This window comes from Herbaspirillum aquaticum, from assembly GCF_002213425.1.
Taxonomy (GTDB): domain Bacteria; phylum Pseudomonadota; class Gammaproteobacteria; order Burkholderiales; family Burkholderiaceae_D; genus Herbaspirillum; species Herbaspirillum aquaticum.
In genome coordinates this window covers 1-114443 of sequence record NZ_NJGV01000010.1, presented here as the reverse complement: position 1 = coordinate 114443, position 114443 = coordinate 1, and the positions used below count along the sequence as shown (strand labels likewise).

The window sequence follows — 114443 nt, the reverse complement described above, 5'->3', positions numbered from 1 at the left end:
TGCCACCGAGGCTTCGGTGGTGGCGGCCGAAAGCGGGCAGCTGGTCAAGGATGTGGTGATGACGATGGCGGCCATCGAGGACTCGTCCAAAAAGATTGTGGACATCATCAGCGTCATCGACGGCATTTCCTTCCAGACCAACATCCTTGCCCTGAATGCGGCAGTGGAGGCGGCGCGCGCGGGCGAGCAGGGTCGCGGCTTCGCGGTAGTGGCGTCGGAAGTGCGCAGCCTCGCGCAACGCAGTTCGTCGGCGGCCAAGGAGATCAAGGCACTCATCGACGACTCGGTGGACAAGGTCGCCAGCGGCAGTGCGCTGGTCAACCGCGCAGGAGAGAGCATGGGCAATGTCGTCTCCAGCGTGGCCCGGGTGGTGTCGGTGATCGGGGTCATCAGCGATTCCAGCGCCGAGCAGAGCAAGGGGATCCACGAGATCAACCATGCGATCTCGCAGATGGATCAGGTCACGCAACAGAATGCGGCGCTGGTGGAACAGGCCGCAGCAGCGTCACAGGCACTGCAGGCGCAGGCGCGACGGCTCAGTGGTGTGGTGGAGGTGTTTGCGATTGCCTGATGGTCGTCACTGCTGACACGGCACACCAAGCGCACGCAATGCAGCCCGTGTACCAGTCACATCCACGTGATGAATGCCTTGCCATCCCAACGCCCGGCACCCATCGATATTCTTTTGCACATCATCGATGAAGACCAGCTCTTCGGGCTTCAAGCCCGGCAGGTGCCGTGCATAGCGCTCCAGTGCGATCTGGTAGATGCGCGGCTCAGGCTTGATGCAGCGTTCCTCACCGGAGACCACGATATCGCGGAACAGCTGCATGAAATCATGGTGGTCGCGCGCATGCGGATAGGTTTCCGAGGACCAGTTGGTGAGGCCGAACACCGGCACCTGCTGCGCATGCAGTTCGCGCAAGAGCGCCACGCCCTCCGGTAACGGACCACGCAGCATCTCGGTCCAGCGATCATAGAAGGCGCGAATCAGCGCATCGTGTTCGGGATGCTGCCCGACCAGATGCGCAGTGGCCTCGGCCAAGGTGCGGCCGCCATCCTGCTGCACGTTCCATTCGGGCGAACAGATATGGGTGAGGAAGTGATTGCGCTCCTGCTCGTCGGCGATCAGTTGTTCGTACAGGTAGTGCGGGCTCCAGTCGAAGAGCACGCCGCCGAAATCGAAGACGACGGCGCGAATGGGGCTTGGTGCAGAAAACGTCATGGTTCAATCCTTGGAATTTTACGAACTGGCGTTGCAATGATGGCAGATTCCAGGATATCGGGCCGACTTCCGTGGTGAGCGTTCAGGGCCTGTTCATCGCAGCTATGCTGATCTCGGGGCGATGTTTCAATCCTGGATCCGTCATCTGTTCTCCGTTCATGCATGCCCATCCGGCCTGCCAACACCGACAAGACTGTGATGCGTTCACCATCAAGATGGTGGTGACTGCAATGCACCTGCCAGATGGTCAATGAGCACCCGCATCTTGGGCGCAATATGGCGCGACGCCGGAAAAAGCAAATAGGCCACGCCCTGATAGTTGCTATCGACAGTCCACTCCGGCAAAAGGCGGACGACACGCCCGGCCGCCAAGGACTCCCTGGCCACGAAATCCGGCACGCACCCCACGCCCAGGCCCGCTTCAATGGCCGCCAGCCGCATTTCGCTGTGATTGACCGCACATCGCCCTGTCACGATGATCTCTGCCACCTGGGATCCGGAAAGGAAACGCCAGCGATCATCGCGTTCCTCCTCGCCTAGCGTGAGGCAACTGTGGCTCATCAGGTCTTCCGGATGATCGATCGCGCCGTGGCTGGCAAGATAATCCGGGCTCGCCAGCAAGCACTGGCGGACCGGCAGCAATGGCCGCGCCACCATGCCTGGCGGCGGCGTATCGGTCAGGCGGATGACCAGGTCGACGCCTTCACGCAGCGGATCGACCAGCCTGTCCACCACCATCAGGTGCACATCCACCTCCGGATAACGAGCGAGGAATTGCAGCAGCACCGGCTGCAGCACATGGCGGGCGAAGGCCTTGGGGGCACTCATCCTGACCAGCCCCCGGGGCGCGCCGGCATGGCCCTCGGCCGCCTGCAAGGTGGCGCGTGCGGCGGCCACCATCTTGCGTCCGTGCTCCAGCACGTCCAGTCCGGCTTCGGTCAGGCGCAACTGGCGGGTGGTGCGCTGGAACAGCGCCACACCCATCATCTTTTCCAGCCGGGCCACCTGGCGGCTCACGGCCGAGGGCGTCATGCCCTGCTGACGGGCCGCTGCCGAAAAACTGCCGGCGTCCACCACTTGCACGAACGTGACCAGCTCATGCAATACCTCGGCCAACTCATTTGTTCTCATGCGGCACAACTCCTGTTCTTCGTTCCTGGCTAGTCAGGTTTCATCGGTCCCAAGACAATACACCAGCTCCGCCCAATGCCACGATGAGACCTCATGAACAAGACCTCCCTGCTGCACGCCCCCGCCCGGCCGGCGACCCTGCTGCGACTCCATCCTGTTGAATGGGCGCTGCTGCTGGTCGCAGTGATCTGGGGCGCAAGCTACAGCGCCGCGAAGATTGCCACGCAGCAGTTGCCGGTGCTGCAGTTCCTGGTGCTGCGGTTTGGCCTGACGTTTCTCCTGCTGGTCCCCGCCTTGCGCAGCATCACTTCCGTCCCCGCGTGGAAAAGATCGCTGGCAGGGGCGCTCGTATTGGGCGTGGTCCTGCTGGCCATCTTCATTTGCGAGACGGTCGGTGTCTCGTTGACGACGGCCTCCAATGCCGCCTTCCTGATCAGCCTGTGCGTGGTCTTCACACCGTGGTGCGAGTGGCTGCTGCTGGGCCAGCGGCCCGAGCGTTCGGCGCTGATTGCGTGCGCATTGTCGTTTGTGGGGGCTGCCTTGCTGGCATTCCAGGACGGCATCACGCTCTCGCACCTGAGCTGGGGCGATGCGCTGATGGTAGTGGCCGCACTCCTGCGCGGTGTGATGGTGTGCCTGACACGCCGCCAGGGCCTGCGGTTCGGCTTGCCCGCACTCACGCTGACGGCGGTGCAGATGGGTGTCATGACGGCGGGATCGCTGGTGCTCATGATGGCGCTGCCGGGTCAGCGCTGGATGCCCCTTCCGGCCACCGCCTCCTTCTGGTGGGCGATGGCGTTCCTGGTCTTGCTGTGTACCATCGTGGCCTTCTTCGTACAGAACCATGCGGCCGCGCGCACCAGTGCGTCACGGGTGGCCTTGCTGATGGGTAGCGAGCCGCTGTGGGGAGCGCTCATTGCGGTGGTGTGGATGCAGGAACACCTGTCCCTGCAGGGCTGGATGGGGGGCTTGATGATCGTGGGGGCGACGGGGTGGGTGCTGCGGCCGCGTAAGCATTCGACCTAGCCCGGCCTACAAGCCCCGCAAAAAATCAAACAACTCCGGCACATCCGCATACCCCACATTGAAGCGGAAGCTGGTCTTGTGCGGCGCCGATAGATGGAAGAAATCCCCAGGCGCCAGCCAGATGCCCTTCTGCCGCGCCCGGTCCGCGATCTCGCGCGCTGACAGTTCGCAGCCCTCGATGGTGGCCCAGCTGAACATGCCGCCGCGCGCCGCCGTGAAGGGCGTCAAGCCGACTTCGGTGAGCTTGGCGTTCAGGGTGGACTGGGCATTGAGCAGCGTTGCATTGAGCGTCTGCACATGGCGCCGGTGATGGCCTTCGGTGAGCACGTTATGCACCAGGCGCTCGTTGATCTCCGAATTGGTCAGCGTCAACACCATCTTGGTATGCACGATCTGCCGCGCCAGTTCGCGCTGGCAGGCGATGTAGCCCACCCGCAGCGAAGGCGCGATGGTCTTGGAATAACTGCCCACGTAGATCACGCGCTGCAGTCCATCAAGGGCAGCGAGCATGGGATCGGTGGCCTGCCCCAGTTCGCGGAAGATGTCGTCCTCCACCACCCAGAAACCATAACGCTCCGCGGCTTGCAGGACGCGCATGGCGCAGGCCGGCGTATAGGAGGTTCCGGTGGGGTTCTGCAGCACGCTGGTGGTGAAGAACATCTTGGGATGATGCAGGCGCGCCAGCGTCTCCAGCATGTCCGTGTCCACCCCGCCGGGCGTACGCGGCACGCCGATCACGTTCAACCCCGCCAGGCGCAGCATGGCGATCAGGTTGCAATAGCCGGGATCGTCGATCATCACCGTATCGCCCGGCTGGGTCATGGTGCGGATGATCAGGTCCAGCGCCTGCGTGGCGCCGTGCGTGGTCAGCACCTGCTCGATGCCCAGCTCCAGCGCCCAGTGGCCCAGGAACTGCGTGATGAGCTGGCGCAGCGGGGCATAGCCATAGGGATGGCCATAGCCGACCTGCTGCGCACCGGGCGAGCGGATGATGCGGCGCTCGGCCTGGTGCAGGCCTTCATCGTTGAGCCACTTGCCGGGCAGCCAGCCGCAGCCGGCCTTGATGGGCACGCGCTCATCGGCAAACATTTCCGAGAGCAGCCAGGCCGAGTCGATCACCGGCTCGGGCGGCACGAAAACGGCACGCGCCCCGGATTGCCCGGCCCGTGCAGCCACGAAGAAACCCGCACCGCGCCGGGCCTGCAGCATGCCGCGCGCCACCAGCTGCTCATAGGCCTCCACCACGGTGGAAGAGCCGATGTCGTGATGCTGCGCAAACTGGCGCACCGAGGGCAGGCGCTCGCCGGAGCGCAATTCACCCGACTCGATCAGGCCGGCCAGGCCATCGGTCACCTGCTCCACCAGGCGGGCGGCTGTCTTGCGTTTCAAATCCAGTTGCAGCGGCGCGCTGGCGGGCTTGGCCATGGGGTTCTTCCTGACAGTGTGTGGGGTTGGCGGGCGACTGCATTGCTCCAGCCAGCCAAAGTGTATGGATAAAAACAGAACTGTATTGGTCACTGTACTGGCGTGCGCAGACGACCCGAATCTGGCTGCATTCCCCATGAACAGGGGCATACCGGAGAGCCCGCCGACGCGACGCAAGCAAACGCTTCCCTTCAGATGGAGCAATACAGTTCACTCCACGGACCAATACAGTTTCCAACGAAAATCAAAAGTGTAGCTAACAATGCGGGCGCTGTCTGGCAATAATCAAGCACTCTCGATTTTTTCCCGAATTCTCCCTTTTTCACGGTGCCTGCCATGTCCAGCCAAGACCAAACGCATCCCTCCAGCCTGTCGGCCTATTGGATGCCCTTCACTGCCAACCGCAACTTCAAGTCCGCGCCACGCATGCTGGTGTCGGCTGAAGGCATGCACTACCGCGACGACGCCGGCAATGCCATCCTGGACGGCACCGCAGGCCTGTGGTGCGTGCCGCTGGGCCACGCCCATCCCAAGATCGTCTCGGCCGTGCAGAAGTCCGTGGCCACGCTGGACTATGCGCCCTCCTTCCAGCTCGGCCACCCGAGCGCTTTCGAACTGGCCGAGCGCCTCAAGGCCTACACCGGCAACCGCTTCGCCAACGTGTTCTACACCGGCTCCGGCTCGGAGGCGGTGGATACGGCGCTGAAGATCGCCCTGGCCTATCACCGCGCCAAGGGCAACGCCACCCGCACCCGCCTGATCGGCCGCGAGCGCGGCTATCACGGCGTGGGCTTCGGCGGCATGTCGGTGGGCGGCATCGGCGGCAACCGCAAGACCTTCAGCACCGCGCTGCTGCCGGGCGTGGACCACCTGCCGCATACCCACAACCTGGAAAAGAACGCCTTCACCAAGGGCGAGCCAGAATACGGCGCGCACCTGGCCGATGAGCTCGAACGCCTGGTCACCCTGCACGACGCCTCCAACATCGCCGCCGTGATCGTGGAACCGGTGGCCGGCTCCACCGGCGTGCTGATCCCGCCCAAGGGCTACCTGAAGCGCCTGCGCGAGATCTGCACCAAGCACGGCATCCTGTTGATCTTCGATGAAGTCATCACCGGCTTCGGCCGCCTGGGGACGCCCTTTGCGTCCGACTACTTCGATGTGGAACCGGATATCTTCACCACCGCCAAGGGCCTCACCAATGGCGTGGTGCCGATGGGTGCGGTGTTCGTGAAGAAGGAGATCCACGACGCCTTCATGAACGGTCCGGACGGCATCGAGCTGTTCCACGGCTACACCTACTCCGGCCACCCGCTGGCCTGCGCCGCCGGCCTGGCTTCGCTGGAGGTGTTCCAGACCGAAGGCGTGCTGGAGAATGCGCAAGCGGTCTCCGACTACTTCCAGGAAGCGGCGCACTCCCTGCGCGGCCTGCCGCACGTGATCGATGTGCGCACCATTGGCCTCATCGCCGGTATCGAGCTGTCCTCCATCCAGGGCCGCGTGGGTGCCCGCGCCTATGACGCCTTCGTGCGTGCCTTCAATGACGGCATCCTGATCCGCGTCACCGGCGACATCATCGCCCTGTCGCCGCCGCTGATCATCAACAAGCAGCAGATCGACGAACTGTTCGGCAAGCTGGCGGCCATTCTCAAGACCCTGGCCTGATCCCCCTTCACCCAAGCAATGACGCAAGAAAGATTCATGGAAAAGATTGCACACTACATCGGCGGCGCACGCGTCGATACCAAGAGCGGGCGCTATGCCGATGTCTTCAACCCGGCCCAGGGCGTGCCGGTGGCGCAGGTGGCACTGGGCACGGCCGATGAGGTCGATGCGGCGGTGCAGGCCGGTGTGGCCGCCTTCCCGGCCTGGTCCAACACCCCGCCGCTGACCCGGGCGCGCGTGCTGTTCCGCTTCCTGCACCTGATCCAGCAGCGCGCCGACGACTTCGCCCGCATCATCGTGCGCGAGCACGGCAAGACCTTCTCGGATGCCCAGGGCGAAGTGGCGCGCGGCATCGAGATCGTCGAGTTCGCCGCCGGCATCCCACAGATGCTCAAGGGCGAATACACCGACCAGATCGCCCGCGGCATCGACGCCTGGTCGATGCGCCAGGCACTGGGCGTGGTGGCCGGCATCACGCCGTTCAACTTCCCGGCCATGGTGCCGATGTGGATGTTCCCCATCGCCATTGCCTGTGGCAACTGCTTCGTGTTGAAGCCCTCCGAGCGCGATCCCTCGGCCGCGCTCCTGATCGCCGACCTGCTGCAGGAAGCCGGCCTGCCCGATGGCGTCTTCAACGTCATCCAGGGCGACAAGGTGACGGTCGATGCCCTGCTGGATCATCCGCAGGTCAAGGCCATCAGCTTCGTCGGTTCGACCCCGATTGCCGAATACATCTATGCCCGTGGCTCGGCCAAGGGCAAGCGCGTGCAGGCCCTGGGCGGCGCCAAGAACCACATGGTGGTCATGCCCGACGCCGACATGCAGCTGGCCGTGGATGCCCTGATGGGCGCGGCTTACGGTTCGGCCGGCGAGCGCTGCATGGCGATCTCGGTGGCAGTGGCCGTGGGCAGTGCCGGTGATGAACTGGTGGCCGCACTGGCCGAGCGCGCCCGCAAGCTGAAGATCAACGAAGGCATGGCGGCCGGTGCCGAGATGGGTCCGGTGGTGACCGCGGCGGCCAAGGAACGCATCGAAAGCCTCATCGGCCGTGGCGTGGAAGAAGGCGCGACCCTGGTGGTGGATGGCCGTGGCTACCAGGTACCGGGTTTCGAGAAAGGCTTCTTCGTCGGTGGCACCCTGCTCGACCATGTGACCCCGGAGATGACGGTGTACAAGGAAGAGATCTTCGGGCCGGTGCTGTGCGTGCTGCGCTGCCCGGATATCGCCAGCGCAGTCGAACTGATCAATGCGCACGAGTACGGCAATGGCGTGGCGGTCTACACCCGTGACGGCGGCGTGGCGCGCGAGTTCGTGCGCCAGATCGAAGTGGGCATGGTGGGGGTCAACGTGCCGCTGCCGGTACCCATGGCCTTCAGCAGCTTCGGCGGCTGGAAGCGCAGTCTCTTCGGCGACCATCACATGTACGGACCGGAAGGCGTGCGCTTCTACACGCGGGCCAAGGCAGTCATGCAGCGCTGGCCCAATACGGCCAGTGCCGGTGCGGAATTCGCGTTCCCGCAGATGAAATAAACAGGATCAACGGCATGAAATTTTCATGCCGTTTTTCTTTGGCGGGTGCGTATGATGAAGCACCTGCCCGAGCGATCGGCATCGGTCTTGTTGGTGCAGAAAACGTCAGGCACGGTGCAGGAAACGTCAGGCTTCCCAGCCAGCAGGAAGTGGATGGAGAGCCTGCACCAAAAGCAATAAAACTTAGAAAACCAGACCGTCGTGGACGACCGGTGGAGACACACCGGCAGCACGGGAGAACGGCAAACCACATTTGGAGACACGCTCGCAAGAGCGGCAGGAGGAGCCCCATGACGGCTCACGCCACGCGGCGCAAAGGCGCGCTGCTGCAGCGTTTTATGGCTTGTCACGTCCTGTCTTGCGGCGGCTGCGCAAGACGGTGCGACCCTGTTGACCCACTCTTTTCCGTCCGTTCGTGGCGGAGGATTCCACACGTCCATGCAAATCATCCTTGCCCGGCTTTCCTAAGTTTTCCAGGAAGCACGGGCATGGAACTTGCGTTGACGGGCAGTACTGCAGCATTGCGCAATTCCATGGATGTCATCTGTCAATCGTTAGCCTCGAGGGAGAAACAAGCATGATCAGCCGTCGCAATTTCCTGAAACTGTCCGCACTGGCCGCACCCGGCGCATTGAGCTACCACGATGTCCTTGCCCAGGCCGAGAGCATTGCCTTCGGCTGTCCGGTGCCGATGTCCGGCCCCTTCGCCGCCAACGGCAAGTTCGCCGACATGGGCATGAAACTGGCCTTGCAGAAATACGGCAAGGTACTGGGCAAGAGCACCAGCTACGTCACCCTCGATACCGAAGGCAAGCCCGCCACGGCGGTGCGCAAGATGCAGGAAACCATCGAGAAGGGCACGCGCTTCTTCGCCGGCGGCATTCTCTCGGGCGAAGCGCTGGCCATGGGCAAGGAAGCCGACAAGGCCGGCGCGGTCTTCATCACCACCGCAGGCGCCGACGAGATCACCGGCAGCGATTGCAACCGCGCCACCTTCCGCTGGTCGGTACCGACCTTCGGGGCCATCGAACAGACCGTGCGTCCGCTGCTGGAAAAGCTGCCCAATGCCAAGCGCTGGTACACCATCACGCCGCAATACGTGTTCGGCGAAGGCCTGCTGTCGGCGGCCAAGAACATCTTCAAGGAAAAGGGCATCGAGCACGTGGGCAACAGCTACCACTCGCTGACCGAGAAGGAGTTCTCCGGCTATCTCACCAATGCCATGGCGGCCAAGCCGGACGTGCTGCTGCTGCTCAACTTCGGTTCGCAATCCTCGGATACGCTGCGCCAGGCGGTCAGCTTCGGCATGAAGAACAACTGCACCATCCTCATGGCCTGGGCCTCGGGACTGGAACAGTTCGAGACCCTGGGCGCCGATATCTGCGACGGCGTCTACTTCGGCGCGCAGTACTGGCACGCCATCGATTCGCCCTTCAACAAGGAATTCGTCAAGCTGGTCAATGACAGCCTCAAGATCGATCCCAACTACAGCCTGGCCGGCTCCTACATCTGTACCAAGATCATCCTGGACGCCATCATCAAGGCCAACAGCACCGATCCCAAGGCGGTGATCGCGGCCATGGAAGGCATGAAATACGAGGGCCTGACCGGCACCGAGGAAATCCGCAAGGGCGACCACCAGGTCATCAAGAACTATTACCTGCTCAAGGGCAAGGCCAAGGCGAAGATGGCCAACAAGAATGACTATGCCGACATCGTCTCCTCCGGCAAGTCCTTCCTGGCGCTGGAGAAGACGCAGTGCAAGCTGTGATGCCCCCGGCTTGAGGTTCAGGGCCTGTCCGCCGGTTGCGGGGACAGGCCGCATTTGCTGCATCATCGTCACGAGGTTCCATGAACATCTATCTGCTGCAGATCGCCAATGGCGTGGGCATCGGCATGCTCTACTTCCTGCTGGCGGTGGGCCTGTCGATCGTCTTCGGCCTGCTGCGCTTCGTCAATTTCTCGCATGGCGCCTTCTTGCTGCTGGGCGCCTATCTCTGTTACGAGGCCACCAGCCGTGGCCTGGATTTCTGGTGGTCCCTGCTCATCGCGCCGCTGGCCGTGGGCTTGTTTGCGTGGGTGGTGGAGCGCTTTGTATTGCGCCACGTGTATGCCCTGCCACATCACTTCCACATCCTCTTCACGGTCGGCATGGCGCTGGTGATCCAGGAAGCCGTGATCTCGGTCTGGGGACCGCTGGGCAACAATGTCTCGCCGCCGGACCTGCTGCAGGGCGTGGTGATGTGGGGCGGCTTCGTCTATCCCAAGTATCGTCTCTTCGTCATCGGCCTGACCGCCGTGATGGCGCTGCTCCTGTGGTGGGTGCTGGAAGGCACGCGCCTGGGTTCGATCGTGCGGGCCGGATCGGAATCGACCGAAATGGTCAGCCTCCTGGGCCTGAACATCCAGCGCATCTTCAGCCTGGTCTTCGCCCTGGGTGCTGCCACCGCCGGGCTGGCCGGGGCACTGGCCGCGCCGATACGCGGGGCCGATCCCTTCATGGGGGTCGAGGCGCTCGGCATCGCCTTCGTGGTGGTGGTGGTCGGCGGGCTGGGCAGCTTCTGGGGCGCGCTCATCGGCGGCATCCTGGTCGGCATCGTGCAAAGCGTGATGAGCACGGTCTGGTCCGAAGGGGCGCACCTGATGATCTACGTGGCCATGGCGGCGGTGATGCTGCTGCGTCCGAATGGCTTGCTGGGCCGGCCCGGCGCGGCCTGAGGCCGCATTACGTCAACCGACGCCACCTGACGTTTTCTGCACAGAGGCTTTCATGAAACAGATTGCGCATTTCCGTTACACCCTGCTGGCCGCCGCCGTGGTGCTGTTGCTGCCGCTGCTGCTGCCCTCGGGCACGCTGGCCACCGAGGTGCTGGTGTTCGCCCTGGCCGCGCTGGGCTGCAACCTGCTGCTGGGCTATACCGGCCTGATGTCCTTCGGCCAGGGCATTTTCTTTGGGGTGGGCAGCTATACCACCGGCGTGGTGCTGCTGCAGTTCAAGCTCGCGCTGCTGCCGGCGCTGGCGCTGGCCGCCATGGGCGGGGCGCTGGTGGCGCTGCTGGTGGGCTGGTTCTCGATCCGCCAGCGCGGCACCTACTTCGTGATGCTCACGCTGGCCTTCGCCCAGATGTTTTATTTCCTGGCCTACACGATGAAGGACGTCACTGGCGGCGACAACGGCCTGCTGGACATCCCGCGTCCGCCGCTGTCGCTGCTGGGCTTGACGTTGTTGCCGACGGCTTCCTCGTGGCAGTACTACACGGTGGTGGCGATCCTGTTCGTGGTGGTGTTCTGGCTGCTGCAGCGGGTGGTCGATTCGGTGCTGGGCAAGACCCTGCTGGCGGTGCGCGAGAATGAAGCGCGCGCCTCAGCGCTGGGCTATGACGTGCGGCTGCTGAAACTGGCCGCCTTCGTGATCTCGGGCGCGGTGACGGGTCTGGCCGGTGGACTGCACGCGATGATGACCGGCGTGGCCCCGCTCTCCAACATCGAATACCACACCAGCGAGGCGATCCTGGTGATGACTGTCATCGGCGGCACCGGCAACCTGTTTGCCTCCGTGCTGGGCGCGAGCTTCTACGTGCTGGTGGGCAACTGGCTCTCCACGCTGTGGCCGCGCTGGCTGATGCTGCTGGGGCTGCTGTTGATTGCAGTGAGCCTCTACATGCAGAAGGGCCTGTTCGGCCTGGCCATGAAGCTCATCGACGCCGTGCGCGGCCGCAAGGATGACGCGGCCCAGGCCACCACCGTGACCAAGGAGAAGCACCCATGAGCCGCCCCATCCTGCAAGCGGTCAATGTCACCAAGCGCTACGGCAAATTCACCGCCGTCAATGGCATCACCCTCGACATCGAGGCCGGCACCGTGCATTCGGTGATCGGCCCCAACGGCGCGGGCAAGACCACGCTGTTCCATACCCTGACCGGTACCACGCCCATCACCGAGGGCAGCATCCTGGTCGAGGGCGAGGAAGTGGCGCACCTGCCGGGCAACCGCCGCGTGCAGAAAGGCTTGGCGCGCTCCTTCCAGGTGACCAGCCTGTTCCCCAACCTGAGCGTGCGCGAGAACCTGCGGCTGGCCGCGCAGGGCCGTTCGCCGCTGGCCGCATTGAATCCCTGGAAACGTGCCGAACAATTCACGGCCACCTGCGCACTGGCCGATGAGCTGGTGGCGCGCCTGTCCCTGCAGGCGGTGGCGGGGCGGGCCTGTGCAGAACTTTCACATGGCCAGCAACGCCGGCTGGAAGTGGGCATGGCCATGGCCGGGCGGCCCAAGGTGATCTTCCTGGACGAGCCGACCTCGGGCATGGGCATCGATGACATCGCCGAGATGAAACAGCTCATCCACGGGCTGCGGCGCGACTACACGGTGGTGCTGATCGAACACAACATGGATATCGTGATGGATATCTCGGACCGCATCACGGTCATGCAGCTGGGCCAGATCCTGGCGCAGGGCAAGCCGGCCGAGATCCGCAGCGATGAACGCGTGCGCCGGGCCTATCTCGGCAGCATGATCACGGGAGGCAAAGCATGATCCTGCAAGTGGAAGACGTTCACGGCTACTATGGCAAGAGCCACATCCTGCAGGGCGTGTCGCTGCAGGTTGATGCCGGGGAAGTGGTGACCCTGCTGGGACGCAATGGCGCCGGCAAGACCACCACCTTGAAGAGCATCGTCGGTGTGGTGCCGCCGGCGCAGGGACGCGTGATTTTCGAGGGCCAGGTAGTCAGCGGCCTGCCCTCCTACAAGATCGCGGCACGCGGCGTGTGCCTGGTGCCGGAACATCGCGGCATCTTCAAGCTGCTGACCGTGGAAGAGAACCTGACCATGGCCGCGCGCAAGGAATCTGCCTGGGGGCTGGACGAGGTCTACACCATCTTCCCGCGCCTGAAGGAACGCCGCAGGAATGGCGGCGGCCAGCTCTCCGGCGGCGAGCAGCAGATGCTGGCCATTGCGCGCGCGCTGATGACGCATCCGCGCGTGCTGATGCTGGATGAACCGGTCGAAGGCCTGGCTCCGGTGATCGTGGACGAGATCGTGGCACAGATCCGGCAGATCAAGGCCACCGGGATGTCCATCATCCTGGTGGAACAGAATCTGGAAGTGTGTACGCAACTGGCGGACCGGCACTACATCGTCGAACAGGGACGCATCGTCTACAGCGGCAGCAATGCCGCCTTCCTGGCCGATGAAGGCGTGAAGGACCGTTATCTTGGCGTGAACCTGGCAGCCTGATGGCTACCGCCCGCCAACCCGAACAAGGACTCGATATGGACATGAAAACACAAACCTCCACCCTGCGCATCGACGGCACGCGCCTGTGGAATTCTCTGATGGAACTGGCCCGCATCGGCGGCACCGCCAAGGGTGGCGTCTGCCGCCTGGCCCTGACCGACCTCGACAAGCGGGGCCGCGACCTGGTCACGTCCTGGGCGCGCGCTGAAGGCATGAGCGTGGTAGTGGACCAGATCGGCAACATCTTCATGCGCCGTCCCGGCCGCAACAATGCGCTGCCGCCGGTGATGACGGGCTCGCACATCGATACCCAGCCCACCGGCGGCAAGTTCGACGGCAACTACGGCGTGCTCTCCGGCATCGAGGTGATCCGTACGCTGAACCAGCACAACATCCAGACCGAGGCGCCCATCGAAGTGGCGGTATGGACCAATGAAGAAGGCTCGCGCTTCGTGCCGGTGATGATGGGTTCCGGCGTCTTCTGCGGAGCCTTTACGCTGGAGCATGCCTACAACGCCACCGATATCGACGGCAAGAAGGTGCGCGACGAACTGGAACGCATCGGCTACATCGGTGACCAGGTCTGCGGCGACCATCCCATCGGTGCGTATTACGAGGCGCACATCGAACAGGGACCGGTACTGGAAAATGCCGATACCGTCATCGGCGTGGTGCCGGCAGTGCTGGGCCTGTCGTGGTACGACTGCACGGTGACCGGTTTCGAATCGCACGCCGGGCCAACCCCGATGGAGATCCGCAAGGATGCGCTGCAGGTGTCGACGTTCATCATGCAGGAGGTGGTGGCCATCGCCAACCGCTACCCGCCCTATGGACGCGGCACGGTGGGCCAGGTGCAGGTGATGCCCAACAGCCGCAACGTGATTCCGGGCCAGGTGAAGTTCTCCATCGACCTGCGCAATGTCAGCGAGGATTCGCTCACGCGCATGCATGAAGACCTGCTGGCCTACCTGGAAGCGATGCGCAAGAAGACCGGGCTGTCCATCGAACTGGAGCGGGTATCGTACTTCCCGCCCTGCCCCTTCCATCCGGATTGCGTGGACAACGTGCGCGCCGCTTCGGCTGCATTGGGCTACAAGACCATGGACGTGGTCTCCGGCGCGGGGCACGACGCCATCTATGCCGCACGCCTGGCACCGGCAGGCATGATCTTCGTGCCCTGCAAGGACGGGGTCTCCCACAACGAGATCGAAGACGCCCGCCCCGAGCACCTGGAAGCCGGCTGCAACGTGCTGCTGCAGGCCATGCTGGCCAGCGCGGGTGTGGTCACCGACTGATCATTGCATGCATTTGGATTGATGCAAAAAACTGAACATGAAGCCAAAAATCGTCATTGCACGCATGAATCACGAGACCAATACCTTCTCGCCGATTCCCACTCCCCTTGAAGCCTTCGCCCCGCAATGGGACGCCGATGCCTATCGCGACCAGAAGGGTGCGCGTACCGCCATGGGGGCCTTCCTCGAACTGGCCGAACGGATTGGCGCTGACATCGTCACGCCCCTGGCCGCCTGGGCCAATCCCAGCGCGGCGGTGGCGGCCGATGCTTATACGGTAATGTGCGACGCCATCGTGCGCGCCATCGAAGGTGGCTGCGATGCCATCCTGCTGGACCTGCACGGTGCCATGGTGGCCGAGAACGCCGAGGACGGCGAAGGCACGCTGCTCGAACGCATCCGCCGCATCGCGCCCGATACGCCCATGGCGGTGGCGCTGGACCTGCATGGCAACGTCACGCAGAAGATGGTCACGCATGCCGATGTGATCGTCAGCTTCAAGACCTATCCGCACATCGACATGTTCGAGACCGGCGAGCATGCCGGCCGCCTGCTGCTGGCGCGGCTGCAGGGCAAGTCGCAGCCACGGATGGCCTGGCGCCAGGTGCCGGTGCTGTCGGCCACGCTGACCAGCAATACTTCGGCCTCGGCCATGCAGCGCGCCGTGGAGGCAGCCAAAGCCGCAGAGCAGGAGGCGGGCGTGCTGGCGGTGTCGGTGCTGGCGGGCTTTCCCCTGTCGGATTTCCGCGATGCGGGGATGTCGGTGGTGGTAGTCACCGAGAACGACGCCGCACTGGCGGATGCCGTGGCCGGGCGCATCGCACGCCAGATCTGGAGCGAGCGCGACGACTTCGTCTATGACAGCCTGCCGCTGGCCGAATCGCTGGCGCAGGCACGCGCATTGAGCGAAGCGCCGGGACAGGGTCCGGTGCTGCTGCTGGACCACAGCGACAACGTCATGTCGGGCGGCACCTGCAATACCATGGACGTGCTGGAAGCGGCGCTGCAGGCGGGCCTCACGGGCATTGCCGTGGGCCCGGTGAGCGACCCGGAAGCGGTGGCACAGCTGGTGCAAGCCGGTGTGGGCGCGACCGTCACGCTGGCCGTGGGCAACAAGGTGGATCTGGCGGCGCAGGGCATCACCAAGACGCCGCCGGTTTATACCGGCAAGGTATCGGCCATCAGCGATGGCCGCTTCACGGTGACCGGGCCGATCTACACCGGCTCGACCTTGCAGATGGGGCGCAGCGTGCTACTGGACATCGGTGCTGCCCGCATCGTGGTCACTGAAGAGCGGGTCGAACCGTATGACCTCGGGGTCTTCACCAGCCTGGGTCTCGACCCGGCGCAGCAAGCCTTCCTGATCCTGAAGTCGCGCATGTATTGCCGCCCGCTCTTCGTGCCCATCAGCCGCGCGCTGGTGGAGTGCGATTCCGACAGTGGCGGCCCGACCAGCGCCAATTTCCGGCTGTTCCCGATCAAGAAGGTGCGTCGGCCGATCTATCCGTTGGATCCGGCCATGGACTGGTAACACCCAGCGGGCCTGCCCTGCGGGCCGATGGGCTTTGCCGTAATACAACACCCCGGCATCGGGATATTCCCGAGTTGTGTCGTGCCGGGGAGGGCCTGTGTTAGCCTGCAAAGACAGCAAGGAGGGCTGCCCTTCCTTGCTGTCTGCGCCCGGCTCACGATAACAACCGCAAAACAGCACTCCAGCCGCCGGCCGCCTAACTCAATCAGGGGAGATGGGATGAAAAACCTCAAGATCGGCGTACGCCTGGCCATCGGCTTCATTGCCTTGCTGATGCTGATGGCCGTGATGGTCGGCCTGGGCGTGTGGCGACTGGGCAATATCGGGGACGCCACCGACGAAATGACGCAGATCGCGCTGAAGAAAGAGCGCGATGCCGTGCAGTGGCACGCGGCCATCAAGGAAAACGGGGTGCGCACCTTCGCCGTCATGAAGAGTGATGACGATGCCTTCCAGCAATACTTCCAGAAGCAGATCGATGCGCAATCGGCCAAGATCAGCCAGCTGCAGAAGCAGGTGGAAGCGGCCATCACCGATCCCGAAGAAAAACGCCTGTTCGCGGAAGTGGGCAAGCTGCGTGCCGCCTATCGCGATACGCGGCAAAAGATCTTCGACATCAAGACCGCCGGCGACGATGCCCGCGCCCGCGAGATGACCGATACCACGCTGGTCAAGATGATGGATGAGTACGCCGACAGCGTGCTGCGCTATGCCGATTACCAGAAGAAGGTGATCGACCAGGCCGCCGCTGAAATCAACGGCGACTATCGTTCAGGCCGCAGCATGCTGCTCATGCTCGGTGCGCTGGAAATCGTGCTGGGCGCGGCACTGGCCTGGCTGCTCACGCGCAGCATCACGCGCCCGCTGAACCAGGCGGTGAGCATCGCTGAAACGGTGGCCGCAGGCGACCTCACCTCACGTATCGAGGCCAACAGCCGGGACGAAACCGGACAACTGCTGGCCGCGCTCAAGTCCATGAATGGCAACCTGCAGGACATCGTGGGGCGCGTGCGTTCGGGTACCGACACCATCAACGTCGCCTCGCGCGAGATTGCCACCGGCAACCTCGACCTGTCGGCACGCACGGAACAGCAGGCCGGCTCGCTCGAAGAAACCGCATCGGCCATGGAACAGCTCACCTCCACCGTCAAGCAGAACGCCGACAATGCGCGCCAGGCCAATGCACTGGCGGCATCGGCCTCACAGGTGGCCAGCCAGGGCGGCGCCGTGGTGGAGCAGGTGGTGGCGACCATGGGCGAGATCCACGCCTCGTCGCAGAAGATCGCCGACATCATCGGCGTGATCGATGGCATTGCCTTCCAGACCAACATCCTCGCGCTCAATGCCGCTGTGGAAGCGGCCCGCGCAGGGGAACAGGGACGCGGCTTTGCGGTAGTGGCCTCCGAAGTGCGCTCGCTGGCCCAGCGTTCAGCGTCGGCGGCCAAGGAGATCAAGCAGCTGATCGGGGATTCCGTGGAAAAGGTCGGCGATGGCAGCCGCCTGGTGGCCCAGGCCGGTGACACCATGCAGGAGGTGGTGCACAGTGTGGCGCGCGTGACCGAGATCGTGCGCGAGATCACGCTGGCCAGCCAGGAACAGAGTGATGGCATCGAACAGGTCAACCTGGCCATCACCCACATCGATGAGGCTACCCAGCAGAATGCCGCGCTGGTGGAAGAAGCAGCAGCGGCCGCGCGATCCATGCAGGATCAGGCGGCCTCGTTGACTGAAGCGGTCAGCGTATTTCGGCTGGATACCAGCGCGGTAGCGTTACCGGGCGCCCAAGCTCAGCGCGGTACGTCGCCTTCGACGGTGGTGCGATAGAGCGTACGGCGCAGGTGTTGCGGGGTGATCGCGGCGTAGTGCTGGGTGCTGCGGTTGTCCCAGAACACCATGTCGTGCGCCTGCCAGTGGTGCGTGTAGACATTCTCCGGACGGGTGATGTGGGCGTGCAGTTCCTTGAGGAGCGCATCGCTTTCGTCACGCGGGATGCCGATGATGTGCGACGTAAAACCTTCACTCACGAACAGGATCTTGCGGCCGCTTTCGGGATGGGTGATCACCACCGGATGCTCCACCGGCGGCACTTCATCGATCTGCTGCCGGGTCAGCGGCTGGCGCCACGGCGAGAGCTTGCGCAGGCGCTCGTAGCGGTAAACGTAGGAGTGCACGGCACGCTTGCCTTCGAGTTGGGTCTTGAGCGCAGCGGGCAGGCTGTCCCAGGCGGCCGCGGTATTGGCGTAGAGCGTATCGCCGCGTTCGGCGGGCAATTCCTGCGAATGCAGCAGCGCGCCCAAGCTGGGCTTGGGCATGTAGGACAGGTCCGAATGCCAGTCCGCGCCGGCATCGACCAGGCCGATAGGCTTGCCATTCTCGACTACGTTGGAGACGATCAGGATCTCCGGATGCCCGGCCAGGTGGAAGCGGTTGAGCACGTGCACCTGCAGCGGACCGAAGCGGCGGCTGAAGTCGATGTGCTGCTGCGGCGTGATGCGCTGCTCGCGAAATACCACCACCCCATGCTCGACCAGGGCGCCGCGAATGCGCGCCAGCTCTTGCGCCGAGACCGGCAGGTTCAGGTCCAGGCCGACGATTTCCGCGCCCAGCGGGGCGTCGAAAGGACGAATCTCGAAATGTTGTTGCGTCTGCTGCGTGCGTTCCAGTGTGGCGAGCGACATGGGGACTCCTGTGTAGGCGGGGCCAGCCCGGCGCATGTCCGGCTGGCCAAACGCTCATTACACTCCCCCGGCTACCCCGGAACAAGGAAGAAGAATTCATATCCTTATGCGGCAAACGAGATAGGGACTGCTGCAACCCCATTAAAATGGCGAGGATGAAACCGTCCACGCCTTCTCCTTCACTTCACCCCGGAACCGCCCATCCTGCGGCACGGTCCCTGCCGCCACGCCCCGATGTCAGCGGCCTGAGCGCGGAAGAGGCTGCTGCACGCAAGGCGGCGCGTGACCAGCGCGATGCCCAGGTGCGTGGCGTGCGTTCGGTGGCCGAGATGCGTGAAGCCATCCGCGAGGCCAGTGCCGTGTTGCCCGCGGTACAGGATATCGCACGCATCGGCCCGCAGAAGACGGCAGCCTTCCGCGAACGGGCAGGGGCGGGATTGCCTTTCATCATGACGGGCATGGCCAGCCGCTGGCCGCTCTCGGCGATGTCGGTGCAAGCGCTGCGGGAACACTTCGGGCAGTTGCCGGTGCGTGCCCGCGTGGGCGACTACATCAACACCGCCTTCGCGCCGGACCGCGCCATGCAGGACATGACGCTGGTCGATTACCTGGAACAGGCGCTGGCCGATGAGAGCGGGCTGCCGCCCTATCTGGGCAACCTGGAATTGCGGGAATTGAATCGCCTGTGCCACTGGCCCAACTTCTTCGAGAAGATGGGGCCGCCGCGCTTCTGGATCGGGCCTGCCGGCTGTATCACGCCGCTGCATTGCGACTATGACGACAATGTCTTCGCCCAGGTGTGGGGCAGCAAGCGCGTCTGGCTGGCACCGCCCCATCATGACCAGTATCTCTATCCGAAGGAGGCCAACGCCATCCTGTTCGGGTCGCCCTTCGATCCGGATCATCCGGACCTGGAGCACTTCCCGCTGGCGCGCCAGGCGGCGCTGGTGTGCTGCGAGGTGCAGCCGGGGGAGATGCTCTACATCCCGGCGGGTTGGTATCACCAGGTCAGTTCATTGACCTTCTCGCTGTCGAGCAATCGCTGGGCGCGGGGGCGGCCATTGGTGTTGGCTGCATAAGAAAAAACCCCGCGTCCGTTGCCGGACGCAGGGTTCATTGCGCTACTGCTTCAGCAGGCAAGGGCTTTTATTAACCCGCCAGCTTCTTGCGCAGCAGTTCAGTCAATTGCGCCGGATTGGCCTTGCCGCGCGTGGCCTTCATGGCCTGGCCGATCAGGGCATTGATGGCCTGTTCCTTGCCGGCGCGGAATTCCGCCACCGACTTTTCATTGGCCGCCAGCACCTGGTCGACGATGGCTTCCAGCGCGCCGCTGTCGGAGATCTGCTTCAGGCCCTTGGCTTCGATGATGTCATCGGCCAGGGCATCCTTGTCGGACTTCGCTTCCCACATGCCTGCAAAGACTTCCTTGGCGATCTTGTTGGAGATGGTGCCATCGGCGATGCGCTTCAACAGCAGCGCCAGTTGTGCAGCCTTCACGGGTGCATCGGCGATGTCGGTATCTTCGCGGTTGAGCGTGGAAGCCACGTCACCCATGAGCCAGTTGGCGGCCGGCTTGGCCTGGTCCTTGCCCGCGGCAGCCACCACGGCTTCGAAGTACGAGGCCATGCCCTTGGATTGCGTGAGCACCATGGCATCGTATTCCGGCAGCGCATACTCGGCCACGAAACGCTCGCGCATCGCGCCGGGCAGCTCGGGCATGGTGGTCTTGACGCGCTCGATCCACTCCTGCGAAATGGCCAGCGGTGGCAGGTCGGGGTCGGGGAAGTAGCGGTAATCCTGCGCGTCTTCCTTGCTGCGCATGGAACGGGTTTCCTTCTTGTCCGGATCGTAGAGGCGGGTTTCCTGCACCACGGTGCCACCGTCCTCGATCAGCTCGATCTGGCGGCGCACTTCGTAGTTGATGGCCTCTTCCAGGAAGCGGAAGGAGTTCAGGTTCTTGATCTCGCAACGGGTGCCGAATTTCTCCTGGCCGACCGGACGCACCGAGACGTTGGCGTCGCAGCGGAAGGAACCTTCCTGCATGTTGCCATCGCAGATGCCCAGCCACACCACCAGCGAATGCAGGGCCTTGGCGTAGCCGACGGCTTCGGCGGCGCTGCGCATCTCGGGTTCGGTGACGATTTCCAGCAAGGGCGTACCGGCGCGGTTCAAGTCGATGCCGGTCATGCCCTGGTAGTCTTCGTGCAGGGACTTGCCGGCGTCCTCTTCGAGGTGGGCGCGGGTCAGGTTGATGGTCTTGATCTCGGTCTTGCCCTCCTTCTCCACGGCGAAGGACATGGTGCCGCCTTGCACCACCGGGATCTCGAACTGGCTGATCTGGTAGCCCTTGGGCAGGTCAGGATAAAAGTAATTCTTGCGCGCGAACACCGAGCGCGGTGCGATGGTGGCACCAATGGCCAGGCCGAACTGGATCGCACGTTCCACCGCGCCCTTGTTCAGGACCGGCAGCACGCCCGGCAAGGCCAGGTCCACCGGACTGGCCTGGGTGTTGGGCTCGGCGCCGAAGCGGGTCGAACTGCCGCTGAAGATCTTGGATTGGGTCGAAAGCTGCGTGTGCGTTTCGAGGCCGATGACGACTTCCCACTGCATGATGTTGTCCTTGCGAATGCTGTTGTTGGTGACGAGGGCCAGTGATCAGGCCGGTTCGCGCAGGTGCCAGTCGGTGGCCTGCTGGAACTGGTGCGCCACGTTCAAGAGGCGCGCCTCGTCGAAATAATTGCCGATGATCTGCAGGCCGACCGGACGCTTGCCGTTCTTCTCGCCCTGCCCGAATCCGCAAGGAATGGACATGCCCGGCAAACCGGCCAGGCTGGTGGACAAGGTGAAGATGTCGGCCAGGTAGTTGGCCACCGGGTCATCGGTCTTGTCGCCCAGGTCCCAGGCGACGGTGGGCGAGACCGGGCCCATGATGACGTCGCACTGGCGGTTCTCGCCGGCCAGGGCACGCTGGAAGTCCTCGGCGATCAGGCGGCGGATCTTCTGGGCCTGCAGGTAATAGGCGTCGTAGTAGCCGTGCGAGAGCACGTAGGAACCGACCAGGATGCGGCGCTTGACCTCGTCGCCAAAGCCTTCGGCGCGCGACTTCTTGTACATGTCGGCCAGGTCCTTGTAGTCGGCGGCGCGGTGGCCGTAGCGCACGCCATCGAAGCGCGACAGGTTCGACGAGGCTTCGGCCGGGGCGATCACGTAATACACGGGGATGGACAGCTCGGTCTTGGGCAGCGAGATATCGACCAGGGTCGCACCCAGCTTCTCGAACTCCGCCAGGGCAGCACGCACGGCCGCTTCCACATCGGCGGCCAGGCCGGCGCCGAAGAATTCCTTGGGTACGCCGATGCGCAGGCCTTGCAGGCCCTGGTTGAGCGAGCGGGTGAAATCTTCCTTGGGGCGTTGCAGGCTGGTGGAATCGCGTTCGTCGAAGCCGGTCATGGCGTTCAACAGCAGGCCGCAGTCTTCGGCGGTCTTGGCGATCGGGCCGCCCTGGTCCAGCGAGGAGGCGAAGGCGATCATGCCGTAGCGCGACACGCTGCCATAGGTCGGCTTGATGCCGGTCACGCCGCACAGCGAGGCCGGCTGGCGGATCGAGCCGCCGGTGTCGGTGGCGGTGGCGGCCGGTGCCAGGCGCGCGGCCACGGCAGCGGCCGAGCCGCCCGAGGAGCCGCCGGGGATGGCGGTCTTGTCCCAGGGGTTCTTGACCGCACCATAGAACGAGTTCTCGTTGCTGGAGCCCATGGCGAATTCGTCACAGTTGAGCTTGCCCAATGTGACGGTACCCGCCGCATTGAACTGCTCCACCACGGTGGCATCGAAGGGGCTCACATAGTCCTGCAGCATGCGCGAACCGGCGGTGGTGCGCCAGTTGCGGGTGACGAAGATGTCCTTATGTGCAATGGGCACGCCGGTCAAAGGACCGGCATCATTGCCAGCCAGGCGCACATCGGCGGCTTTGGCCTGTGCCAGGGTCAGGTCGCGGTCCACGTGCAGGAAGGCATTGAGGTCGCTGGCCGCGATGCGGTCCAGGAACAGGGTCGCCAGTTCAGTGGCGGAAATCTTGCGCGCTTGCAGTTGCGCGGACAGTTCTTTGAGGGTGAGCTTGTGCATGGAGTCGATTACGCTGCGGTCTTGCGGGCCGGCTGGGCCGGAAGCGGACGGTGGCGGGTGCCAGGCGCCGGGTTCATTCGATGACCTTGGGCACCAGGTACAGGCCATCCTGGGTGGCCGGGGCCGGTTGCTGGTAGTCGTCGCGGCGATTGGATTCGGTCACGGCATCTTCGCGCAGGCGCAGCGCCAGCGCCGGCTCGATGGCGGCGATCGGGTGCGACAGCGGTTCCACGCCGGAGGTATCGATGGCCTTCATCTGCTCCACCAGGGCAAAGATGCCATTGAGCTTGTCCAGGGTGGCGCCGGCCTGGGCCTCGGTGAGCTCCAGTCGGGACAGGTTGGCGATGCGTTTGACGTCGGAAAGGGCTAGAGACATGGTCGAAAGGACGCGCCTGGCGCGCCGCGTGATGTTGAAATTGGAAGACCCGTAGCCGCTGCGGCCGCAAGGCGTTTTCTGCAGCCTCGGCGCCATTGGCAAGTTCACTTGCGCGGCGGGTCGACCGGGTCATGGCGTGAATCGCTTGAAAAACGGCAAACCCGCGCCAGATGGCCGCCGGAAGCGCCCGGGATGCTGACATTTTTGGCAAACCGGCGTGCTGGTTTCTCGGGAATTATAAGGTAGAATGTCGGATTAATGCCTTGCAGGCGCCTGATTTTCGCGTCGCCGCAGCATGAACGGACACCTCCCCCTATCAAAAAGCTAGGCGCCCCCTCGCGGGCGCATCAGGACAACTCATGTTTGGATTTCTCCGCAGTTACTTCTCGAACGATCTGGCGATCGACCTCGGCACCGCGAACACGCTGATCTACGCGCGCGGCCATGGCATCGTGCTGGACGAGCCGTCGGTGGTGGCCATCCGCCAGCAAGGCGGTCCCAACGGCAAGAAGACCATCCAGGCGGTCGGCAAGGAAGCAAAGCAGATGCTGGGCAAGGTGCCCGGCAACATCGAGGCGATCCGCCCGATGAAGGACGGCGTGATCGCCGATTTCACCGTCACCGAGCAGATGCTGAAGCAATTCATCCGCATGGTGCATGACTCCAAGCTGTTCCGCCCCTCCCCGCGCATCATCATTTGCGTCCCCTGCGGTTCGACCCAGGTGGAACGCCGCGCCATCCGTGAATCCGCGCTGGGCGCGGGCGCATCCCAGGTCTACCTGATCGAGGAACCGATGGCCGCCGCCATCGGCTCGGGCCTGCCGGTCTCGGACGCCACCGGCTCGATGGTGGTCGACATCGGCGGCGGCACCACCGAAGTGGGCATCATCTCGCTGGGCGGCATGGTCTACAAGGGTTCGGTGCGCGTGGGTGGCGACAAGTTCGACGAAGCCATCGTCAACTACATCCGCCGCAACTACGGCATGCTGATCGGCGAACAGACCGCCGAAGCGATCAAGAAGGAAATCGGCTCGGCCTTCCCCGGCTCGGAAGTCAAGGAAATGGAAGTCAAGGGCCGCAACCTGTCCGAAGGCATCCCGCGTTCCTTCACCATCTCCAGCAATGAAATCCTGGAAGCCCTGACCGATCCGCTGAACAACATCGTCTCGGCCGTCAAGAACGCGCTGGAACAGACCCCGCCGGAACTGGGTGCCGACATCGCCGAAAAGGGCATGATGTTGACCGGTGGCGGCGCCCTGCTGCGCGACCTGGACCGCCTGCTGATGGAAGAAACCGGCCTGCCGGTGATCGTGGCCGAAGATCCGCTGACCTGCGTGGTGCGCGGCTCGGGCATGGCGCTGGACCGCATGGACAAGCTGGGCTCGATCTTCTCGGCCGAGTAAGCCGGCCAGCAAGGTCTGGCCAGCACGACAGGACAGTACCGAGGTACAGGGGCCTGCCCGACAGCAGGCCCAGGCAGCAAAGCATGAACCGGCAGCGATGTACTGCCGGATGAGTGGGGAACCGAACCGTTCGATATGACGCCGTTCACGCCGACCAGCCACAGGATGCGCACGCCGCGTGCGCAACTGAGGCAGTGTCGGCGGCTGCGGGGTCGCGAGAACGCCTCGGCTCCCCTTTTTGTTACCGTTTTCGACGCAGGAAGTGAGTTATCCGCCTGCAGCCGGTCACCTGGCGTGACCCTGCAGTCGGCCTGACGCCATGGAAATCCCACCACTCTTCAAGCAGGGCGCTTCCGCCCGGGTGCGCGTGACCGTCTTTGCATTGATCTCGGTCGTGATGCTGGTGGTCGACGCCCGCATGCACGTGCTGGGCACGCTGCGCCAGGCGCTGGGCACGGCCCTCTATCCGTTCCAGACGGTGGCCATGGTGCCGCGCGACGCCTTCACCAATTCGTCCGAATACTTCTCTTCGCTGGCGTCGCTGCAGAAGGAAAACCGCGAACTGCGCCAGCAGCAGATCGTCAACGCCCAGCTGATGCAGCAGGAACGCCTGCTGGCGGCCGAGAACGTGCAATTGCGCAAGCTGCTGGACATGCAGCAGAAGGTGCCGGTCAAGTCCATCGTCGGCGAGATCCTCTACGATGCGCGCGATCCCTTCACCCGCAAGATCATCCTCAATCGCGGCTCGCAGCAGGGCGTCACGGCCGGCCAGCCGGTCATCGACGAGGTCGGCATCGTGGGCCAGGTGACACGGGTATTCCCGTTCTCTTCCGAAGTGACGCTGCTGACCGACAAGGACCAGGCCATTCCCGTGCAGGTACTGCGCAACGGCTTGCGCAGCGTGGCCTATGGCCGCGGCCAGACCGGCGCACTGGACCTGCGCTTCATGCCCGCCAACGCCGATATCCAGAAGGGTGACGTGCTGGTGACCTCAGGCATCGACGGCGTCTATCCGCCGGGCCTGTCGGTGGCCAGCGTGGCGCTGGTGGAAACCCGTTCGGCAGACTCCTTCGCCCGCATCGTGTGCCGTCCGCTGGCCGGTATCGACCGCCATCGCCAGCTGCTGATCCTGCTGGTGGAACAGAACCTGCCGCCGCGTCCGGAGCCGGACGTGATCGATGAAAAATCGGCCAAGCTCTTCAAGCGCCGCCTGCGTGACAGCACCCGCGACAACAGCGCCGAGGAAGCCAACGCCACGCCCAAGGACAAACCCGCGGAAGACCGCAAGGGCGCCGCCAACGTGACGCCGCCGGCCAAGCCCGCGGCCGCTTCCACCCCGGCCGCTCCGGCTGCTGCAACCAGCAATGCCAAGCCGGCCGCCAAGGAATCCGCACGATGAACAACCAATACATCCTCCTGCCGGCCAGCCCGCTGTTCATCGCCTTCAGCCTCATCGTGGCGTTCGTGCTGAACCTGATGCCCTGGGGGCAGATGGTCGGCGTGCCCGACTTCGTGGCGCTGGCGCTGGTGTTCTGGAACATCCACCAGCCGCGCAAGGTCGGCATCAGCGTGGCCTTCATGATGGGCCTGCTCATGGATGTGAATGAAGCCACGCTCCTGGGCGAGAACGCCCTGGCCTACACCCTGCTGTCGTACTTCGCCATCATGATCCACCGCCGCGTGCTGTGGTTCCCGCTGCGCACCCAGGCGCTGCACGTGCTGCCGCTGATGCTGCTGGCGCAGGCGGTGCAACTGGTGATCCAGCTGCTGGTCACGGGCAAGTCGCCGGACTGGTTCTATTTCAGCGAGAGCGTGGTCTCGGCCCTGCTGTGGCCGGTGGTGAGCGTCCTGCTGCTGGCCCCGCAGCGCCGTGCGGTGGACCGCGACGAGAACCGCCCCATCTGAGGGGCCAGGTGCAAGCAGCATGACCGAATTCAAGAATACCGCGCATGAGCTGAGGCTGTTCCGGATGCGCCTCCTGGCCGCAAGCGTGCTGGTGCTGGTGTGCTTCAGCCTGCTGCTGGCCCGCTTTTTGTGGCTGCAGGTGGTGCGCCACGATGCCTACGCCGCCCAGGCCGAGGAAAACCGCATCTCCGTGGTGCCCATCGTGCCCAACCGCGGCCTGATCCTGGACCGCAACGGCGTGGTGCTGGCACGCAACTATTCGGCCTATACGCTGGAAATCACGCCCTCCAAGATCAAGACCAACATCGATGACCTCATCGATGAGCTCGGTACCATCGTTGAAATCCAGCAGCGCGACCGCCGCCGCTTCCGCCGCCTGCAGGAAGAATCCAAGAACTTCGAAAGCGTGCCCATCCGCACCCGCCTGACCGATGAGGAAGTGGCCAAGTTCACCGCGCAGCGCTACCGCTTCCCCGGCGTGGAAGTGCAGGCCCGCCTGTTCCGCCAGTATCCCTACGGCAAGACCGCCGCGCACGTGATCGGCTACATCGGCCGCATCAGCCAGCGCGATGCCGAGCGCATCGCCGACTCCGACGACGAAGCCAACTACAACGGCACCGACTACATCGGCAAGGAAGGCCTGGAAAAAAGCTACGAAAGCCAGCTGCACGGCACGACCGGCTACGAGGAAGTGGAAATCTCGGCCAGCGGACGTGCCGTGCGCTCGCTCTCGCGCACGCCGGCCACGCCCGGCAAGAACCTGATCCTGTCCATCGACATCGAGCTGCAGAAGGTGGTCGAAGAAGCCTTCGGCGACCAGAAGGGCGCGCTGGTGGCGATCAACCCGGCCACCGGCGACATCCTGGCCTATGTCTCCCAGCCCTCCTATGACCCCAACCTGTTCGTCGAAGGCATCGACCAGCAGAGCTGGGACGAGTTGAACAAGTCGCCCGACCGGCCGCTGCTGAATCGCCCGCTGTCGGGTCTCTATTCGCCCGGCTCGACCTACAAGCCCTTCATGGCGCTGGCCGCCCTGGAACTGGGCAAGCGCCGTCCGCAGGATGCCATCCGCGACCCCGGCTACTTCATCCTTGGCAATCACCGCTTCCGGGACGACAAGGAAGGCGGCCACGGCGTGGTCGACATGTACCGCTCGGTGGTGGTCTCCTGCGACACCTATTACTACATGCTGGCCAATGACATGGGGGTCAATGCCATCCATGACTTCATGAAGCCCTTCGGTTTCGGCCAGATCACCGGTATCGACCTGGAGCACGAGAAGCGCGGCATCCTGCCCTCCACCGAGTGGAAGCGCACCGCCTTCCGCAAACCCGAGCAGAAACGCTGGATCGCCGGTGACACCGTCTCGCTGGGCATCGGCCAGGGCTACAACAGCTTCACCCCGCTGCAACTGGCGCAGGCGACTTCCATCCTGGCCAACAATGGCGTGGTGATGAAGCCGCACCTGGTCAAGATCATCGAGGACGGCGTATCCCACGAGCGCACCGAGACCGTGCCCAAGGAAAGCTACCGCATCCCGCTGAAGCAGGAAAACATCGATTTCATCAAGCGCGCCATGGTGGGCGTGGTCAAGGAAGGGACGGGCGCTGCCGCCTTCCGGGGCGCACCCTACGAGTCGGGCGGCAAGACCGGTACGGCGCAGGTGGTCAACATCGCCAAGAACCAGAAGTATGATTCCAAGAAGCTCTCGCGCATCTACCATGACAACGGCCTCTATATCGGCTTTGCGCCGGCCGATGCGCCGCGCATCGCCATTGCGGCCGTCGTCGAGAACGGTGGCTGGGGCGCCGGCGTAGCTGCCCCGCTGGTGCGCAAGGCCATGGATTACTTCATGCTGGGCAAGCGCCCCAATGAGCCGATCAAGTCGGTCGCGCCCGAGGCGGTGAGCCCGGATACCCCGGTCGAAGGTCCCACTTCCGACGACGCCGGCAGCAGCAATACGCCGACGGTCCAGCCGGATGTGCAGGAATGAGGCCTGACATCGCAACGAGCAGTACGCACAAGGAGCCGGCATGAGCCTGCAACGTCCGCCCCTGTGGCAAATCATCAAGCCGCACCTGACGGTGTTCGACGGCGCGCTGTCGCTGATCGTGTTCCTGATCCTGTCGGTGGGCATCGTCACCCTCTATTCGGCCGGCATGAACTTCCCCGGCCGGGTGGAAGACCAGCTGCGCAACATCCTGGTGGCCTTCATCGTCATGTGGGTGGCCGCCAACGTCTCGCCCCAGCTGCTGCTGCGGCTGGCCGTGCCGGTCTATACGGTGGGGGTGACGCTGCTCATTGCGGTGGCGCTGTTCGGCATCATCAAGAAGGGCTCGCGCCGCTGGCTCAACATCGGCATGGTGGTGCAGCCTTCCGAGATCATGAAGATCGCCATGCCGCTCATGCTGGCCTGGTACTTCCAGAAGCGCGAAGGCATGCTGCGCTGGGATGCCTTCCTGGTGGCGGCGATCCTGCTGCTGATCCCGGGCTTCCTCATCATCCGCCAGCCTGACCTGGGGACCGGTCTGCTGGTGCTGGCCGCCGGCTTCTACGTCATCTTCTTTGCCGGCCTGCCCTGGAAGATCCTGCTGGGGCTCTTCGTGGCCGGTGCGGCCAGCCTGCCGGTGGTGTGGTCCTTCATGCACGATTACCAGCGCCAGCGCGTCATGATGCTCATCGACCCGACCTCCGATCCGCTGGGCAAGGGATTCCACATCATCCAGTCCACCATCGCCATCGGCTCGGGCGGCGTCACCGGCAAGGGCTGGCTGATGGGTACCCAGACGCACCTGGAATTCATCCCCGAACGCACCACCGACTTCATCTTCTCGGTCTATTCGGAAGAGTTCGGGTTGATCGGCAACTGCGTGCTGCTGGTGCTGTACCTGCTGCTGATCGGACGCGGCCTGATGATCACGGCCAACGCGCCCACGCTGTTCACGCGCCTCCTGGGCGGGGCGATCACGATGATCTTCTTTACCTATGCCTTCGTGAACATGGGCATGGTCAGCGGCATCCTGCCGGTGGTGGGCGTTCCTCTTCCCTTCATGAGCTATGGCGGTACCGCCCTGGTCACGCTGGGGCTGGGCGCGGGCATCCTGATGAGCATCCAGCGCCATCGCAAGCTGGTTCAAAGCTGAGTTGAAGCTGATCCGGACACGCACTTTTCTTATTGCACGAATGGCAAGTTTGCGAGGATTCGTGAACTTGCTGTACTGACGAGTTGTCAGCCTCGGTGCATTGCAGTCTGGTATCGTTGCGAACATTCCGGCCGGGACCCGCAAGCGCCAGGCCCCGCGCATCGACTGTTGACCAAGGACAGCCCATGGAAACACCCACTCTAGACCATCACCACCGCCCTGCCCCATTGGGCCGCGCCCTGCGCTGGGGCACGCTGCTGCTGCCCTTGCTGCTGGCCGCCTGCGGCACCACCCAGCAGGCCCCGCGCCAGACCGCCCAGGCACCGGCCACCCCCACCAAGGCGGCCAGCACCCGGCCCTCCAATGTGCCAGCCCTGCCGGCAGCGGGTTCCGGCCGCGGCGGCTACTACAAGGATGACGGCCCGGGCGATCACATCCCCGATGGCCTGCTGGACGTGGCCGATGCCGAACCGCAGGTGGAGCCGGTCTCCAAGGCCGCCAGCCGGCCTTATGCGGTGTTCGGCAAGACCTACGTGCCGATCACGGACACCAACCAGCCCTTCATCCAGCGCGGGGTGGGCAGCTGGTATGGCAAGAAATTCCATGGCCAGAAGACCTCTTCGGGCGAACTCTACGACATGTACAAGATGACGGCCGCGCACCCCACGCTGCCCATCCCTTCCTACGCCCGGGTGACCAACCTGAAGACCGGCAAGCAGGTCATCGTGCGCATCAATGACCGCGGACCCTTCCACTCCAGCCGCATCATCGACCTCTCGTACACGGCCGCGCTCAAGCTCGGCTACCTCGGGACCGGCAGCAGCGAACTGGAAGTCGAGCGCATCCTGCCGGAAGAAGCCCAGCGCATGGCCGATGCACGCCGCAATGGGGGCGGCACCACGCTGGCAGCGGCCGATCCGATCAACCGGGCGGCCGATACCGGGGCCGGTGGCCAGGGTGTCTCCACCGGACAAGTAGAAATCAATACGGTGAGCGCGCAAAGCCTGCCGCCGCAACCCACGGTGGCTGCGGTACAGCCCATCAACGCCAGCACCAGCACCGCCGCCGGTGGCGCGGGCATGGCCGGGGGCGGCGGCATCATCAATGCCGTAGCCAGCGGCTCGGCACCCTCTCCGGCCATGCCGCAGGCGGTGCCGCTGACGGCCGGCTATTACCTGCAGTTCGGGGCCTACTCGCAAGAAGCCAATGCCCTGGTGGCGCGCGACAAGCTGCTGCCCAGCCTCTCGGGCATCGTCGACAACATGCAGGCAGTGCAGGTCAACGGCCTCTATCGCCTCTATGCCGGCCCCTACCCGACCCGTCCGGCAGCGCAGAATGCGGCCATGCTGGTGCGCCAGCGCAGTGCCGGTACACCGTTCATCGTGGAGCGTTGAGCCGGCTTTTGCTGTTGGGAAATTTCTTCACCCGCCCTGCAAAGGCATTTCAACGCAGGGCGGCGTGGCGGCGGCGCAGGAGTGGTCCCGCACAAACCTTCATTTGATCGCCCGAACGGGCTGAACCGGAGGCCTGGGCGGCCTCAGGCGTCCCCATCCTCTTGCGCGCCTTGCCGGATCTGCAGGGCGCGTTCATACAGGGCATTCTTTTTCTGGCCGGTGATCTGCGCGGCCAGTGCGGCCGCCTGCTTGACCGGCAACTCTTCCAGCAGGATGCGCAAGACGCGCTCGCCCTCGGCATCTTCGCCCTCCACCGGCTGCGCTCCTTCCAGCAAGACCACGAATTCCCCGCGCTGGCGGTTGGCATCCTGCTCCAGCCAGGCCACGGCCTCGCCCAGCGGGCAGCGGTGGATGTGTTCGAAGAGCTTGGTCAGCTCGCGCGCCAGCACCACCTGGCGCGCGGGGCCGAAGACCTGCAGCATGGACTGCACGGTCTCGACGATGCGGTGCGGGGCTTCGTAGAACACCAGCGCGGCCTGCAGCGCGACCAGTTCCTGCAAGGCGGTTTCGCGCTGGCGGGTCTTGGCCGGCAGGAAGCCGACGAAGTGGAAGCGGGCATCGGTCAGGCCCGAGGCCGACAAGGCCGTCACCGCCGCCGAGGCACCGGGCAAGGCGATGACCTGGAACCCTGCGGCGCGCACGGCGTCCACTACACGGGCACCGGGGTCGGAAATGGCCGGCGTACCGGCGTCCGAGACCAGGGCCACGCGCTGGCCGGCCTGCAGGCGTTCGATGATCTTGGCGGCGGCTTCGCGCTCGTTGTGTTCGTGGGTCGCCAGCAATTGCTTGGAGAGTCCATAGCGCTGCAGCAACTGGCTGGTATTGCGGGTATCCTCGCAGGCCACCGCGTCGGCAATGGCCAGCACATGCAGGCCGCGCAGGGTGATGTCGCAGACGTTTCCGATGGGCGTGGCCAGCACATATAATGCCGACACCGGATAGCTTTGCTGGGCGGCATCCTGCAGGATGGAGGCGGCGACGCTGGAATTCTGATTCATTGGAGGGGGCGGGATGTTCACAAGTTGGAAGAAAATGACCGCGCAAGCGGCCCTGCTGGCAGGCATGCTGGCACCCTGGATGATGCCGGCCGACGCCGCAGCAGCCGACAGTGTACCTCTGCTGGCCCAGGCTGCCACGCCTGGCACGGCAGCCCCCGCCCCGCTGGCCCTGCCACCGGGGACCTCCCCCGAGATGGAATCGGCGGCCGTGGGCGCACCTGCCGCCCCTCCTCCCCCCGCCACCCCGGCACCGGTGCGCATCGCCCTGCTGCTGCCCTCGCGCAGCGGTGCCTTCGGCGCAGCGGCCGACGCGGTGCGCACGGGCTTCCTGACGGCCTATTCGCGCCAGAAGGAAAACATCCAGCTGGCCATCGTCGAGACCGGCGATTCGGCTCCCGACATGCAGCGCGCCTATGACGAGGCCTCGGCCAAGTTCGACATCCTGGTCGGCCCGCTCTCGCGCACCGCCGTCACCGCCGTGGCGCAGAGCGGCCGCGTGAGCAAACCCACGGTGGCGCTGGCGCAGCCGGACATGAATGGCGAAACCGAATTGCAGTTGCCGCCCCAGATGCTGGCCGTGGGCTTGTCCATCGACGAGGAAGCGCGCCAGGTCGCCAATTGGGTCGAAAAGGAAAAGGCCCCCGGCAAGATCTTCGCCATCTCCACCGGCACCGCCTGGCAAAAGCGTGCCGCCCGTTCCTTCCAGCTGCGCGCGCGCCAGCTTGGCCTGCAGGTGGAAACGCTGGAACTGAGCACGCCCTCCAACGCCCTCTCCGCCCCCGGCCTGGCCCAACTGGCCAAGCGCGTGGAGCAGGAAAAACCGGCCCTGATCTTCGTCGCCCTGGATGCGGCGCAGACCGTGCAACTGCGCAGCGCCGTGGGCAATGACCTGCCGCTGTACGGGACTTCGCAGATCAATCCCTACACCCTCAAGCGCGACAACCCGAACGACAAGCTGCCGGAGCTCGATGGCGTGCGTCTCATCGACATCCCCTGGCAGCTGCAGCCGGACAACGTGGCCGTGGCCCGCTACCCGCGCCCGGCCGTCAATGACAACGAGCGCCCCAATCCCGACCTGGCCCGCCTGTACGCCCTGGGCATCGATGCCTACCGGGTGGCTTACGGCATCGCCCAGAAGCAATCCGGCTTTGACATCGACGGCGTCACCGGGCGGCTGAACGTGAACATGGTCAGCGGCGGCACCACCTTCTTCCAGCGCCAGGAAACCCAGGCCGTCTACCAGGACGGCTGGCCGGTACCGATGGCCGACCAGTACTGAGGCCGGCATGGCGCTGCGCAGCCTGCTGCGGCGCACGGCGCGCCAGCGCACCGGGGACGAGGGCGAGGACCGGGCGCTGGCCTATCTCCAGGCACAGGGCCTGCAGCTGGTCCAGCGCAATTTCCGCTGCAAGGGCGGCGAGATCGACCTGATCCTGCGTGAAGGAAGCACCATCGTCTTCGTCGAAGTGCGCGCCCGCGTCAGCAGCGCCTATGGCGGTGCGGCCGCCAGCGTGACGCCGGCCAAGCAGCGACGGCTGCTGGTGGCCGCCCAGGTCTGGCTGCAAGGGCAATCCGGACTGCCAGCCTGCCGCTTTGACGTGGTGGCGCTTGAAGGCGACCGGCTGCAGTGGCTGCGCAACGCCATCGAGGCCTGAGCAACGGGCGTTTTGGCGCGACCGCTGGCGCCTGGCGTATCATGTGCGACCGGATTCCGGAAACTTCTCTTTACGAATTGCCCGGACTTGGCCGCGTTCAAGTCCTCTATAATCGCAGGCACTATGACAAATCCCCGCATCCTCGCCCATTTCCAGGAAAGCGCCGACCTGAAGATGAAGGCCGCCAGTGTTCTGGCCCAACCGATCGAACAGGCGATTGAACTAATGTTCACTGCACTGTCGAATGGCAACAAGATTCTTGCCTGTGGCAATGGCGGATCGGCCGCCGACAGCCAGCACTTCGCCGCCGAACTGGTCGGCCGCTTCGAACGCGAGCGCCTGCCGCTGCCGGCGCTGGCGCTGACCACCGATACGTCCATCCTCACCGCCGTGGGCAACGACTACAGCTATCAGGAAATCTTCTCGAAGCAAGTCCAGGCCTTCGGCCAGGCCGGCGACATCCTGCTGGCCTTCTCGACCTCGGGCAATTCGGGCAACATCCTGGCGGCCATCGAAGTGGCGCACGAACGCGACATGCGCGTGGTGGCCCTGACCGGCAAGGGTGGCGGCAAGATCGGCAAGATCCTGACCGACGCCGATGTGCATATCTGTGTGCCGCATGAACGCACTGCGCGCATCCAGGAAGTGCATCTGGTGTCGCTGCACTGCATTTGCGACGGTATCGACGTCGCGCTTTTTGGAGATGATGCGAATGAGTGATGCACGATCCTTGTTGACCCGCCTGCGCCGCCCGCTGGCGGCAGTAGCCCTTGGCGGCATGGTGGCCATGAGCCTGCAGGGCTGTTTTGCGGTGTTTGCCGGCGGTGCGCTGGCCACCACCTTTGCCGCCACCGACCGCCGCACCCTGGGCGCGCAGACGGAAGACAAGTCCATCGTGGTCAAGGGCGAAGCCCGCATTCCCGAAGTGGTGGCCGCAGGCTCCCACGTCAACGTGACGGCCTTCAACCGCAAGGTGCTGCTCTCGGGCGAAGTGCCGGACGAAGCCTCCAAGGCCGCCGCCGAGCGTGAAACCAAGGCCATCCAGAACGTCGATACGGTGTACAACGAACTGGAAGTGGGTCCGTCGTCGAGCTTCGGTTCGCGCTCCAGCGACGCGCTCATCACCAGCAAGGTCCTGGCCAGCCTGGTGGACGACAAGACGCTGTACTCCAGCGCCTTCAAGATCACCACCGAACGCGGCATCGTCTACATGCTGGGCCGCGTGACCCAGCGTGAAGGCCAGCGTGCGGCCCAGATCGCCAGCGGCGTCTCGGGTGTGAACAAGGTCGTGACCCTGTTCGAATACATCAGCGAGGAAGAACTGAAGGACTACCAGCGCAAGCCGGCCAGCGAGAACAAGTCCACCAGTTGATGACAGCTGCGTAGCTGATGCAGGTCAAACCGCCGGCGAGTCCGGCGGTTTTCACGTGGAGCGGCCGCCCGCAGGATTCTGCGGCGAGGTCTATAATGCTTCAGTTCAACGAGGCTGCGCATGCAGTGGCAGGCCTCTTTCCCGCAGTCCGGATCCGGAGTTTCCCATGCAAGCACAGGCCAACGCTCCCAAGAGCGGTCTCATGATCAAGCTGGCAGCCGTCCTCGTGGTGGCCGCTGTCGCTGCCTTCGCCTATTTCAAGGTCAATGCCGGCAATGCCGCACCCGATGTCACTTTCACCAAGCTCGATGGCCAGCAGGTGGCATTGAAGGATTTGCGCGGCAAGGTGGTCATGGTCAATTTCTGGGCCACCAGCTGCACCACCTGCGTGGGCGAGATGCCGCAGATGATCGACACCTACAACAAGTTCAAGGACCGTGGCCTGGACTTCGTGGCCGTGGCCATGAGCTATGACCCGCCCAACTACGTGCTGAACTACACCGAAACCCGCAAGCTGCCCTTCAAGGTCGCACTGGACCCGCAAGACACGCTGGCCAAGGCCTTCGGCGACGTCAAGCTGACCCCGACCACCTTCGTCATCGGCAAGGATGGCAACATCATCAAGCGCTATGTCGGTGAGCCGCAGTTCGCCGAACTGCACCAGTTGCTGGAAAAGGCACTGGCGGCCTGAGCCCGAAGCGCTCGCCCCTCCCCGCTTGCAAGCCGGCTTGATGCCGGCTTTTTCATTTCCGATTGCAGGATGACAACTGCACGGAACATCCTCGTGCTTGCCGTAGTCCAAGATATCCATATTGTCGTCATGACAAGCGCTCGCGTGCCTCTGCCGACACCTTCACAACAAAGGAGGCTGACATGAAATTCCGGACCATTTTCCTCATCGTGCTGCTGGCACTGGTCGCCATCTTCGCCGCCGTCAACTGGACGGCCTTCACGGCCACGACCACGCTCTCGCTGATCTACACCGAATTCCAGGCGCCGCTGGGCGCGGTGATGCTGGGCGTGGTGGTGGTGCTGACGGCCTTCTTCCTGCTCTACATCCTGGCCCTGCAGACCAGCGTGATGCTGGAAAGCCGCCGCCTGACCAAGCAGCTGGAAGCCCAGCGCGCCCTGGCCGACCAGGCCGAGCATTCGCGCTTCAATGACCTGCGCGGCTACCTGAAGACCGAGCTGGAGCAGCTGCAACGGCGCCAGACCGAGCAGCAAACCCTGCTGGCGCAGCGCCTGGACGCCTTGCAGCGTAACATCCAGCAGCGCGTGGAACAGACCGAAAACGCCGTCGCGGCCCAGGTCGGCGAGCTCGATGACCGCCTGCAGCGCCAGCGCGTGACTACCCTGCCCCAGAATCTGGCGTAATTCTTCCAACGCGTACGTAAAAAGGGCTGGAACCTCGCGGATCCAGCCCTTTTTGTTCATTTAATGCCTTTTAGCGGCATTTCCAGGGCACTTAGACGCCGTAACGGGTCCGATACGCTGCCACCGCATCCTTGTACTGGCTCAGGCGAGCATCGCCGCCGCTGGAGATGTACTCGAAGAGGTCATTGAGGTTGCCGATGGAGATGACCGGCATGTCGTATTCGCGCGCCACTTCCTGCACGGCCGACAGTTCGGAGAGCGCGCCATCCTTGCCCGAGCGCTCCATGCGGTCCAGCGCGATCAGCACGGCGCAAGGCGTGGCGCCGGCGGCGCGGATCATGTCCACCGATTCGCGCACCGAGGTGCCGGCCGAGATGACGTCATCGATGATGACGACCTTGCCCTGCAGCTTGGCGCCAACGATGGTGCCGCCTTCGCCGTGGTCCTTGGCTTCCTTGCGGTTGAAGGCGAAAGGCACGTTGCGGCCCATGCCGGCCAGCGCCACGGCGGTAGCCGAAGCCAGGGTGATGCCCTTGTAGGCGGGGCCGAACAGCATGTCATATTCCACGCCCGAATCCTGCAGGGTCTGGGCGTAGAAGCGGGCCACCTGGGCCAGGGTCGCGCCCTCGCTGAAGAGGCCGGCGTTGAAGAAGTAAGGCGAGGTACGGCCTGCCTTGGTGACGAATTCGCCAAAGCGCAGCACGCCGGCCGATACCGCGAATTCAATGAATTCCTGTCTCAAGTTGCTCACAATGCATTTCCCGGGAAGAGTCAAAACGGAAGGTGCGGACCACGCCCGCTTGCCGCCAGGCAAGGCAGCGCGGTGGCAAAGCCTTCATCAGGCCGCCATTTTAAATGATTCATCCTATCGGTTATGCTACCGGCCTGATTGAACACACTTCTGCAGCAAGCAAACAGGATATCCATGCCAAAAATCGTCTCCGCCAACCTCAACGGAATCCGTTCAGCCGCCAAGAAGGGCTTCTTCGAGTGGCTGCAAAAGGAAGCGCCGGACTTCGTCTGCGTGCAGGAACTGAAGGCCCAGGCGGCCGACATGACCGAAGACTTCCTGGCCCCGGCCGGCTATGTCGGCCATTTCCACTATGCCCAGAAGAAGGGCTACTCGGGCGTAGGCGTCTACAGCCGCCGCCAGCCGGACTCGGTGCGCATCGGCTTCGGCAATACCGAATTCGATGACGAAGGCCGCTATGTCGAATGCGACTACGGCGACCTGACCGTGATCTCGCTCTATGCGCCCTCGGGTTCCTCCAGCGAGGAACGCCAGGAAGCCAAGTTCCGCTTCATGGAAGCCTTCCTGCCGCACCTGATGGAGTTGGAAAAGAGCGGCCGCGAAGTGGTCATCTGCGGTGACTGGAACATCGCCCACAAGGAAATCGACCTGAAGAACTGGAAGAGCAACCAGAAGAATTCCGGCTTTTTGCCGGAAGAACGCGCCTGGATGACGCGCATCTTTGACCAGTTGGGCCTGGTGGACGTCTATCGCCGCCTGCATCCGGAGACCACCGGCGAAGCCTACACCTGGTGGAGCAATCGCGGCCAGGCCTGGGCCAATAACGTGGGGTGGCGTATCGATTACCACGTCGCCACGCCGGGCATCGCCGCCAGGGCGGTGAGTGCGGCGATCTACAAGGAACAGCGCTTTTCGGATCATGCGCCGTTGACGGTGGTGTACGGCGACTAAACCACACCGGGCTCGCCAACAAAAAGCCCTCGCACCGTGAAGTGCGAGGGCTTTGTCGTTTCCGGCCGGCCGGAAATCAGGCGTCGGGAGCGGCTGCCTTCTTTGGTGTCGCCTTGCGCAAGGCCGGCTTCTTGGCCGCGGCCGCCTTGGTCTTGGTGGCGGTGGTCTTGGCTGCCGTTTTGGTCGCCGTCTTCTTGGCGGCCGGCTTGGCGGCTGCCTCGTCGGCACCATCATCAGCGTCCGCTGCAGCGGCCTTGCCCTTGGCGGGCGCCTTGGCCTTGCGTTCCTCGAACTCGAAGCTGATCTTGCCATCCTTGCCACGCACCAGGAAGGCCTTGAAAGGCCGGCGCGTGCGCTGCGAGATGAAGCCCGGCAGCAGGTCGGTCTTGCCGTCGTTCAGGAGCTTGGCCATCTGCTCAGGCAGGATCTCCTGCTGCAGGATGATGCGGCTGCTGCGGAAGTCACAGGCCTTGGGCTTGGCCACGGTCTTCTCGCACACATAGGCCAGGCCCATTTCGTAGACGCCGCTGCCGCACTTGGGGCAGGCGCCCAGCGGGGTCTGCTCGCTGAAGTCCACCGGCTCGCCGCCCTCGCCCTCGGCCTGGTCTTGGCCGAAGTCGAATTCCAGCTTGAAGTTCTTGATCTCTTCGTCGCGCGAAATCTTCAGGATGGCCGCAAACGGACGGCCCATCTTGGAGCGGAAGCCCTGCAGAGGGCCGATGGTGCGGTTCTGCAGCAGCTCTTCCACTTCGGCGATCTCGAACTGGCGGCCACCGGGCACCTTGCTCATCGAGAATTCGCACTTGGTGCAGGCGAAGCGACGGTAATTTTCCTTCACCACGCCACCGCAGTTGGGGCAAGGCGTCTGCAGGGTCGCATAGTCGCCGGGGATGGTGTCGTTGTCGTATTCCTTGGCGCGCTTGACGATGATCTGGGTCATCTGCGCGATTTCGCGCATGAACTCGTCACGGCTGATCTTGCCGCGTTCCATCTGGGCCAGCTTGTGTTCCCACTCGCCAGTCAGTTCGGGTTCGGTCAGTTCGTCCACACCCAGGCCGTGCAGCAGCGTCATCAGCTGGAAAGCCTTGGCGGTGGGCATCATTTCGCGGCCTTCGCGCAGCAAGTACTTTTCGTTCAGCAGGCCTTCGATGATGGCCGCACGCGTAGCCGGCGTGCCCAGGCCCTTGCCGGCCATGGCTTCGCGCAGTTCATCGGAATCCACCAGCTTGCCCGCACCTTCCATGGCCGACAGCAGCGTGGCTTCGGTGTAGCGGGCGGGCGGCTTGGTGACCAGGCCATTGGCGGTGACCTTGTCGGTCTTGACCTTCTCGCCCGGGGCCACGGCCACCAGGTTGCCGCCGCCTTCCTTGTCCTTGTCGTCGTCCTCGACCTGCTTGCCGTAGATGGCCAGCCAGCCGGGGTTGATCATCACTTTACCTTCGCTCTTGAACTGGTGGCCCGACACTTCCGTGTAGCGGGTGGTCACCTGGAACTCGGCCGGCGGGAAGAACACCGCCATGAAGCGACGCGTCACCAGGTCGTAGAGCTTCTGTTCCGGCTCCGACAGGTTCTTGGGCACCTGGGTGGTCGGGATGATGGCGAAGTGGTCGCTGATCTTGGTGTTGTCGAAGATGCGCTTGTTGGGCTTGACCCAGCCTTGCTTCAGGATCTGCTTGGAGAACTGGTGATAATTGTTGTTCTCCGCCAGCGCCTCCATGGTGTCCTTGACCGTGTTGATGTAGTCCTCGGGCAGGTGGCGCGAATCGGTACGCGGATAGGTCAGCACCTTGTGCTTTTCATACAGCGCCTGGGCCAGGCCCAGGGTGTTCTTGGCCGAGAAGCCGAAGCGCGAGTTGGCCTCGCGCTGCAGGCTGGTCAGGTCGAACAGGCCCGGCGACATCTGCGTGGTCGGCTTGGATTCCTCGGTGACATTGCCCGGCTTGTCGCGGCAGGCGGCCACGATGGAGTCCGCAGCCGCTTTGCTCCACAGGCGCTCGGGGCGCTTCTCGGGATCGGCTTCATCCTTCTTGTGGCCCTTGTCCAGCCAGCGGCCCTTGTAGATGCCGGCGGCGCAGACGAATTCGGCGTGCACTTCCCAATAGTCGCGCGGGACGAACTTCTTGATCTTCTCTTCACGCTCGACCACGATGGACAGGGTCGGCGTCTGCACGCGGCCCACGGTGGTGAGATAGAAGCCGCCTTCCTTGGAATTGAAGGCGGTCATGGCGCGGGTGCCGTTGATGCCGATCAGCCAGTCAGCTTCGCTGCGGCAGCGCGCGGCATTGGCCAGCGGGAGCATTTCTTCATCATCGCGCAGATGGGCAAAGCCCTCGCGGATGGCACCCGGCGTCATCGATTGCAGCCACAAGCGCTTCACCGGCTGCTTGGCCTTGGTGTATTGCGCGATCAGGCGGAAGATCAGTTCACCTTCGCGGCCCGCGTCACATGCGTTGATGAGGGTGGTCACATCCTTGCGCTTGATGAGCTTGGAGAGCACCTTCAGGCGCGACTCGGTCTTGGCGATCGGATTGAGCGCAAAGTGCGGCGGAATCATCGGCAGGTGGGTAAAACTCCACTTGCCGCGCTTGACGTCGTATTCCTCGGGGACTGCGATTTCCAGCAGGTGACCGACGGCCGAGGACAGGATGTACTCGTCGGATTCGAAATACTCATCGTGCTTGGTGAAGCCGCCGAGCGTCTTCGCGATGTCGTTCGCGACAGAGGGCTTCTCGGCAATGATGAGGGTCTTGCTCATAGGTATGGGTCTCGGTGGTGAGAGGTCAGTTGCTGGTGTGCTGCGGCAGTGGCATCAGCCTCACGTGGGGCCGGACTGCTCCGAAACAACACCATGCCATCCCAGGCGGTCAACGATAGGCGGCGGCAAGCTACGCAAGTGGCCGGCGTTTCATTGCCTGTGGACAACGGAATTTTTATATAGTAGCCAATATCAGGCCAATGCGGGGGAATGATAAGCGTGATGCAAATGAAACGGCAAGCACAAGGGCTTGCCGTTTCGGTGATTCATGCGCTTTCGGCGGCTTTTATGTTCATTCATGCCTAAATGGCTTGAAATGAAGCAACAGCGCCGGGGGGCGGCGTCAGCACGTTGTCAGCAAGGCTCCCTCCCAGCCCTGTCGCACGTGCCAGGCCGGTGCGTTCAGTGCAGCAGGCGCGGTTCGGTATCGTCTTCGTCGAGGAACAGCTCCTCGAACATCAGGCCGTCCGGTTCCTTGCCCTGGCTCCACAGCACCATCAGCACGATGACCTTGAGCTTTTCCAGGCCGATCGGCGCTTCACCGGCAGCCAAGGCGCGCTCGATGACGATCTCGCGCTGGATCGCGTCCAGCATCTTGGCCGATTCGAGAAACTGGATGAAACCGATGGCTTCCACGCCCAGAATGTCACTTTCCTGCGTCGCATAGATGCGCGTACCGAAGGAAAAGGCGGTCTGGCGGGGATAGTTGTCGGCGAATTCGTGATTGGCGACTTCAAGATCAGTCAGCCATCCGAGTGCCTGGGAGATTTCATCTTCTTCGAAACCAATCGCGGACAGCTTCTTGACGAGCGCCTCGGGTTCGGGGCAGGCATCAGGGCGATAGTAGGTTTCGTACAGGTAAACGAGGACATCAAACATGTTCGTACTCTATCGCGAAGGTTATGAATGTACAAGTCAGCCAAGGTCAGTATGGCAGGATTTGCGGCGCTGCGGGGATAATTTCTTCACGCCAGACGACGATAACGTGCACCCGGCAGCAGCTCCACCCAACCCTGCAGTTCCAGTGTCAGCAAACTCCCTGCCAGGGCCGCCGGATCAAGGCCGCAGCGCTGGGCAAGGGTGTCGGCATCGACCGGGTCATGGCCCAGGCTCTGCAGTAGCTGCCGGCTTGCAGGATCGACATCTTCAGTGGCGGGAGATGACGTTGCCTGCACGACAGCTTGCTGCTTCGGCAACCCTGGCCAGCCGGGCAATTCATCGAGGATATCCTGCGTGGTCTCCACCAGCTTGGCGCCTTGCCGGATCAGCTGATGGCACCCCTTGGACAGCGGCGCATGGATGGAACCGGGAATGGCAAACACATCGCGCCCCTGTTCAGCCGCCATGCGCGCGGTGATGAGCGACCCCGATTGGGCTGCCGCTTCCACTACCAGCACGGCGCGCGACAAGCCCGAGATCAGGCGGTTGCGGCGTGGGAAGTTGGCCGCCAGCGGCGGCGTGCCCAGCGCATATTCACTGATGATGCAGCCACCCTCGGCGATGCGCTGTGCCAGCGCGCGATTGCGCTGGGGATAATCCAGGTCGATGCCGGTGCCGATGACGGCCACAGTCGAACCCGGCCCGGCCAATCCCCCCGCATGCGCCGCCGCGTCGATGCCCAGCGCCAGCCCGGAGACGATGGTGATGCCCGCACGGCTGAGCTCTTCGGAAAACCGTCCTGCGTGCTGAACGCCCTGGGCCGTGGCATTGCGGCTGCCGACCACGGCCAGCGCATTGCCCGCCAGCAGTGCCGGATTGCCGCGCACGTAGAGCAGCAAGGGGGGATCGGCAATCTGCAGCAAGCCCGGCGGATAGTTTGCATCGGCCAGCGTGATGACGGATTGCCCCGGCACCTGCGCCCAGGCCAGCGTAGCGGCGATACGCTCGCGCTGCTGTACGGTCGGCGTGCTCAACAGGCGGGCTGCCACCCCAGCCGGCGCCACCGCCCGCAAGGCCTCCGGGTCGGCCTGCCAGATGCCCTGCGGCAAGCCGAACACCGCCAGCAACCGGCGCGCCAGCACCGGCCCGATGCCCTCGGTCATGGCCAGGCGCAGCCAGGCAGTCAATTCTGTGGCCGGATCGGCCATATCGTCGTGGATAGGCTCTTGCATGGGGATAAATGAAGTGTTGTACATCGGCCGCCCGCTCAAGGCCGTGCGGCGCGGCTCTCCGGGCGGGCCTGTGGCGGGCTGTGATACACTTTTCCGAAAAACGGGAATCTCCTGGCCGCCGCGCCACGCCGCACAGGCCTGCCAGGACCGGCATTGTGCGGTGGCCGTGCTTGAAGCGTCGCGCTTCGGCCGCATTTACATGACAAATCCCGAAATGAATTTCCCGCACGCTCGCAAAATGACGAGATCCGGCCCGAACCAGGTCCCCCGAGACCGAACCCCAAGCTTACCGAGAACACACGTATGGCCCTGCTGAACATCCTCCGTTATCCCGATCCGCGCCTGCACAAGGTTGCCGTCCCCGTGACCGTCTTCGACGAGCGCATCAAGAAGCTGGTGGCCGACATGGCCGAGACCATGTATGCCGCCCCCGGCGTGGGCCTGGCGGCCAGCCAGGTGGATGTGCATGAACAGGTGGTGGTCATCGACGTTTCCGACGAAGGCAAGAACCTGCAAGTGTTCATCAACCCCGAGATCCTCTGGGCCAGCGAAGAGAAGCGCGTCTATGACGAAGGCTGCCTGTCGGTGCCCGGCATCTACGACGGCGTGGAACGTCCGGCCCGCGTGAAGGTGCGCGCCTTCGATGCCGACGGCAAGGCCTTCGAGGTCGATGCCGATGATCTGCTGGCCGTGTGCATCCAGCATGAGATGGATCACCTGAAGGGCAAGGTCTTCGTCGAGTACCTGTCGCCGTTGAAGCGCAACCGCATCAAGACCAAGCTGCAGAAGGAAGAGCGCGAGATGAAGAAGAAGGCGGGCTAGGACTTGCTAGCACGCCTAATGCAATGCATCGGCGCAGACGCCGGCCGGGTGAATGCCCGGTCGGCGTTTTTTTGCCGGTTGACCAATGAACGAATAAAACCAGGAGTTGGCCATGCTGGCCGGAAGACCACACCATTTCGCATTCTGGTATGACGTAGCAGAGAGCACCGGCAGCTTTTGCTACGGCCCCTTCAATATTTTCATCAACGGGAAGTTATTGCTGAGCGCCAGCGAAAGCAACTTCACGCTCAATGTCATCGCCTCCGACTTGAGGCGCTGCTATGACAGCCTCGGCAAACTCGATGAGCTGCCACCGGACTTTGATCCCTGCGCAGTCTTTGAGCGTGCACTGCACACCAACGGCTATCATTCCTACTCAGATCCCGTGTTTCCATCGCATTGGTTTTCCGAGACCGATGAGAGAATCTCGGCGCTCCTCGATCTGTTTATCGAAATAGAAGATAGTCGCCGGACGATCCCCCCCTACGGAGTAGAGCTATCCATGTATTCGGAAATTAGTGACACAGGCTGGCGATTTTTCCTGTTTTCCCAGGGAGGCAATGACATGCTGCTTTGCTCGAACGATTTGGGGACAACAGTGCTTTGCCATGCGTTTCCCGAGGGCGAGGTGAAAAGGGCGGTCGAGCAATTCCTGACCGTAGAGCATCTTCCTTACGATGTGTCTGCCGAGTGAATTTCACAGGGATGCAACGGCATTGCGAAACGTCGTACTGATTGCTTCAGACAAGTAATCCCCCGGTCCCACTCCAGATCAAGGTGCAATATTGAAAAACACATCAAGAGCGACCGTCTATTTCAATGGCGACTTGTATCAGTTCATCACGATGTCGCAAGGCATGCTCGATTTTGCCGACCCCGACGTCTCACCTCAGATATTGATGCCAACGGCCACCGCTGCCGAGCTCGGCAGCGCGCTGCGACTGGCCTTGTCCAGGAGCAGACACGTCTCGGTGCCTGAATTTCAGGAAATCCTCAAATCAGGCATCGTGCAAAAAAATGCCAAAGAACGGCAAGCATTGCTCATGCAGCAATATGGCTACAAGAATCGCAAGGCCATGATGAGAAAGATGGCGTGCTGCTGGATTACGGCAAACAGTGGCAACATCGAGATCAAACCCACGCACCACAAGAATATCGATGGCTATTCAGGCATCAGCAACGATGGCCCCGAGATCCTCTATGTCGATACCAACAGTATCGATGCAGAACTGGGCGCAGCGTTGATGGAAGGCTTCTCCCGCTGCACCAGTGCTGTGCCTTGAAAAGCTCACACCGCCACAAACCGATACACCCCATCCTCCCCCAACAAGCGCCGCACCGCCCCGTCATACCAGAGCTTGTGCAAGTGCGCGACCGCCTCCCCCAGCGCAAAGGACAGCTGGTGCGTATCCAGCGGCCGCTTGAACATGACCGGCAGGATATCCACGCCCGTCTGCGGTGTGGCACAGGCCTCCAGCACTTCGGCCAGACGCTCGCGGTGATGGTCGTTCAACTGCCGGATACGGGTATGCAAGCCACGGAAGGGCTTGCCATGCGAAGGCAGCACCAGCACATCGCCCGGCAGGTGCGCGTATTTCGCCAGCGAATCCAGATACTGCTGCACCGGATTGCTCTCCGGCTCGATCGCAAACACCGACACATTGGTGGAGATGCGCGGCAAGACCATATCCCCCGAAATGAGCACATTGAGCGCCGCGCAATACAGCGACACGTGCTCCGGCGAATGCCCGAACCCGGTGATGATCTCCCAGTCCCGCCCGCCGATGCGTACCGCGTGGCCATCCTGCATGCGGTGATACGCGTGCGGCACCGACGGCACCAGGTCCTGGTAATACGTATTGCGCCCCTGCAGCGTCGCCACCGTCCCGGGATCGGCCAGGCCATGCCGCTGGAAATGCGGCGTGGCCGCCGTGCCCTCGGCCCCCGGCAAGGCTGCCGACATCACGCGCGCAAAGGCGTAATCCCCGGTACTCATCCACAGCGGCGCCTGCCAGCGCTGGCACAGCCAGTCGGCCAGGCCCACGTGGTCGGGATGGCAATGCGTGACCAGCACGCGCAGGATGGGCAAGCCATCGAGTTCTTCAGTGAAGATGCGCTCCCAGGCCGCGCGCGTATCGTCGGTGGCGATGCCGCAATCGACCACGGTCCAGCCGCGCTGGCGGCCTTGCGGGGTATCGAGCTCGTCTTCCAGCAACCACAGGTTGATGTGATTCAAGGCAAAGGGCAGCCCCATGCGCAGCCAGCGCACGCCCGGTGCCACCTGCATGGTGTGGCCGGTGTCGGGCAGGGTGTCGCCGAAGGCGTAGTCGAGCTGGGATTCAAGTGCATTCATCAGTAAACCTGGCGATCATCAAGAAGGGGGAGCGGCGTCACGGGGCGTCGTGCCAGTCCTGCATTTTTTGCTGGACGACAGGGCACAATATACTTTACGTTAACGTAAAGTGCCAGACCAACCCAATCCATCCCGTCCATGCCTACCTACACCATCACCGAACTGGCGGAAGAATTCGCGATCACGCCGCGCGCGATCCGGTTCTACGAAGACCACGGCATCCTCAATCCCAAGCGCGAAGGGGTGGGCGGGCGGCATCGCGTCTATCCCGCGCGCGAGCGCACGCGCCTGAAGCTCACGCTGCGCGGCAAGCGCCTGGGCTTCACGCTCGCCGAGATCAAGGACCTGATCGACATGTACGAGTCGCCCAAGGATACCCAGCCCCAGCTGCAACGCTTCCTGGGCCTGCTGCAACAGCATCGCGAAAAACTGGAGCAGCAGCGCGAGGACCTCGAACTGACCCTCTCCGAAATCGCCGCCCACGAAGAGGAATGCCGGCAACTGCTGGCCGACGCCAAACCGAAGAGCAAACGCAAGGCGGTGGCGGCCTGACGCATACGGCATCTGCCGCCGCACATCCCGGCCCCGTTGACGTTAACGTCAAGCAACAGCGATCGTTGCACATCACAACAAGAATTCCCCAAACACCCAACGAGGAGACACCCATGATCCACCTGCCCGGCCTCAATTTCGACCATGGCGAAGACATCGCCGCCCTGCGCGAGGCGGTCGCCGCTTTCGCCCAAACGGAGATCGCCCCGCGCGCGGCCGAGATCGACCGCAGCGACCAGTTCCCCATGGACCTGTGGAAGAAGCTGGGCGACCTGGGCGTGCTGGGCATCACCGTCGGTGAGGAGTACGGCGGGGCCGGACTGGGCTACCTGGCGCACATCATCGCGATGGAGGAAATCTCGCGCGCCTCGGCGTCGGTGGGCTTGTCCTACGGCGCCCACTCCAACCTGTGCGTGAACCAGATCAAGCGCAATGGCAATGAAGAGCAGAAGCGCAAATACCTGCCCAAGCTGATCTCGGGCGACTTCATCGGTGCGCTGGCCATGTCCGAGCCCAATGCCGGTTCGGATGTGGTGAGCATGAAATTGCGCGCCGACAAGAAGGGCGACCGCTATGTGCTCAATGGCAGCAAGATGTGGATCACCAATGGCCCCGATGCCGACGTGCTGGTGGTCTATGCCAAGACCGATCTCGACGCCGGTGCGCGCGGCATGACCGCCTTCCTGGTAGAGAAAGGGTATAAAGGATTTTCCGTCGCGCAGAAACTGGACAAGCTCGGCATGCGCGGTTCCCACACCGGCGAACTGGTGTTCCAGGATTGCGAAGTCCCGGAAGAAAACGTGCTGGGCGGCGTCGGCCGTGGCGTCAACGTGCTGATGTCGGGCCTGGACTTCGAGCGCAGCGTGCTCTCCGGCGGCCCGCTGGGCATCATGCAGGCCTGCATGGATGTGGTGGTGCCCTACGTGCATGACCGCAAGCAGTTCGGCCAGGCCATCGGCGAATTCCAGCTGATGCAGGGCAAGCTGGCCGACATGTATTCCACCATGATGGCCTGCAAGGCCTATGTCTATGCGGTCGGCCAGGCCTGTGACCGCGCCGACAGCGCCGACAAGGTGCGCGCCCTGCGCAAGGACGCCGCGGGTGCCATCCTTTATTCGGCCGAGAAAGCCACCTGGATGGCAGGCGAAGCGATCCAGTCGCTGGGCGGCAATGGCTACATCAACGAATATCCCGTAGGCCGCCTGTGGCGCGATGCCAAGCTCTACGAGATCGGTGCCGGCACCAGCGAGATCCGCCGCATGCTGATCGGCCGCGAACTGTTCGCCGATACGCTGTAAGCGCCCTCGCCTCTTTTCAAACTTCAGACACGACGGACATCATGAGTACACCCATCGATTTCTACTTCGACTTCAGCTCGCCCTACGGCTATTTCGCTGCGGTCGAAATCGACAAGCTGGCCGCGAAATACGGCCGCAGCGTCAACTGGCATCCCATCCTGCTGGGTCCCATCTTCAAGGCGCTGGGCACCAATTCGCTGGTCACCATTCCGGTCAAGGGCGATTACTCGCGCCACGACATGGAGCGTACTGCGCGCTTCCACAATATCTTCTACAAGGCGCCGAGCCAGTTCCCCATCGGCACGCAGGTCGCTGCGCGCGCCACGCTGTGGGTGCAGCAGACCCAGCCGGCCAAGGCGGCGGACCTGATCAAGACCTTGTACAGCGCCTACTTCACCGAAGACATCGACATCAGCGTGCCCGAGAACGTGCTGCGCATCGCCGCCGACAACGGCATCGACCGCGCCGCACTGGAAACGGCGCTGGGCACGCCCGAACTGAAGGAGCAGCTGCGCGCAGCCACCGAGGCCGCCGGCAAGGCCGGCGTGTTCGGCTCGCCCTTCATGATCGTCGATGGCGAACCATTCTGGGGCTTCGACCGCTTCACCCAGCTGGAAGCCTTCCTCAAGAACGGAAAGATCTGATGAGCACCAAGAAAGACAAATCCGGCCCCTGCCCCTGCGGCCAGCCCAGCTTCGAAAAATGCTGTGGCCGCTTCATCACCGGCGGCGAAGTGCCGGCCACGGCCGAACTGCTGATGCGCTCGCGCTACAGCGCCTTCGCCCTGCGCGATGAAGCCTACCTGCGCGCGACCTGGTTCCCTGACACGCTGCCGGAAGAAGAACTGACCAGCGAAACCGACGTCAAGTGGATCGGCCTGGACATCAAGAAACACCAGCACGCCAGCGGCAGCGATGAGGCGACCGTCGAATTCGTGGCGCGCTTCAAGGTCGGCGGAAAAGCGCACCGCCTGCACGAGATCAGCAACTTCGTGCGCCAGCCCGACGACAGCGGCCAGGCCCGCTGGTATTACGTGGATGGGCGCTTCCCGGAGGACTGACGTTTTCTGCACCATGCCCCGCCAAGCCAGCACCGGTGCGCCCCGCAGCACAACAAGAAACTGAACAGAGAGACAGAACCATGCCGCAGATTGAAAGCAAGCTCAACCCGCGCAGCGAGGAATTCCAGCACAACCGCGATGCCATGCAGCGCATCGTCGACGACCTGCGCGAAAAGGTAGCCGCCATCGCCGAAGGCGGCGGCCAGGCCGCGCGCGAGAAGCACGTGGCACGCGGCAAGCTGCTGCCGCGCGAGCGCGTGCAGATGTTGCTGGACGCGGGCACGCCCTTCCTGGAATTCTCGCAGCTGGCTGCCTACGGCATGTACCGCGAGAAGGACCGCGAAGGCAACCTGAAAGATGCCGCGCCCTCGGCCGGCATCATCACCGGCATCGGCCGCGTGGCCGGGCAGGAGTGCGTGATCGTCTGCAACGATGCCACCGTCAAGGGCGGCACCTACTATCCGATGACGGCCAAGAAGCACCTGCGCGCCCAGGAGATTGCCGAATTCAATCACCTGCCCTGCATCTACCTGGTCGACAGCGGCGGCGCCAACCTGCCCAACCAGGATGAGGTCTTCCCCGACCGCGACCACTTCGGCCGCATCTTCTACAACCAGGCCAACCTGTCGGCCAAGGGCATTGCGCAGATCGCCGTGGTGATGGGTTCCTGCACGGCAGGCGGTGCCTATGTACCGGCCATGAGCGATGAATCCATCATCGTCAAGGAACAGGCCACCATCTTCCTGGCCGGGCCACCGCTGGTCAAGGCGGCCACCGGTGAAGTGGTGACGGCTGAAGAACTGGGCGGTGGCGACGTCCATACGCGCCTCTCGGGCGTGGCCGATCACCTGGCCCAGGACGACACCCATGCCCTGGCCATCGCGCGCAACATCGTCAGCCACCTCAACCGCCGCAAGCCGCAGCAGCTGGCCCTGCGCGAGAGCGTGGAACCGAAGTATCCGGCGCAGGAACTGTATGGCGTGATCCCCACCGATACGCGCAAGCCCTTCGACGTGCGCGAGGTCATCGCCCGCATCGTCGATGGCAGCGAGTTCGATGAATTCAAGGCGCGCTACGGCACCACGCTGGTGTGCGGCTTCGCGCACCTGCACGGCATGCCGGTGGGCATCATCGCCAACAACGGCATCCTGTTTTCGGAAGCGGCCGAGAAGGGCACGCACTTCATCGAACTGTGCTGCCAGCGCAAGATCCCGCTGATCTTCCTGCAGAACATCACCGGCTTCATGGTCGGCAAGAAGGCCGAGAACGAGGGCATTGCACGCCATGGTGCAAAAATGGTCACGGCCGTCTCCACCGCCAAGGTGCCCAAGCTCACCGTCATCATCGGCGGCAGTTTCGGTGCGGGCAACTATGGCATGTGCGGGCGCGCCTTCTCGCCGCGCTTCCTGTGGATGTGGCCCAATGCGCGCATCTCGGTGATGGGCGGCGAGCAGGCCGCCAGCGTGCTGGCCACCGTCAAGCGCGACGGCATCGAAACGCGCGGCGGCAGCTGGAGCGCAGAAGAGGAAGCCGCCTTCAAGGAGCCCATCCGCGCCCAATATGAAACCCAGGGCCATCCGTATTACGCCTCGGCGCGCCTGTGGGATGACGGCGTGATCGATCCTGCCGATACCCGCCAGGTATTGGCGCTGGGATTGTCCGCTGCCCTGAACGCCCCCATCGAAGAGACCCGATTCGGCGTCTTCCGCATCTGAAGCGCGCCACCGAGGAGACACCATGTTCACCAAGATCCTGATCGCCAATCGCGGCGAAATCGCCTGCCGCGTGGCCGCCACCGCCCGCCGCCTGGGTATCGCCACCGTGGCCGTGTATTCCGATGCCGACGCCCAGGCCAAGCACGTGGCCGCCTGTGACGAGAGCGTGCACCTGGGCCCGGCCCCGGCCAAGGAAAGCTATCTCTGCGCCGACAAGATCATCGCCGCCGCACTCGCCACCGGCGCCCAAGCGATCCACCCCGGCTACGGCTTCCTGTCGGAGAACGCCGGCTTCGCCCAGGCCTGCGCCGATGCCGGCCTGGTCTTCATCGGCCCGCCGGCCTCGGCCATCGAGGCCATGGGTTCCAAATCTGCGGCCAAGGCCTTGATGGAAAAAGCCGCCGTGCCGCTGGTGCCGGGCTATCACGGCCAGCGCCAGGAGAGCGATTTCCTGCGTACCGAAGCCGACCGCATCGGCTACCCGGTGCTGCTCAAGGCCAGCGCTGGTGGCGGTGGCAAGGGCATGCGCGTGGTCGAGCGCAGTGAAGATTTCGAGGTGGCACTGGCCTCCTGCAAGCGCGAGGCGATTTCCAGTTTCGGCGATGACCGCGTGCTGGTGGAGAAATACCTGACCCGTCCGCGCCATATCGAAATCCAGGTCTTTGCTGATGGCCACGGCCATTGCGTCTATCTCTTCGAGCGCGACTGCTCGGTGCAGCGCCGCCACCAGAAGGTGCTGGAAGAAGCCCCGGCCCCCGGCATGAGCTGCGGCCGCCGCGCCGCCATGGGCGAGGCAGCCGTCGCCGCTGCCCGTGCCGTCGGCTACGTCGGTGCCGGCACGGTGGAATTCATCGCCAACCAGGACGGCACTTTCTACTTCATGGAGATGAATACGCGCTTGCAAGTCGAGCACCCCGTCACGGAAATGATTACCGGACTGGACCTGGTGGAGTGGCAATTGCGCGTGGCATCGGGCGAGCCGCTGCCGCTGAAGCAGGAGCAGTTGCGCATCCAGGGCCACGCCATCGAGGCGCGCATCTATGCGGAGAATCCCGAGAAAGGTTTCCTCCCCGCCATCGGCACGCTCACCCGCATGCGCAGCGCCCCTGCGGTGGAATTCGCGCTGGCCGCACCCGGTGCCACGCAACCGGCGGCCGTGCGCATTGATGCCGGTGTGCGCGAGGGCGATGCCATCTCGCCCTTCTATGATCCGATGATCGCCAAGCTCATCGTTTGGGGCGCTGACCGTGACGCCGCCCTGCGCAACATGGCGCGTGCGCTGGCGCAGTACCAGGTGGTCGGGCTGGCAACCAACATCGGCTTCCTGCAGCGGCTGATCGCAGGCCAGGCATTTGCGACGGCCGATCTCGATACCGGCCTGATCGAACGTCACCGCGACACGCTCTTCCCTGCCCCGGTCGCGCCCACAGCCGACACGCTGGCCCTGGCCACCGCAGCCCTGCTGCAACGGGAGCAGCGTAACCAGGACAGCCGCGATCCCTGGGCACAGACCAGTGGCTGGCGTCTCAATACCCGCCTGCAGCGCTGCCTGAATTTCGAACATGACTCAGGCAACAGCGAGGTCCGGATCGACTACGCCGGCGACGGCCGCCAATGGCAATTGCAGATCGGGGGCAATACGCACACGCTGGCCCTGCATGCGGCCAATACCGACAGCGTGCGCATCTCCCTGGACGGCCGCACCCTGCAAGCCGATGTGGCCTGGGAGGGCGAAGGGCTGCACCTCTTCGATGGCCGCAGCCAGCACAGCCTGCGCCTGCCCGACCCGATGGCCCACGCCGGCCACGCCGAGGCCGAGGGCGGCCGCCTGACCGCGCCCATGCCCGGCAAGATCGTCGCGCTGCTGGTGGACCAGGGCGCGAGCGTCACGCAAGGCACGCCGCTGCTGATCATGGAAGCCATGAAGATGGAACACACCATCGCCGCACCCTCGGCCGGCACCGTGGAAGCGCTGCGCTACGCGGTTGGCGACCAGGTGGCCGAAGGAGCGCAGCTGCTGGACTTCAAGGCCGCGTGAGCAGCGCGCCGTGAACACGTCCGCACTGCGCCTGCCACCCTCGCTGCACGTGCTGGAGCGGGGCTGGCTGTCATCCAACAACGTGCTGCTGTTCGGTCGCGATGAAGTCGCCATGATCGACAGCGGCTACGTTGCCCATGCCGAACAGACGCAGACACTGGTGCGCCACGTCCTGCACCAGCGCGGGCGTGAACGGCTCGATGTGCTGCTCAATACCCATCTGCATTCCGACCACTGCGGCGGCAATGCCGCGCTGCACGCCGCCTATAGCTGCCGCATCGCCATCCCCGCAGCCGAGGATGACAAGGTGCGCCGCTGGGACGAAGACGCCCTGAGCTACCGCGCCACCGGCCAGCGTTGCCCGCGCTTTGCGCACGACCAGCTGGTGCGCAGCGGCGATGTGCTGCGCCTGGGAGACCTCGACTGGACCGCCCTGGCCGCACCGGGCCACGACCCGCATGCGCTGCTGCTGTATTGCGCGCAGGAGGGTGTGCTGATCTCGGCCGATGCCTTGTGGCGCAATGGCTTCGGGATCATCTTTCCGGAGCTGGATGGCGAATCCGGTTTCGAGGAGGCGCGCGCCACGCTGGAACTGATCCGCAGCCTCGATGTGCGCACCGTCATCCCCGGCCATGGCGCGCCCTTCAGCGAGGTGGACGATGCATTGGAGAAGGCCTTCTCGCGGCTGGATTATCTGCAGGCCGATCCACTGCGCAATGCGCACAATGGCATCAAGGTCCTGGTGAAATTCCTGCTGCTGGAACGTTGCCGGATTGCGCTGGCGGACTTGCCGGCGATGATGCGGGAGATTCCCTTGCTGCGCATCACCAATGCGCGCTTCTTGCAGATGGAGGATGCGGCCCTGGCCGACTGGTGCGTGGCGCAACTGCAGAAGGCGGGGGCGGCGGCCAGCGATGGCGTGTTCCTGCTGGATCGCTGAATGCGGGCCTGCGCGGCAGAGAGGGCGGGGGTGCTGTTATCATTTCCGGCTTGTCCTGCTGCCGGCCTTGCGCCTACTTGATAATCGCCATGAACGCCATGAACGAACCTGCTGCCGCCCTGCCCTCTTCCGCCCAACGCGTTGCCGACCTGCTGGCCGCAATGGGCCATGACAAACCGGTCACGATGCTGCCCTCGACCGGCCGCACCTCGGCCGAAGCCGCTGCGGCCGTGGGCTGCAGCGTGGCCGAGATTGCCAAGTCCATCATCTTCCGGCGCGTGGCTGACGGTGCGCCGGTGCTGGTCATTGCCAGCGGTGCCAACCGGGTGGACGAAGCCAAGGTCACCGCCCTGACCGGCCCGCTCGGCAAGGCCGATGCCAAGTTCGTGCGCGACACGACCGGTTATGCCATCGGCGGCGTCTGCCCGATTGGCCACGTGGTCAAGCCGGTGATGCTGATCGACCGTGAGCTGTTCAACTTTGACAGCGTCTGGGCGGCGGCCGGCCATCCGCATGCCGTCTTCAACCTCACGGCCGCGCAGCTGGAGAAGATGACCGGCGGCACGGTGGCCGATGTGCGGCTCGATGCCGCGCCGGCGGCCAACTGAACTGTTCGACAGCCATCCACGCATCACAACAACCCCAACGGAGACCCGCATGATGAGCCTGCCCAAGAAAGTGAAGATCGTTGAAGTCGGACCGCGCGACGGTTTGCAGAACGAGAAGGAAACCATTTCCGCCGAGGTCAAGATCGAGCTGGTGAACCGGCTTTCTGCGGCGGGGTTTCCGAATGTGGAGGCGGCATCTTTCGTCTCGCCCAAGTGGGTGCCGCAGATGGCCACTTCCAGCGAGGTGATGCATGGCATCACCCGCAAGCCGGGCGTGGTGTATTCGGCGCTGGTGCCCAACATGAAGGGCTTTGAGGCGGCGCTGGAGGCGGGGGTGGATGAGGTGGTGATTTTCGGCGCGGCCTCGGAGGCGTTCTCGCAGAAGAACATCAATTGCTCCATTGCCGAATCCATCGAACGTTTTGCCGAAGTGGCCAAGGCCGCCAAGGACCATCGCAAGCGCCTGCGTGCGGCGGTGAGTTGTGCGTTCGGTTGTCCGTACCAGGGGGAAGTCCCGCTGGATGCGGTGGCCGACGTGGTGCGGCGTTTCCGTGAGCTGGGCTGTGACGAGATCGACATCGCCGACACCATCGGCGTGGCCACGCCAGGCAAGGTGCGGCCGGTGATGGAAACGGCGATTCGTGAATTCCATATCGAAGGTTTGTCGGGTCACTTCCACGATACTTATGGGCAGGCGCTGGCCAATATCTATGCCAGTCTGCAGACGGGGATCAGCATCTATCACGCGTCAGTGGCGGGGCTGGGGGGATGTCCGTATGCCAAGGGCGCGACCGGCAATGTGGCGACCGAGGATGTGCTGTACATGATGAACGGGCTTGGAATCGAGACCGGGATTGACCTGGATGCGGTGGCCGAGGCGGGGCAGTTCATCTCGCAGCAGCTGGGGCGCAAGTCGGTGAGCAGGGTGGGGAATGCGTTGGCGGCCAAGCGGGTGGGGTGAGGGTTATCTGGGGGCGAGATGGTGTGGGAGGAATGGATGCCTGCTTACGCAGGGTAGTCCGATCCCTCACTTAGACGATGAGAGGAAATTCCTCGGCACCGTCTATTTCGTAGTTCGGCAAGATGAGTACTTCCTCGACCGGGCATTCGGGATAGATCCATTTCGCCCAATTTTCTACGATCCACGGCAGAGAGAGGCCGTGCCCTTCGCTCCATAATGCATCGGGGGGCAGCTTGACCAGTATTCGTCCAGCCTTTCGTCCCGTTGACACCACCAAGGCAAAGGGCCGCTCATCGCCAGGAATGTCGACTACCATGAAGTCCACCAAGGACTCGTAGGGTGAGACGGAATTCATCCTGAAGACAGTGCCACTTCCGATCGCTTCCCACGTAACGTCTAACAGTTTTAACCAATTCATTGGATCACCTTTCCTAAGACTTCTCCTCCAGATAGTCTTCCGGAAACTTATAACCTTCAGGGATATCAGGCCACGTGAATCGCGGATCTCGAAACATCACCTTATCAATTTCAGCTTCTATATTTTCGAATATATTTTTAAGATTGTGAGCAGAAACACCCGCAAAAAGAAGTGCTGCAAAAGCCGTCAACTGGTCGTTATTCTTTCTTGCCTTTCGGTGAATATCGAAATACCTTAGGAGCTTAGATGAGTTGTATTCATACCGTTCGTTTAGTGAATTTTCGTAATCAATAAACCATTCAAATTGCCCATCATCTTTTATCTCCGCGTTCATTTCATCAATGGTCAAGCCGATGCTTGAAGTCAGCTCCAGAAACGCCAACTGAATAGAATCTAATCCGCTAATCTCTTTCATTTCAGCTTTCTCCCTTGTTCTTGGGCCACAGCCAACTTATCGCCATTCACAGTACCGTCCAAGTTAAGCACGGTCCGAAGTTTTCCTGTCGAATCAAATACTTCAAGATGATCCTTATGTAGGCCATCTAAATACAACTTATCGCCTTTCTCAATTTCCTTACCAATAAGCCCTTGTGCGAGATATATACTTTTCCCGTCAAATCCTCTTCTGGTCTTTCAATAGCGATCTTTCTTATCACTCACCTCAAGATAGTCTTCCGGGAACTTATAACCTTCAGGGATCTCAGGCTACTTGAATCGCGGATCTCGAAACATCACCTTGTCAATTTCATTCTCAATATTTTCAAATAGACTTTTAAGATTTTGTGAAGAGGTACCTGCGTGCAATAGCGCGACGAATGCAGTTAATTCGTCGTTATTTTTTCGTGCAGTCCGGAAAATTTCAAAGTACGTCAAGAGCTTAGATAAATCGTAGTTATATTGTTCATCAAGTGAAGTTTCATAATAGATAGCTCACCCCCAAGGCATTGTTTTCTGCCTCCAGTTGGGCTGCGAGCGTGGCCGTCGGATTCGCGGTACTTCCTGCAGCGGTCGCAATCCCCGCCACGACGCTGGTCACCAGATTCGTGCGCGACTCCTTCTCCTGACTGCCCGGCCGGTCCGCCGACTGCAGCAGCGCATTGATGACGGTGCCGGCCGATGCGCCCAGCGCACCTGCACCGCACGCTGCCTCCTTGGCCATGGCACCGGCGCATCCCAGGATGCCCTGCAAGGCGGAGCGAGCGGCTTCGCTCTGCAGGTTGTCAGCGATTCTCTTGACCTGTTCAGCGCCCAGCCCTTGCAGATAATTGACGGCCGCCGCCTGGATGAACTGCGATGAAGATGCACTCAGATTGCCTGTCACCGCACCTGCAATCGCCGTCGCATAGAGTGAACGGTTGAATCTATCGATAGCCTTGTCCAGATTGTGGTAGGACTCAACCGTCGTATCGCGGATCGCTTTCCACTGGCTATGCCGCTGCCGATAATCCGCATCCGGGCAGGATTCAGGATCACTGCAGATTCTGGGAAGTTCAGGCTCGGGTGGTACTTCCGTCGTCGGCCTTGCTACGCGAAAGACATCCCATATACGGTCACCGGGCTGGTAGACGAAGCGTTCCGGTTCTGCCGGAAAGGTGCTGTGCTCGGTACTGACTTCGGGAATCGCTGCAAGATAGGCAGGGCCAACGCCGAAGCTCCGGTACAAGCGGCCACCCCTGCCGACATGGCGGCTATAGTCAAACGGCGGTCCGTAACGCTCAAAGGGATATTCCTCCGACGGCAACAGCAGGCGGAAATTGTCCTCATCGCCCATCGCGCGCCAGTTCTCCGGCGCGATGATCTGGCCGCTATCCTGATGGATCAGCCGCGCAGCATCGCCAGAGACGAAATCCGGCGATCCCACCAGCCGGTAGTGGATGATCCTGCGTCCCGGCTTGCTCTCTTCAGCGATCTCGACATGCGCATTGCGGTTGTTGATCGCATCGGCGGCAATGGTGAGTGCGCCATCCGCATTGACAGTGGCGCTGGTGTTGTTGACTTCGCGCGCACGTCCGGTCGCACGATGGTCGCTGCCGATGGCGCCGCCAATGGACATGTCGCCGACCGAATACAGCAGCGCCTGCTCGCTGTTGTAGAGCAAGCCGGTCCCGATATCCAGGCGCTCACGCGCCGCGATGACCGGGGCCCGTAGTACGCCGTCGAGGCTCTCCGGTGCGTTGTGCAGCACATCGGCAGCAAGCGCGATGCGGTCACCGTAGATGCGTCCGGTACCCAGGTTGTAGAGCGTGCCGGCCTGAATGCGCGTGGTGACGCCGTCGATCAGGCCCCGGTTGATGAAGTCCTGTCCCGCACCGGCAGACAGCGAGACATCGCCGCCCAGGATGGAAGCTCCCGCATGATTCTGGAGTCCCCTGGCAGTCACGCGCAACGCTGCCGCAGCGGCCAGCGTGCCGTAGTTGCTGAAGCGCCCGCCAATGCGCAGATCGAGATTGCCAGCGGCTGCAGTTTCTCCGCGCTGCTCCAGGTCGGCGGTCACATCGATACGCAGATCCTTGTGGCTCAACAGCAGGCCCTTGCCAATCAGGGAGTCGGACGTAAGGCTCAGGTCACCGCCTGCGAGGATGCGTCCGCCTTCGTTGTCGATGACCAGCCTGCGGGTGCTGGCCGGGTCACTGACCGACAGCGTGCCTTGCGAAGACAGGAGCCCGCCGCGATTGTCCACACGCTCACGGGCGGCGATCTGCAATGACTGGCCGGTGCGGATGGCGCCGTTGTTGTTGTGGAGCGCCCCTGTGACAAGACTTACGCTGCGGCCCTCGATGCCCTGGTCATTGCCCTGGGTATCGTCGTTGCGCAGGCTCCGGCTCTGTAGGGTTACGTCTTCATCGGAACGAATCAGGCCACGGCGGTTTTCAATGTCGCCTGCCGACACCTCCACTTGCATCGCGCCCTTCGACTGCAACTGCCCGCCGCGATTGTCCACGCTGCCCGCCTCGATGCGCAGCCCACCACCAGTGGCGATATCGCCACCCTGATTGTCAAGGCTGCTCACTTGCAGACGGGCTTGGCCGCCTGCCACCACGACACCCGCGCCATTGCCCAGCGAGCCGGCCTTGATGTGCAGGTCCGTGCCCGCACGCACGCCTTGGTCCTTGCCCGAATGCAGGTTGTACAGTGCCTGGCCGTGGGTATCGAGGTCGAGGCTCTTGAGGGCCTGCAACAATCCGCCCTCATTGTTGACTTCGCCGCTGGACAGCGTCAGCTTGCCCCGGGCGGCGATGCTGCCGGCACGATTGTCGAGCTCTGCGCTCTCCAGCTTCAGGTCTTGCCGCGCAAAGAGCACGCCGCGCTGATTGTTGAAACGCCGGTTGCGCGCATCAATGACCACCTCGCCGCCGCCCAGCGTGCCGTCGCTGTTATCGATGCCGGTCGCCGTGATCTCCAGCCGGGTAGCGGCGAGGATCTTGCCTTGGTTGCTGGTTTTTCCGTCTGTCGCCAGCACCAGCGAACTCTCGGCCGAGCGGATCCTGCCACTGTTCTCCAGCGTGGCTGCATTGACGGTGAGGGTATCGTTGGCGCCGATCTCTCCGGTGTTGCTCAAGCCCTGCTGCAGCGAGAGCTTCATGGCGCCCTCGGCGGTGAATGTCCCGCAGTTGTTCAGGGTCGCCGCCTTCAGTGAGACCGATTGCTTGGCCTCAACAGTGCCGCTGTTGGTGATGCTCTCTCGAGTCTGTACATCGACACTTTTGTTAAGAGAATAGAGCGCACCGCCATTGGCCAGGGAGGCCGCCCGGAAATCCACCGTGCCATCTGCACCGATCTTGCCGCTGTTGAGCGCAGCAGCGCCGATGCGCATGAACAAGCTGCCATGCGAGAACAGCTTGCCGCTGTTGTCCAGTGCATCGGCATCGACCTGGAGGGTGCTGCCGGCACCGACGTTCTTTTCGTTGGTAAATTGGCCGGTCACTTTCAGGGCAAGCGATTGGACTGCACTGAGCGTGCCGCGATTGTCGAGGCTGGCGGCCTTGAAGTCGGCATCCCCCTTGCTGCCCATGGTGCCGGTATTGGTGAGGGCGGCGCTTGCGCTGGCGTTGAGTACCGCTTCCCCGATGACGCGCCCCTGGTTTTCAATCGCTACCGCGTTGGCATCGAGGGCCCGTTTCGCCTCGATGCTGCCGCTGTTGAAGAGCCGTCCTGCTACCTGCAACTGCGCAGATTCCTGTGCGGAATAAATATCTCCCCGATTTGTGAGTGTCGCGGCGCGAAGCTCAAGCCGGGCGTTGCTGCCAACCTTGCCGCTGTTGTCCAGCGTGTTGCGGATACGCAGTGCGAGCGTGGCGGGGGTGAGCACGCTGCCGGTGTTTTCCAGCGTGACCGCAGCAAGCGTAACGCCGGTATCCCCTAGCAGGCTGCCTGCATTGCGTATCGAACCGCTACTCTGCACGCGGGTGTCGCCTGTACTGCCGATGCGGCCCGTGCCGGTGTTCTCCAGCGTCCCGACTTCAAGGAGGGTGCCGTCCCTGGCGCCCAGGCTGCCCTGGTTGATGAGCGCTCCGGTGGTGCGTATCTGGATCTGTCGGCTGGCCTCAAGCGTGCCGGCATTGTCCAGTGCAGTGGCGTGGATGCGCAGCGTGCTTTCGGAGCCCATCGTGCCGCTGCCGGCGTTGCTCACGGGGCCGGCAGCAGCGATCACGGTGTCGCCCCGTGCCGCCAAGGTGCCGGTATTTTCCAGGCGGCCGGCTGCCGTCACGACCAGCTGTCCTTCGGTGGCCGTGAGCGTGCCGCCGTTGTGCACGCCCACGCCGTGTTCGGTGGCGCTCAGGTAGATGTGACCGGCATACATGCCGCCGAGCGCTGCTACATCAATGGCACGCACCGGCGCACCATCGGTGGCGCTCTGGCCCGGCGTGACCTGCGCGTGATCGGCACTGACCGTATTGAGCCCGGTGGTGAGCCGGATCTGTCTGGCCCGCAGCGCCGCATGCACGCGCACCGCGCGAGCGATGACGTCGGCATACGCGGTGTCACCGGCTTGCAGGCCAAGTCCTTCGAAGCTGATCACCCCGCTGTTGACGCGATAGCTTTCCAGGTTGCCCTGGCGGATGACGGGCGTGCCGGTGGTCATGGTGGCGCGCTGGGCGTTGATGAAACCGCAGCCCGCGCAGGTGATGCCGGCCGGGTTGGCGATGATCACCTGCGCCGGGTTGCCCGCCACCTCGATGAAGCCGCGCAGGTAGCTGGGGTCCGTTGCGTTGACCTGGTTGACGATGACCTGCGCGCCACCGCCGGGCATCCACGGATTGCCAGCGATATAGCCGCCCAGTTCGGACTTGCTGGCGCCACCCGCGTTGTTGAGGATGACGCCCCGCCCATCCACATCAAAACGCCGGTAGCTGTTGACCGACAGGCCCTTGGCGTTGGGCTGCCGGATGTTCACCACGGGCACGCCGTTGGCGGCCTTGAGCACCATCGGCTGCTCTTCGCGCGGTGCGTTGCGATCGACCAAGATTTGCGCATGTGCCACGCTCTGCCACGTCAGTGCGAGGGCCAAGACCAGCGTGCAGAACTTCCACGATGCCGGTGCCACCACACCGACTCCCCCACCTACCGTCGGCAACTTCTGGCCACTGATGGCCGAGGCGGTTTCCGCGACCGCCATCAGCATGCCGCGATGACGATTGAAGACCAACTGATAGCGCTGACGGTTCATGGAACGCCCCTTTTTGCGAGATCGATCCGGGCCGGATGCCTTATCGATTCGAGGCGCAGTCTATTTTTTTAGAGCGGATTAAAAAATCAGAAAAGTCTGATTTATGTGCAGACGATAAAAAGAGAAATTGCGATCTCCCCAATTTTTGAGTGATCGCGACACGCGTGCCCGCTGTTGTTTTGCTCGCTGACCATTTCCTTATGAATCGCTACCACCTCCTTTCTCCGCTGCTGCTCGGCGCGCTCTCCCTCCCGCTCTACAGCGCAGCACAATCTCCCGGCATCCAGCAAGAACAACTGCAGCGCGAACGAGAGCGCGTCTTGCGCGAGACCCTGGAGCAAGCGCCCGATGTGCTCACGCTGGGCCTGCCCCCTGCCGCTTCCACGTCGTTGGACTATCCCGAGGACGAACAACCTTGCAGCCGCATCGACACGATCATCATGGAAGGAGATTCTGCGGAGCGCTTCCGTCCCGCCCTGGGCACGGTGATGAAGGCAGCCGGGGAGGGTGGTGCCGCAGGCCGCTGCCTGGGCAGCCAGGGTCTGCAAATCCTGCTGGCTCGCGTGCAGGCCGACATCATCGCGCGCGGCTACACCACCACGCGCGTGCTGGCACAGCCGCAGGACCTTTCGGCCGGCAGGCTGGTACTGACGGTGATACCGGGCAGGCTGCGCAAGGTGCGCATGGCCGAGGGCGCCGATGCGCGGGGTAACACGTTTTCGGCATTGCCCTTGTCGGAGGGAGATGTCCTCGACTTGCGGGCCATCGAGCAGGGATTGGAAAACCTCAAGCGCGTCCCCACGGCAGAGGCCGACATCGAGATCACGCCCTCGGAAGAAGCCGATGCGCAAGCCGGCGACAGCGATCTGGTAGTGCAGTACCGGCAGGCCTTTCCGTTCCGCTTCTCGGCCTCACTGGACGATGGCGGCGCCCGCACCACCGGCCGCCATCAGGCGGGTGTGACGGTGGCGTATGACAACTGGTGGACACTCAATGACCTGTTTTACGCCAATCTCACGCGCAGCCTGGGCCGCTACGGGGATCGCGGCAGCCGCAGCCACACGCTGCATTATTCACTGCCCTTTGGCTACTGGGTGCTCTCGGCGACGCTCTCCGGCAGCCGCTATCACCAGACGGTGGCGGGCGCCTTCGAGCCGGTGCTCTACAGCGGCCATGCAGAAACCGGCGAGCTGAAGCTGTCGCGGCTGATGCAGCGTGGCGCCACCAGCAAGACGCTGTTCTCGGCCAAGCTGCTGCTGCGCAAGTCCTTCAATTTCATCGACCAGAATCCCCTGGATCCGCAGCAACGCCGGACGAGCGCGTGGGAGGCGGGCTTGCAGCACCGGCACTTCATCGGCAGCGCCGTGGCCGAGGTGAACCTGGGCTACCGGCACGCGTTGGACCGCCAGGGCAAGGCGCCCGAAGATGAGCTGGATCTGCCGCAGATCACTACCCGCTATGGCCTGTGGCTGGCGGATGCGGCGCTGCAGCTGCCCTTCCAGGTCGGCACGGCACGGTTTCGCTATGGCGCGCTGGCACGCGCGCAATGGCATCGCGGCCGCTTGCCGGCCCAGGATCAATTCGCCATCGGTGGCCGCTACACGGTACGCGGCTTCGATGGCGACCTGAGCCTGCAGGGCGAACGCGGCTGGCTGCTGCGCAATGAGCTGGCGTGGGGGTGGGGAGAAAGCGGACAGGAACTCTACGCCGGGCTTGATACCGGGGCGGTAGCGGGTCCGCTCACGCAATTGCTGAGCGGGCGCCGGCTGAGCGGCGCCGTACTGGGCTGGCGCGGCAGTATCGACAAGCTTGGCGTTGAATTTTTCATTGCGACCCCGGTATCAAAGCCGAACGGGTTCCCCACCGCCACCCTGGGCGGCGGGTTCAACCTGCAATGGTCGTACTGAAATGCAATGGCAGCGACGAGGCGCGCGGCGCCTGTCTTCACTGCTGGCGATAACGCCGCAGGCCGCGCACTGGCAGCTTGTCCGACTCGATGAGCGCCTTTTTCAGTGCACGCTTGTGCAGCAGCGCGCCCCCAATCAGTGCGACGGCGGCCAGGACGATGATGAGGACATTGACGAGATCAAAGTGTTGCATGATTCCCCCCTACGGCTAATGACGATAGATAGATGGAACTCGGGCATGGCCCTTCCGGCTGAGCCGGTCCGCAAGACGCCCCCGGTAGCGCCCTGCGTGGCCTGTTTTATTGCAGGCTTGTGGAAAACATAGCACGCATGAAAGGGAGACAGTAAATCATATAAATAATTTCCTGAAAATTTCACCTTCGCGCAACAAAAAGCACGACCGTTATATTTTGTCGCTTTTTGTCCTATAATCGCCGGACAAAAGCGGCATGGGGTCCAGCCCTGTTGCCTTGAGATAACGACAACCCAAGTGAGACGACCATGCCACCAGCCCCTGCTTACCCCAAAGCATTGCAAGATCTGCGCCTGCCCATCATTTGCTCGCCCATGTTCATCGCCAGCGGCCCGGCGCTGGTGGCAGCCCAGTGCAAGGCCGGGCTGGTCGGATCGTTTCCTGCCCTCAACGCGCGCCCGGCCGAGCTGCTCGATACCTGGCTGACCCAGCTGCAGGACGAGCTGGCGCAGTGGCAATCCGGGCATCCGCAACGCAAGGTCGGGCCGATCGCGGTCAACCAGATCGTGCACCAGTCCAACGACCGCCTGGCCCAGGACGTGGCCACCTGCGTAAAGCACCAGGTGCCCATCATCATCTCCAGCCTGCGCGCACCGCCCAAGGAAATGCTGGACGCCGTCCACAGCTACGGCGGCATCGTGCTGCATGACGTGATCTCGCTGCGCCATGCCGAGAAGGCACTGGAAGCCGGTGTGGATGGCCTGATCCTGGTGGCCGCCGGTGCCGGTGGCCACGCCGGTACGCTCTCGCCCTTCGCGCTGGTGGGCGAAGTACGCAAGATGTTCAAGGGGCCACTGGCCCTGTCCGGCTCCATCGCCACGGGCGATGCGGTGCTGGCGGCGCAGGCCATGGGCGCGGACTTCGCCTACATGGGCTCGCGCTGGCTGGCCACGCGCGAATCCAATGTCGACGACGCCTATCGCCAGGCTATTGTCGAGTCGACGGCGGCCGATGTGGTCTACACCAACCTCTTTACCGGCGTGCATGGCAACTACCTGAAGAAGTCCATCGTCAATGCCGGCCTCGATCCGGACAACCTGCCCGAGGCCGACAAGACCAAGATGAACTTCGGTTCCGGCGGCGGCAGCAAGGCCAAGGCCTGGCGCGATATCTGGGGCGCAGGCCAGGGCGTGGGGCTGATGGAAGATGTGCCGACCGTGGCCGAGATGGTGGAGAGGCTGGAAGAGGAATACCGCGCCGCGCGTGCGCGGCTGTCGCTGTGAGGCGACGCTTTTGCAGCAACGGATGAGCTTCAGGCCATCATGAGTGGTTTGAAAAACTAAGTAAAAGGCGGACCGCTACCCGGGTCCGCCTTTGTTTTTTTTGCGGTGCCATTCGCAGCTGATGAGGAACGCAGCCAGTCCTGGCGCGTCCAAGCGTGTAACTGCTCTTCTCTTTCCGCGCGTTGTTCGCCGGCTTGTACGAATTGTCTGTCAGACAAAATCTTATTTTTCATCTCACTTTGTAACTCGCGGCACTTCTCTCAGGAGGTCCGGTCGTACTTGTTCGCTTCGTGCAGACGCAAGGCACCTGATGCGCTGTGGCCACCCTCACACGGCATCGCCCTGCGGCAAAAGAAGAGTCAACCATTCAATTGCGAGGACCACCACCATGACCAGCTTCCTGAGAACCAGAAAAGATCGTCATCCCAAACAAGACAAACCCCGCCTGCCGCATGAGCATGACCAGAATGCGGACCGCCAGGATGCCGCCAACAGCGGCCATGCGGTCGAGCGCCCCGAAATCCGCCAGGCCTACGACGACATCCGCAAGGGCCAGGTCGATACCGACCTGCGCGGTACCGGCGGCCTGGATGAAATGAACAAGCGGCCCAGCAGCCGCTCGTCCGAGGCGCCCCGCAAGCAACTCGACAAGGATTGAGGCAGCACCGATGCCCTGTCGCGCCGGCCCCGGACTGGCCGACGCGCAGGCTTCAGAGGCCTGACTGCACGATCCAGTCGGAGATGATCCTGAACAATTCCTGCGGCTTTTCCATCGGCGTCATGTGACCGCAGTCGCCGATGATCTCCAGGCGCGATTGCGGTATCTGGCGCGCCATCTCTTCCGATTCCTCCACACTGCGCAGCTTGTCTTCGTCACTGCTGACGATGAGCACCGGGCACTGCAGCCGCTGCAGGTCCTCGGCATTGCTGTCGCGCAGGGTCTGCAACTGCCGCAGGAATACCTCCTTGCCGTTGGCCAGGGCCATGGCCTGCAACCGGTCCAGCAAGGCGCGATCGGTGCTGCGTGCCGGATGCAGTGACGAGGCCAGCGCGCGCGATGTCAGTCCCTTGAAGGGCGTGCGCTGGGCCAGCTCGATCTGCGCCAGCGTCCCTGCGGATTCGCGCTCGGTCTGCGGACGCGATGAGGTATTGAGCAAGCCCAGCCCCAGCACACGCTCGGGGGTCTTGAGCGCAATGGCTTGCGCCACGAAGCCGCCCATCGAGAATCCGAACAGCACGAAGCGCTCCGGCGCCTGGCGCAGCACGGCATCGGCCATGGCCTGGATGCCGATATCCTGGCCGAGGTCGCCGAAGTTCAGTGTGCCCAGCGTGGACAGATCGGCCTGCATGTCATCCCACAAGTGGGCATTGAGCATGAAGCCCGGCAGCAGGACCAGATTGCGCATCGTATTTTTTCCTTGCATCAGAGGTTGTAGAAGTAAACAGCGGAGGTCTTACTGCAGCCACTGCGCGCGGCGGCTGGACCCGGCCATGGCCAGGCACAGTATGCCCAGCAAGGCCAGTGCCGCCTGCAATCCCCAGCCATGGGCGAGGAAACCGAACACGGGCGGGCCGATCAGGCTGCCGCTGTAACCCAGTGTGGCCACCGCCGCCAGGGCGCTGGAGCCGTGCCGGCCGGCGGCGCTGAAGACGAACGGGAACACCGCGGCCACACCGGTCCCCGCAATGGCAAAACCCAGGATGGCCAGCGCCATGCCGGGGGCCGCCACGGCCAGGGCGATGCCCAGGCTCGCGACAAGCGTGCCGACCCACACCACGCGGCGCGCGTCATAGCGGGCCTTGAGGCGATCGCCGATCATGCGCATGATGAGCATCATTCCCGCAAACGCGGCATAAGCCAGGGGCGTGGCACCATCGCTGGCACCGATATGGTCTTTCATGTAAATGCCGCTCCAGTCCGCCACCGAGCCTTCGACGATGGCGCCGCAGAAGGCGATCACACCCAGCACCACCAGGTGCCCGTGCGGCAGCGCGAACAGCTTGCGCGCGGGATCGTGCTCGGGGCGGTCGTCTGGCAGCGCCTCGTAGCACGCGTAGAGAGGATAGAGGAACAGCGCGGCCACCAGCAGGAAGTGCCAGATGGGCGCCACGCCCATGCCCGCCACGGCACTGGCGGCCAGCGCACCGGAGAAGGTGCCCACGCAGAACCAGCCGTGCAGCATGGACATGATGGGACGTCCGGCGTCGCGTTCGGCCTGTGCGCCCAGCGCATTGATGGCCACGTCGAAGCAGCTGGAAGCCGCCCCGTAGATCGTGCAGATCAGCATGAGCGAGGCCACGTTCGGTGCCAGCCCCAGCAAGGGCAGCGATACCAGCAGGGCCAGTCCGGCGTAGAGCGTGCTGTGGCGCGCACCGTAGTGGCCGGTGATCCAGGCCGCCAGCGGGAAGGAGCCGACCGCGCCGATGCCGCCACACAGCAGCACCAGCGCCAGCGTGGCTGCATCGAGCTGCAGGTAGTCCCGGATGGCAGGAATGCGGGCCGCCCAGGTGGAAAACACGATGCCCAGCAGCAGGAAGAACAGCGGGATGGCAAACTTGCGCCAGATCAGGCGCAGGGCAGAAGACGGACGGGAAGTGGACAGCTTGGTTGTCATCGATCAGTCAGGAATGTAAACTGCGCAACATCATTTCTTTCCTGAAATGAGTTTCAATATTGCAGACCGCTATTATCCGACAACCGGGAAAACGCATGCACATGCGTCGTCGGACCAGCGGGTCGGGGGCTCCCTTCGCGGGGGCTCATTCAGAGACCAAGGAACCTGCAAAGGTTCACGGCAGGCGCATCGCCTGTCCACTATCCAACGAGCAACACCTCTGAGCGACCGTGCACGCTGCCAGCGGCTGCAATCACGCAGGGACAGGAATGCCAGTTTCAGAACCGAACAAGATCTACCAGGAAGTCATCGATGCATTGATCGCCCTGCATCGGCTCACTGACGGCTATACGCCCAATCACGAGGACCAGACCGCCGAGCTGGCGGTGATGATCGGCCGCCACCTGGGCCTGCCGGCCGAACGCATCGACGTGCTGCACATGGCGGCCCAGGTGCACGACATCGGCAAGGCCCGGATACCGCTGGAGCTGCTGACCAAGCCCGGCCGCATCACCTCCGATGAATACGGCGTGCTCAAGACGCACGTGCAGTTCGGCTATGAAATCCTCAACAAGATCAGCTTCCCCTTCAACCTGGCCGAGATCGTCTGGTGCCACCACGAGTACCTCGATGGCAGCGGCTACCCGCGCGGCATCGGCGGCGATGCGTTGCCGCTGGAGGCGCGCATCCTGACCGTGGCTGACATCGTCGAGTCGATGTCGGCCGACCGCCCCTACCGCAAGTCACTGGGCATGGCGGTAGCGCTGGAAGAAATCCAGCGCCAAAGCGGGTCTCGCCTCGATCCCGTGGTGGTGGATGCCTGTCTGCACGTGGTGCAGCAACACAACTGGCGGCCGGTCACCAACTAGCCCGGCGCAGCGGTTTGACCGCATCGGCTACACTGGCACCACACCACAACAAGACCGCCAGGAGACGCCATTCCATGCCCCCGCACGCCGCGCATGCGCCCTCGCCTTTCATCCTGCGCCATCCCATCCTGACCGCCCTGGCCCTGTCGCTGGGCACGGCCGTGGCGCTGGGCGTGGCGCGTTTCTCCTATGCCCTGCTGCTGGCCCCGATGCGCAGCGACCTCGGCTGGCCTTACCTCATCGCTGGCGGCATGAATACCGGCAATGCCCTGGGCTACCTGCTGGGTGCGCTGCTGACCCCGCGCCTGATGCGCCGCTATCAGGCGCACCGCGTGCTGATCGCGGGCGCGTTCGCCACCGCCCTGCTGTCCTTCCTGCCGGCGCTGACCACGGATACGCTGCTGCAATTGCTGCTGCGGATAGTAACGGGTGTGACCAGTGCGCTCATCTTCGTCTCGGGCGGATTGCTGGTGAGCCGGCTGGCGGCCTTGCATGCGCATCGCGCCGGCCTGCTGCTGGGCTTGTATTACGGCGGCACCGGCATCGGCATCGTGGCCGCCTCGCTGCTGGTGCCACCGGTGATGGAGGCCGCCGCCGCCCAGGGCGCGCCCCATCCTTGGCAATGGGCGTGGATCCTGCTGGGCGCACTGGCGCTGGTGGCAAGCCTGGTCATGACGCTGCCTGCGCGGCTGATGCCGACCTCCCCGGCGCAGGCGGCAGGAGGCGGGACCTGGCGTGCGCGCAGTTTGTTGTTCGGGCTGACCGGTTATTTGTTCTTCGGGCTGGGATATATCGGCTACATGACCTTCGTCATCGCCCTGCTGAAGGAAGAAGGAATGGCACCCGCGCGGATCACGCTGTTCTTTGCGCTGCTGGGGGCGGCGACCTTTGCGTCTTCGCGCATCTGGGCGCGCATGCTGGACCGCTTCCGGGGCGGGCAGTCGCTGGCCATCCTCAACGGCCTGCTGTGCCTGGCCACGCTGCTGCCGGCCATGACGGCCGCGCCGGTGGCGGTGTTTGCCTCAGGGCTGCTGTTTGGCGGCTGCTTCCTCTCGGCCGTGGCGTCGACCACGGCCATGGTGCGTCACAACCTTCCGCCGGCAGATTGGCCGGCCGGCATCAGTGCCTTCACCATCATCTTTGCCGTGGGCCAGATCATCGGCCCGTCCATCGTCGGCTGGATCGCCGATGGTGCCGGCGGCCTGCAACGCGGCTTGACGTTTTCTGCACTGATGCTGCTGGCGGGGGCGCTGGTGGCGTGGCGGCAAAGGCCGCTGGGCACGGGCGAGGGACGCACCGCAGGCACTTGACGTTTTCTGCACATCGGGCCGCGCGGCCAACACCGGCGCGGCCCGCTGGGGTGGTGCTTACTGCTGGCCGAGATGGCGGCGCAATGCCTCCACCAGCGTGCCGCAATCCTCATCGGTGCCGATGGTGATGCGCAGGAACTGCTTGATGCGCTCGCTCTTGAAGTGGCGCACGATGATGCCGTCACTGCGCAAGGCAGCGGCCAGCTCGGCGGCATCGCGCTGTGGATGGCGGGCGAAGACGAAGTTGGCCGCCGAGGGCAGGACCTCGAAACCCAGTGCCTCCAGCTGCGCCACCAGTGCGGTGCGGCTGGCGATGACCATGTCGCAGGTCTTGCGGAAATAGTCCTCGTCCTCGATGGCGGCGGTGGCACCGGCAATGGCGGGGCGGTCCAGCGGATAGGAGTTGAAGCTGTTCTTGACGCGTTCCAGCGCATCGATCAGGTCGGCATGGCCGACCGCAAAACCGACCCGCATGCCGGCCAGCGCACGCGACTTGGAGAAGGTCTGCACCACCAGCAGGTTGGGATAGCGCTGCACCAGCGGGATGGCGCTCTCGCCGCCAAAATCGATGTAGGCCTCATCGACCACCACCACACGCTCCGGATTGCCCTGCAGGATGCGCTCCACTTCGTCCAGTCCCAGCAGGCAGCCGGTCGGCGCATTGGGATTGGGGAAGATGATGCCGCCGATGGCATCGCCATGGCCGAGGTAATCCTCGGTGCGCAGGGTGAAATCCTCGGCCAGCGGCACGGCGCGATAGTCGACCTGGTACAGGCCGGCATAGGTCGGATAGAAGCTGTAGGTGATGTCCGGGAACAGGATGGGCTTGCCATGTTGCAGCAGGGCCTGGAAGGCGTGCGCCAGCACTTCGTCGGAGCCGTTGCCCACGAATACCTCGCGCGCGCTGATGCCGTCGGCGGCATGGCGGCGGGCGATGGCCAGCTTCAGGGGTTCGGCGTCGGGATTGGGGTACAGGCGCAGGCTGTCGCTGACCTCCCGCGCGATGGCCTGCAGGGCCAGCGGCGACGGGCCATACGGGCTCTCGTTGGTATTGAGCTTGACCAGGCGCGCGATCTTGGGTTGTTCGCCGGGGGTGTAGGGCGTCAGGCGGCTGACGATGGGACTCCAGAACTTGCTCATGAGAAATCAGCCCGGGCCGGGCCACACAGAATTGAGGGAAAGCGCAGATGGTAGCAAACTTGCCGCCACCCGGCCGCAGCCGCCTCAGAAATAAGGGCGGTAGCGCGGCTGGCGGGCCTGGTCGTCCTGCGTCGTGGCAGGCGGGCGGGGATGGCTGCTCAGCAGCGACAGGGCGCGGCCGGCGATCCCGGACGGCAGGCCGATCAGGTCCTGGCAGGCGCGCTGCAAGGCCGACAGCGAGGCAAACCCGGCCGCAGCGGGACTGGCGCCGGCATCTTCCATCCGCGCCAGTTGCGCCAGCACCCAGGCCACGCGCTGCTCGCGCACCAGGCTGCGCAGCGATTCGCCCTCGGCAAACAGCAGGGCACGCAGGCGGGCCGTGGAAATCTGCCAGTCGCGCGCGATGCGCTCGGCGCACCAGTCGGCGGCAGGCTGCGCAAAGATCGCGGCGGCAAGGCGGCGGGCGTGGGGCTTGCTGGTGTCGGCGGCGCGTTCCATGTCGGCGCTGGCCTCGGTCTCCAGCGCCAGCGACCAGACTGCGGGGCGCATGCCTTGTGCCGTCACGCGCGGATGCGCGAGGCAGGAAAAACGCACGAAGGGCGGCACCGTGAAGCTTTCGCCCTCCTGCAGCTCGACCGCTACGCCCCCGCTCTTCAAGGTGGCCGCCCCCTTCCAGACCCGCACCCGCGCCGGGGCGGCGAAACGCAGTTCACGCAGCAGCAGGTGATGGTGGGTGATGATGGCCATGGATGAATCGATGTAGTGTCAGAGCCGGAATGCTCGTCCGATCTTAAGCCGGTAGCCTGCGTCAGACTGTCATCGTGGTGACAGGCCGCTCACAGCGAGGCCATGCCGAAGGCACGCAAGCCATCGAGATCGACCACGCGGATGCTCTGGTAGGAAATTTCCACCAGCCCCAGCTCGGCCAGGTGGCGCATGGCCTGGTTCACGCGCTGGCGTGACAATCCGGTCAAGAGGCCAATCTCTTCCTGCGACAGTTCCAGCACCTTGGAGGTACGCGGATACAGCATCGGGTGGAACAGCTGTGCAATGGCCTGGGCCACGCGGGCGTCGACATCAAGCAAGCGCTCGTTCTGGACCGTGGCGATGAACTGGCCCATGCGTTCGTTCAACTGGCCGATGACGAAAGCGTTGAAGGGCAGGCTCTCCGCCATGAGGCGGTGGAAGGTATCGGCCGGCACCAGCAGGATCTGCGAGGCCCGGATGGCGATGACGTCATAGCGGCGCGGCTCGCGCTTGATGACGCTGCCCTCGCCGCACCAGCCGCCCTCGGGCACGCCCGAGAGTGTGCTGCTGCGGCCATCAATGTTGTAGACGGCCAGCTTGATCAAGCCCTCATGGACGCCGATCCAGTATTGCGAGAGTTCGCCGCGCCGGGCCACGAAGGCATCGGCCGAAAAGCGCGTCAACTGGGTGGTGGCGGCGACCAGCGCACGATGCTCGCCGGCCAGCGCGGCGAACCAGTCGTATTGCTGCAGAAGCTGCGCCATCGGGCTGCTCATGGGATAGTCAGAGGGGGAAGAAAACGGCAAACATTGTCGCATGTCAGCCTTGTCGTCGTGATGACAAAGCGCAAGGCTGCTTCGGTGCTACCCTAGGGCCTGTTCACATTAAATCTGCGAGATGCGTTGCCCCCAGAAGGCGGGCTGGCAAGGCGCGCGTCAGGGCTGGTGGTGGTGCCACCAGCCCTGACGTGCAACGCGGCCAGCACGCCTCCTGGGGGCAACCCTCCGGGAGAGGCCGCCAAGCGTCGCCTGCCGTTGTTGCAGCTCCTTGCCGTGGCACCACCACGGCGCGTCGCTGCGCCTAGGCAGTCAACGCTTGGCGACCTCTCGCACTCGCAGATTTAATGTGAACAGGCCCTATGCAGAAAATAACAGGCGGCTGATAAAAAATGCACAGGCCGCGCCCCTCATCCCCGCCGTAAGGAGACAGACATGGCAGATTTCGACACCGGCCTTGGCCGCAACGCCGCCAATTACGCGGCCCTCACCCCCATCGATTTCATCGCGCGCGCCGCCGCCGTCTATGGCCAGCGTCCCGCCATCATCCATGGCGCATTGCGCCAGGACTGGGACCAGACCTATCGCCGCACGCGCCGCCTGGCCAGTGCCCTGCAAGGTCTTGGCATCGGCAAGAACGACACGGTCTCGGCCATGCTGCCCAATACCCCGGCGATGGTGGAGGCGCACTTCGGCGTGCCCATGGCCGGTGCGGTATTGAATGCACTCAACATCCGGCTCGATGCCGAGTCCATCGTCTTCATGCTGCGCCATGGCGAGGCCAAGGTGCTGCTGATCGACAGCGAGTTCGCCGCGCTGGCACAGCAGTTGCGCACGCAATTGCCGGCGCTCAAGATCGTCGAGGTGTTCGACGTGCTCGGTCCGCCACCGGTGCCCGGCGAGCGTTTCGGCCACCTGGAATACGAAGCCCTGCTGGCCGATGGCGATGAAGAATTCGAATGGCAATGGCCCGCCGACGAGTGGGATGCCATTGCGCTCAACTACACCTCCGGCACCACCGGCGACCCCAAGGGCGTGGTCTATCACCATCGCGGCGCGGCCTTGAATGCGGTCTCCAACATCCTCGAATGGGACCTGCCCAAGCATCCGGTCTACCTGTGGACGCTGCCCATGTTCCATTGCAATGGCTGGTGCTTCCCGTGGACCGTGGCGGCCCGCGCGGGCGTGAACGTGTGCCTGCGCAAGTTCGACCCCAAGCTGGTGTTCGACCTGATCGCCGAACATGGCATCACCCATTACTGCGCCGCGCCTATCGTTCATGCGGCGCTGGCCAATGCCCCCGAGGGCTGGCGCGCCGGCATCCGCGGTCCGGTCAAGGCGATGGTGGCCGGTGCGCCGCCGCCAGCGGCCGTGCTGGCCAAGATGGAGGCGATGCAGTTCGAGCTGACCCATGTCTATGGACTCACCGAAGTCTATGGCCCGGCCGCCGTCTGTGCGGAACAGGATGCATGGAGCACGCTGTCGGTGGACCAGCGCGCGGTGCAGAAGTCACGCCAGGGCGTGCGCTATCACCTGCAGAGCGGGGTCACGGTGCTCTCGCCGGACACCATGGAACCGGTCGCCGCCGACGGCGAGGAGATCGGCGAGATCATGTTCCGCGGCAACATCTGCATGAAGGGTTACCTGAAGAACGACAAGGCCACCCATGAAGCCTTTGCCGGGGGCTGGTTCCATACCGGCGACCTCGGTGTGATGAATGCGGACGGCTACATCAAGATCAAGGACCGCAGCAAGGACATCATCATCTCCGGCGGGGAAAACATTTCCAGCGTGGAAGTGGAAGACGTGCTGTATCGCCATCCAGCCGTGCTGGCCGCAGCGGTGGTGGCGCAGCCGGATGAGAAATGGGGAGAGACGCCCTGCGCCTTCGTCGAACTCAAGGAGGGGGCCAACATCGATGCGGCGGAGCTGACCGAATTCTGCCGGGGCCACCTGGCCGGTTTCAAGGTGCCCAAGGCGATCTACTTCGGTCCGCTGCCCAAGACGTCCACCGGCAAGATCCAGAAGTTCGAACTGCGCAAGCGCATGAAATCGGACAGCGCCATCAACGTCTGAGGCGCCGCCCCATCACATCGCCTCAGGCCTTGCGCACGGCGATGTGATACAGGCCCCAGGGGCATTGGCCGAAGCGCTCCGGCAAGGGGCGTGCGCTCATCTCGGGGAAGCTGTCGGCGTCATACACGGCCCACAGCGGGCCGAGTCCGCCCAGCGGGATGGGCTTGCCATCCAGGTGGGTGGCGATGATGAAGCGATACTTGGCGATATCCTCGGCCGAGACCAGCACCGCATAGCCATCCACTGCGCGCAGGGCGCAGTTCTGCACGGTGGCGGGACCACCGACGGCGCGCAAGACCTCCGCGAGCAGCGGACCGCGCAGGCTGTGGCGGCGGCCATCGTATTCCAGCGTGGGACGGATCTCCACCGAAGGCAGCGCGGCGAGCGCGGCAAAATCGAAGGTGTGGGCACGGTCGAAAGCCAGTTTCTGCTTGGCCATCATCTGGTCCAGCGCCGGATCGAGCGGGCCGCGATTGGCTTTGCTGATGTCGCCGGTCACCGTGAGCAATACCGGACCTGCGGCAGCACCAGGTTTCTTGTCGGCGGCCAGTGCCGGCAAGGCGACCGGCGCGGCCAGCAGCGAGGCACCGAGGCCAAGGAACTTGCGTTTTTGCATGAATAACCCTCCTGATGGAGATGGATGGGACGTGCGGTGATGGCGGATTGTAATCAGTTTTTGCGCTGCGCTGCGCACCAAGGAAAACGGCCCGCCTCAAGGCGAGGCGGGCCGCTGGATTCAGCGCTGCATCATTGCAACCGCGCTTCAGTCACGCGGCGGACGGCCGCGCCAGTAGCCGGCCAGCAGCGACCCCGAGAGGTTGTGCCACACCGAGAACAGCGCGCCCGGCAAGGCCGCCACCGGCGTGAAATACAGCTTGCCCAGGGCGGCCGCCAACCCGGAATTCTGCATCCCGACTTCGATGGCCAGCGTGCGGCAGACCGCCTCATCAAAGCCCAGCAGGCGGCCACCCCAGTAGCCGCCCAGCAAACCCAGGCCGTTGTGCAGGATCACGCCCACCAGCACCACCAGGCCGACCGAAGCGATGCTGGCCTGGCTGCCCGCGACCACCGCCGAGATGATCAGCAGGATGGCCACCATCGACACCAGCGACAGGTAAGGCTCAATGCGGCGGATCAGCTTGCCCGCGAAAAGATTCAGCACCAGGCCGACCGCAATGGGGACCACCACAATCTGCACGATCGACATCAGCATGGCGTGGGCGTCGAAGTGGATGGAGGCATCCACGTAGAGTTCGGTGAGCATCGGCGTGGCAAATACCGATACCAGCGCGGAGAGCGTGGAGATCGTGACCGACAGCGCGACATCCCCGCGCGAGAGATAGATCATCACATTGGAGGCGGTGCCGGAGGCCACGCTTCCCACCAGCACCATGCCGGCGGTGAGATCGGGCGGCATGCGCAGCACCTTGGCGATGACCCAGGCGGCCAGCGGCATGACCAGGTAGTGCAGGATGATGCCGGCAGCCACCGGTGCGGGGCGCTTGATGATGCGCTTGAAATCGTCCACGGTGAGGGTGACGCCCATGGTCAGCATGATGAGCGTCAACAACTGGGTGATGTATTTGCCGATGGGCGTGAAGGTCGGCGGCGAGAAATAGGCAGCGGCGGAAAGCAGCAGCGCCCACACGGGAAAGAGGCGGGTAATGGTGGCAAGCATGGCAATGGATGAATGATGAATACAGGCCCGTGCATGAAGACGATCATGCCGGGATGGCGCGTTTTTTATGTTCATTGCGCGGATGACGCACACTGCGGCGGAGAGACTTCGTGCACCGGGTCCGGTGGCGGCCTCTTCTCTATCCTCGATCACGCGCCTTGTGGGCGCGGCAAGGGCGTGATTCTACCCGCGCAGGCCGATTCCTGCCGACTCCCGGGCCGTGGGACGGCCTACTGGCGAACAAGATCACATTTGAAACTAAGCATCACCTTGGGCGGCATCACGCCGATCACGCCCTCCGAACGCTCGCTGCCGATGATGCGCGCACGGCGGCCCTGCTGACGGCACCAGTCATCGGCCTGCTGCAATCCCTGTGCGGCGACGCCGTCATTGCCATGCCAGCGTGAACTGGCCACCAGCAGGTAGGTGTCCTTGTCGATCTGCGTGACCGGTTGCGAGGTGGCACAGCCGGCCAGGGCGGCCACCATCGCAAGGGACAGCGTCGGCATGCAGCGGATTGTCATCGGGACTCCCGTGGTCTGGTGATACCGGGATGGTAGCCAGCGCGATGGGTGACGTCATGCGTCCCTACAACTCTTTACCTCCGCTGACGATCCACGGCACGGACGAAAAAAAACGCCGCTGGAGCCAGCGGCGTTTTCTCGACCATTTCAGTCAAGCCATCAACGCGTAACCGGTTTGTAACGGATACGCTTGGGCTTGGCGGCTTCTTCACCGAGGCGTTTCTTCTTGTCGGCTTCGTATTCCTGATAGTTGCCGTCGAAGAAGGTGACCTGCGAATCGCCCTCGAAGGCGATGATGTGGGTGGCGATACGGTCCAGGAACCAGCGATCGTGGGAGATCACCAGCACGGTGCCGGCGAATTCCAGCAGCGCATCTTCCAGGGCGCGCAGGGTTTCCACGTCGAGGTCGTTGGACGGTTCGTCCAGCAGCAGGACGTTGCCGCCCTGCAGCAGGGTCTTGGCCAGGTGCAGACGGCCGCGCTCACCACCGGAGAGGTTGCCGACGATCTTCTGCTGGTCGCCGCCCTTGAAGTTGAAGCGGCCCAGGTAGGCGCGCGAGGGCATTTCGAAACGGCCCACGGTGAGGATGTCGGCGCCGCCCGAGACATCTTCGAAGACCGTCTTCTTGTTGCCCAGGTCTTCGCGCGACTGGTCCACCAGCGACACCTTGACGGTGGGGCCCAGCACCAGTTCGCCGCTGTCCGGGGTTTCACGGCCGGCCAGCATGCGGAACAGGGTCGATTTACCGGCGCCGTTGGGGCCGATGATGCCGACGATGGCGCCGGCCGGGATCTTGAAGTTCAGGTTGTCGATCAGCAGGCGGTCGCCATAGCCCTTGCTGACGTTCTTGAATTCGATGACTTCATTGCCCAGGCGCTCGGCCACGGGAATGAAGATTTCCTGGGTCTCGTTGCGCTTCTGGTATTCGTATTCGGAGAGCTCGTTGAAGCGGGCCAGACGCGCCTTGCTCTTGGCCTGGCGGCCCTTGGGGTTCTGGCGCACCCATTCCAGTTCCTTGGCGATGGTCTTCTGGCGGGCCGATTCGCTGGCCTCTTCCTGCTTCAGGCGGGCTTCCTTCTGTTCCAGCCAGGAGCTGTAGTTGCCCTTCCAGGGGATGCCGTGGCCGCGGTCCAGTTCGAGGATCCATTCGGCGGCGTTGTCGAGGAAGTAGCGATCGTGGGTGATGGCCACCACGGTGCCGGGGAAGCGTTGCAGGAACTGCTCCAGCCAGTCTACCGATTCGGCATCCAGGTGGTTGGTCGGTTCGTCCAGCAGCAGCATGTCGGGCTTGGAGAGCAGCAGCTTGCACAGCGCCACGCGGCGCTTTTCGCCCCCGGAGAGCACGCCGATCTTGGCGTCCCAGGGCGGCAGGCGCAGCGCGTCGGCGGCCATCTCCAGCTGCTGGTTGAGGCTGTTGCCGTCAGCGGCGGCGATGATGGCTTCCAGGCGGGCCTGCTCGGTGGCGAGGGCGTCGAAGTCGGCATCTTCTTCCGCATAGGCGGCGTAGACCGCGTCCAGCTTGGCCTGGGCTTCGAAGACTTCGCCCAGGGCGCTTTCGACTTCCTGGCGCACGGTCTTCTCGGCATCGAGCTGGGGTTCCTGCGGCAGGTAGCCGATGTTCAGGTTGGGCATCGGGATGGCTTCACCCTCGATTTCCTTGTCGATGCCGGCCATGATCTTGAGCAGGGTGGACTTGCCCGAGCCGTTCAGGCCGAGCACGCCGATCTTGGCGCCGGGGAAGAAGGACAGCGAGATGTCCTTGAGGATCTGCCGCTTCGGCGGCACGATCTTGCCGACGCGGTTCATGGTAAAGACGTATTGGGCCATGGTATGAGTTGCCAGTGAGAGGGAAACGATAAGGCAGCGTTCAGGCGCCGCCGGCGCTGGGCTCTGCCGAGCTTTGCGCGCGGGTGCGCAGGTAGCGCCACAAGCCTTCGGCGGAGTATACCGCGAGCGCCACCCAGATCACGCAAAAGCCGATGGCGCGCGCCCCGGTGAAGGGCTCGCCGTAGATCAGCACGCCCCCCAGCAGCTGGATGGTAGGCGAAATGTATTGCATCAGGCCCAGCATCGACAAGGGGATGCGGCGCGCACCATGGGCAAAGAGCAGCAGCGGCACCGCCGTGATCGGGCCGGACAGGACCAGCAGGATTTTGGCCGAGGTCGATGCATGGGTGAAGGCGTTGCTGTCACGCAAGGTATCGATACCCAAGATGACCAGTACCAGCGGCAGCATCAGCAAGGTTTCCAGCGACAGGCCTTCGAGCGCGCCCAGGTGCGCGGTCTTGCGCAAGAGGCCGTAGAAGGCGAAGCTCAGCGCGATCAGCAGCGAGATCCACGGCAGGCTGCCGTTGGCGAAGGTCAGCCAGATCACGGCACCGAGTGCCAGGAAGACCGCCAGCCATTGCAGCGGACGCATGCGTTCCTTCAGGATCAGGTAGCCCATGAAGACGCTCACGAGCGGGCTCATGAAGTAGCCCAGGCTGGTATCGACGATGCGCCCGGCGTTGACGGCCCAGACATACAGGGTCCAGTTCCCGGAGAGCAGCAGGGCCGAGAGCAGGAAGCCCAGCACCACCATGGGCCGCTTGATGACCTCGCCCACCCAGCGCCATTGCCGCCGCCAGGCCAGCACGGCCACCAGGAACACGCAGGACCAGAAGAGGCGGTGCACGACGATATCGAAGGAGGGGATCTCCTTCAACAGCTTGAAATACAGCGGGAACAGGCCCCACAGGATGGAGGCGCAAACGGCGTGAAGCATGGCAAGGCAATGGAATCGGAAGCCGGACCTGCGCGCGGCGCGGTCACGGCGATGAGAATCCGTCATTATTGCAGGATTCGCCGCCTCCGGCCGGGGATGGGCGCGGCTCAGGCCGCGGGCAACTTCACTTGCGCCTGCGTTGCCATCATGACGACCTCGCAATCAACCTGCGCCGCCGCGCGTTCGATGACCAGCACATCGGCCGCGCCGAGGGTGATCAAGGGATGGTGCCAGACTCCACGCCGCAGCGTGACGCCCTGCCCCGGCCCGATCACGAAGGCGGCGATGGCCGACTCATCCGGCCGCTCGCCATCGCCGGCCAGCACCGCCAGGCAGCGGCTGGCCCCCAGCGGAATGAAGCTCTGGCTGCCCAGGCGATGGCGTTCAAAGGCGCACAGCGGATAGGCTGCAGCATCGCCTTGCGCCTGCGTGCGAAAGATGGCCACGCAGGCGCGGCCACCTTCATCGTCCACATCGAGACTGGCCACGTCGTCATAGCGGCGCGTGGTGCCGAAGTTGATGTCGCGCTCGGACTGGCCCGGTGCGATCAACGCGCCATAGGCCGCAAAGGCCTCGTGCGTCAGCGCTTGCGCCAGGATCACGCGCGGTGCGGCCTCAGGCGCAGGCATGCATCAACCCTGCAGCATACTGGATCAATGAACGGTCACTGCCGGGCGGTGCGATCAGGGACAGTCCGAACGGCGCTCCATCGAGTTGCATCAGGGGCAGCGAGATCTGCGGACATCCCGACAGCCCGGACAGGCAGAGCATGCGCACGGCCTGGTTGCGATAGTCTTCCAGCGACTGCTCCGAATCGGTCAGCAGCGGCGCCACATCCGGCGCGCTGGGCAAGAGCAGTACGCCATCATCGCCCAGCAGATCGATGAATCCGGCGCAGAAGGTCTCGCGCACGGCGCTGTGCTCCTGCATCTGCTGCGCCGTGATGGTGGCCGACCAGGCAAAGCGTTCGGCCACGCCCGGCCCCAGCTGGAAGCCGTAGCGGCCGATGTTTTCGCCATGGGCCTGCCAAGCCTCATAGCCCTGGATATGGCGAAACGCCCAGTACAGCGCATCGAACGAAGGGGTCGCCACCGAGACCGGCTGCGGCGCGCCCAGCACGCCCGCCAGGCGCTCCAGCACCTGTGCGAACTGGGCTTGCACGTGCGGCGCCAGCAGGCCCAGCACGTCGCTGGCGACCAGCACACGCGGCGCCTGCGGCAAGGGTGCGCTGTCCTCGCCCAGCAAGACCGCACCGGCGCGGGCAAATACGTCCATGTCGCGTGCAAACCAGCCGCAGGTATCGAAACTGCGCGCCAGGTCCATCACCCCCGTGAGCGGTACGCGGCCGTGCGTAGGCCGCAAGCCGATCAGGCCGCAATGGCTGGCCGGCACCCGGACCGATCCGCCGGTATCGGTGCCCAGGGCCAGGTCGGCCAGGCCGTTGGACACCGCCGAGGCCGATCCGGAACTGGAACCGCCCGGGATGCGGTCGGGCGCACCGCCATTGCGGGGCGTGCCGAAGTGGGCATTCTTGCCGTTCATCGAGAAGGCCAGCTCATCGGTGACCACCTTGCCGACGAATTGCGCGCCCGCTTGCAGCAGGGACTGCACCGCCGGGGCAGACGCGGCCTTGATGCCGGACAGGGCCAGCATGTGCGGATTGCCGCAGCCGGTGGGGTAGCCCGCCACGTCGAAGATGTCCTTGACCGCCAGGCGCACGCCGGCCAGGGGACCGCTGGCGGCCTGCGGCTGGGGTACGAAGGGATAGGGGATGAAGCAGCGGGCAGTGGAGACATCGGCACTCATGCGGTTTCCTTGTCAGGTCGGTGTGGGTGGAAAAGCGGCGCGGTCATGGATCAGGCAGCAGCCAGCTGCAAAGTTTCGGCACGCAGGCAGCGTACCGTATGTTGCTCGCCCACGGATTGTTCGGCCGGCTGCCGGGTGTGGCAATCGGCTTGCGCATGCGGGCAGCGCTCGGCAAAGGCACAGCCCGGCGGCAGGTTGGCCAGGTCGGGTGGCGCGCCGGGGATGGTCTGCAGGCGCTGGCCCTTTTGCATGGCACCGTGGCTGCGGCTTTGCAGCAGCGACATGGTGTAGGGATGGCGCGGCTGGGCCAGCAGTTGCGAGGCCGGTCCCTGTTCGACGATGCGCCCGGCGTACATCACCGCGATTCGGTCGGCCACCTCGACGGCCGCGCCGATGTCATGGGTGACGAAGATGATCGACAGGCCCAGCTCACGCTGCAGTTCGCGCAGCAGCAGCAGGATCTGGATCTGTACCGTGGCGTCCAGCGCCGTGGTGGGTTCATCGGCCAGCAGGACCTTGGGCGAGCAGGACAGCGCCAGGGCGATCATGGCGCGCTGGCGCATGCCGCCGGACATCTCGTGGGGATAGGCATCGAGCCGCCGCTCCGGGCTGGGAATGCGGACCTTCTCGAACAGCGCCAGCGCCTGCGCGCGGGCCTGGGCGGCCGAGACCTTCTTGTGGCGGCGGATGGTCTCCGCGATCTGCGCCCCCACGGTATAGACCGGATCGAGCGCCAGCAAGGGTTCCTGGAAAATCATCGCGACGCTGTCGCCGCGCAGGGCGGACAGTTCGCGGCCGCTCATCGTGAGGACGTCGCGGCCATCGACTTCCAGCCCGCCTTCGATGCGGGTGCGGGCCTCGGGGTGCAGCCGCATGATGGAACGCAAGGTGACGCTCTTGCCCGAGCCCGATTCGCCGATCAAGGCCACCACCTCGCCCTCGGCCACCTCCAGGTCCACGCCGCTGACGGCGCGGATGGTCTTGCCGGGGGCCTTGAAGGTCACGCGCAGGTCGCGCAGGCGCACCATCGCCTTCTTGGAAGCATCAGCCATGTTGCAGCTCCTTGTTGAGCATGCCGGCTTCGAAGCCGGCGTCGTCATAGCCACTGCCGGCCTCGTAGCGCAGGCAGGCCACGCCGTGTTCCGGTGCGGCCTCGACGAAGGTCGGCGCGCGCTGCTGGCAGACCGGCTGCGCGAACTGGCAGCGGGTATGGAAGCGGCAGCCGGGGGGCGGATTGATGGGGTTGGGCGGATCGCCCGCCAGCGGCGCTTCTTCAGTACGGCGGCTGGGGTCCATGCTGGGCATGGAGCGCAACAGCGCGCGCGTGTAGGGGTGGCGCGGGGCGTCGAATACCTGCTCGGCCGGACCGACCTCGACCACCTGGCCCAGGTACATCACCAGCACGCGGTCGGAGATGAAACGGACCACGTTCAGATCGTGGCTGATGAACAGGTAGGTGAGGCCGAATTCCTGCTTCAGGTCCAGCAGCAGGTTCAGCACCTGCGCTTCCACCGATTTGTCCAGCGCCGAGACGGCTTCATCCAGGATCACCAGGCGCGGCTCCAGCGCCAGGGCGCGGGCAATGTTGACGCGCTGGCGCTGGCCGCCGGAGAGTTCATGCGGATAGCGTCCGGCAAACCGTTCCGGCTGCAGGCCCACACGCGCCAGCAGGCTGCGGGCGCGGGCGATGGCTTCGCGCGCCGGCAGGCCATGCACGGTGGGCGCAAAAGCGATCGAATCCTCGATGGTCATGCGTGGATTGAGCGAGGAATAACTGTCCTGGAACACCATCTGCGCCTGGCGACGGAACTGCCGCAAGGGCATGGCGCGCGAGCCTACGGTCTGGCCGTCGAAGACCAGTTCGCCGCTGTCCTGTTCGATCAGCTGCATCAGCACGCGGGCCGTGGTGGATTTGCCGCAGCCGGATTCACCGACCACGCCCAGGGTTTCGCCTTTCATGATGTCGAAGCTCACGCCATCGACCGCGCGCACCGCATGGGCCGGGCCGCGCAGCAAGGGCAGGCCCTGCTGCTTGAGTGGAAAATGCTTCAGCAGTTGGCGCACGCCCAGGAGCGGCTGGCGCGGGCCACCGACATCACGTGGGTCCTGGTTCAGGAGCGAGGCAGACAAACTCATTGCTTGACCTCCATGGCCGAGCGCAGGCCATCGGACAACAGGTTGAAAGAAATCGAAGTGACGAAGATGAAGGCGCCCGGCAAGGCCGCCACCCAGGGCTGGGTGTAGATGGCCGTGCGCAGGGTATTCAACATCAGGCCCCATTCCGGCTCGGGCGGCTTGACGCCCAGGCCGAGGAAGGACAAGCCCGAGGCCAGGATCATGGAGACCGAAATCAGGCTGGTGGAATAGACGAAGATCGGTCCCAGCACATTGCCCAGCACGTGCGCGCGCACGATGGTGAAGGCGCTGGCCCCGGAGGCGCGCGCCGCATCGACGTAATCGCTGCGGCGCACCTGGGTGGTGACGCTTTCTGCAATGCGCGCGATCTGCGGGACGAAGACGATGGTCAGCGAAGTGAGCGCATTGAAGATGCCCGCACCCAGCGCCCCCGAGAGGGCGATGGCCAGCAGCACCGAAGGAAAGGCGTAAAGGATATCGATGCTGCGCATGATGGCGGTGTTGGTGAAGCCGCCCGCGTAGCCGGCCACGATGCCCAGCGCACTGCCGATGACGAAGGCCAGCAGCACCGGCGTGATGCCCATGAACAGCGACAGCCGGCCGCCCAGCAGCAGGCGCGAGAACATGTCGCGCCCCAGTTCGTCGGTACCCAGCAGGTGGCCGGCAGTGCCGATGGGTTTCAGGCGCGAGAACATCGAGGCGGCAAACGGATCACCGGGCATCACCCAGGGTGCGGCGACGGCGGCCACGATCAGCAGCAGCAGCACCGCAGCAGCGATCATGGCACCGGGATTGCGCACCAGGCGCGCACCGACGTTGGCCCAGTGGCCGCGCGAGCGGCGCATGGCGGTGGCCGGCTCGGCCGCCTTGAGGGCGGGGGCGGAAGTGGAGAGGTTCATGTCAGGCTCGCTCGATACGGGGGTCGAAGATGGTTTGCAGGACATCCACCAGCAGGTTCAGCGCCACGAAGAACATGGCCAGCACCAGGATGCTCCCCTGCAGCAGCGGCAGGTCGCGCTGGAAGATGGCCTGGTTGAGCAGGAAGCCGGTACCGGGCCAGGAAAACACGGTTTCGATCAGGATCGAACCACCCAGCAGGTAGCCCAGTTGCAGGCCCATGACGGCCAGCGCGGTCGGCGCGGCGTTCTTGACCACGTGGCGCAAGACACCGGCGTCGGACAAGCCGCGCGCCTTGAGGCCCACCACGAATTCCTGGGCCAGGATGTCGGCCACCAGGGCGCGCACGGTACGGGCGATGATGCCCATGGGGATGAAGGACATGGTCACGGCCGGCATGAGCAGGTACTTCACGTGTTCCAGGTCCCACACCCAGGCGCCCGAGCCGTCGGGTCCGGCACCGGTGGCGGGCAGCCACATCAGCTTGGAAGAGAACACGATCACCAGCACCATCCCCAGCCAGTAATGCGGCACCGACACGCCCACCACCGAAATGAAGGAAGCCACGCGGTCCACCCAGGAATTGCGGAAGTAGCCGGCCACGAAGCCGAACAGCGAACCGAACACGAAACCGATCAGCGTGGCCACGGCCGCCAGCATGAAGGTATTGCCGACCGCCTTGAACACTTCGGCGGCTACCGGGCGGCCGGTCGCAATCGAGCTGCCGAGGTCGCCGTGCAGGGCACGCCAGACCCAGCTCAGGAATTGCTCCGGATAGCTGCGGTTGAACCCGTAGATCTCCATGAGCTGCTTTTGCAGGTCGGCCGAGGCATCCGGCGGCAGGATCGAGACCAGCGGATCGCCCGGTGCGATGTGGACCAGCATGAAGCAGAGGAAGGCCACGCCCAGCATGATGGGCAGGGCGTAGAGAAAGCGTCGTATCAGGTAGGCGATCATGGCAGTTCCGGCGACGGGTCAGGGGCTGCGGCAGTGCCGCAAAAGGTGCTTGGTGCAGAAAACGTCAAGGTACAAAAAACGTCACGGTGCAGAAAACGTCAAGCCTGGTGCAGGAAACGTCAGCGGCGCCGGCGCACTGCGGCGCCGCTGACGTGCTCCTGCGTCAGGACATCAGTCCATGCTCATGGTGGCGATGTCGATGAACCAGCTCTGCGGCTGCACCACGCCCTTGACCTTGGCGGAGATGGCACGCGGGCCGGTGTCGTGGGCCACCCAGACGAAGGGCGCTTCATCGACGATCTTGGCGTGCAGCTGGGCCAGCAAGGCGTCACGCTGCTTGGGATCGAAGGTGGTGCGCGCCTTGGCGATCAAGGCATCGACGTCGGCGTTGCTGTAGAAACCCCAGTTGTTGGAGGTCGGCGGGGCGGCCTTGGTATCGACGAAACGCACCATGGCAAAGAACGGATCCATGGAGGCGAAGCTGACGTTGATCGCATTGGCACCGTGCGCGCTCGGATCCTTGGCACCGATGCGCCAGTTGGTATAGAGGGTGTTCCATTCGATGACGTCGAACTGCACGTCGAAGAAGCACTCCTTCAGGTTCTGCTGCATGAACTCGTTCATCGGCAGCGGCTGCATCTGGCCGGAACCGGAGGCCGAGATCTGTACCTTCACCGTCAGCGGCTTGGCGGCCGAATAGCCCGCTTCGCTCATCAGCTTCTTGGCGGCGGCCGGATCGTACTTGATCTGGAAGCTGGGGTTGCCGCGCCACGGATGGCCGGGCTCGACGGTACCGGTGGCTTCACCCATGAGTCCGCCCAAGAGCTGCTTCATCGCGGGACGATTCACGCACAGGTTGGCGGCATGGCGCACACGCTTGTCCAGCCAGGGCGAGCCGGGCACGAAGGACAGCTGCCACGGCCACACGTGGGGCTGCGGGTTGGAGTAGATCTTGAAGCCGCGTGCCTTGATCGCGTCCAGTGCATCCGGGGCGGGGGCTTCGATCCAGTCGACCTGGCCCGACATCAGGGCCGCGGTGCGCGAGTTGGCTTCGGGCAGCGGCAGCATCACCACGCGGTCGATCTTGGGGCGGCGGGCGGCATCCCAGTAGCCGTCGTTCTTGACCACTTCCAGCCGCTCGCGCGGGACGAACTTGGCCATCTTGAAGGGGCCGGTGCCGGATGCATCGGCGGCGAAGGCGGCCCAGGCCTGCTTGCTGCGCTCGGCCTTGTCGGTCACCGAGGCCGGCACGGCGGCCAGTTTCTTTTCCCACTGGGCGGGCGAGGCCATGAACAGGTTGGTGAGGTTGATGGGCAGGAAGGAGTCCGGCTCGGCGGTCGTCAGTTCCACGGTGAGATCATCGATCTTGCGCGCCGAGCGCAGGGTCGGCATGCGCGAGGCGGTGGTGCCGACTTGGCTGGGGTCGAATTGCACGGCGTTCTTGTCGAGCACCTTGTTGACGTTCCAGACCACGGCGTCGGCGTTGAAGGCCGAGCCATCATGGAATTTCACGCCGGGACGCAGCTTGAAGACCCACTTGGTCTTGTCCTTGGCATCGACCTGCCACGACACGGCCAGGTCGGGGATCAGTTCGCTGGCCTTGTCGGCCTTGGACAGGTCCCATTGGGTGAGCCCGTCATACATGGGAATGCCGGTGAAGCGGTTGCCCTCGAAGCCCTGGTCGGGCTGGCCCAGCGTGCGCGGGATATCGCCGGCGGTCATGGCGATGCGCAATACTTTTTCTGCGTGGGCCGGCAGGCTGGCCAATGCGCCGAAGGCCAGGGTACAGGCCAGCGTGAGGGGGAGGGTCTTGGATAATTTCATATCGGTGCTTTCCTGGTTGAGGGACGACGATGGAAACTACGGATGCCACTGAAACTGCGCGAAGCCAAGAACACGATCAGGCGCCCTGCCTTCAGGGCGGAGAGAATGAGAGACCGACGCGTTGGGCGGCGTTGACGATGTGCTGCTGCATGGCCTGGCGCGCGCCTTCGATATCACCGGCGGAGATGGCGGCGGCGACCGCGCGATGCTCCACGGCAGGTGCCCAGATGCGTTCGCGGTCGGCGAAGGGCACGCGCAGGCTGTGGCTGATGGGGCGCTCGAACTGGCGCACTACCTGGGAAAAGGCGGGGTTGCCGGACAGTTCGGCCAGCAGTTGGTGGAATTCCAGGTCGGCATGCGAGGCGCTGACCAGGTCGAGATTCTTGAGTGCCTCTTCGAAGCGCGCCTGGATCCCCCACAGGCGCGGCGTGGCATGCGCACTGATATGGCGCGCAGCCAGGGCGGCAGCGGCCGACTCCAGCGCATAGCGCAACTGGAACACGGCTGCCAGGTCCAGTGCCGCAGCGGCGGCCCCTTCTTCACCGGCGGGCGGCTGGGGCGGGGCCTCGCGGCCTTCCTGGCGCTGGCTCACCAGCGTGCCCTTGCCGGGAACCGAACGGATGAAGCCCAGCGCCTCCAGCATCGACAAGGCCTCCCGCAGCGAGGCGCGGCTGATGCCCATGGACTCGGCCAGTTCGCGCTGGCTGGGCAGCATGGCCCCGGGCGCATAGGTGCCGGAGAGTATCTGCCGCTGCAAGGTCTGTGCTGCGATGTTGGGCATGCTCATGGTGGAGTCCTCATTGGCCTGACTGGTCAGACCGCGAAGGACTCTTCAGCAATGAGCGTGCCACCCGACGGCGTTGCGACCGCAATCCCAGCTACGGTGCGGCTTTGCGCGCAAAGGCACACATCGCCGGGACCGCTGTCACGACGTGCCGCCATGTACGTTCCTGAGGCGGCACGCACCCCGGGGGTGAACGCGATCCCGAAAATCGCGCAAGCCTTGCAGGCCGTGCGGGCACAAAAAAGCCCGGCACGTGGCCGGGCTGGAAATTGTCTTGGGCAACCGCCGTGCGGCGCTCAGTGCATGGCCGGCGTCACGGGCTCATGCTTGGCCACGAAGTGATACAGCAGGAAGGCGCTCACGCCGCAGATGGCCATCACCGACACCAGCGGCAAGGCCGTGCCGTCATGCCACAGGCTCATCACCACCCCCGAGAGCACGCCCATGCCGAACTGCAGCGTGCCCATCAGGGCCGCAGCGGTGCCTGCCTGGCGACCTTGGTGCTTGAGCGCAATGGCGGTTGCATTCGGGCCGGTGAAACCATAAGCCGTCAGGAAACCGAAGAAACCGAACAGCAGCAGCGGCAGGCTTTCCAGTCCCGCCAGGACGGCCAGCACCACCGCCAGCGACAGGCCGGCCGGTACCCACAGCACCTTGCCCAGCACGCGTTCGGCCGAGCGCTTGACCACCAGGCGCGCATTGATCTGCGAAGCGGCGATCAAGCCGATGGCGTTGGACGCAAACACGAAACCGAAATACTGCGGCTTGATCCCGTGCAGCTCGATCACCACGAACGGACCACCTGCGATGTAGGCGAACATGCCCGCCTGCACCAGCCCTCCGCACAGCACGAAGGACATGAACTGGCGATGGCGCAACAAACCCCAGTACTGCCGCAAGGTACGCCCCAGGTGCAGCGGTTCGGCGCGGGATACGTCCACCGTTTCGGTGAGATATTTGCGGGTGCCCAGCATGCACAGCAGGCCGAAGATGGTCAGTACCACGAAGATGCCGCGCCAGCTGGCAAAGACCAGCATCAGGCCGCCGATGAAGGGTGCCAGGATCGGTGCCAGCCCGAACACCAGCATCAGCATCGAGAACGCCTTGGCCGATCCCTCGGCCCCCATGCGATCACGCACCATGGCGCGCGGGATAACCATGCCGGCGCTGCCGCCCAAACCCTGGAACAAACGCAGCACGATCAGGGTCTCAATGCTCTGTGCAAAAATGCACAGCAAGGAGCAAACGAAGTAGAGCGCGATCCCGAAGAACAAAGGCGGCTTGCGGCCGAAGCGATCCGACAGCGGACCATAGAACATCTGTCCCACCGCCAGGCCGATGAGGAAAGAAGCGAGCGTGAGCTGGACCAGGTTGGTGCCCACGCCGAGATCCTTGGCGATGGCCGTGAAGCTGGGCAGGTACATGTCGATGGCCAGCGCGCCCAGTGCAGTCAAGGCTGCCAGGACGGCCAGCCATGGGGGGAATTTGCCCATGGAGAGCTGGGTATCTTTGTTGTGCATGTGGAAATCGTGAGACAGCCGCATCCCTCGGCCGAGGGGAAGATGCAAGCGGGTTGATGCAAGATGAACCAGGATTGCCCCTGGCGGCGTGAGGGCATCATTATAAGGGCCTGTTCATTTTCGTTCAGGCGGTACCGCAAACGCCGCTCACTTGCACCGTGGCAAAAGCTGAGCAACGACAAGGAATGCGCGCGCGATTCGTGCAGGAACTTGTAAAAGCTGGCAAACTTGTTGTCATTGTTCTCACATGCCGGGATCGTGCAAAGGGAGCGGCAGCTAGGCGCAGCGCGGGCTCCACCCCGTCACGGGACACCAGTCACCGCGATGCGGCGAAGGCCAGGGCAGCACCATGCGCATTGCTGTAAAACAAGAAAATTTAGCCGCAGGGGAAATCAATGCGTGGCCGATATACGCCATCAGTAACCGGCGTGCCTGATCCGGGTTGCCACTCCAGTTGCGGGCCATCAGGCATGACCGTGCGCGTCATGCGCGGGCTCAGGATATTCATCGCAGGGATGGCAGCAGCCCTCCTGCTGACGGCCTGCGAGCGCAGCGAGGAGCGGACCGACAGCGCAGAGTCGCCAGCCTCGCGCACCACCGCGATGGCCACCGCCGAGCCGGTAGTGCTGACCGCGTTGGTCTGGGCACCCGACTGGGCCGAAGAGATGCATCGCGTGGCCGATGCCTTCATGCGTGCGCATCCGCAGGTGCGCATCAACCTGCAATTCATGATCGGCAATTCGGTCGAAGAAAACCTCAAGCCGCGCGCCGCCACCGACAGCCTGCCCGACATCATCTCGGTCAATGCCAGCCCCTACACGGCCGCCCTGGCCGACCAGGGCCTGCTGGCCGACGTCGGCACCACCCAGGCCTGGGGCCAGTTGCTCGAAGGCCTGCAACGCGAGTGGACTTCACCGGGCGGTCGGCGCTACGGCATTCCCTCGGGTCTGGCGACCACGCTGATCTACTACAACCGCGACATGTTCGAGCGGGCCGGCATCAGTGCGCCGCCGACCGACTTCGACGCTTTCCTTGCCACGGGCGCGGCATTGCGCCGGGCCGGTTTCATTCCGCTGGCCCTCTCCGGTGGCTTCCCCAACATGCTGGGCAATGGCCCCTTCAGCTACGGCTTTGCCAACCTGGTCGCCGCCAAGGTACCGGACTGGCGCGCACGCATTGCCGACGGCTCGCTGCAGCTGGACAACCCCGACGGGGTCGCCATCTTCACGCGCCTGCGCACGCTGGTGGAGCAGAAGATGGTGCAGGCCGACTGCCTGCGCGCCGGCTATGACGCCACCTTGCGCCAGTTCGCCGAAGGCCGCGCAGCCATGACCTTCCAGGGGACCTGGGCGGCGGGCACGCTCATGAACGGGCGCAACATGCGTGTGGGCGTATTCGTGCCACCCTGGAATGACAAGGGACAGCCTCTGGAACCGGTGCTGGGCAGCGAGACCGGTTTTGCCGTGGCCCAGCGCAGCAGCGCGCAGCAACGCGAGGCGGCGGTGCAGTTCCTGGACTTCCTCTATGGTCCCGGGATGTCGATCTGGCAGGCCAAGCGCCAGAACATTCCGCCGTTTCGCGTGATCGCGCCGGACGTGAGCGGTGACCGCGACCTGTTTGCGCTGGTCGAGGACATGAAACGCGATGCCGCCGGGGCCAACGCACCGGGACTGTATTACTCGCTGCTGCCGGTCAATACCATCGATGTCCTGCACCCGCTGTTGCAGGCCGTGCTGTCGGGCCGCCAGTCGCCGGCGCGCGCCGCGCGCGCCTTGCAGGACTCCATCGCCGAGCAGGCGCGGCTGTCGGCCAAGTAGGGAGAGACCATCCATGCCCAGACGGCTCGACTTCCTTTGGCTCGGTTTCCTGCGCAAGATCGAGATCCGCTATCGCCTCATCAACTCCTTCATCCTGGTGTCGCTGGTACCGCTGCTGATCTCGGGCCTGCTGGCCTACCGCGAGACCACCCGCGCCACCCAGGACAAGGTGCGCGCCTACTCGGTGCAGGTGGCCAAGCAGATCTCGCAGAACCTGATGCTGCGCATGGAAAAGATCGAGGACATCAGTGAAGAGCTGGCGCTGTCGGACAAGCTGCAACGCCTGCTGGCCAACTACTACGGCGATGATGATGCCGCCGCTGCCGCCGCCCGCAGCGGCGTGGCGCGGGTGCTGCTCGATACCTTCGGTTCGCTGCCCGATGTGAACCAGAAATACCTGCTGGACCGTCGGCGCCAGGTGATCGATCCGCAGATCTTTGCGCCCCTGGCCAGCAACATCAGCCGCGTGGCCGAGGAAGCGCCGGACCTCTCCGGGCGCGCATGGTGGACGCTCTACAACGGCGGCCATGGCCAGAAGAGCGTGGCCATGCTGCGCGAAATCCGCTTCACCGGCAACAACCGTCCGGCCGGCATGCTCTTCGTGGGCGTGCGGCCGAGCTACTTCTTCAGCATCTTCGAGGGGGTGGACCTGGGCTACGATTCCAGCCTCTTCATCGTCGATGCCAGCGATGGCGCGGTGGTGGTGCAGGGACGCGATACCAGCTTCAGCAGCGCCGATCCGGCCCTGCTCGAAGGCATCACGGCCAGCCTGGGCCAGCGCCGCAACAGCGACTTCATTTCCTATACGCGCGCCGACGGCACGCGTTTTTATGCCGCCATCGCGCAGTTGCCGCATACCTCCTGGTGGGTGGTCAGCGCCACGCCCAGCGACAAGCTCAACGCCGACACGCGCTCGGTGCGCGACAAGATCATCGCCATCGGCTTGCTGTGCTTTGCGGCCTCGCTGGTGCTCTCGGCACTGATCGCGCGCAGCATCAGCGTGCCGCTGCAGCGCCTGGTGGGCGCCATGAAGGAAGCCGGCAGCGGTGATACCACGGTGCGGGTGGAGCAGGCCGGCGGTGACGAGATCGCCGTGCTCTCGCGCAAGTTCAACGAGATGGCCGGCAAGCTGCAGCAGAACAAGGAAGAACTGGAAGAACAGGTAGCCCTGCGCACGCGCGAGCTGGAGCGCGCCAATCGCAAGCTGGAAGCGCTTTCGGCCACCGATGGCCTGACGGGGGTAGCCAACCGGCGCCGCTTCGACGAGGTGCTGGCCAACGAGCTGCGGCGCTCGGTGCGCTCGGGCCATGCGCTGGCCCTGTTGATGCTGGACGTGGATTACTTCAAGAAATACAACGACCGCTATGGCCACCTGGCCGGGGACGAATGCCTGCGCATCGTGGCGCGCGTATTGCAGAAGAGTTCGCGCCGCGCTACCGACCTGGTCGCACGCTATGGCGGCGAGGAATTCAGCGTCATCATCGCCGAGAGCGATACCGCCCACGCCGTGCAGCAGGCCGAGAACATCTGCCAGGCCATCTTCGCGCTCAAGCTGCCGCACGCCGATTCGCCCTTCGGCTACATCACGGCCAGTATCGGCGTGGCCTCGCTGCAGCCGGATGAAGAGACCACCTCCGAACAATTGCTGCGCATCGCCGACCAGGCGCTGTATCACGCCAAATACCAGGGGCGCAATCGCGTGGTGCTGGGCAGTGACGCCACGCAAATGCTGTAGGCGCCCGAGTGTTGCGGCTGACAAAGCACTGACAGGCAGCACCGCCAGGACGCGCCATGTGCAAAGTTAGGTCAAGCTGCACCGTGCGGCCCTGAACCAATGCCCTCGCACTGCATCATATCGCTATGCCAACCGTCACTTGAGAAGAGAGGTATAGCAGATGAACCCGAGTCGCCAAGAAAAAAAACACTGGACCATCGATGACATCGACCTGGACCGTATCGACCGAGAGCGGGTACGGCAGGATGAAGACCTGTTCTACCTGGTGGCCTGCGCCTCCTTCGTCGAAAGCGGTTCGGATCTCTATACCCACAACCTGGTGGAGTTCTACAAGGGCGACGCCGAAGTCGAGACCTGGCTGCGCGAGCAGTGGGAGCAGGAAGAGCTGCAGCATGGCGCGGCCCTGCGCGCCTATGTCGAGCATGTCTGGCCGGAGTTCGACTGGCCGCGCGCCTACCAGGGCTTCCTCGATGAATACTCGCAGTACTGCAAGGTCGAGCTGCTCGAACCCACGCGCGCCCAGGAGCTGGCCGCACGCTGCGTGGTCGAGACCGGGACCTCCACCTACTACCGGGCGCTGGCGCGGGCCACCGACGAGCCGGTACTGAAGCACCTGGCCGGCCTCATCGCCAATGACGAGGTCAATCACTACAAGCACTTCTACCAGTACTTCCGCCGCTATCGCCGCCAGGAAAACATCGGCCGCTCGCGCGTCTTCGGCACCCTCAGCCGACGCACCCTGGAACTGAAGAGCGAAGATGCCGATTGCGCCATCCGCCACGTGGTGATGGTGCACAAACCGGAACTGGCAGCCGATCCCGCACGGGTCAAAGAACTGGCCTCGCGCATGAGCCGCACCGTGCGCGTGAACCTCAAACCCGAGACCACCATCAAGATGATCATGCGTCCGCTGGAGTTGCCGGTGGCCTTGCAGACTCTCATCGAATTCCCGCTGCGGCAGTTCATGCAGCATGTTTTGCTGCGCTAGGCGCCTGGCCAGACCCGCTCCGCCAGACCAGGCACCGTGATGGATCACGCTGCCTGGCCCGGGTTTACTCTCATTGTGAACAATCTGTCCCACGCCCCAAGAAGTCGGAAAACTCCGCGCAAAGCCGCATGGCATGGCGCTTTGGGCGATGCACCAAGATCGCGCAAGAGCAAGCGCCAGCCTGGTGAATATTGCTGCAACGACATGGGACTGTCGACAATGACGCTCGGCTTTGGTGCGCAATCCTGGCGTACCTGACAACATTTCCTCCCCTTCCCGCCCCTCCCCGCCCCGCTTTGATGCAGGCCGCAGGCCCTCGGCCGGGCATTGGCACGCAATCTGCTAAAGCGACTGGGCAGTGAAAAAATTCTTCCAAAACTTTTCTCGAGGGAGCACCACATGTCACGTCGTACCGTACTGAAAGCCACCGCTCTGGGCGCATTCGCACTGGCCGCATCCTCCTGGCTGCCTTCGGCCTTCGCTGCCGACACCATCAAGGTCGGTATCCTGCACTCGCTGTCGGGCACCATGGCCATTTCCGAAACGTCCCTGAAGGACGTGGCCCTGATGACCATCGACGAAATCAACGCCGCCGGCGGCGTGATGGGCAAGAAGCTCGAACCGGTGGTGGTCGACCCCGCCTCGAACTGGCCGCTGTTCGCTGAAAAGGCCCGCCAGCTGATCTCCCAGGACAAGGTCTCGGTGGTCTTCGGCTGCTGGACCTCGGTGTCGCGCAAGTCGGTGCTGCCGGTCTTCAAGGAATTGAACAGCCTGCTGTTCTACCCGGTGCAGTACGAAGGTGAAGAACTGGAGAAGAACGTCTTCTACACCGGTGCTGCCCCCAACCAGCAAGCCATTCCCGCCGTGGAATACCTGATGTCCAAGGAAGGCGGCGGCGCCAAGCGCTTCGTGCTGCTGGGCACCGACTACGTCTACCCGCGCACCACCAACAAGATCCTGCGCGCCTTCCTGCACAGCAAGGGCGTGAAGGATTCCGACATCGACGAGGTCTACACCCCGTTCGGCCACTCCGACTACCAGACCATCGTGGCCAACATCAAGAAGTTCTCCGCCGGTGGCAAGACCGCGGTGATCTCGACCATCAATGGCGACTCCAACGTGCCCTTCTACAAGGAACTGGGCAACGCCGGCCTGAAGGCAACCGACGTGCCGGTGGTGGCATTCTCGGTGGGTGAAGAAGAACTGCGCGGTGTCGATACCAAGCCGCTGGTGGGCCACCTGGCCGCCTGGAACTACTTCGAATCGGTGAAGAATCCGGTCAACACCGCCTTCATCAAGAAGTGGAAGGAATACGCCAAGGCCAAGAACCTGCCCAACGCCGATACCGTCGTGACCAACGACCCGATGGAAGCCACCTACGTCGGCATCCACATGTGGGCACAGGCCGTGGAAAAGGCCAAGTCCACCGACACCGACAAGGTGATCGCCGCCATGGGTGGCCAGACCTACAAGGCACCGTCGGGCTACACGCTGGAAATGGACAAGACCAACCACCACCTGCACAAGCCCGTCATGATTGGCGAAATCAAGGCGGACGGCCAGTTCAACGTGGTCTACAAGACCAAGACCACCATCCGCGCACAACCTTGGAGCCCGTACATCCCGGGCAACGAAAGCAAGCAGAAGAACTAAGCTTGCGGTTGTTGTAGTTCTTGGCGTTCTTCGGAGCGCCTTCCCTACGCCGCAGCGTGGCGTAGGGAAGGCTCCGTCCGCCGCAATGCATTTCCCTCCACAAGAAAACCGCCCGACGACTCGCCCCGGCCACCGCATCGACCGGCCCGCGCTTCGAGGCGTACACCGACCATGAAACCAGCCATCCAGTTCCTACGCGGGCTGCTCGCGACCTGGCTTTGCGTCCACGCCCTGGGGGCGTTCGCAGCCATCGATCCGGCCTTGCTCAAGCCCCTTGGCGGAGACGACCCCGACGCGCGCATCGACGCCGTCAACCAGATTGCCGCGCTGGCCAATGAAGACGCGCTCAAGATCCTCAATGCCTTGAACAGCGACGCGCTCTACGTCACCCCCGCCGGTGACGTGCTCATCGTCGACGACGCGGGCAAGGCGTTCAATCCGGCCAATGACCAGACCGGCCCGGCGCCCGATGACGCCGAAGGCATCACCGTCAACAACCGCCTGCGCGGCGCTGTCGACGGCGCGCTCTCGGGCCTCAAACTGCTCTCGCCGCAGCGCGACCAGCGCCTGGCCGCCGCCGGTGAATTGCTCAAGAATGCCGACCCGGCGCAGATCCCGCTGATCGAAAAAGCGCTCGCCAAGGAAAGCGATCCGCAGATCAAGGACGTGCTGCAGCAGGTGCAAGCCACCGCCAACCTGCATTCGACCGACCCGGCGGCACGCCGCGCCGCCGTCAAGAAGCTGGCCGAGACCACCAATGCCTCGTTGAAGCCGGTGCTGGAAAACATGCTGGCCAAGAATCCCGATGGCTCCTACGTCGAAGCCGATGAGGGCGTGCGCGTGGAAGCGGTGCGCACCCTCTCCGCACTGGACCGCCACCTGGCCATCGTCGACTTCGCCGGCAAGCTGTTCTATGGGGTCTCGCTGGGCAGCGTGCTGCTGCTGGCCGCACTGGGCCTGGCGATCACCTTCGGCCTCATGGGCATCATCAACATGGCCCACGGTGAGCTGCTGATGATCGGTGCCTACACCACCTACGTATGCCAGCTGGTGTTCCGCAAGTTCTTCCCCGGTGCCATCGATGCGTATCTGGTGGTGGCACTGCCGGCCGCCTTCATCGTGGCCGCCGCCGTCGGCATTGCGCTGGAGCGTCTGGTGATCCGCTGGCTCTATGGCCGTCCGCTGGAAACCCTGCTCTGCACCTGGGGGATCAGCCTGATGCTGATGCAAGGTGTGCGCTCCATCTTCGGTGCGCAGAACGTGGAAGTGGCCAACCCGAGCTGGATGTCTGGCGGCGTGACCGTGCTCGGTTCGCTGGTGCTGTCCTACAACCGCATCGTGATCGTGTTCTTTGCGCTCTTCGTGGTGTTCGCGGTGTGGCTGATCTTGAACAAGACCCGCCTGGGCCTGTTCGTGCGCGCCGTCACGCAGAATCGCCGCATGGCCGACTGCGTGGGCGTGTCCACCGGCAAGATCGACATGATGACCTTCGGTCTCGGTTGCGGCATCGCCGGTCTCGGTGGCGTGGCGCTCTCGCAGCTGGGCAACGTCGGTCCCGACCTGGGACAGGGTTACATCGTCGACTCGTTCATGGTGGTGGTGCTGGGCGGCGTGGGCCAGTTGGCCGGTACCGTCATCGCAGCCTTCGGCCTGGGCGAAGTCAACAAATTCCTGGAGCCGATGGCCGGCGCCGTGCTGGCCAAGATCGCCATCCTGGTCTTCATCATCGTATTCATCCAGAAGCGTCCGCAAGGCCTCTTCTCACTCAAGGGAAGGAGCGTGGAATGAGCACCATGATCATGCGCCCCTCGCTGTTCAATCGCCCGTCCTGGACCGGCATCGTCATCTGCACCATCGTGCTGGCGCTGCTGCCGGTCTGCAACCTGCTGTTCCCCGCAGATAGCGCGCTGCACGTGTCCTCCTACACCGTCGCTTTGGTCGGCAAGTTCATGTGCTACGCCATGGCGGCGCTGGCACTGGACCTGGTGTGGGGCTATACGGGCATCCTTTCTCTGGGTCATGGCGTTTTCTTCGCACTGGGCGGATACGCCCACGGCATGTACCTGATGCGCGCCATCGGCCGTGACGGCGTGTACCAGAGCGACCTGCCGGACTTCATGGTGTTCCTGAACTGGAAGGCCTATCCCTGGTACTGGTGGATGACCGACCACTTCTGGTTCTCCATGCTGCTGGTGGTGCTGGTGCCGGGTCTGCTGGCCTTCGTGTTCGGCTATTTCGCATTCCGTTCGCGCATCAAGGGCGTGTATTTCTCCATCATCACGCAAGCGATGACCTTCGCCTTCATGCTGCTGTTCTTCCGCAACGATACCGGCTTCGGCGGCAACAACGGCTTTACCGACTTCAAGCGCATCCTCGGCTTCACCATCACCGCACCGGCCACCAAGGCTGTGCTGTACCTGGTGACGCTGGCGCTGCTGTTCGGTGCCCTGGTCCTGTGCCGCATGATCGTCACCTCCAAGCTGGGCCGCGTGCTGCAGGGCGTGCGCGATTCCGAATCGCGCCTCATGTTCATCGGCTACAACCCGCTGTGGTTCAAGCTGTTCGTCTGGACGCTCTCGGCCGTGATCTGCGGCATCGCCGGTGCGCTGTACGTGCCGCAGGTAGGCATCATCAACCCCTCCGAAATGTCGCCGGCCAATTCCATCGAGATGGTGATCTGGGCCGCCGTCGGTGGACGGGGCACGCTGATCGGCCCCATCATCGGTGCCTTCACGGTCAATGGCTTGAAGAGCTGGTTCACGGCCGCCTTCCCGGACCTGTGGCTGTATGCGCTGGGACTGATCTTCATCCTGGTCACGCTGTTCCTGCCGCAGGGCATCCTGGGCCTGGTGCAGAAATTCAAGAAACGCGATGCCGCGCCCGCCGAGGGCAGCGCATCCAAGGAGGCAGCATGAGTGCCATCGAACCCGGCAAAAGCATGGGAAAAAACGCGGTAGGCATCGGCGGCCTGGGCGGTAACGTCGACACGCCCCGCGCCGACCACGGCGCATCCTACGAACGCATCAAACCCGAGGGTGTCGATACCACCCACGGTGCCATCCTCTACCTGGAAAACATCACGGTGTCCTTCGATGGCTTCAAGGCCATCAACAACCTGAACCTGGATATTTCGGTCGGTGAACTGCGCTGCATCATCGGCCCCAATGGTGCGGGCAAGACCACGATGATGGACGTCATCACCGGCAAGACCCGGCCCACCGCCGGTACCGCCTTCTTCGGCCAGACCATCGACCTGACCAAGATGACCGAATACGAGATCGCGCATGCGGGCATCGGCCGCAAGTTCCAGCGTCCGACGGTGTTCGAGCAGCACACCGTGTTCGAGAACCTGGAACTGGCGATGAAGATGGACAAGCGCGTCAAGACCACGCTCTTTGCGCGCCTGTCCTCGGAGCAGATCGGCAAGATCGAGGAAATCCTCAAGCTGATCCGCCTGAACGGCCAGGAACACCGCGTGGCCGGCCTGCTCTCGCACGGGCAGAAGCAGTGGCTGGAGATCGGCATGCTGTTGATGCAGGAACCGCAATTGCTGTTGCTCGATGAACCGGTGGCCGGCATGTCCGACGCCGAGACCGCGCGCACCGCCGAGCTGTTGAACGAGCTGCGCGGCAAGCATTCCATCATGGTGGTGGAACACGACATGGGCTTCGTCGAGGAGATCGCCCAAGGTGGCAAGGTGACCGTGCTGCACGAAGGATCGGTCCTGGCCGAAGGCAACATGCGCCAGGTGCAATCCAACGAACGCGTCATCGAAGTCTACCTGGGACGATAAGAGCGGAGACCATCATCCATGCTGCAAGTCAATGAACTGAACCAGTACTACGGCGCGGCGCATACCCTGCGCGGCGTCTCGCTCGATGTGCAGAAGGGCAAAGTCTTGTCCCTGCTGGGCCGCAATGGCGTGGGCAAGACCACGCTCCTGAAATGCCTGATGGGCGTGCTGCCGGTGGCCAAGGGCAACGTCAGCTTCGAAGGCCAGGACATCACCCGTCTCAAGCCGCACCAGCGCGCCAAGCTGGGCATCGCCTACGTGCCGCAGGGACGCGAGATCTTCGCGCGCCTGACGGTGGAGGAAAACATGCTCATGGGCATGGCTACGCTGTCGGGCCGCCGTGCCTCCACCATCAAGGGCGAGGTCTATGAACTCTTCCCGGTCTTGAAGGAAATGCTGCATCGTCGCGGCGGCGATCTTTCCGGCGGCCAACAGCAGCAGCTGGCCATTGCCCGGGCGCTGCTGGCCGAGCCCAAGCTGATCATCCTGGATGAACCGACGGAGGGCATCCAGCCTTCCATCATCAAGGACATCGGCCGCGTCATCAGCCTGCTGCGCCAGCGCGGCGACATCGGCATCCTGCTGTGCGAGCAGTATTTCGACTTCGCCCGTGAACTGGCCGATACCTTCGTGGTGATGTCGCGCGGCGAAGTGGTCGCGGCCGGTACCCAGGACCAGATGGATGGCGAAGACGTGAAGAAGCATCTGGCGGTCTGATACCGTCGCAAAGGAAGGCTGCGCGTTTGCAGCGGGTCTGCTATAAAGTCGCATGTTCGCGGCCAGGCAGTCCGCTTGCACACGCCGCCTTCCACGCAATGAAGAACCAGGTATGAAACGACTCCCCGGCCATCCGGAACCCGCCAGCATGCCGGCCCCCGCGACACCAGGTGCGCCCCTGCGGCATGCGCCGGACCAGGCACGCCTGGCGCTGGGCTTTGCCGACGACAAAGGCACCACGCGCCTGATGCGCCGCCAGCACTTCGGACCCCTGCGCGTACAGAAGCCGCTCTATCCCGAAGACCCGTCCATCTGCCACGCCATCATCGTCCACCCGCCGGGCGGCATCGTCGGTGGCGACCAGCTCTCCATCACCGCTGAAGCGGACGAACGCGCCCATGTGCTGCTGACCACGCCCGGTGCGGGCAAGTGGTATCGCGCCAATGGCCAATCCTCGCGCCAGGCCGTCAGGCTCGACGCGGCAGCAGGAGCCACGCTGGAATGGCTGCCGCAGGAAACCATCTTCTTCGATGGGGCCGACGTGCGCATGGAACATGAAGTGACCCTGGCCGCCGATGCGGCGTACCTGGGCGCGGAAATCCTCTGCTTCGGCCGCACCGCGTCGGGCGAAACCTTCAACACCGGTGCCGTCAGCCAGCGCACCAGCATCCGCCGTGGCGGCAAGCTGGTGTGGTTCGAGCAGGGCCGCCTGCAGGCCGAGGCGGGTGCCATGCAAGGCCCGCTGGCGCTGGATGGGCAGAGCATCTGCGGCACCTTGATCGCCGTGGGCGATGGCATGGATGCGGCGCTCCTCGGACGGCTGCGCGAGACCATCGGCGCCCTGCAACTGGAAGGACGCAGCGGTGCCACGCTGATGAAGCAGGTACTGATCGCACGCTACATGGGGCAATCCAGCCTGGTGGCGCGGCAGTGGCTGCATGCGGCCTGGCATGTGCTGCGCCCGGCCGTCACCGGCAAGGACGCGGCCATTCCGCGCATCTGGAATACTTGAACACGACGTAAAACGCTGCATCAGGAAAACTGAATCAAGCCTCTCCGTACGTTATAGAACCTGAAGGCCGCCAAACGGCCAGGAGCCAACATGGAACTGACACCAAGAGAAAAAGACAAGCTGCTCATCTTCACCGCCGCGCTGCTGGCCGAGCGCCGCAAGGCCCGTGGCCTCAAGCTCAACTATCCGGAAGCGGTGGCGCTGATCACCGCCGCCATCATGGAGGGTGCGCGCGATGGCAAGACCGTGGCCGAGCTGATGTCCGAGGGCACCACCATCCTGACCCGCGAGGACGTCATGGAAGGCGTGCCCGAGATGATCCCCGACATCCAGGTCGAAGCCACCTTCCCCGATGGCAGCAAGCTGGTCACCGTCCACCATCCGATTCCTTGAGGAGCGCGTCATGATTCCAGGCGAAATGCTGGTCGAACCCGGCGACATCGAACTCAACGTCGGCCGCCCCACCGTGACGGTGACGGTGGCCAACAGCGGCGACCGTCCTATCCAGGTCGGCTCCCACTTCCATTTCTACGAAACCAATCCGGCACTGCGCTTCGAGCGTGAAGCGGCCTATGGTATGCGCTTGAACATCGCGGCCGGGACCGCAGTGCGCTTCGAGCCCGGTCAGGAACGCACGGTGGAACTGGTGGCGCTGGCGGGGGACCGCCGCGTCTACGGCTTCAATGCGCTGGTGATGGGCAAGCTGAAGGCCCAGCATGGCAACGACAAGAAGGGGCAAACCAAATGAGCAAGATCTCCCGTTCGGCCTATGCCGAAATGTTCGGCCCCACCGTCGGCGACCGCGTGCGCCTGGCCGACACCGAACTGTTCCTGGAAGTGGAGAAGGATTACACGGTCTATGGCGAGGAAGTCAAATTCGGCGGCGGCAAGGTGATCCGCGACGGCATGGGCCAGTCGCAGCGCGCCCATGCCGAGGTGATGGATACCGTCATCACCAACGCGCTCATCGTCGATCACTGGGGCATCGTCAAGGCCGACATCGGCATCAAGTCCGGCAAGATCGCCGGCATCGGCAAGGCCGGCAACCCCGACATCCAGCCCGGTGTGACCATGGCCATCGGCGGGGCGACCGAAATCATCGCCGGTGAAGGCATGATCGTCACCGCCGGCGGCATCGACAGCCACATCCACTTCATCTGTCCGCAGCAGATCGAGGAAGCCCTCATGAGTGGCGTCACCACCATGCTGGGCGGCGGCACCGGTCCTGCCGTCGGCACGGCCGCCACCACCTGCACGCCGGGCCCCTGGCACATCCATTCCATGCTGGCCGCGGCGGACGCCTTCCCGATGAACCTCGGTTTCCTCGGCAAGGGCAACGTCAGCCTGCCGCTACCGCTGGAAGAACAGATCCGCGCCGGTGCCATCGGCTTGAAACTGCACGAAGACTGGGGCTCGACACCTGCCGCCATCGACAACTGCCTGACGGTGGCCGACCGCATGGATATCCAGGTGGCCATCCACACCGATACGCTCAATGAGGGCGGTTTCCTGGAGCACACGCTGGCGGCCTTCAAGGACCGCACCATCCACACCTTCCACACCGAAGGTGCGGGCGGCGGCCACGCACCGGACATCATCGCGGCCGTGGGCGAGGGCAACGTGCTGCCGTCCTCGACCAATCCGACGCGTCCCTTCACGGTCAATACGCTGGACGAACACCTGGACATGCTGATGGTCTGCCATCACCTGGACCCGGCCATCGCCGAAGACATCGCCTTTGCCGAATCGCGCATCCGCCGCGAGACCATTGCCGCCGAAGACATCCTGCATGACATCGGTGCGATCTCGATGATGTCGTCTGACTCGCAGGCCATGGGCCGCGTGGGTGAAGTGATCATGCGCACCTGGCAGACCGCGCACAAGATGAAGGTGCAGCGCGGTTCGCTCAAGGAAGACACGTCGCGCAACGACAACTTCCGCATCAAGCGCTACATCGCCAAGTACACCATCAATCCGGCCATCACCCACGGCATCTCGCACGTGGTCGGCTCGCTGGAAGTGGGCAAGATCGCCGACATCGTGCTGTGGAAGCCGGCCTTCTTCGGGGCCAAACCCTCGATGATCCTGAAGAGCGGCATGATCGCGGCCGCCCAGATGGGTGACCCCAATGCCTCCATCCCGACCCCGCAGCCGGTGCATTACCGGATGATGTTCGGTGCCTATGGCGGTGGACTGAAGACCTCGATGACCTTCGTCTCGCAGGCGGCCTTCGATGCCGGCATCGGTGAACAGCTGAAACTGAACAAGCCGGTGGTGGCCGTGAAGAACATGCGCAACCTGCGCAAGCGCGACATGATCCACAACGGTGCCACGCCGAAGATGGAAGTCGATTCCGAAACCTATGAAGTGCGCGCCGATGGCGAGCTGCTGGTGTGCGAACCGGCGGTCTCGCTGCCGCTGGCACAACGTTATTTCCTGTTCTGATTTTCTTTAGATTTTTTCATGCTCACTCTCAATACCAAGATAGCCCAGGCCGAGCAGATCGACGGCGAACTGGAACTGCCCTATGACCAGCGCGAGAAGAGCCGCCTGCGCGCCACCCTGCGTTCGGGCGAGGACGTGGCGGTGTTCACCGTGCGCGGTACGGTGCTGCGCGATGGCGACCTGCTGCGCGGCGATGATGGCCGCGTGGTCAAGATCATCGCCAAGGCCGAAGCGACCTATCGCGTCGATGCGGCCGATGCGCACCTGCTGCTGCGTTGCGCCTTCCACCTCGGCAATCGTCACACCCAGGCGCATGTGGGCCACGAGGGGGGTGCGGGTTTCCTGCGTATCCGCAAGGATCCGGTGTTGAAGGAAATGCTGGAAGGGCTGGGGGCGCGCGTGACTGAAGAACTGGCGGCTTTCGAGCCGGAAGCGGGCGCCTATGGGGGCGGCCATCACCATCATGGCGATGACCATCACCACAATCCGCTGGCACCGATTCCGCTGCGCCAGAAAATCCATCGTCCCGGCGACAAGAAGGAAGAGGGCTGACCCCATGCAAGCTGCCGCCTTGCTGCATCTGCTGCAACTGAGCAGCCCGTCCTTGCCGATCGGCGCGTACAGCTATTCGCAAGGACTGGAGGCGGCCATCGAGGGTGGACGCGTGAGCAGTGAAGCCACGGCCCGCGCCTGGATCGGCCATGCGCTGCATGAGGTGGTGGCGCGTTTCGAGGCCCCCATCTTTGCGCGGCTGGTGGCGGCCTTCGAGGCCCGTGATGCAGAAAAGGTCACGTTGTGGACCGAACGCTTCATCGCGGCCCGCGATACGTCCGAGTTTCGTGCCGAAACCATTCAGATGGGCTATTCGCTGGGCAAACTGGCGACCGACCTGAAGCTGGGCGATGAGGGCTTGCTGGCCCTCCTGCAGGCGCAGCCGGAACTGCCGCTGCCCACCTCGCTGGCCTTTGCCACCGTGGCCCTGCAGGTGCCGCGCGAGGCGGCGGTGCTGGGCATGCTGTTCGCCTGGGCCGAGAACCAGGTGCTGGCCTGCGTGAAGACCGTGCCACTGGGCCAAGTGGCGGGGCAGCGCATCCTGCTGTCGCTGCAGCCGGAACTGGAAAAGGCCGCGGCCACCGCGCTGACGCTGGAGGATGACGAGCTGTGCAACTGGGCACCGGGGCTGTCGCTGCTGTCGATGCAGCATGAGGTGCAGTACAGCCGCATCTATCGTTCTTAATGATTGAATTACCGAAATCGTTTATATCGTTTTCGTTCCAACACGACCAAGAGATCAAGAGACCAACCATGAGCAACTCCACTTCCAATCCGCTGCGCGTGGGCATCGGCGGCCCGGTCGGTTCCGGCAAGACGGCGCTGTGCGAAATGCTGTGCAAGCGCATGCGCGACCATTACGACATGGCCGTCATCACCAATGACATCTACACCAAGGAAGACATGGAAATCCTGCTGCGCGCCGATGCGTTGCCGGCAGAACGCCTGATGGGTGTGGAAACCGGCGGCTGCCCGCACACCGCCATCCGCGAGGACGCCTCCATCAACCTGGAAGCCATCGCCCGCATGAGCGCCGATTTCCCGGACCTGGACCTGATCCTGGTGGAGTCCGGCGGCGACAACCTGGCCGCTACCTTCAGCCCGGAACTGTCGGACCTGACCATCTACGTGATCGACGTGGCCGGCGGCGAAAAGATCCCGCGCAAGGGCGGCCCCGGCATCACCCGTTCGGACCTGCTCATCATCAACAAGACCGACCTAGCTCCCTATGTGGGCGCAAATCTGGATATCATGGCGGCCGATGCCAAGCGCATGCGCGGTGAACGCCCCTTCGTGTTCACCAACCTGCGCAGTGGCGACGGGGTGGAGAAGGTCATCGAATACATCCGCAAGCAGGGCTTGCTGGACGAGAAGCCGAAGAACTGAACCTGAACCCTGTCATTTCACCGATCAAGAATCTGCCGTATCAGCCCAAGGAGAAAACATGTTGACCCTCTCGACCAAGACCCGTGCCCGCCTGGGCGTTCTGGCCGTCACCGCACTGGCGGCCGGCACTGCCCTGGCGCATCCCGGCCATCCGGGTTCCACCATGGATGCCTCGGCCAGCATGGCGGCCGGCTTCGCCCACCCGTTCTCGGGCATCGACCACCTGCTGGCCATGCTGGCCGTGGGCCTGTGGGCGGCACAGAACAAGCAGCGCGCCCTGTGGGTGCTGCCGCTGGCCTTCCCGCTGATGATGGTGGCAGGTGCGCTGCTGGCCTTCGCCGGCCTGCAGATGCCGGCCGTGGAAACCGGTATCGCCGCCTCGGTGGCCGTGCTGGGTCTGCTGATCGCCTTCGCCGTGCGCCTGCCGCTGTGGGGCAGCACGCTGGTGGTGTCGGTCTTCGCGATGTTCCATGGCTACGCGCACGGCGCTGAACTGCCGCACGGCAGCTCGGCCGCCCTGTACGGTGCCGGCTTCATCGCCGCCACCGCACTGCTGCATGCCGCCGGCCTGGGCATCGGCCTGGTCGCGGGCAAGCAGATGGCTGACCGCGTGGTGCGCATCGGCGGCGTCGGCATCGCCGCCGTGGGTGCTTACCTGCTGGCTGCCTGAAGCAACTCGCCCGCTTCGGCGGGTTGTTCCTGACCTGGAGACTGGCCGCCGCGCGCGGCCAGCCAGGCGTCCAGCACGGCCTCGCTGCCCTTGGGGAAATGCAGGCCGAGCTTGGAACGCCGCCACAGGATGTCGGCCGCATTGGTGGCCCATTCGTGGCGCAACAAGTAGTCCACCTCGGCGGCATAGAGCCCGCCCAGGATTTCTTCTCCCATCTCTTCCAAGGTCTTTCTTCCTTCCAGCAGCGCGTGCGTGCGGCTGCCATAGGCGCGTGCATAGCGTTGCAACAATGTGGCGGGCAGCCACGGATACTGCTGCTGCAAGCCCTGCACGTAGTGATCGAACTGGCGCACCGAGCGGTTCGACGGCTGCGCACCATACAGGTCGCCACCCGGCAGGCAGCCGTGTTCTGTCCAGGCACCGCGCTGGTTGCCCAGCACCGGCGCGATCATGTCCACCGCTTCCTCGGCCAGCTTGCGGAAGGTGGTGATCTTGCCGCCGAAGATGGAGAGCAGCGGGGCGCCTTGCGTGTTCAGGTCGAGCTGGTAGTCGCGCGTGACGGCCGAGGCATCGGCGGCGGCATCTTCCAGCAGCGGGCGTACGCCTGAATAGGACCACACCACGTCGGCCGGCGTAATGGGCTTCTCAAAATAGCGATTGGCGAGCTGGCAGAGATAAGCCGTCTCATCCTCGGAGATGGCCACGTCTTCCACCCGGCCCTGGTACTCGATATCGGTGGTACCGATGAGCGTGAAGTCCTGCTCGTAGGGAATGGCGAAGACGATGCGGCCATCCGGGTTCTGGAAGATGTAGGCGTGATCGTGTTCGAACAGGCGCGGCACCACGATGTGGCTACCCTTGACCAGGCGCACCGACTTGCTCGAATGCACGTGGGCTGCACCGCCCAGGAACTGCGCCACCCACGGGCCGGCGGCGTTGACCACGCAGCGTGCACGCACCTGCATGGCATGGCCGTCCTCGCGGCGCAGCACCGCTTGCCAGCCGTTGTCCTGGCGGGTCAGGGATTCACAGCGGGTGCGGGTCATGATGTGCGCGCCTTTTTCGGCGGCATCCATGGCGTTCAACACCACCAGCCGGGCATCGTCAACCCAGCCATCGGAATAGACGAAGCCACGCGTGAACTGCGCTTTCAATGGCGCACCCGAGGCGTGACGGCGCAGGTCCAGCGCACGCGAACCGGGCAACAGTTCACGCCGCGCCAGGTGATCGTAGAGGAACATGCCCAAACGGATCAGCCAGGCAGGACGCTGCCCCTGGTCATGCGGCATCACGAAGCGCAGCGGCCACATGATGTGCGGGGCGCTGCGCAAGAGTACCTCGCGTTCGATCAATGCCTTGCGCACCAGCCCGAACTCATAATGTTCCAGGTAGCGCAGGCCACCGTGGATGAGCTTGCTGGAGGATGACGAGGTATGCTGCGCCAGATCGTGCTGTTCGCACAGCGCCACCGACAGGCCACGCCCGGCGGCATCGCGCGCGATGCCGGCGCCGTTGATGCCGCCGCCGACTACCAGCACATCGTACTGCGGGGGATAGGTGATGCCTTCCATGCCACGTGCTTTCATGCTGGCTCCCGGTCAGAGTATGCGCTTGCGGATTTGCGTGACCACCACTTCGGTCACGATCACGATGGCGAAGATCGAGACCAGGACCGTCGCCACGCGCGGCCACTGGAACAGGTTCAAGGCGGTATCGAGCACCATGCCCACGCCGCCGGCACCGACGATGCCCAGCACGGCCGATTCACGCACGTTGATGTCCCAGCGCAGCAGCACGATGGACATGAAGGCGGGCTTCAGTTGCGGCCAGTAGCCATACCAGATCTCGGAGAACTTGCTCGCGCCCGACGCCTGCAGGGCTTCGATGGGGCCGCGCGGCATCTGTTCGATGGTCTCGCCGGCCATCTTGCCGACGAAGCCGATGGAGCGGAAGGCGATGGCCAGGGTGCCTGCCAGCGGGCCGGGTCCGAAGATGGCCAGGAACAGCAGTGCCCACACCAGCGAATTGACCGAGCGGCTGGCCACCAGCACGATGCGGGCGAACAGGTTCAGGCCGCGATGGCGGGTCAGGTTGGGCGCCACCAGCAGGCCGAAGGGAATGGCCAGCACGATGGAGAGCAGGGTACCGAGCGTAGCAATGTGCAGGGTCTCGATCAGTCCGGCCTGCACGTCGCTGCTGAAGTAGGCCCAGTCGATGGGCCACATGCGGGCGAGCATGTCGCTCATCTGCTCGGGCGCATCGTAGAGGAACTCGGGGATGATCTCGATGTAGCGCAGCGATTGCACCACGGCCAGGGCGATGACCAGCCACACGGTGAAGCGCAGGATGCGCTGCATGGGCGTATGGCGCTGCCATTCGCGCTCGGCCGGGTTGAGCGCGGCAGCGGGGCGGGGGAGGACGGTATCAGACATTGAAGACCTTCTTGACCGAATTGGCCAGCAATTCGCCGACGACGATGATGGTGATGATGGTGACCAGGATGGTGAGCACGAAGTCGTAGTCGAAGCGCTGGAAGGCGGAGAACAGCACGCCGCCCACGCCGCCCGCACCGACGATGCCGACCATGGTCGAGTTGCGCAGGTTGGAATCGAGCTGGTAGGTCGAGAAACCGACGAAGCGCGACATCACCTGCGGCAGCACACCGAAGAGAATGACGTTCATGAAGGAGGCACCGGTGGCGCGGATCGCCTCGACCTGCTTGATGGAGATCTCTTCAATGGCTTCGGCAAAGAGCTTGCCGATGAAACCGATGGACGCCACGATCAGCGCCAGCACACCGGCCAGTGCGCCAAAGCCCACGGCCTTGACGAACAGGATGGCCACGATCACCGGATGCAGCGAGCGGCACACCGAAACCAGCGCGCGTGCAGGCCAGGAGATCCACGAGGGCATCAGGTTGCGTGCGCCCATGAGGCCGATGGGCAGCGAGAAGAGGATGCCGAACAGCGACGCCAGCACGGCGATCTGCAGGGTCTCCTTGATGCCGCCCCAGAGGATGTCGCCCTTGGACAGGTCGGGCGGGAACATGCGGCCCAGGAACTTGGCGCCGTTTCCGAGACCGGACGAGAAGCGCTCCCAGGAGAAACCCAGTTGCGTGGCGGCATAGATCGCATACAGGGCGATGAGCCAGATCACCACGCGGGTGGCCAGCTGCGGCTTGAAGGCCAGGCTCACGCGGGGCGTGGAGGAAGTCGTCGAAGTCGTCATGCCAGCCAGTCCTCGCCGCCGTAGATCTGTTTGAGGAAGTCATCCGACAGGTTCTCGGCATTGCCGTCGTAGACCACGTGGCCGCCGGACATGCCGATGATGCGGTCGGCATAGCGCTTGGCCAGCTCCACGTCGTGGATGTTGACGATGACCGGGATCTTCTGGGCGCGGCCCTGTTCCTTGAGCAGCGAGATGATCTCGAAGGAGGTCTTGGGATCCAGCGAAGAAGTCGGTTCATCGGCCAGCAGCAGGCGCGGGCGCTGCATCAGGGCGCGGGCGATGCCCACGCGCTGGCGCTGGCCGCCCGACAGCGCATCGGCACGCTGGTTGGCGAAGTTGCCCAGGCCCACGGTGTCCAGCAGCTCGAAGGCGTGCGCGATGTCTTCCTTGGCGAAGTTGCGGCGCCAGGCGGTGAAGGCATTGACGTAACCCAGTCTTCCGCACAACAGGTTCTCCATGACGGAAAGGCGTTCCACCAGGTTGTATTCCTGGAACACCATGCCGATGTGGCGGCGCTGTTCGCGCAGGGCGCGGCCACGCAGTTCGGCCAGGTTCACGCGCTTGCCTTCGCCCTCGAACCAGATCGCACCACGGCTGGGATCGACCAGGCGGTTGATGCAGCGGATCAGGGTGGACTTGCCGGTGCCGGACGGGCCGATGATGGCGATCAGGCCGGCGTCGCCAATCTTCAGGTCGATGCCTTTGAGGATGGGATGACCGGGCTTGTATTCCTTGACCAGGCCCTGGATTTCGATGGCGTGTGACATGGGAGGCGCTTTCTCTGGTGATGTTTCTGGTGTTGCGCGGCAGCTCGCGGGATGCGAAGGGCCGCAACCCCTGCCGTAGAGCAGGGGCCGTGTTGCTGGTGCGTGATTGGATCCTGGTGCGGCATCCGGACCGGGACGGCCGCGGATGCCTGCTGGCGATGCTTACTTCTTGCCGGCGTTCTGCTTGTCGTAGGCGGCGCGGTTGAAGGATTCACCGGCGGACTGGGCGACGAAGCGCACCATCTCGAAGTCCTTCTTGTAGTTGATCGGGTAGAAGCGATCGGAACCGGCGAAGGCCTTCTTGAGCTCATCGGTGAAACGATAGTCGTAGAAGCACTTGAGCATCTTGTCGCGGAAGTTCGGCTCCAGGTCATGCGCATAGGCGAAGTCCTGGGTCGGGAATTTCTCGCTGTGCCAGATGACGCGGAAGTTCTCGGCCTTGATGACGCCACGTTCAACCATGCGGTCAAACACGTCGGAGGCCACGGCGGCAGCATCGTAGTCGCCCGAGTTCACGCCCAGGATGGACTGGTCATGCTTGCCGGAGAAGATGACCTTGTAGTCCTTGTCCGGGGTCACGCCCAGCTTGGGGAACAAGGCCATCGGGGCCATGTGGCCGGAGTTCGACGAAGGCGCGGTGTGGGCGACCTTCTTGCCCTTGAGGTCGGTCATCTTCTGGATCGGGCTATCCTTGCGCACGATCACGTTGAGGGTATAACCCTGATAACCCTTGGCGTCACCGATGACGGCAAACGGCACGGCACCGGCGATGTTGACGGCGAAGTTGGTCGGTCCCGGCGAGAAGCCACCGACGTGCAGGCGGCCCGAGCGCATGGCTTCGATCTCAGCGGCGTTGGATTGGACCTGGAAGAAGACCACCTTCTTGGCGGTACATTGCGACAGGTAGTCGGTGAAGGGCTTGAAGATCTTGTCGTAGACGGCCGGATCTTCCACCGGGGTGAAGGTGAAGACCAGGGTATTGGGGTTCTTCAGCTTCTTGGGATCGGTGGGGGTGTCGGCGGTCAGGTCGTGATTGGCGTCGCAGTATTGCTGGTCGAGGTCGCCGCGATTGCTGCAGGTGTCCTGGGCGAAGGCGATGGCCGGAGCGGCCAGGGCGAGTGCCAACAGGGTCTTGATCAGACGTGGGGTCATGCTGTCTCCTGGAGATGGTTTTGGTCTTGGTGCCGGTCGCGACGGCGGTGTTGTTCGAAGCGTGGCCGGCGATGTGCGGGAGTGTAGGCGAGCGCAGCGCCTTTTGCCATGGGGCGATGCCGCTGATGAGGGGGTTTCCTGTCAGCTGCCTTTCCAGTGGCTTTCAATCTGCTTTCAAGGCGTGGGGAGCCGGGGCTCGCGCCCCGCGTGGATTGGCGGTATAAAGGCGGCTGCACAACGATAACGACACGGGAGATCATGCATATCCTGCTGGTAGAGGATGACATCGACATGTCGCGCGCCCTGGTGCGCGCGCTGGAGCGGCGCGGCTTCCAGGTGACGCATTGCGGCGATGGCATCAGTGCGCTCTCGCACATCAAGGATGGGATCGGCGACCTGGTCGTGCTCGATCTCAATATTCCCGGGCTGGACGGGCTGCACCTGCTGCAGCGCATACGCTCGCAGGACATCGGTACGCCGGTGATCGTGCTGACGGCACGCGGTGCGGTCGGGGATCGGGTCGTGGGGCTGAATGCCGGGGCGGATGACTACCTGGCCAAGCCCTTCGACCTGGATGAGCTCGATGCGCGCATCCGTGCGCTGCTGCGGCGGCGGACCAATGCCGATGATGGCGGTCAGCGCTGCGGGCGCTTGCGCTTTGATCGTGCCTCGGGCGCCTTCTATTGCGATGATGAGCCGCTGGAATTGACGCCGCGCGAGCATACGCTGCTCAAGGCATTGATCGCCAAACCGGGACATGCGGTGACCAAGGAGAAATTGTTCAGGCTGGTTTTCCCGATGGAAGAGAATACGCAACTTGAAGCCATCGAAGTGGTGGTGCACCGGGTGCGCAAGAAACTCATGGAGACCGGTGCGGAAATCATGACCCTGCGCGGACTGGGGTATCTGCTGCGGGATCGGCAGCAGCAGGGTGGCGAGGGCTGAGGACGTGGCACATCTGTTTTCGCGGCGCCGCTCGGTGCGCGCCTATTTGCTGGCGTGGATCATTTCACCGATTGCGCTGTTCATCGTCATCGATTCCTTTTCGCTCTATCGAAATACGCTGGAGTCGGTCAATACCGCTTATGACCGGATGCTGATTGCATCGGTGCACTCGATTGGCGATCTGCTGCGCATCGAGAATGGCGAGCTCAAGGCATCGCTGCCTTATGCTGCGCTGGAAATCTATGAGGCCGATTACTCGAGCCGGATGATCTATCGCATCAACGGCCTGGACGGCAAGTTCTTCGAGGGCGATCAGGATCTCCCTTCCTACAAGGGGAAGGCGGACAAGGAAGCCATCTACCCGGCCTTGGCGCATATCTACGAAGATACCTACAACGGCGTGCCGGTCCGGGTGGCTGCGCTGTTCCAGCCGGTGGTGACCAATGATCCGCGCGGCGCGGCACTGGTGCAGGTGGCCGAGACGATGGAGAACCGCAGTGCGCTGGCACGCAAGATTTTCTGGGAGACGCTGATCCGGCAGGCGGCCCTGCTGGTGGTGATCGTGTCGGTGACCTTGTATGTGGTGCGGCGTGCGCTGCAGCCGGTGGATGCCTTGCGGCGGCAACTTGATGAGCGGCCGGCCGATGATCTCTCGCCGGTGGCACCGCCGATGGCGCCGCGTGAATTGCAGCCGTTCATCGATGCATTGAATCAGTTGATGGCGCGCTTGCGGCGGCTGCTGGATCATCAGCAACGCTTCGTGGCCAATGCCTCGCATCAGTTGCGCACGCCATTGGCCGTGCTGAAAACCCAGTTGCAGTCGGGCTTGCGCGGCGATGCACCGGCACCGGTGATCTGGCAGGAGATGTCAGGCACCGTGGAGCGGGCCACAACGCTGGCCAATCAATTGCTGTCGCTGGCCAAGGTGGAGCAGATACGTGGACGGGGTGCGCAGGAGGTGTGTGACCTGGGGATGCTGGCGCGCGAGACGGCGGTGGACTTGTCACCGCTGATTGCGGAGAAGGACCTGGACTTCGAGCTGGAGGGAGAGAAGATTCTGGTGATGGGTCATCCGTGGATGATCGGGGAGCTCATTTCCAACCTGCTGCATAACGCGATCCGGCATACGCCTGTGCAAGGACGGCTGGGCATTCGCATCAGTACACGGGAGGATGTCGCCGAGCTGCTGATCTGGGATAGCGGAGAGGGAATCGATGACCAGGCGATGGAGAATGTGTTCAAGGCATTTTCTTCCAATGTCTCATCTGCGGGGGGCTTGGGCCTGACCATCTGTGGAGAGATCGTCGATTCGATGCAGGCGACCATCAGCTTGCGCAACCGGATCAGCAAGGAGGGGGCGGTTGAAGGCTTGAATGCGCTGGTGCATTTCAGATCTGTTGCCGGGTGAGCGTTGAGTCGCAGGAATGTGGAGGGTGTGGAAAACTTAGTTTTTGTTTGGCCTGTTCTTCATTCAGCGCAGAATGGAATAGGCTCATGGAATGCCTGTGTATAAGTTTTTGCTGCCTGTTTTCAGTTAGTTCAGGCTGTGGACAAAGTAGCTTGAACCGCATCCCTGGCGGGATTGGGGATAAGTTGCTTAGTTTTCCACCGTGATCTTGTCATCATCCATTGATTAGAAAAGCCGGCTTTGCCGGCTTTTCTTTTGGGTTCATGTTTTTTCTGGATGATTCCACGAACTTAGAAAATGATCCGCTACTTTGTTCTACAAAATGATGAGGTTGACCTGAGAAGGCAGGACTCACTCCTCAGGATTGCTGTGGACAAATCATCCACGGCCAGTCACGTCCAGTTCTGCGGGAGTTGGACCTGTGGAAAACATAAGCCGGCTTTTCTTGTTGATGGACTGTGGAAAAGACAAAGCACGCCCGGTGTTGGGCGGTTCGGAGGCGATATGAAGAAGGGGGGTGGATCGCCCGATACCCGGACGATGCGCTGAGAGCGCTTGTGGAAAAGATGAAGCAGTACGCCGTTTTGTGAGTGCGGGGGACAGAACCGGAGTCACGCCAAGCCATCTTCACGAATATCCTGGCGCGAATCATGGCATCCAGGCCGCGATGACAGCACGCGAACCTCCGGTCACAACGGAATTTACTGCGCCGGCAACCTGATTAAAAACCAAACGCGCAAAGCAAAAACCCTCGCTACTTTCGTAACGAGGGTTCTTGGGAATAACAAGCCTGACGATGACCTACTTTCACACTGGTTGCAGCACT

Annotated in this window: 103 protein-coding genes (1 of these 103 running past the window's edge); 62 read left to right on the top strand and 41 right to left on the bottom strand. The window is 63.7% G+C overall.

From position 1 onward, the window contains the following. Nucleotides 1-571, top strand: the end of a protein-coding gene (locus tag CEJ45_RS12815) for a methyl-accepting chemotaxis protein (protein WP_088755481.1). Its footprint begins 998 nt before the window's first position; the window shows 571 of its 1569 coding nt (coding positions 999-1569); its start codon lies beyond the left edge, outside the window; its stop codon occupies nt 569-571. A 6-nt stretch (nt 572-577) separates the two neighbouring features. Here the strand turns inward: CEJ45_RS12815 and CEJ45_RS12810 are convergent, their stop codons facing one another. Continuing rightward, complete coding sequence (locus tag CEJ45_RS12810; RefSeq protein WP_088755480.1) at nt 578-1225, bottom strand: HAD family hydrolase; 648 nt, start codon at nt 1223-1225, stop codon at nt 578-580. Between the two features lie 210 nt (nt 1226-1435). Beyond that, entirely contained in the window at nt 1436-2356 is a 921-nt protein-coding gene (locus CEJ45_RS12805; RefSeq protein ID WP_167386299.1) for a LysR family transcriptional regulator, read from the bottom strand. 93 nt (nt 2357-2449) lie between these two features. Between CEJ45_RS12805 and CEJ45_RS12800 the strand changes: the two genes are divergently transcribed. Further along, complete coding sequence (locus tag CEJ45_RS12800; protein WP_088755479.1) at nt 2450-3382, top strand: DMT family transporter; 933 nt, start codon at nt 2450-2452, stop codon at nt 3380-3382. 6 nt (nt 3383-3388) lie between these two features. Here CEJ45_RS12800 and CEJ45_RS12795 read toward each other — a convergent pair whose 3' ends face one another. Continuing rightward, complete coding sequence (locus CEJ45_RS12795) at nt 3389-4807, bottom strand: aminotransferase-like domain-containing protein (protein WP_088755478.1); 1419 nt, start codon at nt 4805-4807, stop codon at nt 3389-3391. A 336-nt stretch (nt 4808-5143) separates the two neighbouring features. Here CEJ45_RS12795 and aptA point away from each other — a divergent pair, with 336 nt between their 5' ends. The 10 genes from aptA (at nt 5144) to CEJ45_RS12740 (ending at nt 17886) form a co-directional block, all read left to right on the top strand. After that, entirely contained in the window at nt 5144-6472 is a 1329-nt protein-coding gene (aptA, locus tag CEJ45_RS12790) for an omega-aminotransferase AptA (RefSeq protein WP_088755575.1), read from the top strand. 36 nt (nt 6473-6508) lie between these two features. Further along, entirely contained in the window at nt 6509-8002 is a 1494-nt protein-coding gene (locus tag CEJ45_RS12785; protein ID WP_088755477.1) for a CoA-acylating methylmalonate-semialdehyde dehydrogenase, read from the top strand. A 577-nt stretch (nt 8003-8579) separates the two neighbouring features. After that, nucleotides 8580-9773: an ABC transporter substrate-binding protein gene (locus CEJ45_RS12775; protein WP_088755574.1), complete on the top strand. Its 1194-nt coding sequence runs from the start codon at nt 8580-8582 to the stop codon at nt 9771-9773. Between the two features lie 80 nt (nt 9774-9853). Further along, on the top strand, nt 9854-10720 hold the full coding sequence (locus tag CEJ45_RS12770; RefSeq protein WP_088755476.1) for a branched-chain amino acid ABC transporter permease: 867 nt from the start codon (nt 9854-9856) through the stop codon (nt 10718-10720). Nucleotides 10721-10772: 52 nt separating this feature from the next. Beyond that, complete coding sequence (locus CEJ45_RS12765) at nt 10773-11771, top strand: branched-chain amino acid ABC transporter permease (protein WP_088755475.1); 999 nt, start codon at nt 10773-10775, stop codon at nt 11769-11771. Beyond that, complete coding sequence (locus CEJ45_RS12760) at nt 11768-12535, top strand: ABC transporter ATP-binding protein (RefSeq protein WP_088755474.1); 768 nt, start codon at nt 11768-11770, stop codon at nt 12533-12535. Before CEJ45_RS12765 ends, CEJ45_RS12760 begins: the two co-directional genes overlap by 4 nt. Continuing rightward, the gene (locus CEJ45_RS12755) at nt 12532-13236 is read left to right on the top strand and encodes an ABC transporter ATP-binding protein (protein ID WP_088755473.1); all 705 of its coding nucleotides are present in this window, start codon (nt 12532-12534) and stop codon (nt 13234-13236) included. Before CEJ45_RS12760 ends, CEJ45_RS12755 begins: the two co-directional genes overlap by 4 nt. A 35-nt stretch (nt 13237-13271) precedes the next feature. Then, nucleotides 13272-14531, top strand: a complete 1260-nt coding sequence (locus CEJ45_RS12750) for a Zn-dependent hydrolase (protein ID WP_088755472.1) — start codon at nt 13272-13274, stop codon at nt 14529-14531. 37 nt (nt 14532-14568) lie between these two features. Then, a complete protein-coding gene (locus CEJ45_RS12745) occupies nt 14569-16062 on the top strand; it encodes a M81 family metallopeptidase (protein ID WP_088755471.1) in 1494 nt (497 codons plus the stop codon). 219 nt (nt 16063-16281) lie between these two features. Further along, nucleotides 16282-17886, top strand: coding sequence for a methyl-accepting chemotaxis protein (locus CEJ45_RS12740; RefSeq protein WP_088755470.1), 1605 nt, complete (start codon nt 16282-16284; stop codon nt 17884-17886). Here the strand turns inward: CEJ45_RS12740 and CEJ45_RS12735 are convergent. Next, nucleotides 17850-18740 carry a TauD/TfdA dioxygenase family protein gene (locus tag CEJ45_RS12735; protein WP_088755469.1) on the bottom strand — a complete coding sequence of 297 codons (891 nt, stop codon included), beginning with the start codon at nt 18738-18740 and terminating at the stop codon, nt 17850-17852. The genes CEJ45_RS12740 and CEJ45_RS12735 overlap by 37 nt on opposite strands. 155 nt (nt 18741-18895) lie before the next feature. Between CEJ45_RS12735 and CEJ45_RS12730 the strand changes: the two genes are divergently transcribed. Next, nucleotides 18896-19819 (top strand): cupin-like domain-containing protein, encoded by a 924-nt coding sequence (locus tag CEJ45_RS12730; RefSeq protein ID WP_088755468.1) that lies wholly within the window; start codon nt 18896-18898, stop codon nt 19817-19819. Nucleotides 19820-19889: 70 nt separating this feature from the next. Here the strand turns inward: CEJ45_RS12730 and gatB are convergent, their stop codons facing one another. From gatB to gatC, 3 genes are all read right to left on the bottom strand, one after another. Beyond that, complete coding sequence (gene gatB, locus CEJ45_RS12725; RefSeq protein WP_088755467.1) at nt 19890-21350, bottom strand: Asp-tRNA(Asn)/Glu-tRNA(Gln) amidotransferase subunit GatB; 1461 nt, start codon at nt 21348-21350, stop codon at nt 19890-19892. A gap of 45 nt (nt 21351-21395) precedes the next feature. Next, the gene (gene gatA / locus CEJ45_RS12720) at nt 21396-22862 is read right to left on the bottom strand and encodes an Asp-tRNA(Asn)/Glu-tRNA(Gln) amidotransferase subunit GatA (protein WP_088755466.1); all 1467 of its coding nucleotides are present in this window, start codon (nt 22860-22862) and stop codon (nt 21396-21398) included. A gap of 73 nt (nt 22863-22935) precedes the next feature. After that, complete coding sequence (gatC, locus tag CEJ45_RS12715; RefSeq protein ID WP_034340681.1) at nt 22936-23238, bottom strand: Asp-tRNA(Asn)/Glu-tRNA(Gln) amidotransferase subunit GatC; 303 nt, start codon at nt 23236-23238, stop codon at nt 22936-22938. Nucleotides 23239-23597: 359 nt separating this feature from the next. On the opposite strand from gatC, the gene CEJ45_RS12710 reads away from it, so the two are divergent. The 6 genes from CEJ45_RS12710 (at nt 23598) to CEJ45_RS12685 (ending at nt 31083) form a co-directional block, all read left to right on the top strand. After that, the gene (locus CEJ45_RS12710; RefSeq protein ID WP_006465688.1) at nt 23598-24641 is read left to right on the top strand and encodes a rod shape-determining protein; all 1044 of its coding nucleotides are present in this window, start codon (nt 23598-23600) and stop codon (nt 24639-24641) included. Nucleotides 24642-24960: 319 nt separating this feature from the next. Next, complete coding sequence (mreC, locus tag CEJ45_RS12705) at nt 24961-26040, top strand: rod shape-determining protein MreC (RefSeq protein WP_088755465.1); 1080 nt, start codon at nt 24961-24963, stop codon at nt 26038-26040. Next, complete coding sequence (mreD, locus tag CEJ45_RS12700) at nt 26037-26546, top strand: rod shape-determining protein MreD (RefSeq protein WP_088755464.1); 510 nt, start codon at nt 26037-26039, stop codon at nt 26544-26546. Before mreC ends, mreD begins: the two co-directional genes overlap by 4 nt. Nucleotides 26547-26565: 19 nt before the next feature. Next, nucleotides 26566-28539 carry a penicillin-binding protein 2 gene (mrdA, locus tag CEJ45_RS12695; RefSeq protein ID WP_088755463.1) on the top strand — a complete coding sequence of 658 codons (1974 nt, stop codon included), beginning with the start codon at nt 26566-26568 and terminating at the stop codon, nt 28537-28539. A gap of 40 nt (nt 28540-28579) precedes the next feature. Further along, nucleotides 28580-29689, top strand: a complete 1110-nt coding sequence (gene rodA, locus CEJ45_RS12690; RefSeq protein ID WP_034340689.1) for a rod shape-determining protein RodA — start codon at nt 28580-28582, stop codon at nt 29687-29689. Nucleotides 29690-29874: 185 nt separating this feature from the next. Beyond that, complete coding sequence (locus tag CEJ45_RS12685) at nt 29875-31083, top strand: septal ring lytic transglycosylase RlpA family protein (RefSeq protein WP_187697673.1); 1209 nt, start codon at nt 29875-29877, stop codon at nt 31081-31083. Between the two features lie 143 nt (nt 31084-31226). Here CEJ45_RS12685 and rsmI read toward each other — a convergent pair whose 3' ends face one another. Beyond that, complete coding sequence (gene rsmI / locus CEJ45_RS12680; protein WP_088755461.1) at nt 31227-32141, bottom strand: 16S rRNA (cytidine(1402)-2'-O)-methyltransferase; 915 nt, start codon at nt 32139-32141, stop codon at nt 31227-31229. Between the two features lie 13 nt (nt 32142-32154). Between rsmI and CEJ45_RS12675 the strand changes: the two genes are divergently transcribed. From CEJ45_RS12675 to CEJ45_RS12650, 6 genes are all read left to right on the top strand, one after another. Then, on the top strand, nt 32155-33420 hold the full coding sequence (locus CEJ45_RS12675) for a penicillin-binding protein activator (protein WP_088755460.1): 1266 nt from the start codon (nt 32155-32157) through the stop codon (nt 33418-33420). Between the two features lie 7 nt (nt 33421-33427). Further along, nucleotides 33428-33796, top strand: coding sequence for a YraN family protein (locus CEJ45_RS12670; RefSeq protein ID WP_088755459.1), 369 nt, complete (start codon nt 33428-33430; stop codon nt 33794-33796). Between the two features lie 123 nt (nt 33797-33919). Then, a complete protein-coding gene (locus CEJ45_RS12665; protein WP_039782952.1) occupies nt 33920-34516 on the top strand; it encodes a phosphoheptose isomerase in 597 nt (198 codons plus the stop codon). After that, complete coding sequence (locus tag CEJ45_RS12660) at nt 34509-35168, top strand: BON domain-containing protein (protein ID WP_088755458.1); 660 nt, start codon at nt 34509-34511, stop codon at nt 35166-35168. Before CEJ45_RS12665 ends, CEJ45_RS12660 begins: the two co-directional genes overlap by 8 nt. Nucleotides 35169-35334: 166 nt before the next feature. Further along, nucleotides 35335-35859, top strand: a complete 525-nt coding sequence (locus CEJ45_RS12655; protein ID WP_034340016.1) for a peroxiredoxin family protein — start codon at nt 35335-35337, stop codon at nt 35857-35859. Between the two features lie 182 nt (nt 35860-36041). Continuing rightward, nucleotides 36042-36542, top strand: coding sequence for a LapA family protein (locus CEJ45_RS12650; RefSeq protein ID WP_088755457.1), 501 nt, complete (start codon nt 36042-36044; stop codon nt 36540-36542). A gap of 91 nt (nt 36543-36633) precedes the next feature. Here the strand turns inward: CEJ45_RS12650 and pyrE are convergent, their stop codons facing one another. After that, entirely contained in the window at nt 36634-37293 is a 660-nt protein-coding gene (gene pyrE, locus CEJ45_RS12645) for an orotate phosphoribosyltransferase (protein WP_088755456.1), read from the bottom strand. Between the two features lie 174 nt (nt 37294-37467). Between pyrE and CEJ45_RS12640 the strand changes: the two genes are divergently transcribed. Then, nucleotides 37468-38244: an exodeoxyribonuclease III gene (locus CEJ45_RS12640; RefSeq protein WP_088755455.1), complete on the top strand. Its 777-nt coding sequence runs from the start codon at nt 37468-37470 to the stop codon at nt 38242-38244. Between the two features lie 76 nt (nt 38245-38320). Here the strand turns inward: CEJ45_RS12640 and CEJ45_RS12635 are convergent, their stop codons facing one another. From CEJ45_RS12635 to dprA, 3 genes are all read right to left on the bottom strand, one after another. After that, nucleotides 38321-40999 carry a DNA topoisomerase III gene (locus CEJ45_RS12635; RefSeq protein WP_088755454.1) on the bottom strand — a complete coding sequence of 893 codons (2679 nt, stop codon included), beginning with the start codon at nt 40997-40999 and terminating at the stop codon, nt 38321-38323. 402 nt (nt 41000-41401) lie between these two features. Continuing rightward, the gene (locus CEJ45_RS12630) at nt 41402-41878 is read right to left on the bottom strand and encodes a Smg family protein (protein ID WP_088755453.1); all 477 of its coding nucleotides are present in this window, start codon (nt 41876-41878) and stop codon (nt 41402-41404) included. Between the two features lie 86 nt (nt 41879-41964). Then, nucleotides 41965-43110 carry a DNA-processing protein DprA gene (dprA, locus tag CEJ45_RS12625; RefSeq protein ID WP_241517333.1) on the bottom strand — a complete coding sequence of 382 codons (1146 nt, stop codon included), beginning with the start codon at nt 43108-43110 and terminating at the stop codon, nt 41965-41967. Nucleotides 43111-43413: 303 nt separating this feature from the next. On the opposite strand from dprA, the gene def reads away from it, so the two are divergent. From def to CEJ45_RS12610, 3 genes are all read left to right on the top strand, one after another. Beyond that, a complete protein-coding gene (gene def / locus CEJ45_RS12620; protein WP_034339988.1) occupies nt 43414-43932 on the top strand; it encodes a peptide deformylase in 519 nt (172 codons plus the stop codon). A 112-nt stretch (nt 43933-44044) separates the two neighbouring features. Then, nucleotides 44045-44626, top strand: a complete 582-nt coding sequence (locus CEJ45_RS12615) for an Imm42 family immunity protein (protein WP_088755451.1) — start codon at nt 44045-44047, stop codon at nt 44624-44626. 91 nt (nt 44627-44717) lie between these two features. Continuing rightward, nucleotides 44718-45215, top strand: coding sequence for a contact-dependent growth inhibition system immunity protein (locus tag CEJ45_RS12610; RefSeq protein ID WP_088755450.1), 498 nt, complete (start codon nt 44718-44720; stop codon nt 45213-45215). A 5-nt stretch (nt 45216-45220) separates the two neighbouring features. Here CEJ45_RS12610 and CEJ45_RS12605 read toward each other — a convergent pair whose 3' ends face one another. Continuing rightward, nucleotides 45221-46285: an MBL fold metallo-hydrolase gene (locus CEJ45_RS12605; RefSeq protein WP_088755449.1), complete on the bottom strand. Its 1065-nt coding sequence runs from the start codon at nt 46283-46285 to the stop codon at nt 45221-45223. 138 nt (nt 46286-46423) lie between these two features. Here CEJ45_RS12605 and CEJ45_RS12600 point away from each other — a divergent pair, with 138 nt between their 5' ends. The 9 genes from CEJ45_RS12600 to CEJ45_RS12560 all read left to right on the top strand — a co-directional run bounded on the left by CEJ45_RS12600 (nt 46424) and on the right by CEJ45_RS12560 (nt 55457). Next, nucleotides 46424-46837 (top strand): MerR family transcriptional regulator, encoded by a 414-nt coding sequence (locus CEJ45_RS12600; protein WP_008333608.1) that lies wholly within the window; start codon nt 46424-46426, stop codon nt 46835-46837. Nucleotides 46838-46950: 113 nt separating this feature from the next. Then, nucleotides 46951-48135 carry an isovaleryl-CoA dehydrogenase gene (locus tag CEJ45_RS12595; protein ID WP_039790199.1) on the top strand — a complete coding sequence of 395 codons (1185 nt, stop codon included), beginning with the start codon at nt 46951-46953 and terminating at the stop codon, nt 48133-48135. Nucleotides 48136-48176: 41 nt separating this feature from the next. Next, complete coding sequence (locus CEJ45_RS12590; protein ID WP_088755448.1) at nt 48177-48779, top strand: 2-hydroxychromene-2-carboxylate isomerase; 603 nt, start codon at nt 48177-48179, stop codon at nt 48777-48779. Beyond that, nucleotides 48779-49195: a YchJ family protein gene (locus CEJ45_RS12585; RefSeq protein WP_088755447.1), complete on the top strand. Its 417-nt coding sequence runs from the start codon at nt 48779-48781 to the stop codon at nt 49193-49195. Before CEJ45_RS12590 ends, CEJ45_RS12585 begins: the two co-directional genes overlap by 1 nt. 80 nt (nt 49196-49275) lie before the next feature. Further along, entirely contained in the window at nt 49276-50910 is a 1635-nt protein-coding gene (locus CEJ45_RS12580; RefSeq protein ID WP_088755446.1) for a carboxyl transferase domain-containing protein, read from the top strand. A gap of 22 nt (nt 50911-50932) precedes the next feature. Further along, nucleotides 50933-52948: an acetyl/propionyl/methylcrotonyl-CoA carboxylase subunit alpha gene (locus CEJ45_RS12575; protein ID WP_088755445.1), complete on the top strand. Its 2016-nt coding sequence runs from the start codon at nt 50933-50935 to the stop codon at nt 52946-52948. A 10-nt stretch (nt 52949-52958) separates the two neighbouring features. Further along, nucleotides 52959-53888 (top strand): MBL fold metallo-hydrolase, encoded by a 930-nt coding sequence (locus CEJ45_RS12570; RefSeq protein ID WP_088755444.1) that lies wholly within the window; start codon nt 52959-52961, stop codon nt 53886-53888. Between the two features lie 98 nt (nt 53889-53986). Then, a complete protein-coding gene (locus tag CEJ45_RS12565; RefSeq protein ID WP_088755443.1) occupies nt 53987-54496 on the top strand; it encodes a YbaK/EbsC family protein in 510 nt (169 codons plus the stop codon). 52 nt (nt 54497-54548) lie between these two features. After that, on the top strand, nt 54549-55457 hold the full coding sequence (locus tag CEJ45_RS12560) for a hydroxymethylglutaryl-CoA lyase (protein WP_088755573.1): 909 nt from the start codon (nt 54549-54551) through the stop codon (nt 55455-55457). Nucleotides 55458-55527: 70 nt separating this feature from the next. Here CEJ45_RS12560 and imm45 read toward each other — a convergent pair whose 3' ends face one another. The 3 genes from imm45 to CEJ45_RS12540 form a co-directional block, all read right to left on the bottom strand. After that, complete coding sequence (imm45, locus tag CEJ45_RS12555) at nt 55528-55875, bottom strand: Imm45 family immunity protein (protein WP_088755442.1); 348 nt, start codon at nt 55873-55875, stop codon at nt 55528-55530. A 13-nt stretch (nt 55876-55888) separates the two neighbouring features. After that, nucleotides 55889-56290 (bottom strand): hypothetical protein, encoded by a 402-nt coding sequence (locus CEJ45_RS12550; protein WP_088755441.1) that lies wholly within the window; start codon nt 56288-56290, stop codon nt 55889-55891. A gap of 501 nt (nt 56291-56791) precedes the next feature. Continuing rightward, the gene (locus CEJ45_RS12540) at nt 56792-61543 is read right to left on the bottom strand and encodes a two-partner secretion domain-containing protein (RefSeq protein ID WP_088755439.1); all 4752 of its coding nucleotides are present in this window, start codon (nt 61541-61543) and stop codon (nt 56792-56794) included. A gap of 200 nt (nt 61544-61743) precedes the next feature. Here CEJ45_RS12540 and CEJ45_RS12535 point away from each other — a divergent pair, with 200 nt between their 5' ends. Next, nucleotides 61744-63450, top strand: a complete 1707-nt coding sequence (locus CEJ45_RS12535) for a ShlB/FhaC/HecB family hemolysin secretion/activation protein (protein ID WP_167386298.1) — start codon at nt 61744-61746, stop codon at nt 63448-63450. Between the two features lie 37 nt (nt 63451-63487). Here the strand turns inward: CEJ45_RS12535 and CEJ45_RS24920 are convergent, their stop codons facing one another. Beyond that, nucleotides 63488-63643 (bottom strand): hypothetical protein, encoded by a 156-nt coding sequence (locus CEJ45_RS24920; RefSeq protein ID WP_166675113.1) that lies wholly within the window; start codon nt 63641-63643, stop codon nt 63488-63490. Between the two features lie 308 nt (nt 63644-63951). Between CEJ45_RS24920 and CEJ45_RS12530 the strand changes: the two genes are divergently transcribed. After that, nucleotides 63952-64926: an NAD(P)H-dependent flavin oxidoreductase gene (locus tag CEJ45_RS12530; RefSeq protein WP_088755438.1), complete on the top strand. Its 975-nt coding sequence runs from the start codon at nt 63952-63954 to the stop codon at nt 64924-64926. Between the two features lie 388 nt (nt 64927-65314). Next, nucleotides 65315-65584 carry a hypothetical protein gene (locus tag CEJ45_RS12525; RefSeq protein WP_088755437.1) on the top strand — a complete coding sequence of 90 codons (270 nt, stop codon included), beginning with the start codon at nt 65315-65317 and terminating at the stop codon, nt 65582-65584. A 52-nt stretch (nt 65585-65636) separates the two neighbouring features. On the opposite strand, the gene CEJ45_RS12520 is transcribed toward CEJ45_RS12525, so the two are convergent. Both CEJ45_RS12520 and CEJ45_RS12515 read right to left on the bottom strand, forming a co-directional pair. Next, nucleotides 65637-66332 (bottom strand): alpha/beta fold hydrolase, encoded by a 696-nt coding sequence (locus CEJ45_RS12520; protein ID WP_088755436.1) that lies wholly within the window; start codon nt 66330-66332, stop codon nt 65637-65639. A 48-nt stretch (nt 66333-66380) separates the two neighbouring features. Next, complete coding sequence (locus tag CEJ45_RS12515) at nt 66381-67541, bottom strand: MFS transporter (RefSeq protein WP_088755435.1); 1161 nt, start codon at nt 67539-67541, stop codon at nt 66381-66383. Nucleotides 67542-67810: 269 nt separating this feature from the next. On the opposite strand from CEJ45_RS12515, the gene CEJ45_RS12510 reads away from it, so the two are divergent. Continuing rightward, nucleotides 67811-68410: an HD-GYP domain-containing protein gene (locus CEJ45_RS12510; protein ID WP_088755434.1), complete on the top strand. Its 600-nt coding sequence runs from the start codon at nt 67811-67813 to the stop codon at nt 68408-68410. Nucleotides 68411-68484: 74 nt separating this feature from the next. Then, nucleotides 68485-69720, top strand: a complete 1236-nt coding sequence (locus tag CEJ45_RS12505; RefSeq protein WP_088755433.1) for a YbfB/YjiJ family MFS transporter — start codon at nt 68485-68487, stop codon at nt 69718-69720. Between the two features lie 57 nt (nt 69721-69777). Here CEJ45_RS12505 and hisC read toward each other — a convergent pair whose 3' ends face one another. The 3 genes from hisC to CEJ45_RS12490 all read right to left on the bottom strand — a co-directional run bounded on the left by hisC (nt 69778) and on the right by CEJ45_RS12490 (nt 72371). After that, nucleotides 69778-70860, bottom strand: a complete 1083-nt coding sequence (gene hisC, locus CEJ45_RS12500; RefSeq protein WP_088755432.1) for a histidinol-phosphate transaminase — start codon at nt 70858-70860, stop codon at nt 69778-69780. Nucleotides 70861-70944: 84 nt separating this feature from the next. Next, nucleotides 70945-71607: a hypothetical protein gene (locus CEJ45_RS12495; protein ID WP_088755431.1), complete on the bottom strand. Its 663-nt coding sequence runs from the start codon at nt 71605-71607 to the stop codon at nt 70945-70947. 89 nt (nt 71608-71696) lie between these two features. Then, on the bottom strand, nt 71697-72371 hold the full coding sequence (locus CEJ45_RS12490; protein ID WP_088755430.1) for a Crp/Fnr family transcriptional regulator: 675 nt from the start codon (nt 72369-72371) through the stop codon (nt 71697-71699). 447 nt (nt 72372-72818) lie between these two features. On the opposite strand from CEJ45_RS12490, the gene CEJ45_RS12485 reads away from it, so the two are divergent. Further along, nucleotides 72819-74459: an acyl-CoA synthetase gene (locus tag CEJ45_RS12485; RefSeq protein ID WP_088755429.1), complete on the top strand. Its 1641-nt coding sequence runs from the start codon at nt 72819-72821 to the stop codon at nt 74457-74459. 22 nt (nt 74460-74481) lie between these two features. Here CEJ45_RS12485 and CEJ45_RS12480 read toward each other — a convergent pair whose 3' ends face one another. The 14 genes from CEJ45_RS12480 to CEJ45_RS12415 all read right to left on the bottom strand — a co-directional run bounded on the left by CEJ45_RS12480 (nt 74482) and on the right by CEJ45_RS12415 (nt 89349). Beyond that, nucleotides 74482-75075: a putative pterin-binding protein gene (locus CEJ45_RS12480; RefSeq protein ID WP_088755428.1), complete on the bottom strand. Its 594-nt coding sequence runs from the start codon at nt 75073-75075 to the stop codon at nt 74482-74484. A 147-nt stretch (nt 75076-75222) separates the two neighbouring features. Further along, the gene (panS, locus tag CEJ45_RS12475) at nt 75223-76137 is read right to left on the bottom strand and encodes a ketopantoate/pantoate/pantothenate transporter PanS (protein WP_088755427.1); all 915 of its coding nucleotides are present in this window, start codon (nt 76135-76137) and stop codon (nt 75223-75225) included. Between the two features lie 230 nt (nt 76138-76367). Next, nucleotides 76368-76661 (bottom strand): hypothetical protein, encoded by a 294-nt coding sequence (locus CEJ45_RS12470; RefSeq protein WP_241517332.1) that lies wholly within the window; start codon nt 76659-76661, stop codon nt 76368-76370. A gap of 159 nt (nt 76662-76820) precedes the next feature. Continuing rightward, entirely contained in the window at nt 76821-78488 is a 1668-nt protein-coding gene (gene ettA / locus CEJ45_RS12465) for an energy-dependent translational throttle protein EttA (protein WP_088755425.1), read from the bottom strand. A 40-nt stretch (nt 78489-78528) separates the two neighbouring features. Continuing rightward, nucleotides 78529-79425, bottom strand: coding sequence for an EamA family transporter RarD (gene rarD / locus CEJ45_RS12460; RefSeq protein WP_088755424.1), 897 nt, complete (start codon nt 79423-79425; stop codon nt 78529-78531). A gap of 107 nt (nt 79426-79532) precedes the next feature. Further along, a complete protein-coding gene (locus CEJ45_RS12455; RefSeq protein WP_187697672.1) occupies nt 79533-80054 on the bottom strand; it encodes an ureidoglycolate lyase in 522 nt (173 codons plus the stop codon). After that, entirely contained in the window at nt 80041-81231 is a 1191-nt protein-coding gene (locus CEJ45_RS12450) for an amidase (protein ID WP_088755423.1), read from the bottom strand. The genes CEJ45_RS12455 and CEJ45_RS12450 overlap by 14 nt, the downstream gene beginning before the upstream one ends. A gap of 50 nt (nt 81232-81281) precedes the next feature. After that, on the bottom strand, nt 81282-82283 hold the full coding sequence (locus CEJ45_RS12445; RefSeq protein WP_088755422.1) for an ABC transporter ATP-binding protein: 1002 nt from the start codon (nt 82281-82283) through the stop codon (nt 81282-81284). Continuing rightward, complete coding sequence (locus CEJ45_RS12440) at nt 82276-83367, bottom strand: ABC transporter ATP-binding protein (RefSeq protein WP_088755421.1); 1092 nt, start codon at nt 83365-83367, stop codon at nt 82276-82278. The genes CEJ45_RS12445 and CEJ45_RS12440 overlap by 8 nt, the downstream gene beginning before the upstream one ends. Beyond that, nucleotides 83364-84266 carry an ABC transporter permease gene (locus CEJ45_RS12435; RefSeq protein ID WP_088755420.1) on the bottom strand — a complete coding sequence of 301 codons (903 nt, stop codon included), beginning with the start codon at nt 84264-84266 and terminating at the stop codon, nt 83364-83366. The genes CEJ45_RS12440 and CEJ45_RS12435 overlap by 4 nt, the downstream gene beginning before the upstream one ends. A gap of 1 nt (nt 84267) precedes the next feature. After that, nucleotides 84268-85221, bottom strand: a complete 954-nt coding sequence (locus tag CEJ45_RS12430; RefSeq protein ID WP_088755419.1) for an ABC transporter permease — start codon at nt 85219-85221, stop codon at nt 84268-84270. 171 nt (nt 85222-85392) lie between these two features. After that, nucleotides 85393-87045: an ABC transporter substrate-binding protein gene (locus CEJ45_RS12425; RefSeq protein ID WP_088755418.1), complete on the bottom strand. Its 1653-nt coding sequence runs from the start codon at nt 87043-87045 to the stop codon at nt 85393-85395. A gap of 91 nt (nt 87046-87136) precedes the next feature. Further along, complete coding sequence (locus CEJ45_RS12420) at nt 87137-87832, bottom strand: FadR/GntR family transcriptional regulator (protein ID WP_088755417.1); 696 nt, start codon at nt 87830-87832, stop codon at nt 87137-87139. 293 nt (nt 87833-88125) lie between these two features. Continuing rightward, nucleotides 88126-89349: a Bcr/CflA family multidrug efflux MFS transporter gene (locus CEJ45_RS12415; protein WP_088755570.1), complete on the bottom strand. Its 1224-nt coding sequence runs from the start codon at nt 89347-89349 to the stop codon at nt 88126-88128. A 515-nt stretch (nt 89350-89864) separates the two neighbouring features. Here CEJ45_RS12415 and CEJ45_RS12410 point away from each other — a divergent pair. From CEJ45_RS12410 to CEJ45_RS12335, 16 genes are all read left to right on the top strand, one after another. After that, a complete protein-coding gene (locus tag CEJ45_RS12410; protein ID WP_241517331.1) occupies nt 89865-91166 on the top strand; it encodes an ABC transporter substrate-binding protein in 1302 nt (433 codons plus the stop codon). 13 nt (nt 91167-91179) lie between these two features. Continuing rightward, nucleotides 91180-92901: a sensor domain-containing diguanylate cyclase gene (locus CEJ45_RS12405; RefSeq protein WP_088755415.1), complete on the top strand. Its 1722-nt coding sequence runs from the start codon at nt 91180-91182 to the stop codon at nt 92899-92901. Between the two features lie 160 nt (nt 92902-93061). After that, complete coding sequence (locus tag CEJ45_RS12400) at nt 93062-93889, top strand: ferritin-like domain-containing protein (protein WP_088755414.1); 828 nt, start codon at nt 93062-93064, stop codon at nt 93887-93889. Nucleotides 93890-94288: 399 nt separating this feature from the next. After that, nucleotides 94289-95542, top strand: a complete 1254-nt coding sequence (gene urtA, locus CEJ45_RS12395) for an urea ABC transporter substrate-binding protein (protein ID WP_013236630.1) — start codon at nt 94289-94291, stop codon at nt 95540-95542. Nucleotides 95543-95713: 171 nt separating this feature from the next. Next, nucleotides 95714-97330 (top strand): urea ABC transporter permease subunit UrtB, encoded by a 1617-nt coding sequence (urtB, locus tag CEJ45_RS12390; protein WP_088755413.1) that lies wholly within the window; start codon nt 95714-95716, stop codon nt 97328-97330. Beyond that, nucleotides 97327-98457 (top strand): urea ABC transporter permease subunit UrtC, encoded by a 1131-nt coding sequence (gene urtC, locus CEJ45_RS12385; protein WP_034339869.1) that lies wholly within the window; start codon nt 97327-97329, stop codon nt 98455-98457. Before urtB ends, urtC begins: the two co-directional genes overlap by 4 nt. A 23-nt stretch (nt 98458-98480) precedes the next feature. Next, on the top strand, nt 98481-99335 hold the full coding sequence (gene urtD, locus CEJ45_RS12380) for an urea ABC transporter ATP-binding protein UrtD (RefSeq protein WP_420913295.1): 855 nt from the start codon (nt 98481-98483) through the stop codon (nt 99333-99335). Nucleotides 99336-99353: 18 nt separating this feature from the next. Then, the gene (urtE, locus tag CEJ45_RS12375; RefSeq protein WP_008333719.1) at nt 99354-100052 is read left to right on the top strand and encodes an urea ABC transporter ATP-binding subunit UrtE; all 699 of its coding nucleotides are present in this window, start codon (nt 99354-99356) and stop codon (nt 100050-100052) included. Nucleotides 100053-100164: 112 nt separating this feature from the next. Next, entirely contained in the window at nt 100165-101064 is a 900-nt protein-coding gene (locus CEJ45_RS12370; RefSeq protein WP_420913291.1) for an urease accessory protein UreD, read from the top strand. A gap of 90 nt (nt 101065-101154) precedes the next feature. Further along, nucleotides 101155-101457 (top strand): urease subunit gamma, encoded by a 303-nt coding sequence (locus CEJ45_RS12365; protein ID WP_088755411.1) that lies wholly within the window; start codon nt 101155-101157, stop codon nt 101455-101457. 10 nt (nt 101458-101467) lie between these two features. After that, entirely contained in the window at nt 101468-101812 is a 345-nt protein-coding gene (locus CEJ45_RS12360; RefSeq protein WP_034339857.1) for an urease subunit beta, read from the top strand. Further along, nucleotides 101809-103509, top strand: coding sequence for an urease subunit alpha (gene ureC / locus CEJ45_RS12355; protein ID WP_088755410.1), 1701 nt, complete (start codon nt 101809-101811; stop codon nt 103507-103509). The genes CEJ45_RS12360 and ureC overlap by 4 nt, the downstream gene beginning before the upstream one ends. 18 nt (nt 103510-103527) lie before the next feature. Next, nucleotides 103528-104061, top strand: a complete 534-nt coding sequence (ureE, locus tag CEJ45_RS12350) for an urease accessory protein UreE (RefSeq protein ID WP_088755409.1) — start codon at nt 103528-103530, stop codon at nt 104059-104061. 4 nt (nt 104062-104065) lie between these two features. Continuing rightward, entirely contained in the window at nt 104066-104746 is a 681-nt protein-coding gene (locus CEJ45_RS12345) for an urease accessory protein UreF (RefSeq protein WP_088755408.1), read from the top strand. Between the two features lie 68 nt (nt 104747-104814). Then, nucleotides 104815-105447: an urease accessory protein UreG gene (gene ureG, locus CEJ45_RS12340; protein ID WP_013236640.1), complete on the top strand. Its 633-nt coding sequence runs from the start codon at nt 104815-104817 to the stop codon at nt 105445-105447. Nucleotides 105448-105505: 58 nt separating this feature from the next. Further along, nucleotides 105506-106117 (top strand): HupE/UreJ family protein, encoded by a 612-nt coding sequence (locus CEJ45_RS12335; RefSeq protein ID WP_088755407.1) that lies wholly within the window; start codon nt 105506-105508, stop codon nt 106115-106117. Here the strand turns inward: CEJ45_RS12335 and glpD are convergent. The 5 genes from glpD to phnD all read right to left on the bottom strand — a co-directional run bounded on the left by glpD (nt 106099) and on the right by phnD (nt 111264). After that, nucleotides 106099-107703 carry a glycerol-3-phosphate dehydrogenase gene (gene glpD, locus CEJ45_RS12330; protein WP_088755406.1) on the bottom strand — a complete coding sequence of 535 codons (1605 nt, stop codon included), beginning with the start codon at nt 107701-107703 and terminating at the stop codon, nt 106099-106101. The two genes, CEJ45_RS12335 and glpD, sit on opposite strands and share 19 nt — an antisense overlap. Nucleotides 107704-107715: 12 nt before the next feature. Beyond that, on the bottom strand, nt 107716-108549 hold the full coding sequence (gene phnE / locus CEJ45_RS12325) for a phosphonate ABC transporter, permease protein PhnE (RefSeq protein WP_088755405.1): 834 nt from the start codon (nt 108547-108549) through the stop codon (nt 107716-107718). After that, entirely contained in the window at nt 108542-109345 is an 804-nt protein-coding gene (gene phnE / locus CEJ45_RS12320; protein ID WP_088755404.1) for a phosphonate ABC transporter, permease protein PhnE, read from the bottom strand. Before phnE (CEJ45_RS12320) ends, phnE (CEJ45_RS12325) begins: the two co-directional genes overlap by 8 nt. Beyond that, nucleotides 109342-110112 carry a phosphonate ABC transporter ATP-binding protein gene (gene phnC / locus CEJ45_RS12315; protein ID WP_013236645.1) on the bottom strand — a complete coding sequence of 257 codons (771 nt, stop codon included), beginning with the start codon at nt 110110-110112 and terminating at the stop codon, nt 109342-109344. The genes phnE (CEJ45_RS12320) and phnC overlap by 4 nt, the downstream gene beginning before the upstream one ends. A gap of 162 nt (nt 110113-110274) precedes the next feature. Beyond that, nucleotides 110275-111264: a phosphate/phosphite/phosphonate ABC transporter substrate-binding protein gene (gene phnD, locus CEJ45_RS12310; protein WP_088755403.1), complete on the bottom strand. Its 990-nt coding sequence runs from the start codon at nt 111262-111264 to the stop codon at nt 110275-110277. Nucleotides 111265-111522: 258 nt separating this feature from the next. On the opposite strand from phnD, the gene CEJ45_RS12305 reads away from it, so the two are divergent. Both CEJ45_RS12305 and CEJ45_RS12300 read left to right on the top strand, forming a co-directional pair. Beyond that, on the top strand, nt 111523-112209 hold the full coding sequence (locus CEJ45_RS12305; protein WP_088755402.1) for a response regulator transcription factor: 687 nt from the start codon (nt 111523-111525) through the stop codon (nt 112207-112209). A gap of 4 nt (nt 112210-112213) precedes the next feature. Further along, nucleotides 112214-113617 carry a sensor histidine kinase gene (locus tag CEJ45_RS12300; protein WP_088755401.1) on the top strand — a complete coding sequence of 468 codons (1404 nt, stop codon included), beginning with the start codon at nt 112214-112216 and terminating at the stop codon, nt 113615-113617. Nucleotides 113618-114443 lie beyond the last annotated feature (826 nt).

Excerpts from the sequence above, each read along its gene's own strand:
- CEJ45_RS24920 (WP_166675113.1), bottom strand. The coding sequence starts at position 63,643 with ATGCAACACTTTGATCTCGTCAATGTCCTCATCATCGTCCTGGCCGCC.
- dprA (WP_241517333.1), bottom strand. The coding sequence starts at position 43,110 with ATGCAAGAGCCTATCCACGACGATATGGCCGATCCGGCCACAGAATTG.
- def (WP_034339988.1), top strand. The coding sequence starts at position 43,414 with ATGGCCCTGCTGAACATCCTCCGTTATCCCGATCCGCGCCTGCACAAG.
- CEJ45_RS12760 (WP_088755474.1), top strand. The coding sequence starts at position 11,768 with ATGAGCCGCCCCATCCTGCAAGCGGTCAATGTCACCAAGCGCTACGGC.
- CEJ45_RS12580 (WP_088755446.1), top strand. The coding sequence starts at position 49,276 with ATGCCGCAGATTGAAAGCAAGCTCAACCCGCGCAGCGAGGAATTCCAG.
- CEJ45_RS12335 (WP_088755407.1), top strand. The coding sequence starts at position 105,506 with ATGTTGACCCTCTCGACCAAGACCCGTGCCCGCCTGGGCGTTCTGGCC.
- phnD (WP_088755403.1), bottom strand. The coding sequence starts at position 111,264 with ATGACCCCACGTCTGATCAAGACCCTGTTGGCACTCGCCCTGGCCGCT.
- urtC (WP_034339869.1), top strand. The coding sequence starts at position 97,327 with ATGAGCACCATGATCATGCGCCCCTCGCTGTTCAATCGCCCGTCCTGG.
- CEJ45_RS12785 (WP_088755477.1), top strand. The coding sequence starts at position 6,509 with ATGGAAAAGATTGCACACTACATCGGCGGCGCACGCGTCGATACCAAG.
- CEJ45_RS12525 (WP_088755437.1), top strand. The coding sequence starts at position 65,315 with ATGACCAGCTTCCTGAGAACCAGAAAAGATCGTCATCCCAAACAAGAC.
- CEJ45_RS12490 (WP_088755430.1), bottom strand. The coding sequence starts at position 72,371 with ATGGCGCAGCTTCTGCAGCAATACGACTGGTTCGCCGCGCTGGCCGGC.
- CEJ45_RS12650 (WP_088755457.1), top strand. The coding sequence starts at position 36,042 with ATGAAATTCCGGACCATTTTCCTCATCGTGCTGCTGGCACTGGTCGCC.
- panS (WP_088755427.1), bottom strand. The coding sequence starts at position 76,137 with ATGCTTGCCACCATTACCCGCCTCTTTCCCGTGTGGGCGCTGCTGCTT.
- gatB (WP_088755467.1), bottom strand. The coding sequence starts at position 21,350 with ATGCAGTGGGAAGTCGTCATCGGCCTCGAAACGCACACGCAGCTTTCG.
- CEJ45_RS12425 (WP_088755418.1), bottom strand. The coding sequence starts at position 87,045 with ATGAAATTATCCAAGACCCTCCCCCTCACGCTGGCCTGTACCCTGGCC.
- CEJ45_RS12615 (WP_088755451.1), top strand. The coding sequence starts at position 44,045 with ATGCTGGCCGGAAGACCACACCATTTCGCATTCTGGTATGACGTAGCA.
- hisC (WP_088755432.1), bottom strand. The coding sequence starts at position 70,860 with ATGAGCAAGTTCTGGAGTCCCATCGTCAGCCGCCTGACGCCCTACACC.
- ureC (WP_088755410.1), top strand. The coding sequence starts at position 101,809 with ATGAGCAAGATCTCCCGTTCGGCCTATGCCGAAATGTTCGGCCCCACC.
- CEJ45_RS12745 (WP_088755471.1), top strand. The coding sequence starts at position 14,569 with ATGAAGCCAAAAATCGTCATTGCACGCATGAATCACGAGACCAATACC.
- CEJ45_RS12535 (WP_167386298.1), top strand. The coding sequence starts at position 61,744 with ATGAATCGCTACCACCTCCTTTCTCCGCTGCTGCTCGGCGCGCTCTCC.
- CEJ45_RS12445 (WP_088755422.1), bottom strand. The coding sequence starts at position 82,283 with ATGGCTGATGCTTCCAAGAAGGCGATGGTGCGCCTGCGCGACCTGCGC.
- CEJ45_RS12505 (WP_088755433.1), top strand. The coding sequence starts at position 68,485 with ATGCCCCCGCACGCCGCGCATGCGCCCTCGCCTTTCATCCTGCGCCAT.
- rodA (WP_034340689.1), top strand. The coding sequence starts at position 28,580 with ATGAGCCTGCAACGTCCGCCCCTGTGGCAAATCATCAAGCCGCACCTG.
- CEJ45_RS12435 (WP_088755420.1), bottom strand. The coding sequence starts at position 84,266 with ATGAACCTCTCCACTTCCGCCCCCGCCCTCAAGGCGGCCGAGCCGGCC.
- mrdA (WP_088755463.1), top strand. The coding sequence starts at position 26,566 with ATGACCGAATTCAAGAATACCGCGCATGAGCTGAGGCTGTTCCGGATG.
- CEJ45_RS12345 (WP_088755408.1), top strand. The coding sequence starts at position 104,066 with ATGCAAGCTGCCGCCTTGCTGCATCTGCTGCAACTGAGCAGCCCGTCC.
- CEJ45_RS12775 (WP_088755574.1), top strand. The coding sequence starts at position 8,580 with ATGATCAGCCGTCGCAATTTCCTGAAACTGTCCGCACTGGCCGCACCC.
- mreC (WP_088755465.1), top strand. The coding sequence starts at position 24,961 with ATGGAAATCCCACCACTCTTCAAGCAGGGCGCTTCCGCCCGGGTGCGC.
- urtD (WP_420913295.1), top strand. The coding sequence starts at position 98,481 with ATGGGAAAAAACGCGGTAGGCATCGGCGGCCTGGGCGGTAACGTCGAC.
- CEJ45_RS12655 (WP_034340016.1), top strand. The coding sequence starts at position 35,335 with ATGCAAGCACAGGCCAACGCTCCCAAGAGCGGTCTCATGATCAAGCTG.
- ettA (WP_088755425.1), bottom strand. The coding sequence starts at position 78,488 with ATGGCCCAATACGTCTTTACCATGAACCGCGTCGGCAAGATCGTGCCG.
- urtA (WP_013236630.1), top strand. The coding sequence starts at position 94,289 with ATGTCACGTCGTACCGTACTGAAAGCCACCGCTCTGGGCGCATTCGCA.
- glpD (WP_088755406.1), bottom strand. The coding sequence starts at position 107,703 with ATGAAAGCACGTGGCATGGAAGGCATCACCTATCCCCCGCAGTACGAT.
- CEJ45_RS12565 (WP_088755443.1), top strand. The coding sequence starts at position 53,987 with ATGAACGAACCTGCTGCCGCCCTGCCCTCTTCCGCCCAACGCGTTGCC.
- CEJ45_RS12455 (WP_187697672.1), bottom strand. The coding sequence starts at position 80,054 with ATGCCTGCGCCTGAGGCCGCACCGCGCGTGATCCTGGCGCAAGCGCTG.
- CEJ45_RS12530 (WP_088755438.1), top strand. The coding sequence starts at position 63,952 with ATGCCACCAGCCCCTGCTTACCCCAAAGCATTGCAAGATCTGCGCCTG.
- CEJ45_RS12575 (WP_088755445.1), top strand. The coding sequence starts at position 50,933 with ATGTTCACCAAGATCCTGATCGCCAATCGCGGCGAAATCGCCTGCCGC.
- CEJ45_RS12675 (WP_088755460.1), top strand. The coding sequence starts at position 32,155 with ATGTTCACAAGTTGGAAGAAAATGACCGCGCAAGCGGCCCTGCTGGCA.
- CEJ45_RS12730 (WP_088755468.1), top strand. The coding sequence starts at position 18,896 with ATGAAACCGTCCACGCCTTCTCCTTCACTTCACCCCGGAACCGCCCAT.
- gatC (WP_034340681.1), bottom strand. The coding sequence starts at position 23,238 with ATGTCTCTAGCCCTTTCCGACGTCAAACGCATCGCCAACCTGTCCCGA.
- CEJ45_RS12810 (WP_088755480.1), bottom strand. The coding sequence starts at position 1,225 with ATGACGTTTTCTGCACCAAGCCCCATTCGCGCCGTCGTCTTCGATTTC.
- phnE (WP_088755405.1), bottom strand. The coding sequence starts at position 108,549 with ATGTCTGATACCGTCCTCCCCCGCCCCGCTGCCGCGCTCAACCCGGCC.
- CEJ45_RS12410 (WP_241517331.1), top strand. The coding sequence starts at position 89,865 with ATGGCAGCAGCCCTCCTGCTGACGGCCTGCGAGCGCAGCGAGGAGCGG.
- CEJ45_RS12750 (WP_088755472.1), top strand. The coding sequence starts at position 13,272 with ATGGACATGAAAACACAAACCTCCACCCTGCGCATCGACGGCACGCGC.
- CEJ45_RS12665 (WP_039782952.1), top strand. The coding sequence starts at position 33,920 with ATGACAAATCCCCGCATCCTCGCCCATTTCCAGGAAAGCGCCGACCTG.
- CEJ45_RS12795 (WP_088755478.1), bottom strand. The coding sequence starts at position 4,807 with ATGGCCAAGCCCGCCAGCGCGCCGCTGCAACTGGATTTGAAACGCAAG.
- CEJ45_RS12360 (WP_034339857.1), top strand. The coding sequence starts at position 101,468 with ATGATTCCAGGCGAAATGCTGGTCGAACCCGGCGACATCGAACTCAAC.
- imm45 (WP_088755442.1), bottom strand. The coding sequence starts at position 55,875 with ATGAATTGGTTAAAACTGTTAGACGTTACGTGGGAAGCGATCGGAAGT.
- phnC (WP_013236645.1), bottom strand. The coding sequence starts at position 110,112 with ATGTCACACGCCATCGAAATCCAGGGCCTGGTCAAGGAATACAAGCCC.
- urtB (WP_088755413.1), top strand. The coding sequence starts at position 95,714 with ATGAAACCAGCCATCCAGTTCCTACGCGGGCTGCTCGCGACCTGGCTT.
- CEJ45_RS12510 (WP_088755434.1), top strand. The coding sequence starts at position 67,811 with ATGCCAGTTTCAGAACCGAACAAGATCTACCAGGAAGTCATCGATGCA.
- CEJ45_RS12400 (WP_088755414.1), top strand. The coding sequence starts at position 93,062 with ATGAACCCGAGTCGCCAAGAAAAAAAACACTGGACCATCGATGACATC.
- CEJ45_RS12585 (WP_088755447.1), top strand. The coding sequence starts at position 48,779 with ATGAGCACCAAGAAAGACAAATCCGGCCCCTGCCCCTGCGGCCAGCCC.
- CEJ45_RS12470 (WP_241517332.1), bottom strand. The coding sequence starts at position 76,661 with ATGACAATCCGCTGCATGCCGACGCTGTCCCTTGCGATGGTGGCCGCC.
- CEJ45_RS12635 (WP_088755454.1), bottom strand. The coding sequence starts at position 40,999 with ATGAGCAAGACCCTCATCATTGCCGAGAAGCCCTCTGTCGCGAACGAC.
- rarD (WP_088755424.1), bottom strand. The coding sequence starts at position 79,425 with ATGCTTCACGCCGTTTGCGCCTCCATCCTGTGGGGCCTGTTCCCGCTG.
- CEJ45_RS12365 (WP_088755411.1), top strand. The coding sequence starts at position 101,155 with ATGGAACTGACACCAAGAGAAAAAGACAAGCTGCTCATCTTCACCGCC.
- CEJ45_RS12640 (WP_088755455.1), top strand. The coding sequence starts at position 37,468 with ATGCCAAAAATCGTCTCCGCCAACCTCAACGGAATCCGTTCAGCCGCC.
- CEJ45_RS12405 (WP_088755415.1), top strand. The coding sequence starts at position 91,180 with ATGCCCAGACGGCTCGACTTCCTTTGGCTCGGTTTCCTGCGCAAGATC.
- ureG (WP_013236640.1), top strand. The coding sequence starts at position 104,815 with ATGAGCAACTCCACTTCCAATCCGCTGCGCGTGGGCATCGGCGGCCCG.
- CEJ45_RS12800 (WP_088755479.1), top strand. The coding sequence starts at position 2,450 with ATGAACAAGACCTCCCTGCTGCACGCCCCCGCCCGGCCGGCGACCCTG.
- CEJ45_RS12595 (WP_039790199.1), top strand. The coding sequence starts at position 46,951 with ATGATCCACCTGCCCGGCCTCAATTTCGACCATGGCGAAGACATCGCC.
- urtE (WP_008333719.1), top strand. The coding sequence starts at position 99,354 with ATGCTGCAAGTCAATGAACTGAACCAGTACTACGGCGCGGCGCATACC.
- CEJ45_RS12735 (WP_088755469.1), bottom strand. The coding sequence starts at position 18,740 with ATGTCGCTCGCCACACTGGAACGCACGCAGCAGACGCAACAACATTTC.
- CEJ45_RS12600 (WP_008333608.1), top strand. The coding sequence starts at position 46,424 with ATGCCTACCTACACCATCACCGAACTGGCGGAAGAATTCGCGATCACG.
- ureE (WP_088755409.1), top strand. The coding sequence starts at position 103,528 with ATGCTCACTCTCAATACCAAGATAGCCCAGGCCGAGCAGATCGACGGC.
- aptA (WP_088755575.1), top strand. The coding sequence starts at position 5,144 with ATGTCCAGCCAAGACCAAACGCATCCCTCCAGCCTGTCGGCCTATTGG.
- gatA (WP_088755466.1), bottom strand. The coding sequence starts at position 22,862 with ATGCACAAGCTCACCCTCAAAGAACTGTCCGCGCAACTGCAAGCGCGC.
- rsmI (WP_088755461.1), bottom strand. The coding sequence starts at position 32,141 with ATGAATCAGAATTCCAGCGTCGCCGCCTCCATCCTGCAGGATGCCGCC.
- CEJ45_RS12430 (WP_088755419.1), bottom strand. The coding sequence starts at position 85,221 with ATGATCGCCTACCTGATACGACGCTTTCTCTACGCCCTGCCCATCATG.
- CEJ45_RS12590 (WP_088755448.1), top strand. The coding sequence starts at position 48,177 with ATGAGTACACCCATCGATTTCTACTTCGACTTCAGCTCGCCCTACGGC.
- CEJ45_RS12485 (WP_088755429.1), top strand. The coding sequence starts at position 72,819 with ATGGCAGATTTCGACACCGGCCTTGGCCGCAACGCCGCCAATTACGCG.
- CEJ45_RS12805 (WP_167386299.1), bottom strand. The coding sequence starts at position 2,356 with ATGAGAACAAATGAGTTGGCCGAGGTATTGCATGAGCTGGTCACGTTC.
- CEJ45_RS12540 (WP_088755439.1), bottom strand. The coding sequence starts at position 61,543 with ATGAACCGTCAGCGCTATCAGTTGGTCTTCAATCGTCATCGCGGCATG.
- CEJ45_RS12495 (WP_088755431.1), bottom strand. The coding sequence starts at position 71,607 with ATGGCCATCATCACCCACCATCACCTGCTGCTGCGTGAACTGCGTTTC.
- CEJ45_RS12370 (WP_420913291.1), top strand. The coding sequence starts at position 100,165 with ATGAAACGACTCCCCGGCCATCCGGAACCCGCCAGCATGCCGGCCCCC.
- CEJ45_RS12560 (WP_088755573.1), top strand. The coding sequence starts at position 54,549 with ATGAGCCTGCCCAAGAAAGTGAAGATCGTTGAAGTCGGACCGCGCGAC.
- CEJ45_RS12440 (WP_088755421.1), bottom strand. The coding sequence starts at position 83,367 with ATGAGTTTGTCTGCCTCGCTCCTGAACCAGGACCCACGTGATGTCGGT.
- CEJ45_RS12765 (WP_088755475.1), top strand. The coding sequence starts at position 10,773 with ATGAAACAGATTGCGCATTTCCGTTACACCCTGCTGGCCGCCGCCGTG.
- CEJ45_RS12660 (WP_088755458.1), top strand. The coding sequence starts at position 34,509 with ATGAGTGATGCACGATCCTTGTTGACCCGCCTGCGCCGCCCGCTGGCG.
- CEJ45_RS12710 (WP_006465688.1), top strand. The coding sequence starts at position 23,598 with ATGTTTGGATTTCTCCGCAGTTACTTCTCGAACGATCTGGCGATCGAC.
- CEJ45_RS12670 (WP_088755459.1), top strand. The coding sequence starts at position 33,428 with ATGGCGCTGCGCAGCCTGCTGCGGCGCACGGCGCGCCAGCGCACCGGG.
- CEJ45_RS12630 (WP_088755453.1), bottom strand. The coding sequence starts at position 41,878 with ATGTTTGATGTCCTCGTTTACCTGTACGAAACCTACTATCGCCCTGAT.
- mreD (WP_088755464.1), top strand. The coding sequence starts at position 26,037 with ATGAACAACCAATACATCCTCCTGCCGGCCAGCCCGCTGTTCATCGCC.
- CEJ45_RS12770 (WP_088755476.1), top strand. The coding sequence starts at position 9,854 with ATGAACATCTATCTGCTGCAGATCGCCAATGGCGTGGGCATCGGCATG.
- CEJ45_RS12740 (WP_088755470.1), top strand. The coding sequence starts at position 16,282 with ATGAAAAACCTCAAGATCGGCGTACGCCTGGCCATCGGCTTCATTGCC.
- phnE (WP_088755404.1), bottom strand. The coding sequence starts at position 109,345 with ATGACGACTTCGACGACTTCCTCCACGCCCCGCGTGAGCCTGGCCTTC.
- CEJ45_RS12550 (WP_088755441.1), bottom strand. The coding sequence starts at position 56,290 with ATGAAAGAGATTAGCGGATTAGATTCTATTCAGTTGGCGTTTCTGGAG.
- CEJ45_RS12415 (WP_088755570.1), bottom strand. The coding sequence starts at position 89,349 with ATGCACAACAAAGATACCCAGCTCTCCATGGGCAAATTCCCCCCATGG.
- CEJ45_RS12605 (WP_088755449.1), bottom strand. The coding sequence starts at position 46,285 with ATGAATGCACTTGAATCCCAGCTCGACTACGCCTTCGGCGACACCCTG.
- CEJ45_RS12420 (WP_088755417.1), bottom strand. The coding sequence starts at position 87,832 with ATGAGCATGCCCAACATCGCAGCACAGACCTTGCAGCGGCAGATACTC.
- CEJ45_RS12755 (WP_088755473.1), top strand. The coding sequence starts at position 12,532 with ATGATCCTGCAAGTGGAAGACGTTCACGGCTACTATGGCAAGAGCCAC.
- CEJ45_RS12515 (WP_088755435.1), bottom strand. The coding sequence starts at position 67,541 with ATGACAACCAAGCTGTCCACTTCCCGTCCGTCTTCTGCCCTGCGCCTG.
- CEJ45_RS12685 (WP_187697673.1), top strand. The coding sequence starts at position 29,875 with ATGGAAACACCCACTCTAGACCATCACCACCGCCCTGCCCCATTGGGC.
- CEJ45_RS12450 (WP_088755423.1), bottom strand. The coding sequence starts at position 81,231 with ATGAGTGCCGATGTCTCCACTGCCCGCTGCTTCATCCCCTATCCCTTC.
- CEJ45_RS12480 (WP_088755428.1), bottom strand. The coding sequence starts at position 75,075 with ATGCAAAAACGCAAGTTCCTTGGCCTCGGTGCCTCGCTGCTGGCCGCG.
- CEJ45_RS12305 (WP_088755402.1), top strand. The coding sequence starts at position 111,523 with ATGCATATCCTGCTGGTAGAGGATGACATCGACATGTCGCGCGCCCTG.
- CEJ45_RS12520 (WP_088755436.1), bottom strand. The coding sequence starts at position 66,332 with ATGCGCAATCTGGTCCTGCTGCCGGGCTTCATGCTCAATGCCCACTTG.